The sequence below is a fragment of the Pantoea sp. Fr+CA_20 genome, assembly GCF_024520835.1.
Lineage (GTDB): Bacteria > Pseudomonadota > Gammaproteobacteria > Enterobacterales > Enterobacteriaceae > Pantoea > Pantoea allii.
Map to the genome: position 1 here is coordinate 1 of NZ_JALNPN010000001.1, position 115,343 is coordinate 115,343.

The window sequence follows — 115,343 nt, forward strand, 5'->3', positions numbered from 1 at the left end:
CAGTCGAAGATACCAGCTGGCTGCAACTGTTTATTAAAAACACAGCACTGTGCAAACACGAAAGTGGACGTATACGGTGTGACGCCTGCCCGGTGCCGGAAGGTTAATTGATGGGGTTAAGCGCAAGCTGAAGCTCTTGATCGAAGCCCCGGTAAACGGCGGCCGTAACTATAACGGTCCTAAGGTAGCGAAATTCCTTGTCGGGTAAGTTCCGACCTGCACGAATGGCGTAATGATGGCCAGGCTGTCTCCACCCGAGACTCAGTGAAATTGAAATCGCTGTGAAGATGCAGTGTACCCGCGGCAAGACGGAAAGACCCCGTGAACCTTTACTACAGCTTGACACTGAACACTGAGCCTTGATGTGTAGGATAGGTGGGAGGCTTTGAAGCGTGGACGCCAGTCTGCGTGGAGCCATCCTTGAAATACCACCCTTTAATGTTTGGTGTTCTAACGTAGGCCCGTAATCCGGGCTGCGGACAGTGTCTGGTGGGTAGTTTGACTGGGGCGGTCTCCTCCTAAAGAGTAACGGAGGAGCACGAAGGTTGGCTAATCCTGGTCGGACATCAGGAGGTTAGTGCAATGGCATAAGCCAGCTTGACTGCGAGAGTGACGGCTCGAGCAGGTGCGAAAGCAGGTCATAGTGATCCGGTGGTTCTGAATGGAAGGGCCATCGCTCAACGGATAAAAGGTACTCCGGGGATAACAGGCTGATACCGCCCAAGAGTTCATATCGACGGCGGTGTTTGGCACCTCGATGTCGGCTCATCACATCCTGGGGCTGAAGTAGGTCCCAAGGGTACGGCTGTTCGCCGTTTAAAGTGGTACGCGAGCTGGGTTTAGAACGTCGTGAGACAGTTCGGTCCCTATCTGCCGTGGGCGCTGGAGAATTGAGGGGGGTTGCTCCTAGTACGAGAGGACCGGAGTGAACGCACCGCTGGTGTCCGGGTTGTCACGCCAGTGGCACTGCCCGGTAGCTAAGTGCGGAAAAGATAAGTGCTGAAAGCATCTAAGCACGAAACTTGCCCCGAGATGAGTTCTCCCTGACCCTTTAAGGGTCCTGAAGGGACGTTGAAGACGACGACGTTGATAGGCCGGGTGTGTAAGCGCAGCGATGCGTTGAGCTTACCGGTACTAATGACCCGTGAGGCTTAACCTTACAACGCCAGAGGCGTTTTGGTTGAGAGACGACTTAAATTTTCAGCATTGTTTACCGGAAAAATTTGCGGAAACGACAGATTTTGCGGCATGAGAAGGCGCAGAGCGATGACGTCAGCGGGAGCATACTGAAGTATGTGACCGGTGCGGCAGAGCGAATGCAACGCGTTCATGGCGTAAAAGAGTCGTTTCGGGCACAAAGAATTTGCCTGGCGGCTGTAGCGCGGTGGTCCCACCTGACCCCATGCCGAACTCAGAAGTGAAACGCCGTAGCGCCGATGGTAGTGTGGGGTCTCCCCATGCGAGAGTAGGGAACTGCCAGGCATCAAACAAGTGAAGAAGCCCTGAACGAAAGTTCAGGGCTTTTTTACGTCCGTAACCTGCGGAAAACGGGGCGTCAGGACGGTTATGCTGCGCGGCCGGGACTGCGCGAGCGCCGTCCGCGTCATTCAAACCGCCGGCCGGGATAAAACGGCGCGTGAGAAAGCCGGAGGGCGTGCCGCACCTGGCGTCATATACCTGCGGCCCTGACCGAAGACGGCGAACCGCCTGATCATCCGGATACAACAAACGCCGCGAATGCCTGCCCGCACCCGCCAAATTCCCTCTGTGTTTTAGATCCAGCACAGCGCCGCCCTGCATTAACTCGCAACAGCAATAAAGGTCGTGAATGGTTGTCGACTAAACGGCAGGATGAGTAAAGGTCGCCAGCGCTATCCGGCTCAAGCCAGACAGGCTCCAGCTATATTTGCGTTTATTGGCAGATGGGGCTTTTGGAAAGACGCGCTTCAGAACCCTTTCCAATGTTGAAATCTGTGCGGCGGTATTACTGGCAGACTTAATGATAAAATACCTAAAAAAGGCCAACTGCTTTATAAAACGGATATCCGTTATATAAAAACAGCCGGCCCTTTTGCTTATTTAGCGCTGGCATTATTTGTATAATTCAGCCGTTACATGGGCGTAATTATTCGTGTCTGCACTGATAACTTTAAAATGGTCACCTTGTTGTTTAGCCTGTCGGGCGATTTTAGAAACCGCGCCATCCAGCGTTAATGAGGTGGCAGAGACAGTTTGTGCGAAACAACCAAAAGACATCAGTGAAAAGGTTACAGCAGCCGCAGCTGACGTTACTTTATTGATTTTCATAACATTACCCCTTGATTCCGGTTGATGAAGGAGTCTGTATGGCTCCGTTAAAATCAAGTTAGCAAAATGTATGCAGTCTAAAATTAACGCCGTGTGCTCTAATTAATATCAAGCTGATAGCATTATTGTCAGAGTGTAAAAGAGAATATCAGTGAGTTAAATGTGTAGGGATTTAATACTGAAATTATAGAATTACACAGATGAGGTGTAATTTCCGCCCGACTTTTTTAGTTAATAGGCGAATAATAAGTAATAGCCCTCCGACGCCAGGCAGATAAAGGCGTTGTCTAAAAACCTCAAAACTCTCCTGCCAGTTTTATGCAACTCACACAACGATTCTGTCTGGCCTTCAATCGTACCGGGTCAAACTGTTATCTGAATTGGGTACGAGAATGCCGTTCATCATGATCCTTCCAAGGTCATAAGTATGTCTCAATGTCCGCCGCCAGTATGATCCAGGCAAAAGGCTCAGCCTGGCCCGTAAAATCACTTAGGCTGAACAGGCTTGCTCCTCTCCTACTCTTGCCTCAATCCTCAATCCTCAATCCTCAATCCTCAATCCGCTAATTCCCGATGAGCTTAATGGCCGCAGGCGAGCCGTTCGCTACTTTTCCATTGCGACACGTGCCAGGCGTTGAGCATCAACAGGCTACCTTGCCGCAGATAAGCGCTATATAATCCATTGCATTACGCTTTGGAGACGCTTCATTGAAAACAATACTGACTCGCCTGGTCCTTGCTGGCCTGCTGACGTTGACCGCCTCAAACAGCTACGCCAGTCGTGTTGTGACCGATCAAATTGGCCGTACCGTCACGATTCCAGATCAGGTTAATCGCGTGGTCGTGCTTCAGCATCAAACGCTCAATCTCCTCGTGCAGTTAAATGCGACAGATAAAATCGTGGGAATTCTCGCTAACTGGAAACAGCAGCTCGGGGACGATTATGCAACCCTGGTGCCTGAACTGACGCATAAAGCGCTGCTAGGTGATTTGACCCACGTGGATTTGGAAAAACTGGTCGCGCTGCATCCACAGGTGGTATTTGTTACCAACTATGCGCCGAAAGAGATGATTGACCAAATCTCTGCGCTGGGCATTCCGGTGTTGGCAATATCGTTGCGTCACGATGATGCCGGGCAGCAGGGTGAGATTAACCCCAATATGCAAAACGAAGATCAGGCGTACGATCTGGGTATCAAAAGGCATTACGCTGATTGGTGAGGTGGTGAACAGGCAGCAACAGGCCAGAGCATTACTTTCAGCGGCATTTGCCGGTCGAAAGATAGTGACTGACCGTCTCAAAAACAGACCTGAACAGCAGCGTGTCCGCGCTTATATGGCCAATCCCGATCTCACTACCTATGGCGCAGGGAAATATACCGGCCTGATGATGGCTCATGCAGGTGCTCTCAACGTTGCAGCCTCGACCATTCAGGGCTTCAGGCAGGTCAGTATGGAACAGGTGGTAGTATGGAATCCGCAGGTGATTTTCGTTCAGCATCGTTATCCACAGGTGGTACAGGAGATTCAGCAAAATCCGCTTTGGCGAACCATTGATGCAGTGAAACATCATCAGGTATGGCTAATGCCTGAGTATGCCAAGGCATGGGGTTATCCGATGCCGGAAGCGATAGGTTTAGGCGAACTGTGGATGGCGAAGAAGCTCTATCCTGATAAATTTCGCGACATTGATATGCAGCAGCAGGCTGACCGCTGGTATCACCGTTTTTACCGGACCTCGTACCATGAAAACGTTACACGTTCTGGCAGCAGGTAGCCTGCGTGATGTGTGGAAGGCGCTAATCGCAACCTTTAACATCCAGTCCGGCTTAATGGCAGACACGCAGTATGGCCCTGCCGGTTTACTGCGCCAGCGTATTGAGCAGGGTGACGTGTGCGACCTGTTTGTTTCGGCCAACCTGCAGCATCCTGCCAGGTTGCTGTTGCAAGGCCTTGCACAAGATACCGGTCATTTTACAAATAATACGCTCTGCCTGACGGTGAAACGTGATTGTGTCCGAGCCGGGGACGACTGGCTGTCGCTGCTGCGGCGTAATGATTTACGGCTGGCGATCTCAACCCCACATTGTGATCCCTCCGGTGATTATGCCTGGCAGCTGTTCGACAATATTGAACAGCGCCATACCGGTTGCGGCGATTTTCTCAGGCGAAGAGCAATCGCGATGGTGGGGGGCCCGGACAGCTTGCCGGTTCCAGATGGCGAACTGGCGGCAAAGTGGTTAATCGATACAGGACGTGCTGACCTTTTTATTGGCTACGCCAGCTATGCGTCCCGCCTGAACCCTCATTCACAATGCCTTGTCCTGACTATCCCTCCCGATTACAACGTGCAGGCGAAGTATGGCTGGGCCACGCTGTCAGCTGCCGCCAGGCCGCTTGCCGCCTTCCTGCGCTCCGACGAGGCGCAACGTATTTTGCGGCAGCACGGTTTTCTGCCCCTCGGTTTTAAAATGCCTCTTTAATTTCTGTTCGCCTCAAACCCTGTGCTGAAGGGAAGGCCTCCCCGCGCCTTGAAACTTTTTCACCTGTCGATATGCAGGCTCGACATTTAGCGTTTAACTGGTTATCTTTGGCTGTCTGGATGTCTAAACGTATATATGGTTATGAGAGGTGATTAAGCCATGCCAATCAGGGTCCCCGATGAATTACCGGCAGTAAATTTTTTACGTAACGAAAACGTCTTCGTGATGACGTCGTCACGTGCCAGTGTTCAGGAGATCCGTCCGCTTAAAGTGCTGGTTCTTAATCTGATGCCGAAAAAAATTGAGACTGAAAATCAGTTTCTGCGGTTGCTCTCAAACTCTCCGTTACAGATTGATATTCAACTGCTGCGTATCGACAGCCGGGAATCGCGCAATACACCCAGCGATCATCTCAACAATTTCTACTGTAACTTTAACGATATCCAGCACGATAACTACGACGGCTTAATCGTTACAGGTGCGCCGCTCGGGCTGGTCGAATTTAACGATGTGGCGTACTGGCCGCAGATAAAACAGGTTCTGGAATGGGCTAAAAACCATGTCACCTCAACCCTGTTTGTCTGTTGGGCGGTGCAGGCGGCATTAAACATTTTATACGGCATTCCTAAACAAACCCGGCAGACTAAACTGGCAGGCGTCTTTGAACATCAGATACTGCATCCCCACTCGTTACTGACCCGGGGTTTTGATGATAATTTTCTGGCACCTCATTCCCGTTATGCCGATTTCCCTACCCAGTTAATCACGGATTACACTGACCTCGAATTATTTGCTGAATCGGAACAAACCGGTGCCTACCTTATGGCGAGCAAAGACAAAAGGCTGGCGTTTGTGACCGGGCACCCGGAGTACGATGCACTGACGCTGGCGGGAGAGTTTCAACGCGACTATGAAGCCGGGCTGAATCCTGAAGTACCCTATAACTATTTCCCACAGGATAATCCCCAGCTTACACCGCGCGCCACCTGGCGTAGCCATGGAAACCTGCTGTTTTCAAACTGGCTGAATTATTACGTCTACCAGATTACGCCGTTTGATCTGCGCCATATGAATCCCACGCTGGAATAATTCTTTTTTAGCTACAACTGAACCGTGTTAGCCGCTGGCAGCACGGTTTTTTTTCGTCTGTAAAACGTGAGTGAAAAGTATTACCTGTTAAAAAATAAAATAAATCATTTATTAATCATGATGATAAGTTGTTTGTTTATTAAAAATGGAAATAGTTTTTGATTTTAAAATTAAAATGAATATGCTCTGATCCTGTAGCTCAATAATTACCCTATATGCGGATCACCCGTTTTGATCCGCCAGAAAACAGGAGAGAGCAAACATGACAGACTCCGTTATCAACAGTGAATTACTGTTCAGCAAGCCCTTTAATGATGCTGAAAAACAGCTTCTTACCGCAGATGCCATCGTTTTCTTACAGGCGCTGGTGACGCGTTTTGCGCCACAGCGTGAGGCGCTGTTAACCGCACGTCAGGTAAGGCAGAAGCAGTATGATTCCGGCCAGCTACCGGGTTTCGATATGGAAACTGTTTCCATAAGAGAACGTGAATGGACCATTCGCGGCATCCCGATCGATTTACAGGATCGTCGAGTGGAGATCACCGGCCCGCCCGATCGCAAAATGGTGATTAACGCCCTGAATGCCAACGTAAACGTGTTTATGGCAGATTTTGAGGACTCTCTGGCACCCACCTGGGAAAAACTGATTGATGGGCAGCAAACCCTACGCGAAGCCGTTGCCGGCACGCTGCGTTATACCAGCGATAACGGCAAAATCTATCAGCTACGAGCCGATCCTGCGGTATTGATGTGTCGGGTTCGTGGCCTGCATCTGTCTGAAAAACATGTTAGCTGGCAGGGCAATGCGATTCCCGGCGGTCTGTTTGACTTCGCACTCTACTTTTTTCATAACGTCAAAGCCTTACTGGCAAAAGGCAGTGGCCCCTATTTTTACCTGCCAAAAACCGAGAGCTGGCAGGAGGTAGCATGGTGGCGGGACATTTTCAGCTTTGCCGAGGATCGTTTTGATCTGGCGCGCGGTACCATCAAAGCCACCGTGTTGATCGAAACGCTACCGGCTGTTTTCCAGATGGATGAGATCCTGTGGAATCTGCGGGATCATATCGTTGGACTGAACTGCGGCCGCTGGGATTATATTTTCAGCTATATCAAAACGCTGCGCGAACATGCGGATCGGGTTCTGCCCGATCGCCAGTCTGTAACCATGGCTCAGCCATTTCTGGATGCTTACTCACGATTACTGATCCGAACCTGTCATCGACGTGGCGCTTTCGCCATGGGCGGCATGTCAGCGCTCATTCCCAGCAAAGACAGCGCGCGAAATGAATGGGTACTGCAGCGCGTTACAGAAGATAAACAGCGTGAAGCCAACAACGGACATGACGGCACCTGGATTGCGCATCCCGGCCTGGCAGACACGGCGATGTCAGTGTTCAACCATGTACTGGGTGAACGCCCCAATCAGCTCAACATTCTGCGGCAGGATGACAGTCCGATAACGGCTGAACAGCTTCTGGCACCCTGTGAAGGCGATCGAACGGAAGCGGGCATGCGCGCCAATATTCGGGTGGCGTTGCAGTATCTGGAAGCCTGGATTAGCGGCAATGGTTGTGTCCCCATTGATGGCCTGATGGAAGATGCCGCAACCGCAGAAATTGCCCGTACCTCTATCTGGCAATGGATACGCCACCATAAATCCCTGCAGGATGGACAGCCGGTGACGGCAGAACTGTTTCAGCAGCTACTGAATGATGAGTTGCAAACGTTACAGATGCATCTGGGTGATAAGTCTTTCAGTTCAGGTCGTTATGAGGAAGCGGCGCGCTTGATGGCGCAGATCACAACCCAGGACGAACTGGTTTCTTTTCTTACTCTGCCAGGCTACCGCCTGCTTCCCTGACTCAAGGAGCCGTTGCCATGACACGTACTCAACACATCCAGCAACTCGAAAAATACTGGCAGGACACGCGCTGGCAGGGCATTACCCGCCCCTACAGCGCAGAAGAAGTCGTTAATCTACGCGGTTCGGTACTGCCAGCCTGCACTCTGGCAGAGCGCGGGGCGGTGAAACTCTGGTCGCTGCTCAACGGTGATGCCAGAAAAGGCTATATCAACAGCCTAGGGGCACTCACAGGCGGTCAGGCGTTGCAACAGGCAAAAGCCGGTATAGAAGCGATATACCTCTCTGGCTGGCAGGTCGCTGCTGATGCCAACGTGGCAGGGCAGATGTATCCCGATCAGTCGCTCTATCCGGTCAACTCTGTGCCTGAGGTGGTCACCCGCATTAACCAGACGTTCCAGCGCGCCGACCAGATTCAGTGGGCCAACGGTATCGAACCGGGAGACAGCCGCTTTGTCGACTATTTCCTGCCCATCGTGGCCGATGCAGAAGCCGGTTTTGGTGGCGTGCTGAATGCGTTTGAGTTGATGAAGTCGATGATCAGCGCAGGCGCGGCGGCCGTGCACTTTGAGGACCAACTGGCGGCCGTGAAGAAATGCGGTCATATGGGCGGAAAGGTGTTGGTGCCAACCCAGGAAGCCGTGCAGAAACTGGTGGCGGCGCGCCTGGCCGCCGATGTGATGGGCGTGCCCACTATTCTGCTGGCGCGCACCGATGCGGATGCCGCCGATCTGATTACCTCTGACTGTGATGAATACGATCGGCCGTTTATCCGCGGCGACCGCACGGCGGAAGGTTTTTTCCGTACCAACGCCGGTATTGAGCAGGCCATAAGCCGGGGGCTGGCTTATGCCCCTTATGCCGATGTCTTGTGGTGCGAAACCGCCACGCCAGATTTGGCAATGGCCCAGCGTTTTGCCGATGCCATCCACGCCCGCTATCCAGGCAAGCTACTGGCTTACAACTGTTCGCCCTCGTTTAACTGGAAAAAGAATCTCGATGATAAAACCATCGCAGCTTTTCAGCAGGCGCTCAGTGACATGGGTTATCGCTTCCAGTTCATTACGCTGGCCGGTATTCACAGCATGTGGTTCAACATGTTCGATCTTGCGCACGCTTATGCCCAGGGCGAAGGCATGCGTCACTATGTGGAAAAAGTACAGCAGCCGGAGTTTGCTGCCCGCGAACGGGGTTACAGCTTTTCCTCGCATCAGCAAGAGGTTGGTACCGGCTATTTCGATCGGGTGACCACTACGATTCAGGGCGGTAAGTCGTCGGTGACGGCCCTGACAGGCTCCACCGAGGAGCACCAGTTTTGAGTTGAGTCTGTGTCTTTCCCGCCCGGTATTAACGGGCGGGCTTTTTCAGGAGGGAATCATGCCGCCACGCGAATCACTGATTGCGCATACCATTCTGCAGGGGTTCGACGCGCAGTATGGCCGTTTTCTCGACATTACTGCGGGCGCACAACAGCGTTTTGAACAGGCCGAATGGCAAGCGGTACAGCAGGCGATGAAGGCGCGTATTCATCTTTATGATCATCACGTAGCTCTGGTCGCCGATCAGCTACGGGCACTGAACGGGGCGGCACACTGGGACGATGCATTTTGGCTGGCGATCAAAAGCCATTATGAAACCTTGTTACCCGACTATCCGCGCTATGAAATTGCCGAGAGCTTCTTTAATTCGGTTTACTGCCGGTTGCATGGACATCACGCGCTGCAGCCGGAACGTCTGTTCATTTTCAGCTCACAGCCGGCCTCGGCACCAACGCACTCTGCGCGCCCGCTGGCGCGAACCTATCTGCCACATCAGGGCTGGCAAGTGCTGCTCGATCAGGTACTGCGCGACGTGCCGTTAACGTTGCCATGGCAGGATCGGGAGCGCGATGAAGCGTGGATTTTACGGCATTTGCATGAGCAATTTTCCGCATCTCAGTTGGATAACGGCTGGCTGGACGTTTGCAGTGAACTGTTTTTCCGTAATAAAACGGCCTGGATTGTTGCCCGGCTGCATCTGCCAGACGGTATTTTCCCCTGTCTGTTGCCGATTCAACGAAGCGATAAGGGCGAGCTGTGGATTGATACTTGCCTGACGGACGTGAACGATGCCAGCATCGTGTTTGGCTTTGCCCGCGCCTATTTTATGGTTTACGCACCGCTACCTGCGGCGCTGGTGGCCTGGCTCAAGCCCATATTGCCAGGGAAAACGCTGGCAGAACGTTACATGGCCATCGGTTGCCAGAAGCATGGCAAGACGGAAAGCTACCGGGAATATCTGCAGGCGCTGGCGCAATCCGACGCCGCGTTTGAGATTGCACCGGGCATACGTGGCATGGTGATGCTGGTCTTCACATTACCGGGCTTTGACCGGGTATTTAAAGTCATCAAAGATCGGTTTGCCCCGCAAAAAGAGGTCACCGAAATGCAGGTGAGGGCCTGCTATCAACAGGTCAAAGAGCATGACCGTGTGGGACGCATGGCCGATACACAGGCTTTCGAACAGTTTGCGCTGCCGCTCGCGCGCATTGCGCCGGCGCTGCTGCTGGAGTTCCAACAGACGATTTCCGGGAAACTACGCATCGAAGGCGATCGCCTGATCATCAGTCATCTCTGGCTGGAGCGCCGTATGCAGCCGCTTAATCTCTATCTGGCGCAGGCCAGTGAAAGCCAGCGCCAGCATGCCATTGAAGAGTACGGCAATGCGATCAAGCAGCTGGCTGCCGCCAACATTTTCCCCGGCGATATGCTGTTTAAAAACTTTGGTATCACCCGACATGGGCGCGTCGTGTTTTATGATTATGATGAAATTCGGCCTATGCACGAACTCACTTTTCGCGATGTGCCACAGGCGCGTTATGAAGAAGATGAACTCTGTGCAGAACCCTGGTACAGCGTGGGGCCGGATGACGTTTTCCCTGAAACCTTCCGTTATGCATTATGCAGCGAGCCAGCGACAGGTGCGCTGCTACAAAAGCGGCATCCGGAAATTTTTGAGGCGGGCTGGTGGCGGGCGCAACAGCAGCGTATCGCCCAGGGACATATTGAGGATGTGATGGCCTGGCAACATGCTCAGCGTTTCAGCATCCGTTACGGCAGCGCGTTGCCGCCCGGTGCGCCTGCCGTGACAGGCGTTCAGGCGTCAGTATTTGCCAGCGGCCATGAGTCAAACAGGTAACCATCAAAGTCGAGGTCATCCACATTGGAAAACTCCAGCAGGCGCTGTTTAACATTTTCCAGATGTTGCCACATTGCCCGCTTGGCAGCGCGAGCATCTTTTTTGATGAGTGCAGCAAGAATTTGCCGGTGATCCACTAACCATGCTTTGCGATAAAGCGTATCACCAAGGTGGCTATGCAATTGAATCCACATGGGATTATTTTCACGCCACTGCCATGACTGACGAAACAGTTCGACCAGCATGCTGTTATGCGTCGCTTCGGCGATGGCAAGATGGAAATGCATGTCACCGCTCTCTGAGTTTTCCAGCGAGCAGGAGACCAGTTCGCGCTCTTCTAACAGCAGGGCCTGGCGCATCTTGATGATATCCTGGCGGGTGGCCTGAAGTGCAGCAAACTCGGCGATATTACTTTCCAGCAGCTGCCGTGCCTGGAGCTGCTCAAACGGGCCCGCATCATTGCAAAAGCCGGTGTTCACATTGTTCATGTGCAGCGGCGTTTGGGACTCAACGACGTAAATACCCGCACCGCGTCTGACTTCAATCAGCCCCTCTATTTCCAGCATAATTAAGGCTTCGCGCACCACGGTCCGGCTGACGTCAAGCCTCTCAGCCATTTCGCGCTCTGGCGGCAAACGCTGACCACAGCGGTAAGGGGTTTCCAGAACAAGCTGCCGAATTTTTGCAGCCACCTGCTGATAGGGCCTCTGTTGAGAGGCAGATTTCATGATGATGCTCCTGTCGGACACGCGCTACCGGCAAAAACTATACCACCTAAATCCTGCGGCAACAGGGTTCTACGCACGACAGGATAAACAGGTCAACCAGATGGGTAGGGGATTTATTCTTTGCGTAACAAGTATTTAAATAATCATTAAAAAGCGGCGCTAACAAGTGCCGCTTTTGAAACATCTTTGTGACGTGCAAGGGGAAACGGTCACTTAAGCATAAAGTCGTATTGTATGCCGGCTTTCACATCCCAGTAATAGAGTGTGTCACCCAGTGCGCTGCCAGGCCGTTTCTCTCTGGCGCGGTCAGCCGCCACATACATGTTGAGGCCTTTGAACGATCCCTCTGTGACGTTGTACATCACGCCGCCCATCAGCCCCAGCCCTTTGATCCTGGTATGGCGCTGCTTGTCTTCATAACCTCGGGTGATCACCGGCCCCAGCATCACACCGAGGTTCTGGTTAAAGAAATATTGCCCGCCAAGCTGAACCGACAGCATGTTTTCTTTATTGCGATCGATACTCAGTGAATCGGGATAACCGATGTCGGTATAAATAATGCGACCATCAATGTCATGCGTCAGTTTACCGATAGCGCCAAACAGGCGCGCATTGTCAAACGAGTAGGTTAAACGACCTGAAACCAGCGCGGTGTCATGATGGTAGCTGAGGGGTTTACTCATTCCCTCAACCTGACCGTAAAACCCCATCAACTCCCATTTCAGCGAGCGATTGTCATCAAAGGTGTGGGTTTTTACGAAAATGCTTTGGATCTGCGTTGAAACATCTGGCTGGTAAGAGGCACCAACCGAATAGCGTGAAGAGGCATCGTGCCAGGAACCGGCCAGATAAGTGCGCGCCCGACGGGGATAATAGTTGCCCGTTGCGGTGTCAATCACCCCTTCATCACGTACACCGGTAGCCGAATCAACATAGTAAAAGGCGCGCTTACGCCACATTGACCACAACGTCAGGTTTTCTGTTGCCTCAAAGCGGGCCAGCACACCTTCAGAAAGGGTCTGTATCGTGCGCGACGAATTATCGGCAATCAATGGGATGCGGTACGGCAAACTACCGTAACCATAGTCAGTCCCAAATCGGCCCAGGGTTAAGTAAAGATTATCAGCGGGTTTAAGTTTGAGTGCGCCGATAGCCACACCAAAACTGTCGTGCCCGTCCAGATAGTAGCGCGTGCTCCAGCTGTCTTTGGCGCCCAGCTTGTAAACATAGTACGCACCTGCGCTAACGCCGATAAAGTCAGCGTAGTAGCGGGTATTCACGTCAATAAGTCCGCCTTGCACCCAGGCGTAAATATCACGCCCCGTGCCAGCACTGGGCTTATCTGCCCGTCTAAAATCATTTTTTAAACGAATTCTTAAACTGTCTTCATTGTCATTAATGGCGGCGGCGTACGGCAGCGCGGGGCAAAGCAGCAACGCGATAGCCATGTAGCGAAAAAAGTGTGTTTTCATAAAGGAACCCATAGCGTATTTATTATTTTTTTCATGACATTCAGGCGAAAGCAGAGTGGGCTGCTATCCGGTTGGATAAGCCATGCGTAACGGGCAACCCACTGCAAAACAGGCCTGGCTGAATTAAGGACGCGCGTTATTCTCCTGCTGCCACACCTGCTCATAGTCATAGCCGGTCAGGGCCTTCACCACGACTTTAGTCTCGGGTGTACAGTCGGCTTTATTCCCGCCCGCCTTCAGACGATCAATTTCTTTCACCAGAACCCGATGTGTTTCGCGGGTGAGCTTAAATTTGAAGGTCATATATAAGCTGATGAGTAATAAACCGCCGGTGCCAAAGACCAGCAGGCCGGTAATCGCATTCAGAGCACTTTCAGGCTGGATTAGCTGGCCTTTAACGAAATTACTGTGTTCCAGTACGGTACCGACCGCCATAATGGCGATGGCGACGGTACTTTTACGCATCAGCGTCATGACACCGGCAAAAACACCTTCACGCCGCTGACGCGTGACCATTTCATCCACATCAGGAATAAAGCTGTAAATATTCCAGGGGATAAAATAAAGTCCCGCGCGACCAAAGCCCAACAGAACAAAGACCAGTGTGGTCAGCCACCATGAAGAAACCGCGCTATGGCCGATATACATTAAAATGAGATAGCCCAGTACAACAAAAACACACAGATAAGAAATGCGCATGGCAAGCGCGGGCCGGATATTCAGCTTGTCCAGCATAAACATAAAAAGCAGGGTTGCGGGAATGGAAACGGAGGTAGCAATCGAAAGGTAGGCGGAAGCGTTTGCCGCATCCAGGTTCAGACCATAAACCACGAAATAAACAAAAACCGCAATGAAAATATCCAGTGCCGTGAATGATGAAATATAGATAATCAGGTGCTGTCTGAATATTTTTATCTTGAACGTCGTGGCCAGCTCGATGAACATATTTTTCAGGTGGGCTAAAAGCCCCATACCCGGCCCAGAGTTGAGCCGCTCAAACGCTTCGGGATTCATATCTTTTGATTCCCAGGTACAGTACCAGGTGATCAGCACCACAATAAAAAACAGACCTGAAAACAGGATGCCGGTATAGGTAAAGGTCAGCGCTGAATCCTGGCCCAAATACTGGATCATAATGCCCGGTACTGAGGCGGTGAGAAACACACCCACCTGCGAAAACGTCAGACGGACTGCCGCCATCCGGGTTCGCTCACCAAAATCATTGGTCATCTCTGCCGCCAGGGTTTCCCAGGGCACCAGCACCATAGCCACCAGTAACTCGACGGCGAGATAGGTGCCAAGATAGTACCAGTAGCCCATGTCACTGACCCAGACCAGCGCATAGATAAACATCATCGGGGCGCTGATCAGCAGAAAGAAGCGGCGTCGGCCAAAACGTTTACCCAATCGGGTGCTGCCAAATTTATCGGTGATATAGCCCATTATTGGGCTGAGAATGGCGTCAATGATGCGGGCAATAGCAAAAATCGAGCTCGCCTCCAGCATGGAAAGTCCACAAAACGTCGTATAGAAAAACAGTAGCCATGTACCGATTAGCGCCATGGAACCGCCGCCAAAAATATCGGTAATGCCATAGCCTATTGCGGTGCCCGTCCCCACCTTCCTGCGTGGCGGTATTGTTGTTGTCATCATGGTTTTCCCTTGATTAACTCAGTGTGACAGTCATAAAACATCTTCCGGTGGTTATGCGTTCGTGAAGATGAAGAAATATTTTCTGTTTGGTTTTTAATTAGATAAATAGTTATGTTTAATCGGAGTTTTGTTTAAATGATGATCCTCCTTTGTTGTTTTTATTATTTTCTGATCTGGCTGTTTTAAATAAGTAAAGCAAGCTGTGTATTAATGTTTGGTTTATTTTGGTTGACCAGTATTAAGCGCGGTAGAGATAAGAAGTCAGTTTGTTTTTATTGTTTTTCAGTCTGTTTTTATAAAAGTGGTGCGAGGGAATAGTAATCACTCTGCTCTTTTAAAAAAAAGAGGTTGATCACAAATCCCCTGGATGTCCATCAGTTAGACTTAAATTCAATTTTTGGTTGACCAATTAAATAAGTGAGGTGTTTTTTGCGACAGGCGGATGTTATTTAGTGTGTTTATTATTTGGAGTGATTGTTAAGTAGGATGGTTAATAAAATATATATAAAGTGAATTTAATGCGTAATGCAAAGAATGCATAACGATAATGCCTTTCATTTTTCCAATTTATTCAAGGAATCGATAATGCTTTATTTTACATCAGGACTGGTTAAATCCTCTGCGAAGCTTGAAGCCGCAATAGATGCAGCTATTGATTATGCAATAGATATACAGCGTGTTGTTGGGTGCACGGTGATGGTGGCAAAAGCGGGTGAATTAATTTATCAGCGGGCGGCAGGGCTGGCTGACAGAGAGCAAAAGAAAAGCATGACGCCGGACGCCATTTTCCGCCTTGCCTCGCTGACTAAGCCCATAGTGAGCCTGACGGCAATGCGCCTGATTGAACAAGGCGACATGCGTCTTGATGACGATATTACCCGCTGGCTTCCCGATTTTCGTCCCTGTCTGGAAGACGGTCAGCCTGCGACTATCCTGGTGCGGCACCTTCTGAGCCACACCTCCGGTTTACGCTACCGCTATTCCGCTCCGGCGGATTCTCTTTACCACACGCTGAATGTGTCTGACGGGATCGATTACCAACCGGGATTGACCCTCGAGGAGAATCTGCAGCGCCTTGCAGGCACCCGGTTACAGTTCAGGCCCGGAACCGGCTGGCGTTATTCTCTGGGCATTGATGTCCTGGGCGAAATCATGGTGCGGGCGACGGGAAAAAGCTTACCGGAGCTGGTGAGTCATCACGTAACAACCCCACTCGGGATGAAAGATACGCTGTTTACCGTCAGGGACAGGGAGCGTTTAACCACGGTGTATACCGACGACAGTCCGGCGCCCACGGCGATGAGTGATAACCAGCGGATACCTTTCGGTGAAGGTGCCGCTATTTTCTGCCCTGATCGTATTCTTAAACCCGACGCCTGGCCCTGCGGTGGGGGTGGCATGGCAGGGACGGCACCAGACTTTATGCAATTGCTGGAGACCCTCCGGCGGCAGGGATCGCCACTCATCTCACAAGACAGTTTTGACTATATGACGCAGGAACAGGTGGCGGCGAAATATGCGACCCAGGGGCCAGGATGGGGATTTGGCGTGGGATGGGCATTGCTGGTGGACCCTGATGCGGCCAGATCGCCTCAGTCAGCAGGTACGCTCTCGTGGAGTGGTGCTTACGGCCACACCTGGTTCGTCGATCGCAAAAACGAATTGTGCGTGGTCGCCATGACAAACACGACACCGGAAGGGGTCAATGGTCAGTTCCCCATCATGCTGCGCGATGCCGTGTATAAAGGGTTACAGGCGCGGTGACGGGAAGGCGCTGACGGCTGGCGCCTCTTTTTGAGGCGCTGGCCAGCCCACAGGTTGGCTCGGGTACAGGCTGTTGCTGATAAAGACCGTGGTTTATAACGTATGAGGGCGGCTGCGCCAGTGCTATCGGGCGGTCAGCCGTGACTTAGCGACCACTGTAGGCCAGCGTCACCTGACGCGCTTCACGGATGACCAGCGCACCCAGTTCGGTAATGCGATCGTCAGTCATGCGGGCGATAGGGCCTGAAATCGAAAGTGCAGCGAAAGGTTCGCCATGTTCGTCATAAAGAGGGGCAGCCACACAACGCAAACCGAGGGCATGTTCTTCATCATCGAAAGAAAACCCCCGCGTGCGAATCTGGGCCAGGTTCGTTTTCAGGCTTTGTGGCGACATCAGTGTCTTTGGCGTGTAGTAATGTAAGCCTTTCTGATGCAGCAGCGCGGTGACCTGTTCGTCGCTGAGATGGGCCAGAAAAGCTTTACCGGCTCCTGATGCATGCATCGGCAGTTTACCGCCGATCGGCGCGGACATGCGCATCAGTTGCGTGCACTGCACCTGATCGATAATAACGGCCTGAAAATCGCTAAGATCCAGCACCGCCAGGTTGACTGTTTCACCGGAATGCTCCATCAGCGTGCGTAGCACCGGGTGGACCAACGCCAGCAGGTTCCGGCTCTGCAAAAAACTGCTGCCGATGACAAATGCCTGTGCGCCAATGGTCCAGTAGCCCAAATCGCCTTCCTGCCGCACGAAACCCTGCTGTTGCATCGTGGTCAGCAAGCGGTGGGTAGTGGAATTAGGCAGGCCCGCCTGCTGTGCCAGTTCGGTCAGGGCTACGCTGCCATGTGAATTGGCGATTAACGCCAACAGCGTTAATCCCCGGGTCAGTGACTGAACCTGACCGCCCACGGGCGCTGAAGGGGCAGGGGTGCCACGGGGTTTTTTACCGCGCTTTGCGGGGACAGGCGTTGCCATATTGTCTCTCCTTTTCACATAGTGGAAACCATTTTCGTTTTAATCTCATCAATTGCAAACGCTGACGCGCTGGTCAGACCTGATAGCGGCTTCTGCTGAAAATCTCAACTAAGGTTACTTTGAGCCATAACGACCTTATGCAAGAATGACTGGCTGGGATTTCACCAGCGGATTGACGTGGATGAGACAACAGTGAGCAATCTAACCGACGCGCTGCATCAGCAACTTGCCCAACGCATTATGCTATTAGACGGTGGCATGGGCACCATGATCCAGAGCTATAAACTGGACGAGCACGATTTTCGTGGCAGCCGTTTTGCTGACTGGCCCTGCGATCTCAAAGGCAATAACGATCTGCTGGTGTTAACGAAGCCAGAGGTGATCCGCGAGATCCATGAAGCGTATCTGGCCGCCGGTGCTGACATTCTGGAAACCAATACCTTTAACGCCACCCCCATTGCGATGGCGGACTACCAGATGGAAGCCCTGTCGGCGGAAATCAACTTCGCGGCCGCGAAGCTGGCACGCGCCAGTGCAGATGCGTGGACGGCGAAAACGCCAGATAAACCGCGCTACGTGGCAGGTGTACTCGGCCCAACTAACCGCACCTGTTCGATCTCACCTGATGTTAACGATCCTGCTTTCCGTAATGTCACCTTTAATCAGTTGGTGGACGCCTACCGTGAATCCACTCGGGCGCTGGTGGAAGGCGGTTGTCACATCATTATGATTGAAACGGTGTTCGATACGCTCAACGCCAAAGCGGCCATCTTTGCGGTCAAAACGGAAATGGAAGCCCTGGGCGTGGCGCTGCCGTTGATGATCTCCGGAACCATCACCGATGCTTCAGGCCGCACGCTTTCCGGACAAACTACCGAAGCCTTTTATAATGCGTTGCGCCACGCTGAGCCCTTATCCTTTGGCCTGAACTGCGCGCTGGGCCCGGATGAATTACGCCAGTATGTCGCCGAACTGTCGCGCATCGCGGAAGGCTATGTCACGGCTCATCCTAATGCCGGTTTGCCCAACGCCTTTGGTGAATACGATCTCGACGCAGACGTAATGGCACAGCAGATTGGCGAATGGGCCAACGCTGGCTTTCTGAATATTATTGGCGGCTGCTGCGGCACGACGCCACAGCACATCGCCGCGATGGCGGCGGCGGTAGAAGGCGTTGCGCCGCGTAAGCGTCCCACGTTGCCGGTTGCCTGCCGACTCTCGGGTCTTGAACCACTGAATATCAGCGCCGGGTCGCTGTTTGTGAACGTGGGCGAACGTACCAACGTTACCGGCTCCGCCAGGTTTAAACGCCTGATAAAAGAAGATAAATACAACGAGGCGCTGGAAGTCGCGTTACAGCAGGTTGAGAGCGGTGCCCAGATTATTGATATCAACATGGATGAAGGAATGCTGGACGCTGAAGCGGCGATGGTGCGTTTCCTCAATCTGATTGCCGGTGAACCCGATATTGCCCGCGTGCCCATTATGATCGACTCCTCAAAATGGGCGGTCATCGAAAAGGGGCTGCAGTGCATACAGGGAAAAGGCATCGTTAACTCTGTCTCAATGAAAGAGGGCGAAGCCGCATTTATCCATCATGCCCGGCTTGTCCGCCGCTACGGGGCTGCCATGGTGGTGATGGCATTTGATGAAGTGGGACAGGCCGATACCCGTGAGCGGAAGATTGAGATCTGCCGTCGCGCCTACCAGATCCTGACGCAACAGGTGGGTTTCCCGCCGGAAGATATCATTTTCGATCCCAATATTTTTGCCGTTGCGACCGGTATTGAAGAGCATAACAACTACGCGATGGATTTTATCGGTGCGTGCGAAGACATCAAGCGCGAGCTGCCTCATGCCATGATCTCGGGCGGTGTGTCTAACGTCTCGTTCTCTTTCCGGGGCAACGATCCGGTACGTGAGGCGATTCACGCGGTATTTCTCTACTACGCCATTCGTAACGGTATGGACATGGGGATCGTTAACGCCGGACAGCTAGCCATTTATGACGACCTGTCCGACGAACTGCGTGAGGCGGTTGAGGACGTGGTGCTTAACCGACGTGCCGACGGCACCGAACGGTTACTGGCGCTGGCGGAAAAATATCGCAGCAGTAAAAGTGACGGTGCGGATGAAAAACAGCAAGCCGAATGGCGCGGCTGGGACGTGGTGAAAAGGCTGGAATACTCGCTGGTAAAAGGCATCACGGAATTTATTGAGCTGGACACGGAAGAAGCCCGTCAACTGGCCGCACGTCCGATTGACGTGATTGAAGGGCCGCTGATGTCCGGTATGAATGTGGTCGGCGATCTGTTTGGTGAAGGCAAAATGTTCCTGCCGCAGGTCGTCAAATCTGCCCGCGTGATGAAGCAGGCCGTCGCCTGGCTGGAACCCTATATTCAGGCCAGTAAAGAAGCCGGGCGCAGCAACGGCAAGATTGTGCTGGCGACGGTAAAAGGTGACGTCCACGACATCGGCAAAAACATCGTTGGCGTGGTGTTACAGTGCAATAACTATGAAATTATCGATCTCGGCGTGATGGTGCCAGGCGAGAAAATCCTGAAAACCGCGCGTGAAGTGAATGCTGACATCATTGGTCTTTCGGGCTTAATTACGCCCTCGCTGGATGAAATGGTCAACATGGCGAAAGAGATGGAGCGTCAGGGCTTCACGCTGCCGTTGTTAATTGGTGGCGCAACCACCTCTAAAGCCCATACGGCCGTGAAAATCGAACAGAACTACAGTGGACCCACCGTGTATGTGCAAAACGCTTCGCGCACGGTCGGTGTTGTGTCATCCCTGCTCTCCGACACGCTCAGGGATGACTTTGTCGCCCGTACGCGAAAAGAATATGAAACCGTGCGAATTCAACATGCGCGTAAAAAACCCCGCACACCGCCGGTGTCACTCAGCGTGGCGCGCGATAATGCCACGAAAATTGACTGGGAGAGTTATACACCACCGGTGGCGAAGCACAGGGGCGTGAGGCGCGTGGAAGCCGACATTGATGTGCTGCGCAATTACATTGACTGGACGCCGTTCTTTATGACCTGGTCGCTGGCAGGTAAATACCCGCGCATCCTTGAAGATGAGGTAGTGGGCGATGAAGCGAAACGGCTGTTTGCCGATGCCAACGCCATGCTGGATAAGCTGAGTGCAGAAAAGGCGCTGACGCCACGCGGCGTGGTGGGCATATTCCCGGCTAACCGCGTGGGCGACGATATCCATATCTTCACCGATGAGCAGCGCGATACTGTACTGAATGTCAGCCATCATCTGCGGCAGCAAACGGAAAAAACAGATTTTGCCAATTACTGCCTGGCGGATTTCGTGGCACCGAAAACCAGCGGTAAAGCAGATTACCTGGGTGCCTTTGCGGTTACGGGTGGCCTGGAGGAGGATGTGCTGGCCGAGGCTTACGATAAGCAACACGACGACTATAACAAGATTATGGTCAAAGCCATTGCTGACCGCTTAGCCGAAGCCTTCGCAGAATATCTGCACGAACAGGTGCGTAAAACGATTTGGGGGTTTGCCCCCGACGAAAACCTGAGCAATGAGGCACTGATCCGCGAGAATTATCAGGGGATTCGTCCGGCTCCGGGTTATCCCGCCTGCCCGGAACATACCGAGAAAGCGGCTATTTGGGCGCTGCTGGATGTGGAAACCCATACCGGCATGAAACTCACGGAGTCTTTTGCCATGTGGCCAGGCGCTTCGGTGTCAGGCTGGTATTTCAGTCACCCTGACAGCCGCTACTTCGCCGTGGCGCAAATTCAGCGCGATCAGGTTGAAGACTATGCGGCACGCAAAGGCATGTCCGTCAGCGAAGTGGAACGCTGGCTGGCGCCCAACCTGGGTTACGACGCAGACTAAAAAAGCAAGGCAGCCAGAAGGCTGCCTTTTTGTTAGTTAAACCGGGCGTCACGGTCCGAGGTCATATCGTACAGCTGGTACTTACGTCCCAGCATCTGACCACCGTCACGGGTGAGCGGCACCCAGTTAATCTGCGCACGGCCACGGGTTGGCGTAACGGTAAACAGATCCATCGGAACAGAGATGTAGAAGCCTTTGGTAAAGTCGCCTTCACCATACTGCTGCGATGACACGTTGGTTTTAGTGGCATAAACGCCCACCATCACGCCACTGTCGAAGCGTTTGGACACATCAATGGTGACGCCTTTATCCTTCGCCAGATACTGCCCGACGCTGGCTTTGACCAGGACATCCTGCATAAACCAGGGACGCCAGTAGCCCGTGAGGTTACCGGTAGGTGCCTCGTAACGGGTGAATCTCATCATGTCATCCCAGTCACGCTGACGCACATAGTTGGCGTCCACCCCAACGGCCCAGTTGCTGTCAACCGGACGATAGAGCACTTCCCCACCTACGCCGCCATACATGGTTTCCAGATAGCCGCCATAAACCTGACCATAGAAGCCATTGCCCAGATAATCCATGTAGTTGGCTTGCAGATCGTTGACGTAAACATTGTTCTCAACGTAGTCGCGAATGTGCGTACGCACACGCGGCAGCGTTGAATCTGCAGGCGCGCCGTTGTAGTTAAACTTGTTGTAGTTATTCGCCACGTTAGCAAACAGGCTACCGCCGACCAGAAAATGATCGGTAAGCCAGTAATCGACATTGCCCATCACGCCGACCTGGTACAGATAGAAACTTTCCGGGCCGCCCACCGACTGGTTCAGTACCGGCGACAGGCTGTAACTCAGGCGCTCTTTACGAATAAACATGCCCTGCTCAGTAGGGTCCGGATCAACAGGATTTTTGCGGACCTGTTGTAACGGCTGCTCATGCCCTAACGGATAACCACCCAGTTCATTGCGCAGGCTGGCAACAGAGGTTTCCGTGGTGACCTGCGGCATATTGTAACGCGACTCCGTCACGTTAATGGTTTCAATACCGTCCGGCAGATTATTCATGATGATGCGATTTGCGCGATCCACGCCTTCGCGCGTATCGCGGTATTTGGTTTGCTCGCCCGAGACGTATAACGTGCTGCCTTTGGTCTGAATTTTTGGCCCTGCCAGGCCAGCGTTAGACTTCAGTTCAGACAGCTGGCTACCGGTGACCGTGGTCTCCAGCAGTTTAGGCTGCGGATTCGGCTGGTAAGCAGGCTTCGGACTGTCGATATGATCCTGATGCATATCGTTGAAATTAGTGCGGATGGTAAAGCCGAACATAAAGGTGTTGCCGCGTTCATAGCTGGCATTGATATCTGCCCAGTCCGTCAGGCGATAGATCGCGCCCACGTTGACCTTGCTGCGTTGCGGCAGGCGTCCGGCAAAATCATCCTTGTAATCGTTACCTTCGTATTCCACCTTCAGGCGCAGCGGCTGCCACGGCGTCTGGTATTCGATCCCGCCGAACACGGCGGAAGGGCCATGGAACATCTGCGAGCCGTTGATCGATCCCGCCTGACCGACGCCAGGACGCTGACAGTAGCTGTCGCTGTAGGAACAGAAGGGGTTTTTGACGGTGCCGCTGTTGCCCAGATAGCCCCAGCCCATCCCCAACGTAAAGTCAAAGGGGCCCCAGGCTTTGGTGGCGACCAGATATTCACTGTCAAACAAACCGGTACCGCCCAGATCGCGGGTACCAAATGACACCTCCGGCAGCCAGTAACCTTCCTGCCACAGTCGCAGCTTCAGGTCGAAGGCCTTATCTTTATAGCTTTGATTGCCGCTGAAGCTTTCCACCGCACTGTAACGCCGGGTCCGCACGTCGGTATAACGCACGGTGGTTTCCAGCCAGGGGAACAGCTGTAACGAAGCAGAATAGTAGCGGTACTGGTCATTATCACGGAAGTTCAGGCTGAATTCGCCCTCTTTCGCCATACGCGCGGTAGGCACCTGCATCAGGCCCACACCGCCAAAATCAGACTGCGAAGGCGTTACCGGGGCCGCATACATTTCCGCATGTGCCTGGCAGGCGCTTGCCACAGAAACAGCCAACAGGCTGAGAAGATAACGTTTTTTCATCAGTCTGGTATCCGGTGAGTCAGAACAGAAACGAGGCGGCTATTCAGGTCTTCATACGCGCCAGGCAGGCTCCATGACGAAAAGCCCGTCATAATGATGCTGCCGGGTTCGGGTTCGACGTGGCGGTGATTCCAGTAAGCGACGGGCGCTTCCTGCGTCGTACCATCCGGCGCAATCACAATCGCGATGTTGCGTTCTGCACCAGACAGGAGCGGGTGATCGCTCAGGTAATCCCGCACTGATTTACCCGGTTGCCAGCTCACAGCACCGGCCCCCGCGATGGGGCCAAACAGCAGGACGCTGGTGCTGGGCTGGGTCAGATAGAGATCGTAACGGCCTTCCAGGCGGCGGTTATCCATTGGGTGCAGGCGAATCCAGTCGGGGTCCAGTGACGTGAACTGCCGCCCGGTCACCTTGATGCTGCTTAACTGACGTATCACAGCATCAATGGCGGCGGCTTGTTCTCCGCTGCTGTCAGCACGCCAGGCGCGTAGCTGCGCCAGTGTCTGCTGATACTGTTGTTGTGCTATTGCCGTCGCGCCGTATTCGGCAATGACGGCGCGACGCCAGTCTGTTTGTGCCATCAGTGCGGGCTGAGTCACCAACTGGGCCAGGTTCTCTACCTGATTGACCTGGACGCTGTTCGTATCATGGGGCGCATGCACGGTGACCTGGCCTGCGGCCTGCGCACCCAGACTGGTGAGCAGGCTCACTCCTGCCAACAATAGTGTTATTTTTTTCATGATTTTGCCGGCTTCAGAATGGTGATATCAACAGGGAAAGTATCGGCAGCCAGCATCTGTCGGGATTGCACCACCTGACCACTGCTGTTGTCGATCCAGAACGTGTTTTGCCACTCGCGGTTAAGGCTGTCGATATGCAGCTGCTCATGCCAGACGCGACAGGCAATGCGGTTTCCCGCAATATTCAGCACCTCATCGTCGCCACGCTCAAAGGTTGAGCTCAGGGTACCGCTATGAACGTTGCCCTGAACGGTCCACTGAACAATCCGCGTCCAGCGCTGGCCATTGCTAATGTGCAGGCCTTTTGCCAGCGGGTCTTGCTGGAGATTGCTGACGCTTGTCAGGTTATCAGGCAAGCCCAGGGTTTTGATCAGTCTGCCGTGTGCGGTGACCAGCATGGACTGATCGCGCGTCACCCACTTTTGCTGACCGTTTTCGTTATAACCCAACACGACAAAAATGCGTGGACCGTCATTGATTCGGGCATACAGGCTGGCATAGGGCAGATTATCAATCTGCTGAGGCGTAACGGTGACGTCATCTGGCCCTTCAATGGCCATCATCACGGTTTGTTCGAGTCCTTTTTGCGTTTGTGTACAGGCCTGCAGCAGCAGGCAAACGAGCAGCAGAGGAAGTTGGCGCACAGTGTGTCCCTGATAAATGATGCCAAAGTAAAAATAACCACACGAAAGTGTGGTTATGTTTAAAGCTCCCGTACCCTTACTCTTTCAGGCCGCCGACGCAGTGGCGTCCTGATGGCGACTCATTAACTTGCGCAAATGAATCGTGATATGCGCGTTCGCAGCCTTGCTACAGCCCGAAGGAGCAGGGTACCCATCAACGTGTGGTGCCCGTTGTGGTTGTGGTTGTTGTACCAGTATTTGCCCCGTCACCACCGCCAGAAGCGGCAACACCGAGTCCTACTAACGCGCCAAGCACGCCGATACCCACAGCGGTAGTCGTACCTGCGGACATGGTGCCCGCTTGTGCGCCCGCTGCAGCACCTGCTTCTTCCGGCGCGGCAAACGCACTGGAAGAGACGGCTACGATGAGTAATGCCAGACCGGCAATCATGCGTTTTTTCATAACAACACCTACATTGAGTGAATGAAGGATTGCTATCCGACAATTCTGCACAACAGAATGAACCGTTGCCGCAAAGTCGAAGGACAGACCCATTACGGGCGCGTCCAGTATAGGGCAACAAAATACCAGAGTTCAGTAACGTAAAAACCTGTCGAAATGCAGGGCAAAAAACGGGCTAAATTAAGTAAATTTAGCGTTAACTTATTTTAAAGCCGTGAGTTTGTCTTAAAAGGCCGAATATTTGTCTGCGAACAGGGAGAAAGCAAAGCGGTTTCTACTTATTTAGTATTGTTTGGTACGGAATAAGAATAATCGGAATTTCCTTACGCGCGATTAAATTAAATAGCATTATAAAACAACGGGTAAGAATGTTCTGTGTGCTGATTTAGGTCCATTTTTAATAAGATTGTCATATTCAAACACCTGTCATCTTCAGATTTGCCTCAGCCTATTTTAAGAATTATCCAATCCGTTTGCGGGCTTTTCAGATTAAAAGCGGGTTGCACTCAGCGCCATGCAATGAAAAAGGCGACTAAATAGCCGCCTTTTTGTGCTTGTGGAAATTTAACGCCAGCTCTTGTAGCAATTAATTAAGGCATTAGTGGAGCTGTCATGACTGGTAATATTACTGTCATTTTCCAGCTCTGGCAGAATACGGTTCGCCAGCTGTTTACCCAGTTCAACGCCCCACTGGTCAAAGGTAAAGATATTCAGGATGGCACCCTGGGTGAAGATTTTATGCTCATACAGGGCAATCAGGGCACCCAGGCTAAATGGGGTGATTTCGCGTAACAAAATGGAGTTAGTCGGCCGGTTACCTTCAAAAACCTTAAACGGCACGATGTGCGCCACTGATTCCGCAGACTTGCCGGCATCGGTAAATTCTTTCTGCACCACGTCACGCGATTTACCAAAAGCCAGCGCTTCGGTCTGGGCAAAGAAGTTAGAGAGCAGTTTAGGGTGATGATCAGCAAGCGCATTGTGACTCACTGCCGGTGCGATAAAGTCGCACGGCACCAGTTTGGTTCCCTGATGAATCAACTGGTAGAACGCGTGCTGGCCGTTCGTGCCCGGTTCGCCCCAGATAATCGGGCCTGTCTGGTAGGTGACAGGCTGACCTGCACGGTCAACGTATTTACCGTTCGACTCCATATTTCCCTGCTGGAAATAGGCCGCAAAGCGATGCATATATTGGTCATACGGCAGAATGGCTTCTGTTTCGGCACCGAAGAAGTTGTTGTACCAGATCCCGATCAGCGCCAGCAGTACCGGAATATTCTGCTCTACGGGCGTCGTTGAGAAGTGCTTGTCCATGGCGTGGGCGCCACTCAGCAACTGCTCAAAATTATCGAAGCCAATGGAGAGGATAATCGACAGGCCGATTGCTGACCACAGTGAATAGCGACCGCCAACCCAGTCCCAGAATTCGAACATGTTGTCCGTATCAATACCAAATTCACCTACCGCTTTGGCGTTGGTGGAAAGCGCCGCGAAGTGCTTAGCAACGTGCTGTTGATCGCCGGCGGTTTTCAGGAACCAGTCACGTGCGCTGTGCGCGTTAGTCATGGTTTCCTGCGTGGTAAAGGTCTTAGAGGCGACCAGGAACAGCGTGGTTTCAGGGCTGAGATCTTTCAGCGTTTCCGCGATGTGCGTGCCGTCAACGTTGGACACAAAATGCATGTTCAGGTGGTTTTTATACGGACGCAGCGCTTCAGTGACCATAAACGGGCCGAGGTCGGAGCCACCGATACCGATGTTAACGACATCCGTGATGGGTTTTCCGGTATAGCCTTTCCAGTCACCGCCGATAATGCGTTCTGAAAAGCCTTTCATTTTTTCCAGCACGGCGTTGACTTCAGGCATCACATCTTTGCCATCAACAATAATCGGCGTATTACTGCGGTTGCGCAGCGCGACGTGCAACACGGCGCGATCCTCAGTGCGGTTAATCTTCTCACCGGAGAACATGGATTTAATCGCACCACTTAAATCGGTTTCTTTTGCCAGTGCCTGAAGCTTATCGAGGGTTTCCTGGGTAATGCGGTTTTTGGAAAAATCCACCAGCATCTGGTCGTCAAAGGTGGCTGAGAATTTAGCAAAACGATCGGCATCCTGGGCAAACAGGTCGGCAATTTTCGCCGTTTTCATCTGTTCATAGTGCTCTTGCAGCGCTTTCCAGGCTGCGGTTTGGGTCGGATTGATATTTTTCATGGCAACACTCTTGTTGATATTAAGAACCGTCATTCCATCGGGGTCGCATCGTACCCGGTTAGCATTTCAGTATGACCACAGTTGCAACTGAAAGGAAAATTTTGTCTGCGCCATAATGGCACGGTAATGAAAACCGTCTGTTTCACGGTGGATAATGCCGCTAAATTTCAGTCTGATCCCATGGGAGAAAGGCTGAAAAGTATGGCGCATTGGCGGCCCGCATACTTTGTGCCGCATCAGAAAGTGGTGGCCTTGCTGAAGCCATTAAGCACTGTAGTCGCTGCGATAAGGCGAAATTTGTTATCCGGTGCGCTCTGCATGAAAAATTGTCCCACGACGGTGATTGACAGCAGGGGTGGAAATCGATAAATCTATGCGCGCTACTTGCGCACCTGTGCGCAAGCCAGAAGAGGCGCGTCGCCCAGGCAGTGTGTTGGAGGAACCGTATCCGGAGATAACACATCAGGGGGAGCGACGCCGAGGTGGTCAACACACGGTGTGTTGCCTGTCGGCTACAGGGGCTGAATCCTCTGGGTTGTCACCAGAAACGTCCACAGTCGGACGTTTTGCAAGGTGGAGCGCTTCTGGGTGACTCGTCTATTCGATCTTGTCTGCCCGTTTCTGCTCTTTCCTTGTGCTTAGGCTGAATTACTGTTTCTCATCCGTCAACGGGTGAGGGCAACGTACCCTGACACGAGGTCATACAATGTCTCTGAATCTGAATGTAGCGAAATTTGGCGGTACCAGCGTTGCCGATTTCGATGCCATGAACCGTAGCGCCGATGTGGTATTGCAGGACAGCAATACCCGGCTGGTGGTGCTCTCTGCCTCTGCGGGCATCACGAATCTGCTGGTCTCCCTTGCAGAAGGTCAGGAGACATCGCAGCGTGCGGCTCAACTTGATGACATCCGCCGCATTCAATATGCCATCATCGATCGCCTGCAACATCCTGACGTTATTCGCGACGAAATCGACCGAATGATCGACAACATCGGCATGCTGTCAGACGCGGCCGCGCTGGCCACCTCTAACGCCTTAACCGACGAGCTGGTCAGCCATGGCGAACTGATGTCGACCTTACTGTTCGTCGAGATCCTGCGTGAACGCCAGGTGAATGCTGAATGGTTCGATGTTCGCAAAGTGATGCGCACGAATGACCGTTTTGGCCGTGCTGAGCCGGATGTGGCCGTTCTGGCGGAACAGGTCAGCGCGCAGTTGCAGCCGCGTATTGCGGCGTCATTGGTGGTGACTCAGGGCTTTATCGGCAGCGAAGAAAAAGGGCGCACCACTACGCTCGGTCGCGGCGGCAGTGATTACACGGCGGCCCTGCTGGGTGAAGCGTTAAAAGCGTCGCGCGTGGATATCTGGACTGACGTACCGGGCATCTATACCACTGACCCGCGCGTGGTGCCTGCGGCTAAACGTATTGATGAAATTACCTTTGAGGAAGCGGCAGAAATGGCCACCTTTGGGGCCAAAGTGCTGCATCCTGCAACCCTGCTGCCTGCCGTTCGTAGCGACATCCCGGTGTTTGTCGGCTCCAGCAAAGATCCGGCGGCGGGCGGCACGCGCGTCTGCAATGAGACAGCCAATCCCCCGCTGTTCCGTGCGCTGGCCCTGCGTCGCAAGCAAACCCTGGTGACGCTGCACAGCCTGAATATGTTACACACGCCAGGCTTCCTGTCTGAAGTGTTCAATATTCTGGTGCGTCACAACGTGTCAGTGGATCTCATCACCACGTCTGAAGTCAGCGTCGCGTTAACGCTGGATACCACCGGTTCAACCTCAACGGGCGACAATCTGCTGAGCCAGGCGCTGCTGACGGAACTGTCGTCACTGTGTCGCGTCGAGGTGGAAGAAAACCTGGCGCTGGTGGCGATTATCGGCAACGAGCTGTCAAAAGCCTGCGGGGTTGGGAAAGAGGTCTTCGGCGTGCTCGAACCTTTCAACCTGCGAATGATCTGTTACGGTGCCAGCAGCTATAACCTCTGCTTCCTGGTGCCGGGCAATGATGCTGAAAGCGTGGTGCGCACGTTGCATCACAATCTGTTTGAATAAGCGCATCGCCAGGATAAGTTTGAAGCCGGACATTGTCCGGCTTTTTAATGATCAGCTGCTGAACGGCAACGCGTTCTTTCACAGTAATCCCTCACTTGCTTATAAGGATGTCTGTTCATGCTCGCCACCTTAACTCGCTTGTTTCCTCTGTGGGCCGTCCTGTTATCTGCGGCTGCCTACTACTCACCCACGACCTTTCTTGGCATCGGTCCGTGGGTGGTGTATCTGCTGATGCTGATTATGTTTGGCATGGGCGTGACGCTGAATATTGACGATTTTAAACGCGTGCTGACGCGCCCGGCGCCGGTAATCGCCGGGACCTTTTTACACTATCTGGTGATGCCACTGGCGGCCTGGGCACTGGCTAAGCTGTTTCATATGCCGCCCGATCTCTCTGCAGGCATGATTCTGGTTGGCAGCGTTGCCAGCGGCACCGCCTCTAACGTGATGATTTATCTGGCTAAGGGCGATGTGGCGCTTTCCGTCACGATCTCTTCCGTGTCGGCGCTGGTAGGCGTGTTTGCCACGCCGTTACTGACGCGCCTTTATGTGGATACGCACATTCAGGTTGATGTCGCGGGGATGTTACTGAGCATCGTGAAGATCGTCGTGATCCCTATCGGGTTAGGCTTGATCATCCATCACACCATGAACAGCGTGGTACGCCGGATCGAGCCTTATCTTCCGGCCTTTTCCATGATCTGTATTCTGTTGATCATCAGCGCCGTGGTGGCGAGCAGTCAGAGCTTTATTGGATCAGTCGGGGCGATGGTGATTGCTGCGGTCATCTTGCACAATGCCATTGGTCTGCTGGGAGGTTACTGGGGCGGGAAACTGTTTGGCTTCGATGAGTCCACCTGCCGCACGCTGGCGCTGGAAGTCGGCATGCAAAACTCCGGACTGGCTGCAACGCTGGGCAAACTTTACTTTTCTCCACTGGCAGCGCTGCCGGGTGCCTTGTTCTCCGTCTGGCATAACCTGTCAGGTTCGCTGCTTGCGGGTTACTGGTCGGGCAAACCGGTCGAGAAAAAAAAGTAACGCTGTAGGGGCGAAACTGACCTCGCGGGGGCCAAACGGCCCCCGCATGTTAATCGTCGTCCCGCTCATCATCAGGCTGCTCCAGCACCGTGTAGGCTACCGCGCTAAACAGCGAGTTCAGCCGCTTCATATCACCCAGCAACCCCAGATGCAGCGAACTGGTTTCAATGCTCTGCACGTTCTGCTGATGCAGGCGGTTAACATGGGAGTGGGAATTGCGGCGTATTTTCAGGCGGAAACGGTGCTTGGCGCGGCGCAGCCGCTTCGCGCTGGTGACGTCGTGTGAGAGAAAAACCGACAGGCTTAGCCGCAGGCTATCAATCAGCTGTTCATGTAGTGCTTCCAGCTCTTTCAGTCCCTCGGGCGAAAAGGTGCGTCGCGCGGCAAGAGACTTGTCAGCCACATCGCCGCTCATGCGCTCGATGATATCGCCTGCCTGTTCCAGGTTCAGCGACATTTCAATGATTTCCCCCCAGCGGCGGGAATCCTGCTCGGATAAGTCCTCTTTGGGCATGCGCGCCAGATAAAGCTTGATGGCGGTATACAGCACATCCACGTCATCATCCAGCCGCCGTACCCTGCGTTCCGCCCGGGCTTCTCCACGCACCACTTGCAGAAACGTATCCAGCATCTGCTCCAGCACATCCCCCATGCGCAACACCTCACGCGCAGCATTGACCAGCGCCAGTGCTGGCGTATCCAGCGCGCTGCTGTCGAGATGCCGGGGCTTCAGCGTCGTCTCGCTTTCGGCATCGTCAGCGATCAGTCGGCAACACAGCCGCGCCATGGCGTCGGCAAACGGCACCATCACCACACAGCGAATCAGGTTGTAGAAGACATGAAAGAAGATCACCAGCTCTTCGTCATTTACCGGCAGCTTATCCAGCCACACTGCCAGCGGATCGACAAAGGGCAGAATAATCACGCAGCCAATCAACTTGAACAGCAGGCTGCCCATCGCCACGCGTTTACCGGCTGCGTTGGAACCACTGCCATTGATGACGGCCAGTAGACCGCTGCCAAGGTTGGCGCCAATCACCAGACACAGCGCCACCTTAAAGGCGATTACGCCGGTTGCGGTGAGCGTGGCTGTAATCAGCACCGCCGCCAGGCTTGAGTAGCTGATAATGGCAAAGACGGCCCCGAGCAGGGCGTCCAGCATCACGTCACCGGTTAAGCTGGAGAACAGTACCTGTACGCCGGATGCCTGAGTGATAGGTTTGGCAGCTTCGACAATCAGTTGCAGTGCCAGCAGGATGAGTCCCAGACCAATGCTGGTGCGGCCGAGCTGTCCGGCCCGGGTTTGCTTGCGGCTGATGAAAAAGACCACGCCGAAAAAGATAAATAGCGGTGAAAGCCAGGAGAGATCAAACGTCAGGATGCGCGCCATAATGGCCGTGCCGACATCCGCCCCCAATATCACCACCAGCGCAGGCGTCAGGCTCACCAGGTTTTGAGCAACGAACGACGTTACCAGCAGCGTGGTGGCATTGCTGCTTTGCACCAGCATGGTGACGCCAACGCCAGCAAGAAACGCCATGGGTTTCTTTTCCACGCTACGGCTGAGTACCCGGCGCAAATCGGCACCATACACGCGCATAATTCCGGAGCGGGTAATATGTGTGCCCCATACCAGAAGCGCAACGGCAGAGAGTAAGTTAAGCAGGGTTAACACGTATAGTCGCTCCTCAACCATCAGGCTTCAGGCGGTGCAGATTGCCAGCCTGATGGAAAGCGCAATCTGAGAACGTGGCTACCGGACGCTGCGCAATTTTTTTCAGTGTTTTAAGCAACCTGCGCAATGTCGGCATCTTTAAATGTAGACTACTCTACTGATCTGCATGGACAAATCCAACCCGGCGCACGTCGCTCACCTTCCTGATTGTGCACGCCTGAAACAGGACTGAACGAATATCCACGGCGGAAAGACTGGCTACAGACAAGACGAGGCCGCCCGTTTTGACAGCGCTGAAGGGGAAGACGGCCGCCGTCAGTCCAGGGTGAGGTGCCGCTGCGGCTCATGATGATCCCGCTCGGCGGGAATGTGGAAACCTGTACGTTCTCTGCCCGGTCTTCAGCGCGTTAACGTCAGGACGCTGAACCCGCCAGCAAGGCGCGATGGACCGACTTATCATGTGTGACGCCGAGCAGCGAACACAGGGTGCCGCAGAGTTCGGTTTGTTGCGGGGCCAGCCCGGCCTTTCGCGAGAAGCCTTCACCAAATACAAACAGGGGAACGGTCGTTTCTTCTGGCAACATGCCACCATGCGAACGGTCATCGTTCATGCCGTGGTCGGCGGTGACCATGACCTGATAGCCTTCTGCCAGCCAGCCTGGCATCCACTGTGACAGATAACCATCTGCCATGCGCGCCCTGTTGCGGTACGCGGCAGAAGAGAGGCCATGCTGATGGCCGGCATGATCGATATTCATCGGATGAATCAGCAGGAAGTCCGGGTTGTAACGTAACCGCAGGCTTTCGGCATCTTCAAACAGGTGGGAATCGGGATAGCCGTCGTCGGAGTAAAAGTGCCCAAACTGAACAGGTAGCGTCGGAGCGTCCGTGTGACGATCGCGGGCTGGTTCGAAGGGCGTGCGGTTATACAGTTCGCTTATCCAGTGGTAAGCGGCGGCGGCGGTGGTCAGCCCGGCGTCACGCGCATAGTGAAACACACTGCGTTCGTGGCTCATGCGGTTGACATCGTTATGAATAATCCCGCTTTCCACCGGTGCGACGCCGGTCAGAATGCACTCATACAGCGGACGTGACAACGAAGGCAGCGCACAATTCAGGCTGTAGTAATGGCCTTTGCCATGGGCACATTCTGCATGCAGGTAGCCCATAGCGTGTTGTGCCACGTGATGACTCAGGCCGTCCAGAATCACCAGAATCGTTTTCATGCTGTTCTCCTTACTGTGGCTTAGGTTGTGCGCGTCGGTACTCTTAACAGGGCACTATTGGGTTGTCTGATGCAGCGTTATTGTTTCGCTCATCGTAAAATATTCTGTTTTATCAATATCTTTTTTGATTGTAAGTACACACAAACTTTTCTGCGAAAACGGAGTGGGTTAAATGCCTTTTCCCGGCCGCATCGCGTCTTATGCGCTGGCGCTTCGCCTGATTAGCCGCCAGTCGATACAGGCAATACCGCTACATAAGGCAGTGAATGCGTAGAGCTGAGCGTTGTCGGGCTAAAACCGGGTCTGGATCATTCGGTCGCCAAAACCGAGTCAATGTAGCCCTCACATGTGAAAAAGGGATGACAGGCTTTACCAACAGGTGGAATCAACCAGGCAGTCATAAGGGGATAACCGGCGTCAGGCGTAGCAACAGCCGCAGTTGGCGCGCGATGTGCGTGAAAACATCCATCCTCACCCGCGCTGTTCTTGCTTTATGATTCTGATCTTTCAGGGGTTATGGCGTTCATTGATAAGCCTTGCTCATGTCACATTGGGAGGCGGAATGGCAGCGGGTGCGGTAAGCCTGACGGCTATATTGTGATTTAGGTCACACTCACGCATGATAGCGCCAATAAAACCCCATTTAATTTTTGAGGCGTGAGATGAGTGACAAAAACCCGGTAGCACAGAAGATTGCGCGCCTGATGCAGTGGGTACTGAACGCGGGACTACTGATCCTGGCGGTGATTTTGATGGTGTTTTTGGGCAAAGAGACAGTCCACTTAGCCAATGTCCTGTTTAGCACCGGTGAGCAGGCGTCGTCCTACTTGCTGATTGACGGCATTGTGATTTATTTTCTCTACTTCGAATTTATTGCACTCATCGTGAAGTACTTCCAGTCGGGCTACCATTTCCCTTTACGCTACTTTGTGTACATCGGGATTACCGCCATCATCAGGCTGATCATCGTCGACCATAAAAATCCCATTGATACGTTATGTTATTCCGCGGCTATCCTGGTGCTGGTTATCACCCTGTGGCTGGCAAACAGTAACCGGCTTAAACGCGAGTAACGAAGCCGTCAGCATTCAGGACGGTGTTCCTCGTATCGCTCTGCGCTAAACTACCTCTCTGAAAATTTTTGGGGGAAAGTGCCATGACGCAAGACCCGCTCCGTTTATTACGTTCACTCACCTGGCTGGCGCTGGACGATGCCGCATTTACGCAACCGCTTCGTGACTGGCTGATGGAGGAGGACTCCATGACGCGACGTTTCGAACAGCATTGCCAGAAGGTCAGGGTGGAACCTGTACGCGAAGGCTTTATCGATGCTGACGAATTAGGCGATGAAGGCGCGTTATTACCTGCAGACCAGCGTTTCTGGCTGCGTGAAGTGATTCTCTACGGAGATGAGCAGCCGTGGCTGGCGGGACGCACGCTGGTGCCTGAAAGTACCCTCAACGGCCCGGAAACCATGTTACAACAACTCGGTACGCGACCTCTGGGACGTTACCTGTTCTCCTCTTCAACGCTTACCCGCGACTTTATTGAGCCTGGCAGCGTTGAAACGCTCTGGGGACGCCGGTCCCGGCTGCGGCTGTCGGGTAAGCCGCTACTGTTAACGGAACTGTTTTTACCGGCATCGCCGGTCTATCGTGATCAAGGTTAAGGGTTTGACCTGTGCAAAACACACAAAAAATGACGAAATGGCAGGCTTACAGCCGCCTGATGCGAATCGATAAACCGATCGGCGCTTTACTGCTGTTATGGCCAACGCTGTGGGCACTCTGGCTGGCAAAGATGACCGTCCCACCGCTGCCGACACTGGCGGTGTTTGTCGCCGGTGTCTTTGTGATGCGCGCTGCGGGCTGTGTAATCAATGATTATGCCGACCGTAAGGTAGACGGGCACGTTGAGCGCACCAGGCACCGGCCGCTGGCAAGCGGTGCCGTGACGGCGAAAGAAGCCAAAATGCTGTTTGTGGTGTTGGGGCTGATTGCGTTTGCCCTGGTACTGAGCATGAACCTGATGACCATTATGCTCTCGGTCGTGGGCCTGGCGCTGGCCTGGGTCTATCCGTTTATGAAGCGATATACGCATCTGCCCCAGGTGGTGTTAGGCGCGGCATTTGGCTGGGCAATCCCCATGGCGTGGGCGGCAGTTAGTGAGTCCTTACCTCTGGTCTGTTGGCTGGTATTCCTGGCAAACATTTGCTGGACGGTCGCCTACGATACGCAATATGCCATGGTTGATCGCGAGGATGACCTGAAGATTGGCGTCAAATCTACGGCGATACTGTTTGGCCGTTACGACAAATTCATTATTGGTTTGCTGCAGCTGGCTACGCTGGTGTTGATGGCGCTGGTAGGGACGATGCTGGATCTGAACGGCGCGTTTTACTGGACGCTATTACTGGCTGGTGGGTTATTTGTTTATCAGCAAAAGCTGATTGCGCAGCGCGATCGTCAGGCCTGTTTCCGCGCCTTCCTGAATAACAACTATGTGGGACTGGTTCTGTTTCTGGGCGTGCTGATGAATACGCCGCCGTTCTTACAACTGCTGTAACAGCTGCGGCGAGCCACGCCTGCCAGCCTGCAGACGGAAGGATGCGTCAATGCAGGTTTGAGGATGATGTTAAAACGCGAATAAAAAAGCGACCTGCAAGGTCGCCTTTTTCGTCTTCACTGATCCGCTAGTCGTGCGCCACGGCGCTTTCGATGGTCATGCGTACATCGCTGGTGACCAGGTCAGCCAGGATGTGCCAGGTCGCCAGCGTCTGCGCCACGTCGGCATCACCGCTGTCGCTGATATAACCTTCATCACGCAGCGTGAGCACCAGTGAAGAGAATACCGCTTTATCAAAGAACTCCGGCGCATTGATCCCGTGCAACACGCTCAGGCGCTGCGCCAGGGTACGGCTCTCTTTTTCCAGCGTGCCCCGGTTAATGGTGGGCTTGGCGCTAAGAATCGAGAAGGTGATGGCGTAGCGCTGCAGCGTCTCACGCACACCGGCGGCCAGCAGTTGAAGCGTACGGTAACGCGCGGTGTTAAACGACAACAGACCTGCCTCAACGGTAATCAGCCCCTGACGCGTCAGTTCCTGACATAAGTTAGTCAGTAGCTGCGGCAGCTGATCATGGCTCCAGCGCAGGAACAGCTCGCTCTTCAGCATGGGATAGATCAGGCTGACCTGACGCAGCAGTTCGGCTTCGCTCAGGTTGCGATGCTGCTGCACAATCGCCGCAATCAGCGACGGCATGACCAGCATATGATGAATGTTATTACGGTAGTAGGTCATCAGTACCGCCTGCTCGCGCGGCAGAATAATGATGTCACCAATACTGTCTTTTTCACTCTCGAATTTGTTCATGCTGAGCGCATGATCCAGCAGGGCTTCGGCAGACATGTCGGGCAAGGTGGCATCCGGCGAGTAGGGCACGTTGCGCAGTAACTGGGTATAGCACTCCAGTTGCTCAACCAACTGCTCGCGGGTCAAAGAGCGCTGACGCGAAGCAAGCAGAGCGGTAACGCACAGGTTCATGGCATTCGCCGCGCCGGCTTCGTTAATACGCACCATGATGGTGGCCGCGATATCGTTCGCCGCCGGGGTCAACCAGCCGGGACGCTGTGCTTCAATGGGATCGATAGCATCGCGCCATTCAGGAACGTGCTTATTCAAATAATTTATCAGCGGTAGCGGCTCGCCAAAGTTCACGTAACCCTGACCGAGATTGCGCAGCTTACGTAAGCCGCGCACCATCTGCATGAAGCCTTCTTTCTCTTTCGTGGCACCGCGAAGCTCTTTCGCATAGGTGCCCACTTCCATGACATGTTCGTAACCGATGTATATAGGCACTAACGTGATAGGGCGCGTGCCGCCGCGTAGCATGGCCTGCAGCGTCATGGACAGCGTGCCGGTTTTCGGATCTAACAGCCGGCCGGTACGTGAACGGCCCCCTTCCACGAAGTACTCCACGGAATAGCCACGGGTAAAGAGTTCACCCAGGTATTCACGGAAGACAGTGGCATAGAGCTTGTTGCCTTTAAAGGTCCGGCGAATAAAGAAGGCACCCAGACGGCGGAAAATCGGCCCGGCAGGCCAGAAGTTCAGGTTAATACCGGCGGCGATGTGCGGCGGGACCAGCCCCTGGTGATACAGCACGTAAGACAGCAACAGGTAATCCATATGGCTGCGGTGGCAGGGCACATAAACAATTTCATGACCGTCCTGAGCCAGCTGACGAACGCGCTCACCGCCGTTGACGTTGATGCCCTGATAAAGTCGACTCCAGAGCCAACCCATCACGCGATCCGTGACGCGAATCGCTTCGTAGGAGAAGTTGGCGGCAATCTCCTCCATCATTTCAACGGCGTTTTGCTGGGCCTTTTCATGCGAAACCTTCTTGCTGCGGGCTTCGTCTTCTACCGCTTTTTCTATCGCTTTCGATTGCAGCAGGCGATTGAACAAATCCTGACGCGCAGGCAGGCGCGGACCGACCGCCGCCAGACGCTGACGGGCAAAGTGGATACGAGCGACCCGGGCCAGCTTTTGCGCAATTGATTTATCCGTACCGTGTTCAGTCGCCATCCGACGCAGGGAAACGGTTGGCGAGAAGCGCACAAAACTGTCGCGACCATGCCAGAGCACAGCAAAGAATTTTTGTACCCCATTTAACAAACGTAAATGAGGCGGATTATCTTCTCCCTGCACTTCCCGGCCGGGTGCGCGGCCGAACATGACGGAAACCGGTAACATCTGGATATCAAGCTCAGGGTTACTGCGGTGCAGATCGAGATACTCGTGGAAGATTTTTACCGACTCGACGCTGGGCACGAAATAGGGAAACACGCGTGGGCCATCGTGGATAAAGACATGACGCGGCAGCAAGGCCCCGTCAATCTCCAGCGGCGAAAGCGGATCGGGCAGCTCGTGCCTGATGCACTGCGCGCGCAAAGTCAGGAGATCGGCCTTTGAATCATAAGGCAGGACATACATAATAGGCCGGGTTGGGTCCAGCCCATGTTCGGATACGGGATCGGCCGGAATGGCCTTACTCTTTACCAGAAACGACAGGGGTAAATTCAGTAATTTATAAAAAAGTATACGCCAACCTGACATAGACAACATGAAGCCTCTTGTTAGCAAAGCGGCGCAAGCTTATCAGAAAGCGCAGCAAAAATCTGTGACAGCGACAATTGTGCGCTGCCCAATATTGACGTCAATCCTTTGAAAAGAGTTCCTTTATTATGACAAATAATGTCACCGGCCTTAACCGAATTGTGAAAGCTGCGGGCTATTCATGGCAAGGTCTTCGTGCTGCCTGGCAGCATGAAGCTGCTTTCCGTCAGGAAGCGGTTACCGCACTGGTAGCGATTATCCTGGCCTGCTGGCTGGATGTCGATAGCGTTTCGCGCATCCTGATGATTGGCTCTGTCGTACTGGTGATTATTGTTGAAGTCCTGAACAGTGCCATAGAAGCGGTGGTAGACCGCACCGGTCAGGAGCGGCATCCTCTTGCTGGACGTGCAAAAGACATGGGCTCCGCCGCCGTTTTCATCGCAATATTACTGGCCCTTTTTGTCTGGGGAACGCTGCTTTGGTCGCATTTGCGATAAGCGTTCCATCTCGCGTCAAATAACTGATTTTGGCCTGAGTTTTGGTTTCCATTTCACCAATACCTGTATATACTCACAGCGACTGTATAAACAACCAGGGGGCGGGATGAAAGCATTAACCAGCAGGCAGCAACAGGTCTACGACTTGATTCGCGACCACATTAATCAAACAGGCATGCCGCCAACGCGTGCAGAAATCGCCGCGCAGCTTGGTTTTCGTTCGCCAAATGCAGCCGAAGAACACCTGAAAGCACTGGCGCGTAAAGGCGTGATTGAAATCGTCTCTGGTGCGTCCCGCGGTATCCGTTTGTTAATGGAAGAAGAGCCATCAGACGGCCTGCCGTTGATTGGTCGCGTCGCCGCCGGTGAGCCATTACTGGCCCAGGAACACATTGAAACGCATTACAAAGTAGATCCTGACATGTTCAAGCCTGCAGCGGATTTCCTGTTGCGCGTGAGCGGAATGTCGATGAAAGATATCGGCATTATGGATGGTGATTTGCTGGCGGTTCACAAAACGCAGGAAGTGCGTAATGGTCAGGTTGTGGTTGCGCGTATTGATGATGAAGTCACGGTAAAACGCTGGAAGAAACAGGGTTCTGTGGTGCATCTCTTACCTGAAAATAACGATTTCGAGCCTATCATTGTTGACACACGTGCCCAGTCTCTCACCGTTGAAGGTCTGGCTGTCGGCATTGTCCGTAATGGTGAGTGGTTGTAAAACCCGTTAAGGTTATTGGCACGCGTCAATCTTAACGTTTTCCAGTCTGCCCTTACTTTGCCGCTGTGGGTTTATCTCTGGCCCCGGCGGTTTATCGCACGGATTCAAGAATGCGCTTTCTGACAGCTACCGATAAAAACCTGTGGCGGTTAGCGCTGCCCATGATCCTGTCAAATATCACGGTTCCTCTGCTCGGTCTGGTCGACACGGCCGTGATCGGCCATCTTGACAGCCCGGTTTATCTGGGTGGTGTGGCTGTCGGTACGACCATCACCAGCTTCATCTTCATGTTGCTGCTCTTTCTGCGTATGAGTACCACGGGCTTAACGGCTCAGGCATTGGGTGCGGGTGATAAGACCGCTCTGGCGCGAGCGCTGACTCAGCCACTGCTCATCGCGCTGGTCGCGGGCCTCTTATTTATCTTCCTTCGCTATCCCGTTACGACGTTAGCCACCCGCTTTATTGGTGGGGACCCCGCGGTATTGGAACAGGCAGCCCTGTTTATCCATATTCGCTGGCTCAGTGCGCCCGCAACGCTGGCTAATTTAGTCATCCTGGGCTGGCTGCTGGGCGTTCAGTATGCCAGGGCACCGGTCATCTTGTTGGTGGTAGGTAACGTCATTAATATCCTGTTGGATCTCTGGCTCGTGCTGGGTTTGCACTGGGGCGTGGCGGGTGCCGCTAGCGCCACTGCGCTGGCAGAATACGCAACGTTACTGGTCGGTGCGGTGATGGTGTGGCGCGTACTAACGCTGCGGGGTATCACCTTGGAGATGCTCACTCACAGCTGGCGCGGCGACATCCACCGCCTTCTTCGCCTTAATCGCGATATTTTACTGCGCACCTTGCTGTTGCAGCTCTGCTTTGCCTCTCTTACCGTGCTCGGCGCCCGCATTGGCCCTGACGTCGTCGCGGTCAATGCCATCCTGTTAATGTTCATTACGTTCACCGCCTACGCGCTGGATGGGTTTGCCTACGCCGTAGAAGCCTTTGCCGGTGAAGCGCACGGGGCAAAAAACGGCACCCGGCTGCAGCAGGTATGGCTATCTGCCTGTCGTCAGGCGCTGGTGGTGGCGCTGTTTTTCTCACTCGTCTATGCCCTGTTTGGCTATCAGATAGTGGCATTCCTCACCTCTATCCATGCGCTGCAACAGGCCGCTGACCGCTTTTTGATCTGGCAGATTGTCATGCCGCTAATCGGCGTCTGGTGCTATCTGTTGGATGGCATGTTTATTGGTGCGACAAAGGGAAGAGAAATGCGTAACAGCATGGCGGTGGCTGCCTTGGGCTATTTCCTGACGCTCGCAACGGTGCCCCTGCTCGGCAACCATGGTTTGTGGCTGGCGATAGCGGTCTTCCTTGCCCTGCGTGGCTTATCCTTGTGGCTGGTCTGGCGTAAGCACTGGCGCAATGGCACCTGGTTCACTGCCTGAACGCTGAACCGGAATTATGACGCAGGATACATATTATTTTCATTTTTTCCGGCAAACCTGAAATTACCTACTACAATTAACTTTGAATGGCGCTATTAAGTAGCGCTTTATATCGTGATTTTGTTTAACTGCAAAATAAAACGAAACCGAAGGATGACGTGGAGGTCTGCAATGAATAAAGACGAAGCGAGTGGTAACTGGAAACAGTTCAAAGGAAAGATGAAAGAGAAATGGGGCAAGCTGACCGACGATGATATGCAAGTCATTGAAGGTAAACGCGATCAGCTGGTCGGAAAAATTCAGGAACGTTACGGCTACGCGAAAGAAGAAGCGGAGAAAGAAGTAACGGCCTGGGAAGGTTCCAACAAAGATTACCGCTGGTAATCACGCTTTCAGGGACGCTCCTACCCGGGTCGGTACGCTCATGCCGGCCACCGCACAAGGATGTGCACATTAACCCTGTAACCCTGTAACCCTGTAACCCTGTAACCCTGTAACCCTGTAACCCTGTAACCCTGTAGCCTTGTAACCCCAACCCTGTTAACCCCGTTTACCGCGCTTTTTCCCTTCAGTCTGATGGTCGTGATCACAATGTTCATGATGTTCACAAGCCTCAACTTCAGCACAGTTCTCACATAAGCCATGGGCTTCAATCACGCTATGGCGTAGCACAAAGTGTGCCTCCTGAGCCAAAGACGCGATGATCTGCTCTGCGCCTTGAGCCTGCTTTTCTGTCACCCCAGCACAGCGATCGCAAACCAGCATAACCGACGTATGCGCAGGCGCTTCGAAGTGATGACACATGACATAGCTGTTATTCGATTCAACCCGATGAATAAAACCCTGTTCGAGCAAGAAATCCAGCGCACGATAAACGGTAGGCGGCTTAGCCTGCGGCTCGCTAACCCGCAACTGATCAAGCAGGTCATAAGCACTGATAGAGCCTGGCTGTCCGGCCATCAACCGTAGCACTTCTGCTCGCTGGGTCGTCAGGCGAACACCGCGCTGTAAACACAGCTTCTCAGCCTGGGTCATAATTTGCTCTGGCGTCATGGTTGACATGGCGTTTCTCCGCTAGACAGGTGATGTTATCTTATCACAATAATTGTTATGACGTTGAACCTTGCCGCCAGCCAGACAGCGCCCGCTTACACGCTTCTGTTTCTTCCCTTCCGTTCGCTTATCCTTTGCTGACAACTGGCTTCGTACCAGTCTGTTTCAGAATGTTTATAGATATTTTTTACTTTTACTTTACATCTCACTGAGTTAAGAACTAATGTTTAAATGTTCTTAATAAAGTGCTGGCCCAGACTGGATTTGCCTGAAGCATTTTCGGCGGGAACCTCACATATCGGATCGAAAAACAATCAATCCACGGAATTGCGCCACTATTTACTCTGAATTCACAGCAATAAAGCGTTAGCAATCCTCCACAATGGAGCTAACAAACTATTCAGTCGTTAATGTTTTAACGGCAATATTTCAGGTGATGATAAGCAAATGGCAAAAATAACCGTTCCACGTTCCGTTCTGGTTTTTCCTGCAGTATTCAATGCCCTGGTTTTTTCATCTTCCGCGCTGGCCGCCGGAACCTGGTATGATGCCCGCAACGACGCCATGGGCGGAACGGGCGTGGCGTCCTCAAACTACGGTTCGGCTGTGTTGGCTAACCCGGCGTTAATGACCAAAGCCAGGCCCGACGATAACGTCAGCATTATTATTCCCAGTGCCGGTGTGCAAATCACGGACAAAGACAAGATGGTCGATAAGATCGATACCATCACGGATACGGTAAATCGCTATCAGGATCTGTTCGGCAACGCCACAGGATTTGAGCTGTTACGCCGTATCCCGCAAATCCAGGCTGCCTCCGGCGACTTAGCGAATACGCTCAGGGATTTACGCGGTAATAAAGCCAATGCCACAGCGGGTGCGGCAATCGCCGTAACCATTCCCAATGAAACACTGCCTTTTGCCTTTATCACCAAGGCTTACGGTACGGCGCACGTTCGCGCGAATGTGAAAGAAGGTGACATCGTTATTCTGCAGGGCGTTGCTGATGGCACCTTTGCAGGTATTCCTGGCGGTGCCTTTGGCCTGGCGAACGTTCAAAACCTGCTGGGCTCCAGCGCGAATGGCCTGGCGGCGTTGAATACGGATTACGGTATTTCCGTTGCCCATGAGTTCACGATTGCCGGACAACCTGTCTCAATCGGTATTACGCCAAAACTGCAAAAAACCTGGCTGTATAATTACTCCGCCAGCGTCTATAACTACGACAAAAACGATTTGCGCGACGGTCGTTACCGCAGCACCGAAAGCGGTTTTAACATCGATGCCGGTGTGGCGACGGTCTTCGCCGAAAACTGGACGCTGGGCGTGACCGGACAAAACCTGGTTTCCCGCGATCTGCAAACGAAAGAAGTGAACGGCTATCGCGATACTTACGAAATCCGCCCATTAGTGACGGCGGGCTTAGCATGGGATAAAGGCCCCGTTACCCTGACCGGTGATGTTGATCTGACCGAAACCCACCGCTTTAAATCGCAGGAAAACAGCCAGTACGCTGGCGTAGGTGCGGAATACCGCGTGCTGGAGTGGTTGCAGTTACGTGCCGGTTACCGCGCGGACATGCGTTCTACTGATGAAAACGTGGCCACAGCCGGTTTCGGTGTGTCACCGTTCAACAACTCTGTGCATCTGGATCTGGCTGGCTCAGTGGGCCAAAACAATACCTGGGGTGCAATGGCACAGCTTGGATTTAATTTCTAATCCCTTGCCATTAACGGGCGGGCGATACCTTGTCGCCCGCCCTTATGCTATCCTTGCGCAGAATATCATCACTGTTAACTACCGGATCGACTGCGCTTCATGACCGATACTTTTTCATCCCAACGCTTTTCTGTTGCCCCCATGCTCGACTGGACCGATCGTCACTGTCGCTACTTCCATCGTCAGCTCACTGCGGACACGCTGCTGTATACCGAAATGGTAACGACGGGCGCAATCATTCACGGCAAAGGCGATTATCTGGCATACAGCGAACAGGAGCATCCGGTCGCGTTGCAACTGGGCGGAAGCGATCCCGCCGCCCTGGCACAGTGTGCGGCGCTGGCGGAACAGCGCGGCTACGATGAAGTGAACCTCAATGTGGGTTGCCCGTCAGATCGGGTACAGAATGGTCGCTTTGGTGCCTGCCTGATGGCGGAAGCAGGCCTGGTGGCAGACGGTATCAACGCGATGCGCGAAGTGGTGGATATCCCGGTAACGGTTAAAACCCGTATCGGCATTGACGATCAGGACAGCTATGCTTTCCTTACCGACTTTATCGGCACCGTGGCAGAGCGCGGTGGCTGTGACACCTTTATTATCCATGCCCGTAAAGCCTGGCTCTCTGGCCTCAGCCCGAAAGAGAACCGTGAGATCCCGCCGCTGGATTATCCGCGGGTTTACCAGTTAAAGCGCGATTTTCCGCAGTTGACAATTGCGATCAACGGTGGCGTGAAAACGCTGGAAGAGGCAAAAACGCACCTTCAGCATCTGGACGGCGTGATGATGGGCCGTGAAGCCTATCAAAACCCCGGTATCCTGGCGCAGGTGGATCGTGAGTTATTTGGCCGCGATCGTCCTGCGGTCGATCCGGTCGCGGTGGTGCGGGCTATGTATCCTTATATTGAAGCGGAACTCACCAAAGGGACTTACCTTGGCCATGTTACGCGCCATATGTTGGGCCTGTTCCAGGGGATTCCTGGCGCACGTCAGTGGCGACGTCACCTCAGTGAAAACGCCCACAAGCCCGGTGCCGATGTCCGTGTACTGGAGGCGGCGCTAGCCCTGGTCGCCGACAAAATTCCTCAGGAAGCATAATCCTGCAAAACCAGCCACCCGGCTGGTTTTTTTAACACCAACAGTTGGTTAATTTCATCAATTTTGGGTTTCGTTTTTTCTGCTATTTCTATTAAAATCAAAAAGTTAACCTTTGGCACGTTTCTTGTAATAGTCAGTGTATTGATAACGAGGAGCTCCAAAATGGATATTCTTTTTGTGTTGGGTTTTTTCCTGATGCTGTTACTGACCGGCGTGTCCCTGTTAGGCGTGATTGCTGCCCTGATCGTCGCCACGGTGGTAATGTTTGTAGGTGGCATGCTGGCACTGATTGTGAAGGTTTTGCCCTGGTTAATCCTGGCGGTGGCAGCGGTATGGCTTTATCGCCGCTTTTTTACAGACGAAGAGACGCGCCGACGCAACAGGCTTAAACGCCGCTTCAGTCGGCTGGAAAAAGACGGCTGGTACTAAATGTGTCCGGGATCACAGGGTGTGACATTGCCGGTAAGATAATGGCCGGTGGCCATACTTTTTACTTATGTTTTCTGTCAGGATAAGTCGCGTTGTTTCATAACATATTCATCGCTTCTGACCCTACATCAGTGCGAATGAAAAATAAAAAAAAGGGCTTCCTGCGGGAAGCCCTTTTTATTTCAGGGAATTAACAGGCTGGAGCCATGCGTGGCCCGGCTCTCCAGAGCCTGATGCGCTTTACTGGCCTCTTTAAGGGCAAATTTTTGCTGCTCAGGCACATCGACCTTAATCGCGCCACTGGCCAGCAATGAAAACAGCTCGGCACTGGCCGTTTCCAGTTCCTGACGATTGGTGATGTATCCGAACAGGGAAGGTCGGGTAACGAATAGCGATCCTTTCTTGTTCAAAATACTGAGATCGATATTGGTCACCGGCCCCGAAGCATTACCAAAACTCACCATCAGCCCCTGACGACGCAGACAGTCCAGCGAGGCTTCCCAGGTGGCTTTACCTACCGAGTCATAGACCACGCCAACCTTTTCGCCCCCGGTCAGTTCCATGACGCGCTGAGCAATATCGTCTTGCTGATAATTAATCGTGGCCCAGGCGCCAGCATTTTTTGCCAGCGTCGCTTTTTCGGGGGAGCCGACGGTACCAATCAGGTGCGCGCCCAGCGCTTTCGCCCACTGACAGGCAATCAGCCCGACACCACCGGCAGCCGCATGAAACAGGAAGATTTCATCTGGTTTCACCTTGTAGGTCTGACGTAGCAGATACTGAGTAGTCAGCCCTTTCAGGAAACTGGCGGCCGCCTGCTCAAAGCTAATGGCATCCGGTAACAGCATCAGGCGCTCTTCCGCCACATTATGCTGTTCACTGTAAGCACCCAGTGCCGCCTGGCAATACACAACGCGATCGCCGGGCTTAAACCGTGTCACAGCCGAGCCGACACGCGTCACCACGCCAGCCGCCTCGGTGCCCAGGCCTGACGGGAAATGACTGGCTGGATAAAGCCCGCTGCGAATGTAGGTATCAATATAGTTGATGCCAATCGCTCGATTTTCTACCTGGATTTCATGCTCAGTGGGATCGGCAAGCTCAAAATCGACCCAGCTTAAAACCTCGGGACCGCCGTGTGCGTTGAACTGAATACGCTTTGCCATTCTTACTCCTGTGATTGTTTCATCATGAGGGTGAGGCGCGCCCCTTAACTGAGGTATACTTGCGCGTCCCCACAGAAGATCGGTAATGCATTCACTATGGCAGGAAATAAACCCACCAACAAATCGAACGAAACGCAGGATCGCCAGTTGGAAGGCGTGAAAATGCCCCCGCATTCGCTGGAAGCGGAACAGTCGGTGCTGGGTGGGTTAATGCTGGATAACGAGCGCTGGGACAACGTGTCCGAACGCGTCGTGGCTAATGATTTTTTCAATCGCTCGCACCGTCTGATCTTTTCCGAGATGCAGCGCCTGCTGGAAAACAGTAAGCCGATAGACCTGATCACTCTGTCTGAATCGCTCGAAACGCGCGGCGAACTGGACATGGCAGGCGGCTTCGCTTACCTGGCAGAGCTGGCAAAAAATACGCCCAGCGCTGCGAACATCGGCGCCTATGCGGATATCGTACGCGAACGCGCGGTAGTACGTGAAATGATCGCCGTGGCAAATCAAATTGCCGATGCCGGTTACGATCCCCAGGGACGCAGCAGTGAAGATCTGCTGGATTTTGCCGAGTCGAACGTATTCAAGATTGCTGAGGCGCGGGCGAATAAAGATGATGGTCCAAAGAATATTGAGCAGATTCTTGAAGCCACCGTTTCACGCATCGAATCGCTGTATCAGACGCCGCATGATGGTGTTACCGGGGTGGATACCGGTTACCAGGACCTGAATAAGAAAACGGCGGGTCTGCAGCGATCAGACCTGATTATTGTGGCCGCCCGTCCGTCGATGGGTAAAACCACCTTTGCCATGAACCTGTGCGAAAACGCCGCCATGTTACAGGACAAACCGGTGCTGATTTTCAGCCTGGAGATGCCCAGCGAACAGATCATGATGCGTATGCTGGCCTCGTTGTCGCGGGTCGATCAGACGCGCATTCGTACCGGTCAGCTCGACGATGAAGACTGGGCGCGCATTTCGGGAACGATGGGGATCTTGCTGGAAAAGAAGAATATGTATATCGATGATTCTTCTGGCCTGACGCCGACCGAAGTGCGTTCTCGCGCGCGGCGTATCTACCGTGAAAACGGTGGACTGAGCATGATCATGATCGACTACCTGCAGTTGATGCGCGTACCTGCCTTGTCGGATAACCGTACCCTGGAAATCGCGGAGATTTCCCGTTCGTTAAAAGCGCTGGCAAAAGAGCTGAATGTGCCCGTGGTGGCCCTGTCCCAGTTGAACCGCTCTCTGGAACAACGTGCCGATAAACGCCCGGTGAACTCGGATCTGCGTGAATCCGGGTCGATCGAGCAGGATGCTGACTTGATCATGTTTATTTATCGCGATGAGGTTTATCACGAAAACAGCGATCTTAAAGGGATTGCCGAGATCATTCTGGGCAAGCAGCGTAACGGCCCCATCGGAACCGTGCGCCTCACCTTTAACGGTCAGTGGTCACGTTTCGATAACTACGCCGGACCGCAATACGACGACGAGTAATCCTGTTATGCGCCGACATGCACGATCTGTGCATGTCGCTTACCACCGTACGAAATAGTGTTGGACAATCCCGCAGATAATCGGGTTATCTGTAGCAAAGCGACACTCCTACGCGATGGAAACAGCATGACTCATGTAGACGATTACGATCTAAAAATCCTCACTCTGTTACAATCCAACGGCCGCCTTACCAATCAGGAACTCAGTGATTTAGTGGGTCTTTCTGCGTCGCAATGCTCACGTCGTCGTATCAATCTTGAACAGGCAAACCTGATTCTTGGCTATCACGCACGCCTGTCGCCGGACGCGGTAGGTCTTGGCATGGTCGGGTTGATCGAAGTGCGTCTTATCAACCACACCGCTGAGTATGTCGAGAGTTTTCATCAGATGGTGGCGCAGGAAGAGGCCATTGTTGATGCATATAAAACCACCGGGGATGCCGACTACCTGCTAAAAGTGGCGGTGGCCGATTTAGCCTCACTCAGTGCGTTAATCAGCCAGTTGTTAGCCGGGCACCAAAGCGTTTCCCATGTCAAAACGTCGGTTGTGCTGGGCAGGCTTAAAGAGAATGGTCTGATGATGAGTGCTGAGCCCGCTGTGCGCCAAAAAAGCGCATGATGTGCAAATGTGGTGCGATGAATCGTCAATCTATGCGTTTTTTGTGCGCCACATAAATCGACCATGCACGATTCGCCCTGTCAGGGCCGATGACACAGGCGGATGAAGACAACCGCGTTTTCCGCACACGCAGGCTGGCGTAGTTATTGCATCAGTGCGTCATTCCTTCGCACTGAGACAGTATTATGGATAACCTTGTACAACCCGTTGATATTCCCCATTCTCGCCTTGAAGACGCGCTGGCTATTCTGCTCGGCACCTTAATGGTCTCGTTTGGCGTGATCATGCTGAAGCAGGCGGGTGCCCTGACCGGCAGTACGGCAGGCATCGCATTTTTAATCAGCTACCTGTCGCCCGTCTCTTTTGGCAGTGCCTTCTTTCTGATTAACATCCCGTTTTACTGGCTGGCCGTAAAGCGCATGGGCTGGGAATTTACCCTGAAAACCTTCAGTGCCGTGGGCCTGGTATCACTTTTTACCCACCTGCACCCGTTATTTATGCATTTTTCCACGCTGAATCCTTTTTATGCGGCATTGTTCGGTAACGTCATCATGGGCATTGGGTTTATAGTGTTGTTTCGTCACAAAGCCAGCCTGGGTGGAATCAATATTCTGGCGCTCTGGTTACAGGACCGTTTCGGCATTCGCGCCGGTAAACTGCAAATGGCAGTGGATACCTGTGTGGTGCTGGCGTCGCTGTTTGTCGTCAGCCTGCCGATGTTGCTTGCGTCTGTCGCCGGCGCAGTGGTGCTTAATTTGATTATCGCAATGAACCATCGTCCCGGGCGTTACAGGGTTTAGTGGCCCTTTTTATTTCAAGACCAACCATGGAGATCTGCACCGTGTTCCAAAACGTTGATGCCTATGCTGGCGACCCTATTTTGTCGCTGATGGAAGCCTTTAAACAGGACCCGCGCGAGCATAAAGTGAACCTGAGTATTGGGCTTTATTACAATGAGCAAGGCATCATTCCTCAGCTACAGGCCGTTGCCGATGCTGAAGAACAGTTGCGTGCCGAGCCGCAGCAGGCTTCTCTCTATCTTCCGATGGAAGGGTTAAGCAGCTACCGCAACGCGATTGCGCCCTTGTTGTTTGGGGCCGGGCATCCGGTACTGAAAGCGGGCCATGTTGCATCCATCCAGACATTAGGCGGTTCGGGTGCGCTCAAAGTGGGTGCGGATTTCCTCAAGCGCTATTTTCCACAGTCAAACGTTTGGGTCAGCGATCCGACCTGGGAAAACCATGTCGCCATTTTTAGCGGCGCAGGTTTCGAGGTTAATACCTATCCCTGGTATGACCCGGAAAGCAACGGCGTGCGGTTTGACGCTTTCCTCAGCAAGCTGAAAACATTGCCCAGCCAGAGCATCGTGCTGCTGCATCCGTGCTGTCATAACCCGACCGGTGCTGACCTGACGAATGCGCAGTGGGACGAAACCGTCGCGGTGCTGAAAGCACAGGAACTGATTCCGTTTCTCGACATCGCCTATCAGGGCTTTGGTGCTGGTATGGAAGAAGATGCTTACGCGATGCGTGCGGTTGCCGCGGCGGGCTTGCCTGCGCTGGTCAGCAATTCATTCTCAAAAATTTTCTCGCTCTATGGCGAGCGCGTCGGTGGACTTTCCATCGTGTGCGACAGCGCTGAAGAGTCCAGCCGTGTTCTGGGCCAGTTAAAAGCGACCGTGCGTCGTAACTATTCCAGCCCGCCGAATTTCGGCGCGCAGGTGGTGGCACGCGTGTTAAACGATCCTGCCTTAAAGGCGAGCTGGCTGGCAGAAGTGGAAGCGATGCGCCTGCGTATTATCGACATGCGTCAGGCGCTGGTGCAGGTGATGAGTACGGCGTTGCCGGGTAAAAGCGTTGACTACCTGTTAAAGCAGCGCGGGATGTTCAGCTACACCGGCCTGAGCGCGCAGCAGGTGGATCGCCTGCGAGAAGAGTTTGGCGTTTATCTGGTTGGCAGCGGTCGTATGTGCGTGGCGGGCCTCAACAGTAAAAATGTCCATCAGGTAGCAGAAGCCTTTGCTGCGGTAATGTAATTCTCAGCCGTCGCAGGTTCTGGCCGCCAGCATTGTCTGGCGGCTTTTTTATTTTTACGGTTCGGGTTTACCTTTGCGCCACATTCTGCACACTTAAATGGTCTGACAGATTCAGGAAAAAAATGTATGTGGCATCAACAAACCTTGACCTTAAGCGCGAAATCACGCGGTTTTCATCTGGTCACTGACGAAATCGTGCAACAGCTGACAGGGTTACGTGATATCAGGATCGGACTGGTGCATTTGCTGTTGCAACACACTTCAGCCTCACTGACGCTGAATGAAAACTGCGATCCGACGGTACGACGTGATATGGAGCAGCACTTTATGCGTCATGTCCCGGAAGACGCACTTTATCAACATGATTATGAAGGCCGTGACGATATGCCCGCGCACATTAAGTCGTCCAGTCTCGGCGTATCGTTGACGCTGCCTGTGCAGCGTGGCCAGCTGGTATTGGGAACCTGGCAGGGTATTTGGTTGGGTGAGCATCGCATTCACGGTGGTGCCCGACGTATCGTTGCCACCCTACAAGGGGAATGATGATGAATAACTCAGAGTTACTGACCTATTGCATGAGCAAACCTGGCGCTGAACAAAGCGTTCACAGCGACTGGAAGGCTACACAGATTAAGAGCAACGGCGTGCTGTTTGCCATGGTTCATGAAGTGAAAGGTCGACCGGCGGTGTCGTTAAAATCCACGCCTGCGCTGGCAGAACTGATGCGGGATGAGCACAGCGATGTGTTCCCCAGTGAACACCTGAATAAATCCCACTGGAACACGCTGTTTCTGGATGGCACGCTAAAAGATTCGCAAATCTACTATCTGGTGGATGCCTCTTTTCAGCAGGCTGACGCCGGACGATAAGGTCCCTCCCCCGAGGCGGGAGAGGGCGAACGGCAGGGTTATGCCGCAGATTCGTTACGCAGCGTATTGATATCAATAACAAAGCGGTATTTTACATCGCTTTTCAGCATACGTTCGTAGGCGTCGTTAATCTGATCCATAGCAATCAGCTCGATATCTGAGGTAATGCCATGCTCGCCACAGAAATCCAGCATTTCCTGGGTTTCAGCGATGCCGCCGATCAGCGAACCGGCAACACTGCGACGTTTAAAGATCAGGTTAAACACCTGCGGTGCCGGGTGATCATGCTCAGGCGCGCCCACCAGGGTCATATTGCCGTCACGCTTCAGCAGGGTGATAAAGGGGTTAAGATCGTGCTGGGCTGCGACGGTGTTCAGGATGAAGTCAAAGCTGTTGGTATGCTGGGCCATCTGGTCGGCATCTTTAGAGATTACGACTTCGTCCGCACCCAGGCGTTTACCATCTTCGATTTTTGACGGTGAGGTGGTAAACAACACCACATGCGCGCCCATCGCATGTGCAATTTTCACGCCCATGTGACCCAGACCGCCCAGGCCGACGATGCCAACTTTTTTACCCGGACCGACGTTCCAGTGACGCAGCGGTGAATAGGTAGTGATACCGGCACACAGCAGCGGTGCAACGCCTGCCAGCTCAAGGTTTTCGGGAATACGCAGCACAAAGCTTTCATCCACTACCATCGAGGTCGAGTAACCGCCATAGGTAATGGCACCTGTTACGCGATCTTCACCGTTGTAGGTGCCGACAAAACCGTTTTCACAGTACTGCTCCAGCCCTTCCTGGCAGCTTGGACAGCTACGGCAGGAATCCACCATACAGCCGACGCCGACCAGATCGCCCACTTTGTATTTTTGCGTATCCGGGCCAACAGCGGTAACGCGACCGACAATTTCGTGCCCAGGTACCACAGGGAAAATTGTGTTTTTCCACTCATTGCGCGCCTGATGTAAGTCAGAGTGACAAACGCCACAGAACAGCACTTCAAGCTGTACGTCATGAGCACGAAGCTCACGCGGTTTGAAATCAAACGGTGCCAGTTTGGATTTTGCATCCTGAGCAGCATACGCATGGGTAATGTTCATGGAGTCTCCAGTTAAGGTGTGTCGTGATTTTTGAATCAACGCCGCAGCATAAAGCGCGCAGCAAGAAGGTGACGCCAGGGGCGTACCAAAGAGGAACGGATTAAGGATAGTCAGGGGATCGAAAAGCGTATATGCCTATACGTGTCTGAATCTTGCCTGATTCTGCATTTATCCGGTTAAACAGAGCAGTTCTGAAAAAAAAGCCCGCCAGAGGCGGGCATGACAATTTATTTTTTCAACAAGGGTTTGAGGAAACGCGCGGTATGGGATTTCTCGCACTCCGCCACCGTTTCCGGCGTACCCGACACCAGGATTTCACCGCCGCCGCTGCCGCCTTCTGGCCCCAGGTCGACAATCCAGTCCGCCGTTTTAATCACGTCCAGATTGTGCTCAATCACCACAATGGTGTTGCCTTGATCGCGCAGTTGATGCAGCACTTCCAGCAACTGCTGGATATCAGCAAAGTGTAACCCGGTGGTCGGCTCATCCAGAATATACAGGGTTTGACCGGTACCGCGTTTTGACAGCTCACGCGCCAGTTTCACACGCTGGGCTTCACCGCCGGAGAGTGTCGTTGCCGACTGCCCCAGGCGGATATAGGACAAACCCACGTCCATCAGCGTTTGCAGCTTACGCGCCAGCGCCGGTACGGCATCAAAGAACTCGCGTGCCTCTTCGATGGTCATTTCCAGCACTTCGTGAATGCTTTTGCCTTTGTATTTAATCTCCAGCGTTTCACGGTTATAGCGTTTGCCTTTGCACTGATCGCACGGCACATAGATGTCCGGCAAAAAGTGCATCTCAACTTTCAGTACGCCATCACCCTGACAGGCTTCACAGCGTCCGCCACGGACGTTAAAGCTGAACCGGCCAGGATTGTAACCGCGTGAACGGGACTCCGGGACGCCGGCAAACAGCTCACGTACCGGCGTAAAAATACCGGTATAGGTTGCCGGGTTTGAGCGCGGCGTCCGGCCAATAGGGCTCTGATCGATATCGATAACTTTATCGAAATGCTCCAGTCCGACTACCTCACGGTAGGGGGCCGGTTCGGCAATCGTCGCGCCATTCAGGGCGCGCTGTGCAATCGGGAACAGCGTATCGTTGATGAGCGTCGACTTCCCTGAACCGGAGACACCGGTGATGCAGGTAAACAGGCCAACAGGCAGCGTTAACGTCACATCCTTAAGGTTGTTGCCCCGTGCGCCGGTGATTTTCAGCACCTTAGACGGATCGCCTTTCACCCGCGCTTTTGGCAAGGCGATTTCGCGTTTTCCACTGAGGAACTGACCGGTCAGGGAGGCTTCTTCGGCCATGATCTGGTCGACGGTCCCTTCCGCGACAATCGATCCACCGTGTACCCCTGCGCCGGGACCGATATCAATCACGTGGTCGGCGGCACGAATCGCATCCTCATCATGCTCCACCACAATCACCGTGTTGCCCAGATCGCGCAGGTGAATCAGCGTACCAAGCAGGCGCTCGTTATCACGCTGATGCAGGCCGATGGAAGGCTCATCCAGCACATACATGACACCGACCAGGCCAGCACCGATCTGACTGGCCAGGCGAATACGTTGTGCTTCACCGCCCGAGAGGGTTTCAGCGGAGCGCGACATCGACAGGTAATTCAGGCCAACGTTGACCAGAAAGCTCAGGCGATCGCCAATCTCTTTCAGCACTTTCTCGGCGATTTTAGCCCGCTGACCACTCAGCTTCAGGTTTTCAAAAAACGACATGGCGTGCCCAATACTCATTTCTGAGATGGTGGGCAGCGTGGTATTTTCCACGTAGACGTGGCGTGCTTCACGCCGCAGACGCGTTCCTTCACAGCTGGTGCAGGCACGATTGCTGATGAACTTCGCCAGCTCTTCACGCACCGCCGATGACTCCGTCTCTTTATAACGGCGTTCCATATTGTTCAGCACGCCCTCGAACGGATGACGGCGCACCGAGGTATCACCACGGTCATTGATATATTTAAACTCAATGCTCTCTTTACCAGAACCATACAGGATGACGTTACGCACGTTGTCCGGCAGGCTGCTAAAGGGCGCTTCGATATCAAACTTGAGGTGCTCAGCCAGCGAGCGCAGCATCTGGAAGTAATAAAAATTGCGGCGATCCCAGCCGCGGATTGCGCCACCGGCCAGCGACAGCTCCACATTTTGCACCACGCGATCGGGATCGAAATACTGCTGCACGCCCAGACCATCACAGGTTGGGCAGGCACCGGCAGGGTTGTTGAACGAAAACAGGCGCGGCTCCAGCTCACTCATGCTGTATCCGCAGATCGGGCAGGCAAAGTTAGCGGAGAACAGCAGTTCTTCGGCGGCATCATCGTCCATATCGGCGACAATCGCCGTACCACCAGACAGTTCCAGCGTGGTTTCGAACGACTCGGCAAGGCGCGTCGCTAAGTCATCGCGCACTTTGAAGCGATCGATAACCACTTCAATGGTGTGTTTTTTCTGCAGTTCTAGCTTAGGTGGATCGGAAAGATCGCACACCTCGCCATCGATCCTGGCGCGGATATAGCCCTGCGTAGCCAGGTTCTCCAGCGTTTTGGTATGTTCACCTTTACGATCTTTCACCACCGGTGCCAGCAGCATCAGACGACGGCCTTCAGGCTGCTCAAGAACCTGGTCAACCATCTGGCTGACCGTTTGTGCCGCCAGCGGCACGTCGTGATCCGGGCAGCGAGGTTCACCCACGCGGGCAAACAGCAGGCGCAGGTAATCGTGGATCTCGGTGATCGTCCCCACCGTAGAACGCGGGTTATGCGAGGTGGACTTTTGCTCAATGGAGATAGCCGGCGACAAACCCTCGATATGATCGACGTCCGGTTTCTCCATCAATGAAAGAAACTGGCGCGCATAAGCAGAGAGCGACTCCACATAGCGGCGCTGACCTTCCGCATACAGCGTATCAAACGCCAGAGATGACTTACCGGACCCGGACAGGCCAGTAACCACAATGAGTTTGTCGCGAGGAATCGTCAGGTTGATGTTTTTCAAATTATGGGTGCGGGCACCACGAACTTCGATCTTATCCATTCACCTTTCCCGGATTAGCAGCACTCACCGCGCCATACGACACGGCCAGAATAAACGCATCATTATGGCACAAAAAATAGACTGAACAAATATCCAGTAGTTTTTTGCTTTTTTAAGGCGGATGATTAAAAATGGAACACCTCTCTAAACTGGGAAACCAGGCGCGGGACGTGTTAGAATTGATCGTTTAGAGTTTACGTAAAAATTCATCGGGAGACAGCAACATGGCCAGTCGTGGCGTTAACAAAGTGATTCTTGTCGGGAATCTGGGTCAGGATCCGGAAGTACGTTACATGCCAAATGGTGGCGCTGTCGCCAACATTACGCTGGCTACCTCGGAAAGCTGGCGTGATAAACAGACCGGTGAAAACAAAGAAATCACCGAATGGCACCGTGTCGTGCTGTTTGGCAAGCTGGCTGAAGTTGCCGGCGAATATCTGCGTAAAGGTTCTCAGGTCTATATTGAAGGCCAGTTGCGCACCCGTAAGTGGCAGGACCAGGGTGGCCAGGAACGTTACACCACGGAAGTGGTGGTGAACGTTGGCGGCACCATGCAAATGTTGGGTGGACGTCAGCAGGGCGGTAACGCGCCAGCAGCAGGCGGCGGTCAGGGCAGCAACAACGGTTGGGGCCAGCCTCAGCAGCCACAGCCGCAGCAGGCGAATAATAACCAGTTCAGTGGCGGCGCGCAGTCTCGTCCTCAGCAGCAGCCAGGCGCACCGGCCAGCAACAACAATGAACCACCAATGGATTTCGACGACGACATTCCGTTCTGATTAAGACATTGCGTCGTTGTTCCGTATTGCAAAAGCCCCTACAGGGGCTTTTTGTTTTTCTGCATGTGTTCTGGCGTGACGCGATTCCCTTCAGCTCAGGTCATGCAGGGCCTTATCCAGCGGCGGGGTCAAAGACAGGTCCTGAAATGCCACGCTCAGGCCAGCGCGTTCTGGTGTGCAGCACATGACACCGACGTTAACGCTGCCCGCCGGGAAAGGGCACAAACGCAGTAACGGCCAGCATTGACCATCGGTTGAATACTGCAGTCTCAGGCTGTCCCCTTTGCGCGTCAATCTGAGCCAGAATGCCCGCGCATCGCCGGGAAAGATGCCCGTGGCCCAGTCAGACTGGCCAAGCGTCAATACGCTGCCGATGGCGGGCGCACCATCATTATATTCAATGCCCGCTTTCAACCAGTGCTGCGCATCGTGCATCAGCATCAATCCTGCCTGATCGTACAGCGTGGTAAAATCCGCACAAATTTTGACCTGGAAAGTAAAATCCTCCTGCACTTCCGTGGCAAAGATATGCCCGGAAAAACGTTCAAACCCATACCAGGTCTTATGCCAGAAATCCGTTTTTTCATCGGTGACGACCTGCAACGTGCCGTCATGATACCGCCACTGTGCAGGTTCATTGATCCAGGAAAAGGATTCGAACACGGCGCCTCCAAAATGCGTCATAAGTCACAGCCTTACCGTTAAGAGTAGTCAGAGCATAAAGTATAGGCTCAGGTGCCTTTTGGTTGGTCGCCGCTACCGCCATTCAGCCAGCAGGGTTTCGGTATTGACGACGCGCGGCACGTTACCCGGCAGACCAAACCCTGCCCACACTTCATTATGCTGACCAATTAATTGCTCCGCGCTGACGTAAGTGCGGTCGGCGGTGGTGTGCGCGTCGGCTGCCACGGTGATGCGATAACCTAAACTCGCGCCCACTTTAATGGTGGTATCAACACAGTAGTCGGTGGCACAGCCACAAATCACGAAGTCGGTAACCGATAAAGTGGTCAGCAGCGACGCCAGGGGCGTTTGCCAGAAGCTGTCGCACGCGGTTTTGGTGATGTAATGCGCATTCTGGGGTTGTTCAATATCGGGTAACAGGGCAAACGCATGGCTGCCTTCCGTCATGTTTCCTTCGCGATGCTGAATAAAAAGGGTAATGTCAGCCTGTCTGATCAGCCGGTTGATCTGGGCGACTCGCCCTGCGCGATCGAAACGCGGCGATGCAAACACACCATTTTGCATATCAACTACCATTACTACACGCTGCATGATCGTTCCTTGTCAGGATGCCTGTTAAGCAGTGTTGCGTATTCAACCGGGGATGACAATCTTTGCCTGCCGTCGTGCTTTGCGGGCAATATAAAAGACGGTGTCGCATATAGAAGGAGAGGTGACGTGGAGGGCATTCCGGCGGTTTTCCCCTGTGAAAAAGATCGCGCGCAGTTTAAGCAATCGCCTGAGCTGCCCGGTGTGGAGCTTTATCAGGCACATATCTCTCGTTACGCATTTGAACCACATACGCATGAAGCGTTTGGCATAGGAACGATTGAGGCGGGCGCGCAACGTTTTCGCTATCGCGGTACGCAGTACACCGCACCGGCGCATTCGCTGGTGATGATGAATCCAGATGAGCTGCACACCGGCGAATCGGCCTGCGAAGAGGGCTGGCGTTATCAAATGATTTACATCCAGCCGCAGCTGATGGATGAACTCAGCGGTGACCGCGGCTGGTGGTTTAACGACGCGCTCAGGACGGATATCCGTCTGGCACAACCGCTATCGCAGGTTCTCTCGACGTTGTGGCACGCCGAAACGGCGCTGGCACGTTACAGTTTGTTATCAGAACTGCTGCTTCAATTGCGCCCGCTGGCGCGCATGTCCTCTCCCCGCAAAGCGGAAGCCAGGCATCGCTTCGACAAGGTGCGCGACTACCTGCGTGCGAATCTGGCTGAACCGGTCAGGCTGGAGACGCTGGCAGCCTTAGTCTCATTATCGCCCTGGCATTTTTTACGGGCTTTCCGCGATCGTTTCCACGTGACACCTCAGCAAATGTTAATGGCGTACCGACTGTATGAGGCCAAAGAGAGGCTGGCGCAGGGCGAAGCGATCGCCAGCGTGGCCGCTGCGGTGGGCTTGACCGACCAGGCGCATCTCACGCGCGCCTTTGCTAACCGTTATGGCATTACCCCAGGGCGTTATCAAAAACAGATAATCTCGCGATAGCCTGAGCGCAATTTGCTACAAGCCTTTCTTGCCTGATTTGGTCACACTGATGTTAAAACTCAGACAGGAAAAAACGATGTTGATGGGGATACTGTTTGCCCTTGCCGCGGGCATGATGTGGGGGCTGATTTTTGTCGGACCGATCCTGGTCCCGGATTACCCGGGCACCTTACAGTCGGCGGGACGTTATGTGGCCTTTGGGCTGATAGCCCTGCCGCTGGCCTGGCACGATCGTCATCGACTGCGTCAGCTTACGTCCGCTCACTGGCGGGAAGCCTTGAAGCTGTCGCTGATCGGCAACCTGTTTTATTACGCGTTTCTCGCCAATGCTATCCAGCGAACGGGCGCGCCGGTTTCCACCATGATTATTGGCACCTTACCCATCGTTATCGCCGTCACCGCTAACCTGTGTTACGGCCATCTTGAAGGACGGCTGTCCTGGCGGCGGCTGATCCCGGCATTGATGGTAACAGGAGCCGGCCTCGTCTGTGTCAATGCAGCAGAGTTGCAGTCGCAAGGCGCGTCGCTTGATGGCCGCCGTTATCTGACGGGGATTGGCCTGGCGGTGATGGCAGTCATCTGCTGGACCTGGTATCCGCTGCGTAATGCGCGCTGGTTACGAACCCATCCCCAACTTAAACCCGCCACATGGGCGACAGCCCAGGGATTAGTGACTCTGCCGCTGGCCCTGGTAATGTACGCGTTGGTGAGCGCGCAACTGGCGTGGCAACGGCCCGACTTTGCCCTGCCATTTGGCCCCCGACCGCAGGTGTTCGTCTCATTAATGTTGATCATCGGGCTGCTCTGCTCATGGGTGGGGACCTTATGCTGGAACGCGGCCAGCCAACGCCTACCCACGGTTTTAATGGGGCCGCTCATCGTGTTTGAAATTCTGTTTGGGCTGTTATGGACTTTTGTCTGGTATCAAAGCTGGCCACCGGCCTTAACTTCCGCTGGTATTACTTGTCTGATCCTGGGCGTGGTAGGGGCCATGCGGATTAAACCTCAACCCCGGGTGACCGCCCTCGATCCCTGATAATAATTACCGCTTGTGATTGATTATTACTAAGGGTGATATTCACGCTTTTTCAGATAATGCCTCACTCATGATTGGCGAAATAATGCCGAAATCGGCCACTGGCACGGCGGAAATCGGCTCTCAACAGTTAAATGCCACGCACTGTTCCCGGCAAAATGCGATCTCACCCGGCCATTTACCGCCGTGCAAAGCCTTATTTTGAGCAAAAAATAGGCAGTTCTGTCCAGGTTGCGACCACGATTAACCTTCAAATGGCATTTATCGGGGGGCGATGTGTATCCTGGAAGCGAATTTAACGCCCGAAAACCGGGCTGCCAGGCCGTTTGGTTAAGATAATTCCTTATAGAAAACCCCCTTTTACTCCAGCTATCCCTAATTAAATCGGGATTTCACCACGCTTCGCTTTTATTTAATGTTTAACAATGGGCATCAATAGCACCCCACAAGCGGTATTTGCTGAAGAAAGTGATTAGTAGCAATAAACTATTTTTCTGGGATTATTCTGGGCTTTTTTTACCTTTTTATGCTGTTGGAAATCATTCCGCGATCGGCAAAAAATTTCTCAGGGCCAGCCTGGGCTGAAAAAAACAGCATGTTGGCCTGGATATCATTACCAGCACTGAACATAAAAGCACAGGGGATATAGGTTCTTTTAGGGGTGCTAATGAAAAAAAAGAGAGACGCCAATCTCACCGAAATGAGATTGGGCGGATAAAAGTGGCGTAGATAGCGAGACTTTTGCTGTTGTGAATCAATTTTACCGCAAAAAAAGAAGCGTAACCGCCAATCCATTCATTAATTACGGACTGGGCGAAGCGCACCACCATAAATGTCCTGTTAAATGCTCTTCATCTCTTCTGGTAAGAACAAATCGCAGCGATGTGGCCATTAAAAGCCGTCATCTCACTATTAGCGGTTATCAGAACCGGCTGGGTAATGATAAACGCTACGGCTTATATCCAGTAAACGGCAGCTGCGCCGGGTTCCAACATCAAAAGTGTTCTGTAAGAAGTTGACCGCCTGACGTTTGTCATTCGTGGTGAAGAAGTTCTTCAGGACGCTTTGTAGCATTTCCTTATCCGAGTTGAGCGCATGCAGTTCGCGCGTCAGAGACTGAACTTGTTCTTCCAGTTCTTTGATTTTTCTGCCTTCTTCTGAAGATAACCCAGAGAACTTCTTCTTCCAGCTGTAGAAGGTTGCCTCAGAGATGCCAAGCTCCTCACAAATCTCTTTAACTTTAACGCCCGATTCAGAAGCTTTAATGGCATTTGTGATTTGATCTTCGCTATATCGTGACTTTCTCATAAATGCTCTTACCTTTCTTATCAATTAATGGATGAGAATTACTTTATTAACCTTTGGTACTGTATGATTTCATTGAGTGCCGTATTTAAATACGTACGTTAAATTGCGAGGGTTAAATTAAGATATTTAGAATAAATATCATCATGGGATAAATCTTATTTTATTCTGATCGGGATGCCGCGCCTTCCTGGTATGCGGTTTTTGATATAAATTCATCGCATCCCAAAGATAAAAAACGACTGTAAATTTGATATTCAACATTCCTTGACCTGTTTTATTATGGAAGGGTGGTTTTTGGAAACATTATTGATTTCACTTTGAAATCGTTTCCAATAGGCGGTATTCGGGCCAGGTATAATCAGAATTCTCCTGAATTCACTCGATAAAATAAGACCCGATTCTCATTTCCGAGCCGGACTGGCTTGATGTTTATAATTTCGCTTTGAAATTTAAGCGCTTATTACTTCGCCCCCAGGGATGGGGATGCCGAAGCGGTAGAGGTAGAGTAATACTAAGGAATAGTTGATGAAATTGAGCGTAATGGCTAATGCCGCCTGGATGATGTCTGAAAAGATTATCTCCGTTTTTGGCGTCATTTTCGTGACGTCTTATGTGGCCAAATCCTTTGGTCCGACCCTATTTGGTCAGATGGCGTTTTCAACGTCATTATTTGCCATGGTGCAAACCATAGCCATATTTGGCACTGAAACTATTTTGTTTAAACGTGTCAGTAAAAATGCGACAAAAGCTTTACGTTTAATGCGCATTGCACGCACGTTGCGTATGGGTTTATTACTTCTTACCTCGGTGCCGGTATTAATTTGGGTTTGGTACAACATGCAGGAAAATTTCCTGGCATTTGCGCTGGCCTCATTTGTGGCGTCTGTTTTTGTCACGCAGGACACCTTTAGCGTCTACAACAACGCGCGTTTAGCTTCAAAGCTCAACGCCGTTGCGAATGCGGCTGGCATGCTGATGAGCTTTGCCCTGAGCTTTATCATTGCCTGGTTACGCCTTAACCCACTGTGGCTAACGCTGTCAGTGGTCACGGTGACGTTAGTGCCCTACGCCATCAAACGCTACGCCTTTTACCAGGCGCATCAGGATCGGTTCCCGCCGCCGGCGACGCGCACGCTGTATTTGCGTTACCTGATGTATGCCGGATTGCCGCTGGCGATTTCCAGCATCTTTATTTCTATACAGGTAAAAGCCGCGCAGATGTTTTTGGCAGGCATCGCGTCTGCACAAGAACTGGGCTTGTTTGCCGCAGCCAATACCATCGCCGCTTCATGGATTTTTATCCCGGTCGCGCTGATTACCTCGTGCTTCAGTGAAATTTTTCGGGCGCGCGGTGATGAAGCGATCAGGCTGACGGCGCGGCTCAATGGCTACGTGATGGCCGTGTCCCTGCTGATGCTACTTATCGTTGCGTTGTTTGGCGAACAGATCATCACGGCGTTGTATGGCCCGGCGTTCAGGCAGTCGGGCCAGCTCATCACCCTGCTGTCGATAGCGACCAGCTTTTCGGCACTGGGAACCGTCGCGTATCGCTACATGGTGAAAGAAGGGGGCTTTGATTATTTACTGAAGAAAATCATTTGTCTGGTGATCATCAGCATGCCGCTTTCCTGGTGGCTAATTCAGGACTACGGCATTACGGGAGCCGCATGGAGCGTTTTTCTTTCAGAGCTCCTGTCCCTGACCGTCATGAATTATTTTTTTAAACACGGCGTTATTCAAAAAATCCAGGTTTCCTCACTCAACTACAAAACCTACAAATGAGGTCAAATATGCTCAAGTTAAAACAAGAGCTTAGAAGAAGTTTGCAGTACTTTATCAAGAAGATGCCCTGGACTTATCAGGATCGGATTTATTACTTCCGCAAGTTCAGAAGGCTTCCCAACCTGCATGAGCCAAAGGTCTTCAATGAAAAAGTGCTGTATCGCAAGTTCATCCATGGCGATTATCAGCTGTATGCACGCCTGTCCGACAAGTTTTCGGTGCGTGAATTTATTGCTGAGAAAATCGGTAGTGCGTACCTGATTCCCTTGCTGCACGACACCACCGATCCCACCACGCTCAACAACCTGACGCGCTGGAAGGGAACGGTGATTAAACCAAACCATGCTTCAAACATGGTAGAGATCGTGCTGGAGGAACCGAGTGCCCTTCGCAAGCAGCAAATCATTCATAACTGCTACACGTGGTTAAAAACGGATTTTGCCAGCGAAGCACGCGAGATCCACTATCGCTACATCAAGCCACGCATTTTGGTGGAGCAGTACATTGGTGATGGCAAACAGGCACCGGTTGATTACAAGTTTCACATGTTCAACAAGCGTGATGGCAACTTTGAATATGTGCTTCAGGTCATTTACAACCGCGGCCAGCCTCAGCTTTCGATGAACTTTTATGTGAACAACCTGAGCGAGGTGTTTCATAAGATTCGTGATACCGGGCTCGACGTCTCAACGGTTATGCCTTCGTTAGAGCAGGCACTGGCGTTAAGCAAAACGCTGGCCAGCGACTTCGACTATGTGCGCGTGGACTGGTATATCCATGACCAACACATTTACTTCGGCGAGCTTACGTTTACGCCAGGCGCAGGCATGGTGACGGGACTGGATAGCGGATTAGATCAGATGATGGGTGACATGTGGATTCAGGATCGTCGCGGAACGCAGAGACCGGACGTAGAAGTGCAGGATATTGCGATTCCTGTCATGTTGAAGAAAATTTGACGTTACACAGCAATATAAAAAACCCCGCGTTGCGGGGTTTTTTATTGGTCAATCAGGGCATTTGCCAGTTAGCTGGCGCATGACTCATTACGTCAATAAAGACGTCTTTAGAGACGCTGAAAAAATGGTGTACGTTTTCCATACTCAGCGTGATGCCCATCAAGCCCGTCACAAACCAGCACGACATTCCCACGCCAACGCTGCCACAGATAAATGCCATCACGTGATGGCTATCCTGGCGAAGTCGGGTTTTTAACGTGCTGGCAAAGAACATCATTACAGCGCTCAACAATTCCCAGCGCATAACAAGAAAACTGGTGGTTAAGGTAGCCATCAATTTTGACCTCAAAATCGGAGTTTACGCCTGACTGTCTGCGAGCATCACGTCGGCGGAAAAGTCTGTCAGGTCGGGCTCTTTCGTCGGCAACAAATGTCATAATGTGATGTGGATCACACTATAGCATTCGATTTTCCAATTTTGTACAAAATTTGTCTGGTTTTTCAGCAGAAGTGCGTAGTGGGTGCAGGGGAAGGAAACCTGAGAAAAGCGGTGTGCGCCTGGGCAGGCGCACGGTGATATTCAGCTAACCGGACAGCACTCGCCCATGGTGCGCTGGGTAAAGCTGGTCATATTGTCGCTGCAGTCAAAACTCATCAGGCGCGGACGCTGAATCGTCTGGCGGCGCATAGCGTGGCGATAAGCCGTGGGCGTTTGGGAAAACTGGCGGCGAAACACCCTGGAGAAGGTCTGCTGCGAGTCATAACCATATTGCATCGCAATATCGAATACCGGCCGCTGAGTTTGCCGCAGCGCTTCTGCGGCCAGAGTCAGACGGCGTTCACGAATATAACCACCCAACGTTTGTTTCGTCACGCTACGGAACATACGTTGCAGATGCCATTTCGAATAGCCTGATTTCGCGGCCACTTCATCAATTGACAGGCTCTTATCCAGGTTTTGGTCAATCCAGTGTGTCAGTGAATGAATGATCTCTTCTTGTATCATGGCCTCATCCTTCTGGTGAATTTCCCCGTGCGTTCATGCTGCCTTTGCGCGCGAGTCGCGATGAAAATCGCGCCCGTTTGCTGGCGAATGACGTCGTGAGGGAGCGTGTCGTTCTGATGGGAAAAGAGTATAATTCCTCAAGTTAACTTGAGGTAAAGTGCCAAATGAAAAAAGATCGCAATTACCCAAAACCGGTGCTGACGCCGGGTGAAGTGGCGCGCCGCAGCGGCGTTGCCGTCTCTGCGCTGCATTTTTATGAAAGCAAAGGGCTCATCTTTAGCACCCGCAATAACGGAAATCAGCGGCGCTACAGCCGTGATGTTCTGCGACGGGTCGCCATTATTAAAATTGCACAGCGCATTGGAATTCCGCTTGCCAGCGTCAGCGACAGCCTTGAAAACATGCCGGCGGATAAACGTATGTCGGCTCAGGACTGGGGCAATCTGACCCAGCACTGGCGCGACGAACTGGATAAGCGCATCGAAACGCTAACGCGCCTGCGTAACGATTTGGATGGTTGCATTGGCTGTGGATGTTTATCGATGCGTGACTGTCCGCTGCGCAATCCCGGCGATCGGCTGGGGCAGCAGGGTTCGGGCGCGGTACTGCTTGATCCTGAACAGGATGGTGCACTGCATAAGACAAGGTGACGTCTATACTTGCTGCATATTCACTGACAGGGAATCATGATGATCACCGTTCACCATCTTGAACAATCGCGCTCTCACCGGGTGCTGTGGATGCTGGAAGAGCTGGAAGTGCCTTACCAGGTCAAACGCTATCAGCGTGAACCCACGATGCTGGCGCCGGACGCGTTAAAAAAAGTGCATCCGTTAGGAAAGTCGCCGGTTATCACCGATGGCAATCGCGTGGTGGCCGAGTCCGGGGCGATCCTTGAGTATCTGGAAGAGAAGTACGACAGTGAAAGGCGGCTGCAGATCACCGACGAAGAGGCACGGCTGCAGGCGCGTTACTGGCTACATTACGCCGAAGGTTCACTGATGCCGCTGCTGGTCATGAAGCTGGTTTTTGGCCGCCTTGGCAGCGCGCCTGTACCGTGGTTGCTGCGTCCCATCGGTGCGGCGCTCGGCAAAGGCGTTCAGAAAGCCTGGCTGGATAAACAACTTACCTTGCATAAGCAGGTGATTGAAGATCACCTCTCGGTGCATCCGTGGTTTGCCGGTCAGCGTTTCAGCATTGCTGATGTGCAGATGAGCTTTCCGATTCTGGCGCTGAGCCAGCGCGCCGGACTGAAGGATGCCCCCGCCACACAAAAATGGTTAACGACCGTGCAACAGCGTGCGGCCTGGCAACGGGCCATTCAGCAAGGCGGTGAAATTCATCTTTCTGGCTGATCGCGCATTATCCTGTCCTATCGGATGACGCCGCCCGGCGTCATCTTCGTCTGCTTTCTCGATAATGTGGCGTAATCATCACCGCATCCTGACGCACAGAATGTTACACGATAGTATCAAGAGCATCCCCGATGTTATCGACCTGATCTTTATAGCCAGGAATCCTCACAGAGCGGTTGAAAAGCGGCGGGAAAACGCCGGATAATCGGCCCCCTTTAAACGGGGACGTACGACGCCCCGTTCTGTGCGGCTAAGTAAACGTTTGCCTTTTTGTCGGCAGCCTGTTGGCGATGACAGCTTTCAGGGAAGTCAGGGCGGTTACCGCGCGATCCAACAACAAAAATTTTTGAGGCTCAACTATGTCAATTGAATCACGCCCGGCCAGTGGAAAACTGGATGCCTGGTTCGCCATTTCGGCCCGAGGCAGTAGCGTGCGGCAGGAAATTGTCGCCGGGCTGACCACCTTTCTCGCCATGGTTTATTCGGTGATCGTGGTGCCTGGCATGCTCGGTAAAGCGGGGTTTTCACCCTCGGCGGTGTTTGTGGCTACCTGCCTGGTGGCGAGCGTTGGATCGATCATCATGGGGCTGTGGGCCAATTTACCCCTGGCCATTGGCTGTGCCATTTCACTGACGGCTTTTACGGCCTTTAGCCTCGTCCTGGGTCAACACATTAGCGTTCCGGTCGCGCTGGGGGCCGTGTTCCTGATGGGCCTGCTTTTTACCCTGATTTCCACCACCGGGATTCGCGCCTGGATCTTACGTAATCTGCCGATGGGCGTCGCCCATGGCACCGGCATTGGGATTGGCCTGTTTCTGCTGCTGATTGCGGCAGACAACGTTGGGCTGGTCGTCAGAAACCCGGCCTCAGGTTTACCCGTTGCGCTGGGCCATTTTACGTCGTTCCCCGTCATGATGTCTTTGCTGGGGCTGGCTGCGATTTTCGGCCTGGAAAAACGCCGTGTCCCGGGCGGCATTTTACTCACCGTTATTGCGATTTCTGCGCTGGGGCTGGCGTTCGATCCGTCCGTGCGCTGGCAGGGACTGTTTGCCTTGCCCAGCCTGCGTGATGCGCAGGGCGAGTCACTGTTATTCAGCCTCGACATCATGGGCGCTTTGCAGCCTGCGGTCTTGCCCAGCGTGCTGGCGTTAGTGATGACGGCGGTCTTTGATGCCACCGGTACGATCCGCGCGGTGGCGGGCCAGGCTAACCTGCTGGATAAAGACGGGCAAATCATTAACGGCGGCCGGGCGCTGACCACGGATTCCGTCAGTAGCCTGTTTGCCGGCCTTGTGGGTGCCTCACCGGCGGCCGTGTACATCGAGTCTGCCGCCGGGACGGCGGCAGGAGGCAAAACCGGCCTGACGGCCATTGTTGTTGGCCTCCTGTTTTTGCTCATTCTGTTTATGTCTCCGCTGGCTTATCTGGTGCCGGCGTACGCCACCGCGCCTGCGTTGATGTACGTCGGCCTGCTGATGCTGAGTAACGTGGCAAAGATCGACTTCGGTGACTTCGTTGATGCCATGTCCGGCCTGCTCACGGCGGTGATCATCGTGCTGACCTGTAACATCGTTACCGGCATCATGATCGGTTTCGCGACCCTGGTGGTGGGCCGTCTGTTTGCGGGTGAGTGGCGCAGGCTAAACGTGGGCACGGTGGTGATCGCCGTCGCGTTAGTCGCTTTTTATGCCGGAGGCTGGGCGATCTGACTGTTCAACCGGACGTGCTGCGGCATGTCCGGAATTATCCGCTTTTTGCTCGTTGAAGCACGCGTAGCTTTTCCCGCCCTCGCCAGTTTGTTTTACACTTTTAACCTAATGTTGATTCGAAGATAACTACCGCCTAAGGAAAGCATGGAAATCTTTTTTACTATTTTGATTATGACGCTGGTGGTCTCGCTCTCCGGGGTGGCTGCCCGTATTCTGCCTTTTCAGATTCCCCTGCCTCTGGTGCAGATCGCCGTCGGTGCGCTGCTGGCCTGGCCGACCTTCGGGCTGCACGTGGATTTCGACCCGGAACTCTTCCTCGTCTTATTCATTCCGCCACTGTTATTTGCTGACGGCTGGAAAACACCGGTCAGCGAGTTCCTGCATTACGGGCGGGAAATCCTTGGCCTGGCGCTGGTGCTGGTGCTGATTACCGTTGTCGGTATTGGCTATCTGATTTACTGGACGGTGCCCGGGATTCCCCTGATCCCCGCTTTCGCCCTGGCGGCTGTGCTATCACCTACCGATGCCGTGGCGCTGTCAGGCATTGTCGGCGAAGGCCGTATTCCGAAGAAAATTATGGGAATACTGCAAGGCGAAGCCTTGATGAACGATGCTTCTGGCCTGGTTTCACTGAAATTTGCGGTCGCAGTGGCGATGGGCACCATGGTGTTTAGTTGGGGCGGAGCCAGCGTCGAGTTCCTGAAAGTGGCCGTGGGCGGCCTGATCGCCGGTGTCGCGGTATGCTGGCTCTACGGTAAATCGCTGCGCGTCCTGAACCGCTGGAGCGGCGGGGACGATGCTGCCACTCAGATTGTCCTGCTGCTGCTGCTGCCTTTTGCCTCTTATCTGATTGCAGAACACCTGGGCGTTTCCGGGATTTTAGCCGCCGTCGCGGCCGGGATGACCATCACGCGCTCCGGTATTATCCGCCAGGCGCCGCTGACCATGCGACTGCGCGCCAACAGCGTCTGGCACATGCTGGAGTTTGTGTTTAACGGCATGGTGTTCCTGATGCTGGGCCTGCAGTTGCCCTCTATTCTGCAAAACTCGATTGACCAGGCAACAGCCGATCCCAATGTGGATATCTGGATGATTTTTGCGGACATCGTCCTTGTCTATGCGGCGTTAATGGTGGTGCGTTTCGGCTGGTTGTGGATCATGCAGCGTTTCAGCAAACGCTGGTTAAAAAAGAAACCGTTAGTGTTCTCCAGCTACTCGTTGCGTGAACTGCTGATTGCCTCTTTTGCGGGCGTACGCGGTGCCATTACCCTGGCGGGTGTGCTGTCGATTCCCCTGTTCCTGACCAACGGCCATCCTTTCCCGGCACGTTACGAGCTGGTGTTTATCGCAACCGGCGTGATTCTGTTCTCGCTGCTGGTTGGCGTCATCGTTCTGCCGATGCTGCTGCGCGGTGTAGAGACGATCGACAAAAGCGCCCATCGGCACGAACTGCAGCATGCAAGAGCGGTGATGGCCGGCGTCGCTATCGAGAGTCTGCATAAGATGGAGGCGCGGCTCGAAAAGGAAACCGAAGAAAACATCGACCCTGAGTTACTGAAAGAGGTCAGCCTGCGGGTGATCGGTAATCTGCGTCGTCGCGCGGAAGGGAAAAACGATCTTGAGCACGCGCTGTTTGCCGAAAATCTGGAACGTCGTTTTCGTCTGAACGCGTTACGTGCCGAACGTGCAGAGGTCTATCACCTGCGTGCGACTCAGCAGATATCAAACGAGACGATGCAAAAACTGTTGCACGATCTGGACCTGCTGGAAGCGCTGCTGATTGAGAAAGAAGAGTAATCTTCTTGTTATGCACTCCCGTTCGCCCGATAACCTGCGCTCTGCGATTATCGGGCGGCCTGGGGCGCTAGACGGAAAGACGCGGCGCATTATCAGGCCAGTGTTCCCGGCAACACGCTATCCAGGCCCGCGCGCTGCGTGACAGGTAGCTGCCTTCACGCCAGATCAGCCCCAGATGCCACTGCAGCTCGGACTCCAGCGGAAGCCACAATAACGACTGCTTATCTAACCGCTGGCAAATGGGCTCCGGCAGTATCGCCAGGCCCATCTCCGCCTGCACCATGGCCGCCAGAAAATCCCATTGCCCGCTACGTACTGCAATCTCAGGCGTGATCCCCTGACGCTGAAACGCTTTCATCAACTGGCGGTTCAGCGAAAACTCTTCATTAAAGATCAGCAAAGGATGGGAGGCCAAATCGCTCAGGCCAAGCTGCGTGCGCTGCAGCCAGGGTGCCTGACGTGGCAGTAACACACACAGCGGATGCTGCATAAGCGATAAGGTTTCGAGGGGCAACTCGGCATCAACGGGGAGGGCCGTCAGGGCAATATCCAGCGTGCCCGCCAGCACCGCTTCCTGAACCGTTAAGCCGCCAAACTCAGCAATACTGAGTTCCACACCCGGATAGCGACGGCGAAACGCCGAAACCGATCCGGCAATCTGCATGCCCACCATCGGGGGAATGCCCAACCGCAGCTTGCCGGTTTTCAGCTGATTGATATCGCCTATCTCGGCCTCAAGCTGATGAAACTCTTGCAGAATAGCCAGCCCGCGCTGATAGACCGCTTGCCCGCTATCCGTCAGGTGCAGACGTCGCCCATCACGAATGAGCAGTGCGCAGTCCAGCTCCTCTTCCAGCTGGCGCACCATTTTGCTGATCGTAGGCTGTGTCACGAACAGCTTCTGTGCAGCACGGGTAAAACTTTGCTGACGTACCACTTCGGTAAAGTAACGCAACGCGCGAACGTCCATAACTATTCCTTTCTGGCATGATTTGAATAATTTTAATTCATTTTTTTCACAGTACCTCGTGATTCTATACTGAGCGCATTAACTTGATGGGAGAAAAACGATGGCACTGGCATTGCGCCGCCTGAACGTCGGCAGGCTGCAACGGCTCAGCTTACCTTTACAGCTGGTGCTGTTTATCTCGGTCTTTATCGCCAGCGAGCAACTGGTGAACTGGCTGCACCTGCCACTGCCTGCCAACATTGTCGGTATGCTGCTGATGTTGATGCTGATTGCGTTACGCATTTTACCGCTGCGCTGGGTGAAAGCCGGTGCAAGCTGGTTGCTGGCAGAGATGCTGCTGTTTTTTATCCCGGCGGTGGTGGCGGTGGTGAATTACGCTGACCTGCTGCAGATGGAAGGCTGGCGGATTTTGGTGGTGATTGCGGTCAGTACGCTACTGGTGCTGGCGGCGACAGCCCTGGTGGTCGATCGCCTGTACCGTTTTGAAGTCACGCGCGCGGCGCGTAAGCAGGGCAATAATGCATAATCTGCTCATCAGTCTGTTATGTGCCGCCGTCACGCTGGTGATTTATTACCTGAATAAACGGCTGTATCGTCGCTGGACAACGCTGTTACTGATGCCGCTGGTCATGACGCCGCTCATTCTGGTGACGCTGCTGTTGCTGACCCATATCAGCTGGCAAAACTATATTGCGGAAAGCCACTGGCTGCTGTGGTTACTCGGCCCCGCGACGTTAGCCTTTGCGGTGCCGGTCTACGAAAATCTGGACGTGATTAAACGCCACTGGTTATCGCTGAGTGCGGGCGTGTTAACTGCCACAACGGTGTCGATATGCAGTTCCGTATGGCTGGCGCGCTTACTGAATTTACCGGAAACCATTCAGCGCAGTCTCGCCGTGCGATCCATTACCACACCTTTCGCGCTGGCGGCGGCAAAGCCGATGGGCGCGCAGCCCGATCTGGTGGCGCTGTTTGTGGTTGTGACAGGCGTATTTGGCATGGCGGTAGGGGATGTACTGTTCCTGCGCATCGCGATCAAACAGGGCGTGGCGAAAGGCGCTGGGCTGGGTGCCGCCTCGCACGGTGCCGGTACGGCACGCGCCTACCAGTTGGGGCCGCAGGAAGGCGTGGTTTCAAGCCTGGTGATGATGTTGTCTGGCGTCGTCACCGTCATACTGGCTCCGTTTATCGGGCACCTGATGTGGGCGCACTAAGGCAAGCCTGCGCCGGATACGGTTAACCCGGATTGCGACTGTTCTCCGCGTAATTCACAGCGACTTGTCCTTTTTGGCACAAAATGACATCTCTTTTTACGTAAAGCTTTCCAAATTTAGTTGTCACCTCATTTCAGACTGCTACCCTTGATGCGGAATTATTTGACCCTTCATGGAGTAGAATCATGTTTAAGCAACTTGTCACTGGAAGCGCTCTGAGCTTCATTATGCTGAGCGGCGCCGCGCAGGCCATCGAAGGCAGCGTTGATGTTGGCGAGCACAGCACCAACCTTAATCTCGGTTTGGGCACGACGTCGCCGGGCCTGTTCCTGAACGGCAACTGGTTGCGTAGCGATCATGACGGCAGCACCTATGGTGCGGGTCTGGGTTACAACGTTGATGTCGGCGATCTGCGACTGGCGCCAACCGCAAAGGCGATTTTTACCCATCCTGAAGACGGGAAAGACGGATTTGCGGTGGCGCTGGGCGGTAGCGCACAGTACAGCTTCAACAGCATGTGGGGTCTGTACGGTCAGTATTATTATGCGCCGGAAGGCCTTACCGATCATCTCGACAGCTACCAGGAAGCGAGCGGTGGTGTGAGCTTCACGCCGATCTCTCTGCTGAACCTGCGCGTGGGTTATCAGTATATTGAGCTGAATAACAAAGGCGGTCGTAAAGATAACGTACTCGTTGATGGTCCGTACGTAGGCGCGTCACTGCGCTTCTGATGTCGGCTCGAGAAAAAGGGCAGTGACCTTGCGGTCACTGCCCTTTTTTATGCTCAGTTAACGCGGTTAGTGCGCTTTGCCTTTCTCAATACCGGCACCGGTCTGGGAGCGAATAAACTGCGCCCGGAAGCGTGATCGCTCTTCTGCACCCTGTTGCGAATGGTCAGTAACAGAAAACAGCCAGGTGCCCAAAAAGGCGATAGTGATAGAGAACAGGGCCGGATACTCATAAGGATAAATGGGCGACGCATGTCCCAGCACCTGCACCCAGACGGTTGGGCCAAGAATCATCAGCACTACGGCGGTGATCAGCCCTAACCAGCCACCGACCATTGCGCCGCGCGTGGTCAGTTTTGACCAGTACATGGACAGCAGGATGATCGGGAAGTTACAGCTGGCCGCAATCGAGAATGCCAGCCCGACCATAAAGGCGATGTTCTGCTTTTCGAACAAAATGCCAAGGGCGATAGCCACAACCCCCAACACCAGCACCGTAATTTTTGAAACCCGCAGCTCGTCGCGCTCGCTGGCCTGTCCTTTACGGTAGACGCTGGCGTACAAATCATGAGAGACCGCCGAGGCACCCGCCAGCGTCAGACCGGCAACCACCGCCAGAATGGTGGCGAATGCCACTGCTGAAATAAAGCCCAGGAAGGTGCTGCCACCGACTGCATCCGCCAGGTGCACCGCCGCCATATTGGTACCGCCGATCAATGCGCCGGAGGCATCTTTGAAGGCCGGATTAGCCCCTACCAGCAGAATGGCACCGAAACCGATAATAAAGGTCAGGAAGTAGAAGTAACCCATAAAACCGGTGGCCCAAAACACGCTTTTACGCGCCTCTTTGGCGTCGGCAACGGTAAAGAAGCGCATCAGGATATGCGGCAATCCCGCAGTACCGAACATCAGTCCCAGCCCCAGCGACAGGGCGGAAATCGGATCTTTCACCAACCCGCCAGGCTGCATAATGGCTGCGCCTTTCGGATGTACCGCCATCGCCTCGGTAAACAAGGTATTGAAGCTAAACCCGGCGCTTTTCATGACCATAATGGCCATAAACGTGGCACCAAACAGCAGCAGAACGGCTTTGATGATCTGTACCCAGGTGGTCGCCAGCATGCCGCCAAACAGCACGTACATCACCATCAGAATGCCCACCAGGATAACGGCAACGTGATAATTCAGGCCAAACAGGAGCTGGATCAGCTTGCCTGCACCGACCATCTGCGCAATCAGGTACAGCGCGACGACGACCAGTGAGCCGCAAGCCGACAAGGTACGAATCGGTTTTTGCTTCAGGCGATAAGAGGCGACATCGGCAAAAGTATAGCGACCCAGATTACGCAAGCGCTCGGCAATCAGGAACAGAATCATCGGCCAGCCCACCAGGAAGCCCAGCGAATAGATTAAGCCGTCATAACCCGAGGTATACACCAGGGCCGAAATACCCAGAAAGGAGGCTGCGGACATGAAGTCACCTGCCATGGCCAGGCCATTCTGAAAGCCGGTGATGTTGCCGCCAGCGGTATAGTAATCGCTACGTGAGCGGGTTCGCTTCGACGCCCAGTACGTAATACTTAACGTGGCACCGACGAAAATCACAAACATGACGATCGCCTGATAATTGACGGGCTGTTTCTGCACCGCACCGGTGATGGCATCGGCAGCCAGAGCAGAAAAGGGCAGCAGCGCTGCCAGCATCCACAGCATAAGACGAATCATAGTTTCACCTCGCTGAGGATGGCTTTGGTCAGGCGATCAAACTCGCCATTTGCGCGCCAGACGTAAACGCCTGTGAGTAAAAAAGAGATGACGATCAACCCCACCCCGAGCGGGATGCCGCGCGTCACATTGGTACCGGCATACAGGGGCGTACCCAGCCAGCCAGGGGCAAAAGCAATAAGCAGAATAAAGCCGATATACAGCACCAGCATGATTATCGACAACAGCAGGGCAAAGGACTGGCGCTTGTGTACCAATTCCTGAAAGCGAGGATTACTTTCAATTTGTTGGTAGATCCTTTCCTGTTCGGGCAGGGCATCATTCATCACATTATCTCCAGAAGCATGCAGGCGTGGACCTCACGCAAGCGCGTGAATTAGTTATATTTTTGTGACTACAGAAACACACTACGTAGGGAAGTGGTGGCGGAAAGCCTGATGCTTTCCGCCGGATGATTACGGCATGGTGATGGACTGTTTCTCTTCAAGCAATTTCTCGACGACGCCAGGATCGGCAAGCGTCGAGGTATCGCCTAAATTACTGGTATCGCCTGCGGCAATTTTGCGCAGGATACGGCGCATAATTTTGCCGGAGCGGGTTTTTGGCAGAGAGTCGGTCCAGTGCAACACATCGGGTGTGGCAATCGGGCCAATTTCCTTGCGTACCCAGTTACGTACCTCGGTATAAAGCTCAGGTGACGGCTCCTCGCCGTGATTCAGGGTGATATAGGCGTAAATGGCCTGGCCCTTGATGCTGTGCGGGAACCCGACGACAGCCGCTTCGGCGATTTTAGGATGGGAAACCAGCGCTGACTCGATTTCGGCCGTGCCCAGGCGGTGGCCTGACACATTCAGCACATCGTCCACGCGGCCGGTAATCCAGTAATAACCGTCCTCATCCCGTCGCGCACCGTCGCCGCTGAAGTAGGCATTTTTGAAGGTAGAGAAGTAAGTTTGTTCGAAACGATCGTGGTCACCGAACAGCGTGCGGGCCTGACCGGGCCAGGAGTCTGTGATCACCAGGTTACCTTCGCAGGCACCTTCCTGAGGATGGCCTTCGTTATCCACCAGCGCGGGCTGTACGCCGAAGAAAGGCGTGGTCGCGGAACCGGCCTTGAGCAGGGTCGCGCCGGGCAGCGGGGCGATCATAAAGCCCCCGGTTTCGGTCTGCCACCAGGTATCGACTATCGGACATTTGCCGTTGCCAATCTTCTTGTGGTACCACTCCCAGGCTTCCGGGTTAATCGGCTCTCCCACCGATCCCATAATACGCAGGCTGCTACGATCCGTTCCTTCAATCGCTCTATCGCCTTCTGCCATCAGCGCGCGAATAGCCGTGGGGGCAGTATAGAGCAGGGTGACTTTATGCTTATCCACCACCTGCGCCATACGGGCCGGGGTTGGCCAGTTAGGCACGCCTTCAAACATCAGCGTTGTGGCCCCGCAGGCCAGTGGGCCATATAACAGGTAGCTGTGGCCGGTTACCCAGCCCACATCAGCCGTACACCAGTAAATGTCGTCCTGATGGTAGTCAAAAACAAATTTAAAGGTGGTGGCGGCGTAAACCAGATAGCCGCCGGTGGTGTGCAGCACGCCTTTTGGCTTGCCGGTTGAACCTGAGGTATACAGGATAAACAGCGGATCTTCTGCCTGCATCTCAGCCGCAGAGTGGTTAGTGCTGGCGTTCTGCATCAGCTCATGCCAGTGCTGGTCGCGCCCTTCCACCCAACCGACATCTTTGCCGGTACGTTGAAAGACCACGACGTTTTTCACGCTGTTTACATTGGGATTTTTTAACGCATCATCCACGTTTTTCTTCAGTGGGATGGTACGGCCAGCACGCACGCCTTCATCGGCCGTCACAATTAATGCGGCACTGGAGTCGATAACACGACCGGCCACGGCTTCGGGTGAAAAGCCGCCAAAGATCACCGAATGTACGGCCCCAATTCGTGCGCAGGCCAGCATAGCGACTGCCGCTTCCGGCACCATGGGCATATAAATCGCAACGACGTCGCCTTTTTTAACGCCGAGCAGTTCCAGTACGTTGGCAAAGCGACAGACATCAGCATGAAGCTGACGAAAGGTAAGGGTTTTGCTTTCGTTGGCATCATCGCCTTCCCAGATGATGGCAGGATGATCGCCTCGGGTAGCCAGATGACGATCCAGACAGTTCGCTGCCAGATTGAGCGTGCCGTCCTCGTACCAACGAATAGAAATATTGCCTGGCGCAAAAGAGGTGTTTTTAACTTTGCTGTAAGGCTTTATCCAGTCAAGGATTTTACCTTGCTCTCCCCAGAACGTTTCTGGGTCGGTAACGGATTGTTGGTACATCGCCTGATACTGTTCGGCAGTAATCAGCGCGTTTGCTGCAATATTTTCTGGAACAGGATAGTTATGATTTTGGCTCATGGCGAATCTCCTTGAAGATGTTAATCATATGTCAATCAATGGTTAAGTGAAGCCCGACAGCCGGTTTTGTTTCTTTTTTGCGCCATAGATCACGCGTTAACCTTGCTGACATAAAAACGTCGTAAACAGAGGAAATAAACGCTAACTCCCTGCGGAGAATGGGGATTTAAGTTGCAACATTTTGTGTATGCTGCTGTTTAAAAAATCAGCAAACGAACCGCACACACATTGAGCATAGTCTGAATAGCTATGCGAAAACTTATCGAAGTATTACTTTTCATAACAGCAAGTTAGGGATTAACGTCTGCGCCAGCATTTTATGCTGACCAGATGGTGAAGTTTTAATCGAAGCCACCAAGGGTTGCATTTACTGCAGTGAAAATGGTACTTATCCGCCCCTGATAATCAGGTATCAACTCAGACCGCGTCTGAAAATGGGTATGGAAATCATCGCATTTAAATGCGGGACGCCGTCTACAAACACCCTCTAATTTACCGGGCTTTTTGCTCACTTCCCTGTGTGTATTGTCTTCTGCACCTTCGCAGTAGAGAGAAACGGGTTTTGACTGAGGAAATTACGCGTTATGAAAGGTTTTAAAATCAGCCTTGCCTGGCAGATTCTGATCGCACTTGTACTTGGCATCATCGTCGGTGCCGTGTTGCATAATCAGCCAGAAGATCGTGAATGGTTAGTCAATAATATTCTCAGCCCGGCGGGCGATATCTTTATTCATCTGATAAAGATGATTGTCGTGCCCATCGTGATTTCATCCCTGATTGTCGGCATTGCAGGTGTCGGGGATGCGAAAAAGCTGGGCCGTATTGGTTTCAAAACGATTTTGTACTTTGAAGTGATTACCACCGTTGCCATTGTTGTCGGTATTACCCTGGCCAACGTGTTTCAGCCCGGCACCGGCATTGATATGTCTACGCTGGCAACGGTGGACATCTCTAAATATGAAGCCACGACCGCCCAGGTGCAGGAAGGCACCCACAGCCTGGTGGCAACCATCCTGTCGCTGATCCCGCAGAACATCTTTGCCTCGATGGCGAAAGGTGAAATGCTGCCGATTATCTTTTTCTCGGTACTGTTTGGCCTGGGCCTTTCCGCTCTGCCGTCAGAACAGCGTGATCCGCTGGTAAACCTGTTCCGTGGCGTGTCAGAAACCATGTTCAAGGTAACGCATATGATCATGCGCTACGCGCCAGTGGGCGTGTTTGCCTTGATTGCCGTCACCATTGCTAACTTTGGTTTCGCCTCACTCTGGCCGCTCGCTAAGCTGGTGCTGCTGGTGTATGTCGCGATCCTGTTCTTCGCCTTTGTGGTGCTGGGGGCGGTGGCGCGTTTCTGTAAGCTACGCATTACGACGCTGATGCGCATTTTAAAAGATGAGCTCATCCTGTCTTACTCGACCTCCAGTTCAGAAACCGTACTGCCGCGCATCATGGAGAAGATGGAAGCCTATGGCGCGCCCAAAGCGATAACCAGCTTTGTGGTCCCGACCGGTTATTCATTTAACCTCGATGGATCAACGCTGTACCAGAGTATCGCCGCTATTTTTATTGCCCAGCTGTACGGCATCGATCTGTCGCTGACGGACGAAATTATTCTGGTCCTGACGCTGATGGTGACCTCTAAAGGCATCGCGGGTGTGCCCGGCGTATCCTTTGTGGTGCTGTTAGCCACCCTGGGCAGCGTCGGTATCCCGCTGGAAGGGCTGGCGTTTATTGCGGGCGTGGACCGCATTATGGATATGGCCCGTACCGCGCTGAACGTGGTCGGGAACGCGCTGGCCGTGCTGGTGATTGCCCGTTGGGAAAACCAGTTCGATGTAGAACAGGCCAGGGCGTACGAATTACAATTACGGACGCAAACCGCCAGTTAATCGCGGTTTATCACACAAAGGCTCAACGGTGGTTGGGCCTTTTTTTTGCCCCTGTTTTCATTCCCGCTAACGACTGAAGAAAAAAACGTTTGCAAAGGATGAATTATTCATTCGTTGTGTTAAAAATATTCAGAATAAATTATTCCTGTGGAGGACGATCGTGAAAATCGATCTCAGTCAGATGATCACTGAAGGGCGTAATCCAGCCAGCCAGCATATTGATGAAATGAGCACCGAGGCGATGCTGCGGGTGATCAACGATGAAGATAAAAAAGTCGCCCTGGCCGTGGAGGCCATTGTGCCGGCGATTGCGCGCGCGGTGGATGTCATCTGCGCCGCATTCCGCGCGGGTGGCCGTCTGATTTACTGTGGTGCCGGGACCTCCGGGCGGCTGGGAATTCTTGATGCAAGTGAATGCCCACCAACATTCGGAACCCCGCGCGAGCAGGTTATTGGTCTGATTGCCGGGGGACATCAGGCCATTCTACAGGCGGTGGAAAACGCGGAAGACAATGTGGAACAAGGCGCTCAGGATCTGAAAGATATCCAGTTCAGCCGCGACGATGTGCTGGTTGGCATCGCCGCCAGCGGACGGACGCCCTACGTTTTAGGCGCACTGGACTATGCCCGGCAATGCGCTGCTCCCACGGTGGCGCTGACCTGCAATCCCCACAGCAAGATGGCGCAGGTCGCCGATATTGCGCTGACGCCAGTGGTGGGGCCAGAAGTGGTCACGGGTTCATCACGCATGAAGGCCGGGACTGCACAGAAGCTGGTGCTGAATATGCTCACCACAGGGGCGATGATTCGCAGCGGCAAGGTTTACGGCAATTTGATGGTCGATGTTGAGGCCACCAATCAGAAGCTGGTACAGCGTCAGGTGAACATTGTTATGCAGGCCACAGACTGCGATGAAGCCAGCGCCCGCTCGGCGCTGTCGGCCTGTGGCGGACACTGTAAAACCGCCATTCTGATGGTGCTGGCAGGATTAACTGCCGACGAGGCGATCGCGCTGCTTGCTCAGCACAAAGGCTTTATCCGCCAGGCTTTACAGGATGCGGGAGCACGCTGATGGCAAAAATGACCGATGCACTTCTGCACGCTATCGTGCAGGCGGTTGGCGGGGCGGAAAATATCGCCGTATGCGGCAACTGCATGACCCGTTTACGACTGACGCTGAAACACAACCAGGCCGATATTGCCCGGCTGAAAAGCCTGCCTGGTGTGCTGGGCGTCATCGACAGCGATAATCAGTTACAGATAGTGCTCGGTCCCGGTAAAGCGCAGACGGCGGCAGAACGAATGCTGACAATACTGGCGCAGGCGCCGGGCGAGTCACCGGTTTTGCAGCAGGTCGCCGCGCAACAAAAACAGCAAATAAAAGCCAGACAGACCAGCGCGCTGCAGCAGTTTCTGGCGCGCTTCGCCACCATTTTTACCCCGCTCATCCCTGGGTTTATCGCCGCAGGCTTGCTGCTGGGGTTTGCCACGCTGATTGAGCAAAGTCTTCACCTCAGCACGCCTGGCGATCATCCTGCCTGGTTAATTCAGGGCGTGGCCTATATGAAAGTGTTTGGCAAAGGGCTGTTCACCTTTCTCAGCATTCTGATTGGCTACAATGCGCAAAAAGCCTTTGGCGGCACGGGCGTAAACGGGGCCATCATCGCGTCACTGTTTATTCTGGGCTACGTGCCCGATGCAAAAGTCGGCTACTACAGCGGCATGGACAGCTTTTTTGGCGTGGCGATCGATCCGCGCGGCAATATTATCGGCGTCCTGCTGGCGGCCATGTTTGGCGGCTGGCTGGAAAGACAACTGCGCAAGGTCATCCCGGACAATCTGGATATGATTCTTACTTCGCTGTTGACCTTATTGATCACCGGCGCGCTGACATACTTGCTGATCATGCCGTTAGGCGGCGAGTTGTTTAAGGGCATGTCGTGGCTGTTTATCCATCTCAATAACAATCCGTTTGGTTGCGCACTGCTGGCCGGACTGTTTTTAATTGCCGTGATGTTTGGCATCCATCAGGGCTTTATTCCGGTCTATTTTGCCCTGATGGAAACCCAGGGCTTTAATTCACTGTTCCCGATTCTGGCCATGGCTGGTGCAGGTCAGGTCGGGGCCTCGCTGGCGCTCTGGTGCAAAGCAGAAAAAGGTGCACTGCTGCGTGCCCAGATCAAAGGTGCCATCGTACCGGGCTTACTCGGCGTCGGTGAACCGCTCATATATGGTGTGACGCTGCCGCGCCTTAAACCCTTTATCACGGCCTGCGGCGGGGGGGCCATCGGCGGATTTTTCATTGGCTCAGTGGCGTGGCTGGGATTGCCGGTGGGCATGAATACGGTATTTGGCCCCTCTGGGTTGGTCACGCTGCCGTTGATGACTTCCCATCAGGGTATTTTTGCCGGCATGGCGGTTTATCTGGGAGGATTGATCGTCGCCTGGATAAGCGGCTTTTTACTGACGTGGTGGTTCGGTATGCGCAATATCGATCTGAGCTGAATTCATAAGCAGTAAATGATGAAAACCGCATTAGCACGCCTGAAAGTGAATGGATTCGGCGTGCCATTTAGCGCAAAACCCCAGTAAACCTGCTGTGTGCTAACCAGTAGCGGTAAAGTAAGCTCAGCCGACGTGATGTATCCGATCCCCTAAAACAGAGAAAGCCGCGATAAAGCGGCTTTTTTAATGCAACAAATTTACGTGTAGCACTAAAGAGTCATTACGCAAGTGCCGAAAACATAAAAAAAGGTAATCTTTACCTTTTAACATTCACTCATTAATGCTTCTGGTGCAAGTCTGACTGGTACTAACAAGGACGCCTATGCGTAACAACCAACCTGTTTCTCAGCGTGAATATGTCTATGACGATCATGCAACGCTGATGTCTACCACCGACCTCAACAGTTATATCACCTATGCCAATGACGCTTTTATTGAGGCCAGTGGATTTTCATCTGATGAGGTAAAAGGGCAGCCGCACAATATGGTGCGCCACCCGGATATGCCGCCAGAGGCGTTTGCAGACATGTGGGCAACCTTAAAACAGGGCGAGCCCTGGACGGCGCTGGTGAAAAACAGACGTAAAAACGGTGACCATTACTGGGTGCGGGCGAATGCCATTCCGGTCGTGCGTGATGGCAACGTTCAGGGATATATGTCGGTGCGCACCAAGCCTTCAGCGCAGGAAGTGAAGCAGTGTGAAGCGCTTTATCGCGATTTCCGCGAAGGACGCGCGAAAGGCCGCCAGTTTCATAAAGGGCTGATTGTCCGCAGCGGCTGGCGTCGTCTGGGGTCGATATTGAAAACGCTGCCGCTGCGCTGGCGCATCCGTACCGCCTTACTGGCTGTATTGCCGCTGTCCGTGGCCGGTGTGTGGGCAATGGGCGTCTCGCTGCTGGCGCTGAGCGGATTTGCTGGTGGGATGGCCTGCCTGCTGTTGCTGGTCAGCCTGTGGCTCGAACAGCAGATTTCCCGTCCCATTGAACGCATGTGTAAGCAGGCGCTGCGGGTGGCAACCGGTGCCAGTCACCAGGTTGAGCAGATGGATCGCATCGATGAAGTGGGCATGACGCTCCGTGCCATTGGACAGCTGGGTTTGATGTTTCGCTGGTTAGTGGATGATGTCAGCGGCCAGGCCATTAATGTGCTGAGTGCCAGTGATGCCATTGCCCGCAGTAATAACGAACTGAGCCGGCGTACCGAACAGGCGGCAGCCAACGTGCAGCAAACGGCCGCGACCATGAACGAAATGACCGCCACGGTGAAAAGCAATACGCAGACCGCCCAGGAAGTGAATTCGCTCTCGGTTAACACCAGCGAAGCTGCCATTAAAGGCGGCGACGTAATGAAAGAAATGATGGGGATGATGGCGGAAATTGCTGACAGCTCACAGCGCATTGCCAGTATTACCAGCGTGATCGACAGCATTGCTTTTCAGACCAATATTCTGGCACTGAACGCCGCAGTCGAAGCTGCCAGAGCGGGCGAGCAGGGTAAAGGATTCGCCGTCGTCGCCGGTGAGGTGCGCAGCCTGGCGCAGCGCAGTGCAAAAGCCGCCAGCGAGATCAAAGCGCTGGTTGAAACCAGTGCCAGCCGGGTCAGTTCAGGCAATGAGCATGCGGGCGCAGCAGGCCATACCATGCAGGACATTGTGCAGCAGGTACAGAATGTCACTTCCCTGATTGCGCAAATCAGTGCCGCGACCGCCGAACAGTCCACCGCGCTGAGTGAAGTGAGCACGGCGGTGGAAGATCTGGATGATATCACCCATCAAAATGCGGCCCGTGTACAGGAAAGCGCGGAAGCCTCGGGTCGCATGACTCACCAGGCTAACCGGCTGGTGGAAGCGATAAGCGTGTTTCGCTAAGAAACGGCTGCCTGCGTGCTCACATACTCGGCACGCAGCGCACCCGGCGACCGTCCGATAATCCGTTTGAACGCGCGGCTAAAAGCGGCCAGCGAACCGTACCCCAAATCGAAGGCTACCGTTTCCAGCGCTTCGCCATGATTGACGATGCGCTTGACGGCCAGCCGCATACGTAATTCGGTCAGGTAGCGCAGCGGTGTCATACCGGTGGCATGAAGAAAGCGTTCGGCAAACACCGAGCGTGAACTTCCGGCTTCGCGCGCCAGACGTTCTACCGTCCAGTTCTCGCCTGGCGAACGGTGCATGGCCGCAATGGCCTGACTCAGGCGCGGATCGCGCATCGCCTGCACCAGTCCGCTACTTTGCCCGCAGCCATTCTCCACCCAGCCACGCACCACCAGCGCAGCGACCACATCCGCCAGACGCGAAAGGATGCCCGCATGGCCCGCATGTCGGGTGCGGGACTCACGTTCCATCGCTTCCAGCATCGGGCGAATCTCCGGATATTGCGACAGCAGCGTACTGACCAGCATGACGTCCGGCATGGTGTTGATTAAAGGCTGCATACCGCCCAGTTCAAACGCCATGCTGGCGCTGAATAACAAGACGCTGTGGTCATCTTCACAGGCATCCGCGGGCGCGGTAATGGCGCAGATGCTGTCGCAGATCGGCTTGCTTGCCAGGGAGTCAATACACTGACAGTCCGCTTCCTCACTGGAAAGCAGGCTGTGCGGTTTACCGTGTGGGATGAGCAGGGCATCGCCACTGTTGAGCGTGAAAAGTGCGCCGGACGCACCTCGCACCAACAGCGTACCTCGGCCCACAAAATGAAACTGGGCGCGTCCCGGCGAGGCGTTAAAGCGCAAGCCAAACGGGGCGCTGACGGCAATACGTTGGTAGTTAACGCCGTACAGGCGCATGCCCATTAGCAACTCACTGGTTAACTCATCGTAACGGCTCATGGCAGAATCCAGACGAATTATCAAAAATAACGGTGTAACCATCATAGATCGTCTTGCTCTTCCCCTCTATGCTCAGCACTACTTTTTTTATCCGGAGAAGCAACATGAGTCTGAACACCGACGTGGCTGATGAGGTTTCCTTATCCACGCGTCCTGCGTGGGGGGCCGTCTTTGCGATGGCGTTTGGCGTGTTTAGCCTGATCACCGCAGAGTTTTTACCGATCAGCCTGCTGACGCCGATAGCACACAGCCTTAATGTCTCAGAAGGGCTGGCAGGGCAAACCGTTACCGTCACGGCCCTGATTGCACTCTTTACCAGCCTGACCGTAGGCAGCGTGGCAGGACGTATCGATCGCCGGGTGATGATGCTGGCATTCTCACTACTCCTCATCGTCTCGGCATTGATGGTGGCCTTTGCCGCCAATCTGACCGTCATTTTGCTGGCGCGCGTCCTGCTTGGCGTGGCAATCGGCGGTTTTTGGACGCTGTCGACCGCCATTACCATGCGGCTGGTGCCCGCCGATCAGGTGCCGCGCGCCCTCTCCATCGTCTTTAGTGGTATTTCACTGGCGACCATCATAGCGACGCCGCTGGGCAGTTATCTGGGTGGGCTGGTCGGCTGGCGCGCTATCTTTCTGTTTACGGCGGGCCTGGGGGCGACTTCCCTGCTGTGGCAGTTTTTCACGCTTCCCGCCATGCCGGTGGAAGGCAACACGCGCAGCGGCGGCGTGCTGTCATTGCTACGGATTAATGTCATGCGCTGGGGAATGCTGGCGGTGATCATCATGTTTACCGCGCACTTTGCTTTTTTCACTTATCTGCGTCCGTTCCTGGAAAGCGTGGCACGCTTGAACCTTAGCCAGCTCTCTCTGGTGCTGCTGGCATTCGGCATCGCCAACTTTTTGGGCACCTATCTGGCTGGTTATCTGGTGACACGTAGTGTGTCACTGACGCTGAGCGGAATGGCCTTGCTGATGGGCATCACAGCCTCACTGTTGGTAGGGTTTGGTCATGTGGGTGGGCTGGTCGCCGTGGGCGTTGCGCTCTGGGGCCTGGCCTTTGGTTCGATGCCGACGGGCTGGTCGACATGGATTTCACGAGCGGTGCCTGACGATGCCGAATCCGGCGGCGGTTTACTGGTGGCGACCATACAGCTGGCCATCACGGTGGGCGCGGCTGCAGGAGGCTGGATGTTCGATTTTCGCGGCGCGGGCGGTGTGTTTCTTGCCAGCAGCGCGCTGATGCTGGTGGCGGCGCTCACGATATATACGCGCGTCAGGCATCACGGTTGAGTGGACCTATGGCAGCAATATATGCTGCCTTTCTATTTTATCCTGGTTTTTTAACCTTTTGTGTTTTAACCAAGCTAAACGTGCTCTTTACTTTCAGTTTTATTGAACAACTTAAGCAAAACCCTCTGCTTTTTTCTGATCAAGATTCGGCCTATTATGTTTTCACACAAGGCAGAACGCCTTAATTAAACTGAAAAAGACCGAGGAATTAATCATGAAAGCTATCAAAACTTTTGCTGCTGTTATCGCCCTTGCCGTACTTCCTGTTGCAGGCTTCGCGCAAACTGTGACCGCGACCGGTTCTACTCTGGACAGCACCGAAGCGAAAATTGCTGCGCAGGCGCAAGAAGCTGGTGCTTCCTATAAAATCACCGAAGCCAACACCAACAACGGCGTACATATGACGGCTGAACTGCTGAAATAATGCTGGAAGTTGTGTGCTGACAGGACGCCTTTGGGCGTCCTGGCGGCGTTTGTGGGTGCATATCCGTTTCCGTCTTATCCTTTCCCATCCTTGTTTCCCTGCCAGACGTTCACCTTTTTAAGCACGCAATAATCATTTCAGCCTGCATCAGGCGCTTGCCTGAATTTCAAACACACTAACGCGCTTGCTGCACCGGTAACGGCGTCATGCGGGAAACGTTTTGCTGCCAGTAGCAGCAAGGTGATAAACACGCTTACCCCGAACGGTCGTCAACGCGTGAAACGGTAAGGCTGCCGTAGCCCTGTCAGGCGCCAGGGGATGTGAGAGGACATCACCGATTTAGGTGAGGAGAGCGTGACTCAGGTCAGGGGGATAAAGGCGAAAACGTATCAGCATCACCCGGAAGGCCGCTAAGACGGCTCCCAGTCTGGCGATCGCTGTCAACGGAAAAGCACGGTTTGTCAGCGTCAAACCGCCGGAATGGCGCAAAGCGCTGCCAGCATGGCCTGGCAGCATCCTGTGCATGACGCTGAACGCATGATGATTCGCCTGCTGCGCTAATCCGCCGCAGGCGAAGATCTCAGGTTATGACACGTCTTCAGAGGCGTCACGCATCATCTCACCGTGCGGCACGTCATCCAGAATCTGCTCAAAGCTGCGCAGACGTTTATAGATAGACATCAGTTCAACCAATGTTGACCACGAGGTGATGAGGTACTGGAACGAGCTGCGCACCTGATCGAAAACGTTGCTGATTTGGTTTAGCAGACCCAGCGTTATGGTTCCGGCGGCGATTGAGGGAAACAACATAATCAGGCCAAAGACATTGTCTATCTGCAAATAGAACATCCTGGCAATATTGAAATACAGATAATGAAAGTAGAGTCGGAAGTAATTCAACCTGACATTGTCGAAAAGCACTTTTACCGTCGGCGGCGTGGCGCGATCGGCATGGTCTTCACCGTAAACCAGTTCTTTACGATAAGCGGCTTCTACCCGCTGATTACGAAACTCCAGGCCTGGTAACTTTAATCCGACTAATGCTAATAGTCCTGTTCCCAGTACAGACCAGACAACGGCGGCAATGACCAGTGCATAAGGTATGGAGCCAAGAATCGGTACGCTTTTTACATGATGCGACAACTGAACCAGTATGGGTAAAAAGGCGATGAGCGTCATGATAGCCTGAATAAAACTGACGCCCCAGCCCTCGAGAGTACCCGCAAAGCGCATGGTATCTTCCTGGACACGCTGGGCTGCGCCTTCAATATGACGTAAGCGCTGCCAGTGATGCATATAGTAATTGTTCATGGCAGTACGCCAGCGAAATACCCAGTGGCTGATGAAGAAGGCATTAATTACGCCAATTGCCACAGCCACCATAACAATGCCTGCTACACCCACAACTTCAGAATAGAGCTGGCTAATCGGTACTGCGCCTGGTTTTGTTAATGCCTTTTGGATCAGGTCGTAAAAGGGCTGATACCAGGCGTTAATTGCAACACCGACCTGCACCCCAAACCAGGTAACAAAAATAATCAGTGCCGAACCCCATACCGACCAGCGCTGCCAGGGATGGTTATCAACCAGCCGCCAGGCGACCGCGAAGATCGCGACCATCAGCCAGTAATAGGCATAAAACCACAATTCACCCGGTGCAATAAAACGCATCACCGTCGTGGGCAATGGCTGCTTCATTGCCGCCTGAAAAGCAGGCCAAAAATGCCCAGGTAACTCGCTGGCGAAGCCAAACCAGGCAAAAATGGCCAGCAAACTCCAAATGGCGGCCGTGCTGAAAAACAGCCCCGGTCGCGGGAAGAAAGACTTAAACATAGGTACTCCGCTGTTGTGTAATCGCTTTTATAACGTTTAAACGGCTATCTGTCTGTAGCCTGTTGTTTCTGAACATGACATCGACAAAATATATGTTAATGGAATTGTGCTTTTTTGTTTCCTTAAACTAAATGTTTATTGGTAATGGTGTTACACTTGCGCCAACTGTTACCGGTAACAGTTGGTTGTACCCGAAATCCGCAGATAAAAACCACTACAACGCACTCACTTCTCTTTTTCGTACCGCAGTTGATGCGGTGATGAGGCAATGTCATGTCAGACCAGAAAAAGGGTCATTCACGCAGGGATTTTTTGCTGAAGACCATCACCCTGGCGCCCGCAGTGGCGGTAGGCAGTAGCGCATTCGGTGCATTTTCTGCACCCGCTCAGGCGGCCGCACCCGCCGAAACTCCGTCTGCTCGCGATTATCAGCCCACCTGGTTTACCGCCGAAGAATTTGCCTTTATTAAGGCTGCGGTTGCGCGTCTGATTCCTGCCGATGAACGAGGCCCCGGCGCGCTGGAAGCTGGCGTGCCTGAGTTTATCGATCGCCAGATGAATACACCTTATGCCACCGGCGCGAACTGGTATATGCAGGGCCCGTTTAATCCCGACTTACCCAAAGAAATGGGTTATCAACTGCCGCTGGTGCCGCAACAGATTTACCGTCTTGGCCTGGCTGATGCGGACCAGTACAGCAAGCAGCAGCACGCTAAGGTGTTTGCCCAACTCGATGCCGGGCAGCAGGACGCGTTGTTACAAAACATGGAGAGCGGTAAAGCCAACTTCAGTCAGCTGCCCGCCAACGTGTTTTTTTCTTATTTACTTCAGAACACCCGCGAAGGTTTCTTTAGCGATCCCATCCACGGCGGTAATCAGGGCATGGTGGGCTGGAAGCTGATCAACTTCCCTGGCGCACGCGCCGACTTTATGGACTGGGTAGAGCGCGGTGAACGTTATCCGTTCCCGTCGGTGTCAATTCGTGGGGAGAGAAGCTGAGCATGGCGAATGCATTAAACAAAGTCGATGCCGTGATTGTGGGTTTTGGCTGGGCGGGCGCCATTATGGCTAAAGAGCTGACCGAGGCGGGCCTGAACGTGCTGGCGCTGGAGCGCGGCCCGCATCGTGACACCTATCCCGATGGTTCTTACCCACAGTCTATTGATGAACTGACCTACAACGTTCGCAAAAAGCTGTTCCAGGATCTGTCTAAAAGCACCGTTACGATTCGTCACGATGCCTCGCAGACCGCAGTACCTTATCGCCAGCTGGCGGCCTTTTTGCCCGGCACCGGAACCGGTGGCGCGGGACTGCACTGGTCAGGTGTCCATTTCCGGGTTGATCCTGTAGAGCTGAAGCTGCGTAGCCACTATGAGGCGCGCTACGGCAAAAACTTTATTCCTGAAGGCATGACGATTCAGGACTTTGGCGTCGACTACCAGGAGCTGGAGCCGTTTTTTGATAAAGCTGAAAAAGTGTTTGGCACCTCCGGTAGTGCCTGGAGTATTCAGGGCAAGGTCGTCGGCAAAGACAAAGGCGGTAACCCGTTTGCTCCCGACCGCTCTGACAACTTTCCGCTGCCCGCGCAAAAGCGCACCTGGTCGGCTCAGCTGTTTGCACAGGCCGCCGAGTCCGTAGGTTATCACCCTTACGATCTGCCGTCGGCGAACACCTCTGGCCCTTATACCAACACGTACGGCGCTCAGATGGGGCCATGCAATTTCTGTGGCTACTGCAGCGGTTACGCCTGTTATATGTATTCCAAGGCATCGCCCAATGTGAATATTTTGCCTGCACTGCGTCAGGAGCCAAAGTTTGAGCTGCGCAACAATTCTTACGTGCTGCGCGTCAACCTCACGGAAGATAAGCAGCGCGCGACCGGCGTTACCTATGTGGACGCGCAGGGGCGCGAGCAGGTGCAACCGGCGGATCTGGTCATCCTGTCTGCTTTCCAGTTCCATAACGTCCATTTGATGCTGTTGTCCGGCATCGGCAAACCTTACAACCCGATCACCAACGAAGGCACGGTAGGGCGCAACTTCGCCTATCAGAACCTCTCGACGCTGAAAGCGCTGTTCGATAAAAACACCACCACCAATCCCTTTATTGGGGCGGGCGGGGCCGGTGTCGCCGTGGACGATTTCAATGCCGATAATTTTGATCACGGTCCACACGGGTTTGTCGGCGGGTCGCCGTTCTGGGTGAATCAGGCGGGCACCAAACCGATATCGGGTCTGCCCACGCCAACCGGCACGCCAAACTGGGGCAGTCAGTGGAAAGCCGCCGTTGCTGATACCTACACGCACCATCTTTCGATGGATGCACATGGTGCGCACCAGTCTTACCGCGCGAATTATCTGGACCTGGACCCAAATTACAAAGATGTCTACGGCCAGCCGCTGCTTCGTATGACGTTCGACTGGCAGGACAACGACATCAAGATGGCGCAGTTTATGGTGGGGAAAATGCATAAGATCGCCGAAGCCATGAACCCCAAAATGATCATTGGCGGGGCCAAAAAACCCGGCACGCATTTCGACACCACCGTGTATCAGACCACGCACATCAGCGGCGGGGCGATTATGGGCGAGTCTCCTGAGACCAGCGCGGTCAACCGCTATCTGCAAAGCTGGGATGTGCCGAATGTCTTTGTGCCTGGCGCGTCGGCGTTTCCGCAGGGGCTGGGATATAACCCCACCGGTATGGTGGCGGCGTTGACCTACTGGTCAGCGAAAGCGATTCGCGAACAGTACCTGAAAAACCCAGGCCCACTGGTACAGGCATAAGGAAGATGGCGATGAAAAACGGCATTTTAGCCCTGATTCTGGGCGGTATTACCTTTGTTGCCCTGGCCGATGAGCCTGCTGGCGATCTGATAAAACGCGGCGAGTATCTGGCCCGCGCGGGTGACTGCGTTGCCTGCCACAGCAGTGACGGCGGCAAGCCCTTTGCGGGTGGATTGCCGATGGCGACGCCGATTGGCACTATTTACTCCACCAATATCACGCCGGATAAAGCGACCGGAATTGGTGACTACAGCTACGACGACTTTCAGAAAGCGGTGCGGCACGGCGTGGCAAAAAACGGCGATACGCTTTATCCCGCCATGCCTTATCCCTCTTATGCGGTGGTCAGCGATGAGGACATGAAGGCGCTGTATGCGTACTTCATGCACGGCGTCGCACCTGTCAGTCAGGCCAACAAAGAGAGTGATATCCCCTGGCCGTTGTCCATGCGCTGGCCGCTGGCAATCTGGCGCAGCCTGTTTGCACCGGACGTGAAGGCGTTCCAGCCAGCCGCGCAGGAGGACCCGACGCTGGCGCGTGGCCGTTATCTGGTGGAAGGACTGGGCCACTGCGGTGCCTGCCATACGCCGCGTAGCGTCACCATGCAGGAAAAAGCATTAAATAACACCGAGGGCACCGATTATCTGGCGGGCAGCAGTGCGCCGGTTGACGGCTGGACGGCGAGCAATCTGCGTGGGGATAACCGCGATGGCCTGGGCCGCTGGAGTGAAGAGGATTTACGCCAGTTCCTGCGCTATGGCCGTAACGATCACACCGCGGCATTTGGCGGCATGGTGGACGTTGTCGATCACAGCCTGCAGCACCTGACGGAGGAAGACATCACGGCGATTGCCCGTTATCTGAAGTCGCTGGGCGCGAAAGATCCGCATCAGGTCGCGTTTAGCGCGGATGACGCCACCGCCAAAGCCCTGTGGAAGGGCGATGACAGCCAGACGGGTGCCGCGACGTATGTGGACAGCTGTGCAGCCTGCCATAAAACCGATGGCAGCGGCTACAAACGGTTTTATCCTGCGCTGCGGGGCAATCCTGTGGTGATGGCGGACGATTCCACCTCGCTGATTCACATCGTGCTGGTCGGGGGGGAATTACGTGGCGTCAACGGCGCGCCTTCGACCATTACCATGCCGGCATTTGGCTGGCGTCTGAACGATCAGCAGGTCGCGGACGTGGTGAACTTTATTCGCCGCAGCTGGGGCAATAATGCCACGGATAACGTAACGGCGAAGCAGGTGGCCGAACTGCGTGAAGACGTCAAAGATCGTCAGGGTAATGCGGACATCAAGGTGTTAGAAGGGAAGTAAGCCGCAGTGTTTCAGCCTTCCCCGCAGGGGGAAGGCTGAATGTTCAGATGTTTTCCAGCCTGATACCGCGCGTCTTCGGACCAAAAAGGCCCACCGACAGCATAACCATCAGCATACTCAGGACGATAAACACGATAACCCCATGTGTTCCCGCATACTGCAAAATCACACCGATTAAAATACTGCTGAACGCGGTCGACAACCGGCTGAATGAGTAGCAGAAACCCACCGCCCGGGCGCGGATGTGCGTGGGGAAAATCTCAGTCTGATAGGCATGATAGCTGCAGGTCAGCCAGGCATTCGAGAAGGTGATCAGGAAACCGCAAATAATCAGCAATACCGGGTTGGTTTGCAGGGCAAACAGCGTCCCAAACACCACCGTCATCAGCGAAGAGAGAACGATTTGCCATTTGTTTTCAAGCTGGCTGGTAAAGCTGCCACAAATCAGCGATCCAATCGGATAGGCCAGCGTAATAAAAAACGCATACAGCAGGCTGTGGGTGATGGATGTCCCCTGGCCTGACAGCAGCGCCGGCAGCCAGTTACCAAAACCATAAAAACCAATCGCCTGAAAGAAGTTCATTACCACCAGCATGAGCGTGCGCTTACGATAGCGGGATGACCAAATCTCACGAAAACGACTCTTTTCCTGTCGGCTTGCCGCGCCCGTTAACGTCGTCAGCGGCAGGCCAGGGGCGATGCCGCAACGTTTTTCCATTTTCGACATCACCTGATGAGCGTCATCAAGGCGTCCCTGCTGCACCAGCCAGCGTGCCGATTCCGGCAGATTTTTGCGAACAAGCCAGATAACCAGTGAGCAGACCGCACCGGCAATCACCACCCAGCGCCAGCCTTCCAGCCCAAGAATGTTTTGCGGCATCAGCCACCATGACATTAACGCCACGGCGGGCACCGATAAAAACTGGATAAAAAACGAAAAGGCAAACGCCCGGTTACGCAAGTGAGTGGGCACCCATTCACTCAGATAGGTATCGATGGTCACCAGCTCCACGCCCAACCCAATCCCCACTAAAAAGCGGCACAGGATCACCATCTCAGCACTGTGCTGAAAAGCCATGATCAGTGAGAACACACCGTACCAGGCCAGGGCACAGATAAAGGTCAGCCGACGGCCAAAGCGATCGGCAAACGGCGTGAGCAGGCTGGCACCGACAAACAGCCCGAGAAAGGTAGCAGAGGCAAATGCCGCCTGATCGGTGATGCCTAGTATTCCGGCGCTGCCCGCATGGAAAATACCGGCTGCCAGCAAGCCCGTACTGATATAACCGGTTTCAAACAGATCGTAGAGTTCAAAGAAGCCTCCCAGCGCCAGGAGCGAGATAAAGCGCCATAAGCCGGCAGAGGAAGGTAGCGCATCAATGCGCTCAGCTAAGCTGGTGTTGGCGGTCGACGATGCCGGCGACGGTGCCATCCCTGTGATGAAGGCGGATGTCATGTAAGGTGAACCTCATATCAGGATGATTGCCATTCCCACTACAGGCCGTGATGTGTTTTGAAATAATTGCCCATTAGCGAGCCGTGAAGCAGCAGAATAATCAATTACCTGATTCTTGCCGACAGGAATAGTGATGAATTTTTAGCAACGCATATTGCAAGGTTGACTGGCACGGCTTTTCAGGCAGACGGCAAGACTGCAGATATCAACGGCGCACGAGCCGGTGAGGGCAAAAAGCGCAGTCAGCAGGTATCTTGACGGGCGCAGCGGTAAAGGCAGACGTCAGCCGGGTCATTCAGTGCCTTACCCCGCCCGGCAACACAGCTGTTTCCCGCCCTGGCATTATCACCAGAGCGGGAGCCCGTTTTACGCGCCCGACAGGCGGAAAGCAGAAAAGGCGTGGGTAAGATGCTGCGCCTGCTCTTCCAGCGAGGCGGCAGCGGCAGCCGATTCCTGGACCAGCGCGGCGTTTTGCTGAGTGACGCCATCCATCTCGGTTACCGCCTTTTCAATCTGGCTGATACCGTGATGCTGCTCATCGGACGCGGTGGATATGTGGTCCATCAGTTCGTTAACCCGGCTGACCGAGGCGATAATGGCATTCATCGCTTCGCCGGTGCGGCTGACCTGATCAGACCCGACGCGTATCGTTGCGACCGATTCGGCAATCAGGCCTTCAATTTCTTTGGCGGCCACGGCGCTGCGCTGCGCGAGATTGCGTACTTCCCCGGCGACCACCGCAAACCCTCGGCCTTGCTCACCGGCGCGCGCCGCTTCGACTGCCGCGTTCAGCGCCAGGATATTGGTCTGAAAGGCAATGCTGTTAATGACGCTGGTAATGTCCTCGATCTTTTTCGAGCTTTCGTTGATTTTTGCCATGGACACGATCACCTGCTGAGAAACGTTCTCGCCGGTTTCCGCATTCTGTACCGCTTCATTGGCCAGACGGCAGGCTTCAAACACGTTGTCCGTGTTCTGTTTAACCGTTGCCCCCAACTGCTCCATACTGGCCGCCGTTTCGGTAAGCGCTGCGGCCTGCTGTTCAGTACGGGACGCCAGATCGATATTTCCGCTGGCAATCTCTTGAGAAGCACAGGACACCGCGTGGGTAGAGTGACGTACCCGGATAATGATGTCCGTCAGGGACGTCCGCATCTGCTCCATTGAACCCATCAGTTGCTGAATCTCGCTCCGTGAGCCGACGTTGACCGGCACTGGATGGTCGAGCACGCCTGCCGCAATCTCGCTGCAGTGCGCTTTTGCGTTATTCAGCGGCGATAAGATATAGCGTCTGACAAAGATCAGTATCGCAACGATGATGGCAAGGAATAACAGGCCAAATACCATGAGCAGTGTGATCCCGGATGAAAAGTTGCTTTGGGCATCCGTGTTCAGTTTCTTCGCGTAAGCCTCATGCTGGGCCAGCACCTGGTCCAGGACAATTTCATACTGCCGGTCAAGGCGCACTACGTTGGCGATCTGGTTTTTAAAGCGCGTCTGATCGCGGGCTTCGGCGGCTTCAATTAAAGGCTGAATTCCCTGATTGCGGTAAGCCAAATAGGCCTGGCGATAGCGGTCGGCGTCGGCCTCTTCACCGGGAATACGCGGCGCACTCAGATAAGCCTGGAAGGCCGCATCGGCTTTCGCGGCCACGCTTTTCACGCTGTCCAGCGACGAGGTGGCCTGAGGGCCGTCACTCTCAATCTCCTTCATGTACTCCATCAGGCGTACGCGTAACGTGCGGCTGTGATTGATGGGATCGATAACCGATAGCACCACACGGATTTCTTTATTCACGGCATTCAATGATGCGTTACTGCGAGCCAGTAACCAGATGCTGACCGATATACTGATAAGGAAAAGAATCAACAGGAACGAGAGAACCAGGAGTGAAGATTTTTTTAACGACATTACACAGTCCCGAATAATGAATTAAGAACACAGTTATCGGCATTTGGGTGGTAAATATTTAGCAGGAAGGTACTGAAAGGAATAAAGAATAATGTGTATAAAACATGAGCAAAATAATGAACCAGCTGATTCAATATAATTAAGCGGCTGTCTGTCTTACCGCTTCGCTTATTTAGCGTATGACGTTACTGAATCTGAAAATTTCAGGGCCAGCCAGGCTGGTGCCTGAAGTAAGAAAAACGGTTTAAGCGGAACAGCTCTGGCGAAGCTCGTTATTCTGGCGAACGGTTTTTTCTTTAACAGGCTATAAATAAAGGCTTTGTCAGAAGTAATTAATGGTGATTATTGCGAATAAAACAATACCGAAAGATTATTCAAGACAAACTATTCTTTTTTTCTGGCCCGGTTCTGGTTGTAAAAATATCAGGGGGAAACGCTTTTATCTGCCAGGTAAATAATCCGAATGATGAAGATTTTCCCGGTTATCATCGTCATCCCCGACCTGTCGTCTACACTTCTTATCTCTGTATAAGAAAGACTTTACTCACCGGTATCGAGGTAATAATGCAAGTATGTCCCTATTTGTTTCTCTATGGTCGCTGTGAAGAAGCGATGGAATTCTATTTGCAGGCAACGGGTGGACAACTGCTGCAAAAAATGACCTTTGGCGATAATCCGGAGCAGGGCGAACAGGTCGGCGATCGGTCCGCACCGCCGCTGCCACCTGAAAAGATTATGCATGCCCATCTGCGCATTGGTCAGGGCGAGCTGATGATGAGTGACGGTAATCCGTACCAGCCACCGGCCTCAGAACACGCGGGCTATGCCGTGAGTCTGGCAACGGACGATGCAGAGCAGGGTAAAGCCTGGTTTGAGAAGCTGTCTGCGGGCGGGAAAGTCACCACGCCGTGGCAGGAAACCTTCTGGTCAAACGGCTTTGCTATGTTTATTGATAAATTCAATATTCCATGGCGCATCAACGTGGTGAAATCCGACGCGTAATGCACGGCATGAAGCCTGAAAAGACGAGAGGCCTTCTTCAGGAAGGCCTCAACGTTTTTTTAGGGTCGTGCCAGCAATCAGAAGTTATAGCCAGCAACCAGGTAGTAACCCCAGCCCGTAGACTTGATTTCAGACGCGCTGTCACCAAATCCTAACTCCTGACCGGCTCCCCACTGACCGCCGTTATGGAAATAACGTGCAACGGCTGAGAAGTGCCAGTGAGCGTAACCCAGTGACAAGATATGGCTGGAGGCGATTGCGTTGCTGGTGCGAATCGGGCCCGACTTATCGCGTAAGTCTGAACCCCAGTCGAAGTTGGTAAAGCCAACATAGCCAAGATTACCGCCCCACAGGGTCGTGATCGGCACAAAGTATTTCACTTTGAAGCGATAGCCATCCCAGCTGTTTTCATTCGCCGCACCGTAGTTTTCCCACTGGTATTTGGCATAGACGTTAAGTGACAGGCCGATATCGCTGTGCGTATCGATGTCTGTGCCCAAACCCATATACCAGGTATTTTGACGGTTAGCGCTGTTACGGCCCATATCGTAGATATAGTTGTTCGCAAAATACCACTCTTTAAACGGACCAAAGGCCAGGCTGGTGCCGGTCAGTTTATCAATCGAGAAACGTGGCTCAATTTCCATGAACAGCGGCGAACCGTGGTCGAAAATGCCGTTAGCATTGCTGTTGCCCGCGCCAAAGAAGTTTGGCAGATCAACGTAGCCGTAAAAATCAAACCAGTCTTTCTTTGCGAAAGCTTCGTATTCCAGATACACATCGTTATTGAACTGTGGTCCGAAACGGGTGTGGTAGCTGCCCACCACGTTGACGCTTTGATGCCACCAGTCGGAAACGTACTGGGGATCGTTTTCTGCAGCCTGCACTGCACCGTTTAAGGAGCCTGCCAGCAGGGCACCTGCCATTAACGTTTTAAATTTCATTATATTTTGACCACTGGTTTCTTATGCGCAAGACAATCGTTTGCGCGCTGTTTGGAAATCAATCCCAAAGGTTGGGCTGTGAAGTATCTGGGCCGCATTTTTTTAGTTAGCATAGCGTGCCTTTTACAATGAGATAGAAAATAGCTTTTGATCACATTTGTCAAAATGTGTTGCATAACAATTCATCAATATTGTGACTTGAATCACAATATTGATGGAGGCGAACGGAACCAGGCAACCGTTTACGTTGTCGGGTTCCGGTTCGAACGACGGGGATTAAGGAAAGGTGACGCGCACCTGAAAACCGCAGCGGTCACCTTGCGGAGTCAGGCAGTTGGACAGGGCAACGTGGATCTGATGTTTCTGCGCAACACTGCGCACAATCGACAAACCTAAACCGCTCCCCTGCGCTTTTACATCGGGCGAGCGGGCAAAACGGTCAAACGCGCGTTCGATAAAGGACTCAGGCATACCCGGGCCGTTATCAACGATATCCACCACGGTTTGCCCCGCCACCCGGTGCAGCAGGACATCCACCAGGCTGCCTTCGGGCGTGTGCAACATGGCGTTGCCGATCAGGTTGTCAAACAGGCTCCGCAGCTCTGAACGTCCGGCCTGCAAATGGTAGTGCGTGGTTCCGCTAAAGCCGATATCGATACCGCGCTTATCGGCCACCACCATGAGCTGCTCAATGCTCTCTTTCAGCACATCTTCCAGCGCGATATTTTCCACGCTGGCGACGACGGACTGATCTTCCCAGCGCGACATATTCAGCAACTGGGTGACCAGGTGACGAGTACGGGTGACGCCGGATTCCAGTTGCGCAAACTGGCGGCTGGCCTCGCCAGGCTGAATGTGCTGGCGCAGGTTTTCCAGCTGCAGCGTGACCGCCGTGACCGGCGTCCGCAGTTCGTGAGCAGCATCTTCCATAAACTGACGCTGTGAAGACCAGGCGGCACGTAGCTTATCCAGCAGAGAGTTATAGGCGGCGACCAGCGGCTGAATTTCGTCCGGGAGGCTTTCAGGGGAAACGCTGTGTGGGTGATGGGCGTCCTGCGCGGCAATTTCACGCGAGGCAACGCGCAAATCCCGGGTGATTTTGCGTACCACCAGCCAGATCACCAGCAACGACAGCGGCATCATTAAAATCAGCGGAATAATGGCTGACAGCGCCCGTCTCACCATCATTTCTTTCATGTAGCTGAGATTGAGCATCACCTGAATGGTTTTTATCTCGCTGCCCGGCTGGCCTGAGCGGGTGTAAATGCGCCATTCGCAGTCGTGGCAACCGCCAATCTGCACATCTTTATAGCCGTTTTCAGCCTGCAGCGGCGCATGCAGTTCAGGCCAGGAGCTGGAGCGTAACTGGCCTTTGGCGTCCCATAACTGAATCACGAAGGCGCTTTTAATCTTGTGTGCGGGCGCAATAAGCGGCATCAGCGGGGGGATTTCGCGGTTCACTGACCAGGCATCAGCCAGCTTGGCTAACTGCTCATCCTTGATGACGCCAACCATTTCACCGTAGCAGCTGAAAAAGTACCAGGCCACGCCGCCAATCATCAGCAAATGAATCACCAGTAACGTACTGAGTAATTTATTACGTAACGATCGCATAAAAATTTTCATATTGCCGGTACCCGCCAACCCAGTCCGCGTACATTGCGGATCACATCATTATCCAGCTTGCGCCGCATCCCGTGGATTAAGACATCCACTGCATTACTGCTGACTTCTTCACCCCAGCCATAAATACGGTTTTCCAACTGCTCGCGTGACAGGATGGCACCGGGCCGTTCCAGCAGCGCATAGAGCAGGGCATATTCACGCGCGGTTAACTGCTCACGTTGCCCTTTGTACAGCACTTCGCGTGTCAGCATATCCAGTTGAACATCACCGCTGCCCAGCAGCGAATCGGCAGAGCCATGATGGCGGCGGGTAATTGCCCGCATTCGGGCCATCACTTCCTGCAGATCAAAAGGCTTAAGCAGATAGTCATCCGCACCGTAATCCAGGCCCTGCACCCGCTGGGCGACCGTATCACGGGCGGTAAGAATTAAAACCGGCGTGGCATCGCCGCGCGCCCGCGCGCGCCGCAGCACCTGCAAACCGTCGTCGCGGGGTAAGCCGAGATCAAGCAGTACGCAGCTGTAGCCGCCTTCGCTCCAGGCATTTTGCGCGTAAACGCCATCGCGCACCCAGTCGACTGACCAGCCTGCCGCTTCCAGCGCCTGCTGCAGATTTGCGCCGATCATTTCATCATCTTCGACCAACAACACGCGCATGGATGACGTCCCCCGAAAAATGGCAACAGTGTAGCGCTGGATTATTAGCGCAGAATTATTGGCATGCCGAGTGCGGCAAAATGCCGTTACGCGCCCGGTCAGAGGGTGATAATGCACCCTGAAACGGACGATTTTACCGCTTTGCTAATTCTGCGCTAAGTTTTCGCTAATTAAGGGATAAATTTAGCGCGCTAAAGTGTGTTCCCTGCACATCTGCTTTAACCAGGAGAACACCATGAATCAGCGCGAGTTTATTCGTAGTTTGCTGGAATGGATAGAAAGCAATTTAGGACACGATCTGCATCTGGACGAAGTGGCGCGCCGGGCGGGCTATTCCCGTTGGCATCTGCAGCGTTTATTTCGCCAGCACACCGGCTTCTCACTGGCCGAGTATATTCGTCAGCGTCGTTTGACCGAGTCGGCCTTAACGCTGCTCAACAGTAACGAGGCGATTTTACAGGTGGCGATGAGCTATGGGTTTGATACCCAGCAGGCCTATACGCGGACGTTTAAAAACTATTTTATGGTGACGCCAGGCCAGCTGCGCCGCCAGCGCCGGGTGGAGCCCGATCGTTTATTGTTTCCCTATGCCATGGCAAGTTAGTCACTGTATGGACATTCCCATCCGCTAGCCTGTGGGAATGTCCATGCATCGCCAGGGCTGTCCCGCACGCCTTTTCCGCTACTGACGCTGTTAGCCTTCCCGCCGTTGCTTTATTCTTACTGCCAGATGCATGGCGTCATTGCTGTGCCATAACCCGCAGCCGCCGTTCTGGCCCGTAGGAAACCGATGAATAACAGCGATAATCTGATCGCCATGATGTTGTTTGCGCGCGTGGTCGAGCTTAAAAGCTTTACGGAAGCCGCGCGTGTACTCGGCGTATCGAAGTCCCATATCAGTCGGGAAATCGCCGGGCTGGAACAACGGTTGGGCATTCGGCTGCTGCAGCGTACCACCCGCAGAATGACGCTGACGGAGCTGGGCCAGGCTTACTATCCGTTTTGTGTACGTATGCTGGATGAACTGCATCAGGCCGAGGATTTTGTGCAACAGGCGCACCAAAATCCCGTCGGGAATGTGCGTTTACAGGCGCCCGTCACCTTTGGCTGCCAGTGTATTGTGCCGCTGCTTAATCGCTTTCTGCGCCGTCATCTGCACATCAATGTCGATCTCAGCCTGACGGATAATAACGACGAGACGATTGGCGACGGGGTGGATGTGGCGATTGTTATTCGCGCCCATGCGCCCCGTCAGGGCAACTTTCGGCTATTAAGCGATATCCACTGGGGGCTGTATGCCGCACCGGTTTATCTGGCTCAGCATCCTGCCATCTCGCATCCCCGCCTGTTACCTCGTCATGATTTATTGATGTTTCACGGCCCGGCGCATACTGCCGCGCTGCCGTTTCGTCGCGACAAGCTGCGCCTGGCGGTGGACGTGCGTAGCCGTTTTCGGGCCAATAACAGCATGGCGCTGCTGAATGCGGCGCTGGCGGGCAACGGGATTGCTTATCTGCCCTCCTACATGGTGCAGGAGGCGTTGACCCAGGGGCAGATTGTTCAGGTTCTGCCTGAGTGGCAGATGGATCGCTTACAAAGTTATCTGCTGATGCATCAGGACATCGCGCCTGCCTCGCCCGTTAGCCTGCTGTGCGACATCCTGATCGACCAACTGGGCGGACGCTGATTGTTGCAGTACAGCAACAAACTATGCCAGTCAGCAAATATCACGCGCCGACTGTTGTTGCCTCGTCACCATTGTTAGCCTGAGTCCTTGAACTCGATGGGGATATCGCATGGAAATGACGTCTGAGGCACCTGCCTTTCGCCACTGGAAACGTAACGTATGGGTTTGCGTCTTTGGCTCTTTTACGACCCTTGTCGCCATGACCTTACTGTTACCTTTTTTACCTTTGTATGTGCAACAACTGGGGGTACAGGAACCGGCGGCCATGGCGCGCTGGTCCGGCGTTGCTTATGGTGCCACTTTTCTCAGCGCGGCTTTGACCGCCCCGCTGTGGGGCAGGTTGGGCGATCGCTATGGGCGCAAGCTGATGCTGATCCGGGCGAGCCTGGGAATGGCAGTTGCGATGGCACTGATTGGCATGGTAACCACCGTATGGCAGCTGGTGGCGTTACGTTTACTGGCGGGATTACTCGGCGGCTACTCATCCGGTTCCACCATCCTGATTGCCGCGCAAACGCCTAAATCTCATACCGGATGGGCGTTGGGCATGCTGGCTTCCGGCATGATGGCCGGTAACGTGATCGGCCCGTTGCTGGGGGGCGTACTGCCGCCGCTGATCGGTATTCGGGCCACGTTCTGGCTTACCGGCGCGGTCATTTTCGTGGCTTTTCTCGCCACCACGTTTTTACTCAAAGAACCGGCACCGACGCGCAAAGTAGACAGCGTCCGTTCCCAACCGGTCGCAGCCCTTGCCCCCTTTAACCGGACGGTGGTCAGGCTGATGTGGCTCACCGCCATGCTGCTGGTGTTTGCCAACATGTCGATCGAGCCGGTGATTACCTTGTATATCGGTCAGTTTTTACATCAGGATCATGCCATCACGCTGATGTCGGGCCTGGTGATGGCCGCGGCGGCACTGGGCAGCATTATTTCGGCACCTTATACCGGTAAGCTGGCTGACCGCATTGGGCACTGGCGGGTATTACGCGCGGGTCTGCTTGGCTGCGCGCTGTTACTGATCCCTCAGGCTTTTATTACCGATGCCTGGCAACTCCTGCCGCTGCGCTTCCTGATGGGGATCGCGTTAGGCGGTCTGATGCCCTGCATTACCGCTATTATCCGCCACCATGTTCCCGCCACCCAGGTGGGGCGCATGCTCGGCTATTCGACATCGGCGCAGTATATCGGGCAGGTGAGTGGTCCGCTGTTTGGTGGGATCATCGGCGGGGCATGGGGAATGCGGCCCGTGTTTCTGGCGACCTGTGTGGTGATGGGGTTATGCGCCTGGCTGAACCAGCGACAGGCAAAAGGAAAAGGGGCAGGTGGATAGCAGGCATAAAAAAAGGCGGACCGGAGTCCGCCTCTGTACAAGGGTTAGTTACTTCTGCTCGGGCAGCGCATAGGCAATCACGTAATCGCCCAGCTTGGTACCAAATGAACCATGACCACCGGCAGCAATCACCACGTATTGCTTGCCGTTGACTTCATACGTCATCGGTGTTGCCTGACCACCGGCTGGCAGGCGCGCCTGCCACAGAAGCTCACCGGTATCAGTGCTGTAGGCACGCAGGTAGTTATCCGCGGTTGCGCCAATAAAGAACACTTTACCCGCTGTGGCGACCGGACCGCCCAGCATTGGCATGCCCATTTTAAATGGCAGCGGCAGCGGCGAGCTGTCACGAACGGTACCAATACGTTGCTTCCAGACCACTTCGTTCGTTTTCAGGTCAACCGCCGAAACATAACCCCAGGCAGGCTGTTTACACGGCAGACCGAACGGTGACAGGAACGGATTCAGTTCAACGCCATAGGGCACGCCGTACTGCGGCTGGATACCGGTTTCAGTACCTGAACCGCCAGAAGCACCCTCTTGTGGCTCTTCTGGATTACCCGGACCGCGTGGAATCAGCTTCGACACGAACGGCAGCGCCATTGGGTTTGCAATCGCAATCTGACGATGTGGATCAACCGAAATGCCGCCCCACTCAAACATGCCCAGGTTGCCTGGGAAAACCAGGGTGCCCTGTTCAGACGGTGGGGTGAACGGACCTTCATAGCGCAGACGCTTAAAGATCACGCGGCACACCAGCTGGTCATACATTGTCGCGCCCCACATGTCCTTGTCCGTCAGGTTTTGCTTCGGACGGAAGGTCAGTTCAGAGTAAGGCTGAGTCGCGGCTACATGGTCGCCTTTAGCAGCACCCTGGGGTACAGGGGTTTCCGGGGCGGGCACCACGGTTTTACCCGTACGGCGATCCAGAACAAAAATGTTCCCTGTTTTGGCGGGAGCATAGATAACCGGAACCGTTTTACCGTCTTTATCGGTAATGTCGGCCAGCGTCGGCTGCGAGGGCAGATCCATATCCCACAGGTCGTGGTGGACGGTCTGATACGACCAGACCAGCTTACCGGTGGTCGCGTTCAGCGCCAGCACGCTGCTGGCATAACGTTCCTGCTCTGGGGTGCGGTTGCCGCCCCAGATATCGGGCGTAGTCACACCCATTGGCAGGTAAACAATATCCAGCTTCGGATCGTAGACCGCAGGTGCCCATGAGTTAGGTGAGTTCATGGTGAACGTATGCTCATCCGCCGGAATCGCATTAGGATCTTTCGCGCCCGGATCGAACACCCACAGCAGCTTACCGGTGTTCACATCAAAGCCACGGATAGCGCCTGAGGGTTCACGGGTCGAGTAGTTGTCGGTGACGGCACCGGCCATCACAATGGTGGTGTCGGTGATAACCGGCGGCGAGGTTGGCTCATACTGGCCTGGCGTAGTGACCGGCTGCTGATGCTGAAGATCCAGCTCACCGTTATTGCCAAAGGCCGGGCAGCGTTCACCGGTGTCCGCGTCCAGCGCAAACAGACGACCATCATTGACAGGCAAATAGATGCGACGCGAGCACAGCGCTGGCTGAGTATTGGACGCATCCTTCGCTGCCGGGAACTCGTGATAGGACACGCCACGACAGGTTACATGCTGGAAGGTGGGATTGGTTTTCAGGCCGGGATCAAACTTCCATTTTTGCTTACCGGTTGCCGCATCCAGCGCGAACAAAATCTGGTGCGGTGAGCAAAGATAAAGCGTGTCGCGAATCTTGATTGGCGTCACTTCATCGGTGATTTCACCCGGATCGCTAGGTTTTTTCAGATCGCCGGTCTGGAACTGCCAGGCCACCTGCAATTCTTTCACATTGTCATGATTGATCTGCTTGAGCGGCGAGTAGCGCGTACCTTGCTGATCGCGCGCATAAGCCGGCCAGTCAGCATCGGCAATGTTGCTCAACGGCTGGGCCTGAGGGGCATTATCGGCCGTCGCAGGCACTGCACCATTCACCACTTGCGGGTCATTAAAGACGGCATAGGTTAGCACGGCTGCACTGGCAATCAGGGCGATGCCCATGGCACCCAGTGCACCTTTACCCGGGCTATATAAGCTCCGATAGACAAAGGGCAAGACTAACCAGACACCAAAGATCACCAGGACATCGGTACGCGGTGCCAGCGCCCAGAAATCGGTACCGACTTCCCACACGCTCCACGCCAGCGTTGCCAGCAGTAAAAGTGCATACACCAGCAGGGCAGCACTGTTACGTCGCCAGAGCAGAAAAGCGGTAAGCAGCATGGCTGCACCGCCAATGATGTAGTACCAGGAACCACCGATCGTGGCTAACCAGATACCACCAATTAACATGAACGCACCCGTTAGCACGGCGAACAGCACCGTTAAAAAACGGACCACGCTAAAGGATGAGGAGTTTTTCCCCATAATGTTGACCTCATTTCGTTGCCATAAAACACAAGAAAACAATCAGATAGATTGTTATCAGTCATAAAGTACAAAAGATGAAAGGTATGCTTATTTCGCTCTTCCGTGACGCTTGATGATCCATATCTGTTAAATGTTATAGCAAAACTGGTATGAGTTTTGATTTTTTTGGCTTAAAGCTCTTAACAAGAGACCTCAGGCAACACTTTAGACGGAGTTAATGGTTCTTGCCGATATGATTCAATAGTACCAGGGGATAAGAAAGGTTAAAGCGTAAAGGGAATGAGATCGCCTGATGCGCGTTGTAATTGCCAGCCACAAATGTTTAATGCCGCGAGTTGTTCTGCTGTTAACGTCGGTTCATATCCCCGCACGATTATCCTGGCCCCGTTTCCACGTAGTGATTCAATAAAAAAAGGAAAGGTGAATTTCCGATAGTTGTCATTAAAGAATGTATGACTTAAGACAATTGCAGAAAAAGGAAAGGATTCCACCAAATGACAGTCTGCGCCAGGTGGTGCAAAATCAAAAAGCCAGAAACGATAAGCGTTAGTTAATTCCAGTAATTTTTCCTGATGAGTCTTCAGGTTGCGATAATTAATACCGATACGCACCCGCGCATCCTGCAAATGTAAATAACGCTCGGGGTGATAAATCCATTCTTCTAACTGTGAATCACAAAGGGGAATAATGATTAATGCCGCTTCAGTCGCAAGGTGGTTGTGTAATGAAATAATGTTGTCATCGTTAAGTATCCATTGCGCAGGCTGCGGGTAGTCAGAATTAGGAAGATGGTAGCAAATACCGGCCACCTGACTCGTGACGTGGTGAATAGGCTCAGTAATATAGGGGTTATATAAGCTATTTTTCATTATCTCATCGAAACTATTTAACGTTTGCTGTGATTTATATTTTTTGCATAACCAGAGGAAAGTCCGGCGATTAATATACGCGATTCTCCTGCCAATACACGTTTTTTATATATTAATCAGCGCTTTTTTCTCACCCGTTATTTAAATTTATATGTACTCTAATGATAACGTCGAATGGTCTTTTCTAACGTGATTACCCGATGGAACTGTTAATTAATCACACAGGATGTTTCTGCTAAAAACCTGTAATAAACGCGACAAGATGACCAGCAGAAACGGCCATTTTTCTGCTTCATTTACCGTTTCGTTTACGGCTTTATCTTATCCTGAGTAAACTTATCAGCAGAGCTGACGGTTTTTTTAATACGCACCCACGCCGTCATCATCATGAAAAGAAGCCGGTGTAGCGCACCTGATGCAGGGGGAACGGCGGTCATCAAGGCGGAAGGCGGGGTAAAAAGAAGGAATAAAAAAACCGGCCTGAGGCCGGTTTAAGTAAGGTGCCAGTCAGTCGAGCTATGAATAACCTGATGGTCTCGGGGGAGTGAGATATCAGGAGGGAACTAGTGCGTTCCCGTTTTTCCCAGGTTGGCGTCAAAACGTTTCCAGCTTTCGGTCAGATCAACGACGCTGCGGGTTTTACGCGCTTCATCAATCTTTATGGCCGTCAGGCCGGCTTCCAGTGCGTCAACGACGGAGACTTTTAACGGCGTTCCCTGCTTGATGTGCTTAACGATCTCTTCCGCCATCAAGGCATCGGCACCGTAATGGCCGTCGTAGGCATTGCCGCTGTAAGCGGTTTCCACCTCTTTTTCACCGGTGCGTGCGTTGTGCACGCGAAAATAGTTACGTACAAAATCACCTTCCGCCATGCCGTCAGTGCCTATCACGCAGAACCGGCGGAATTCGTCCGGTACATTAAGGTTGGCGTGAAAAGAGAGCGTTGCGCCACTGGCATATTCAATCAGGGCGGTCTGGTAATCGACAATATCTGCATCGCTGCTGAATACCGCGTCGGTACTCGACCAGCCGCTGGGCTTAGTGTGGTAAATCTCAGACTGCTCGGTTATTGCCCCTTGCGGTGCATGCTGAGGCGTGAACGACTTACGTCCGCCAAAGCTGGCCACCCGAACGGGGCGCTCCTGCATTAATCCCTGGTAGAGATCGATGTCGTGACAGCATTTTTCCAGAATATAAGGACCGGCATATTTTTCGAGTCTGCGCCAGTCGCGCTGGAAGAACGCGCCATGATAAGGCTTGATATGTTCTGTCGCTTCAATCGAGGTGATTTCACCCAGGCGACGATCGTCACGTGCAGCCAGCAGGTCGTGATAGAGCGGTGAGTAACGCAGCACCAGTCCAACCAGAATACGGTCTTCGCCATATTGCTGAACCAGTTTTGCCATCGCCATCGTTTGTTCTTCGTTAATCACGACAGGCTTTTCAGTAAACACAGTATAGCCTGCTGCCAGCGCCTGTGTGACATGCTCAAGATGCATAAAGTTAGGCGAGCCAACCAGCAGCAAATCAAAGCCACCGTGTTGCAGCAGCGCCTCAACGGAATCGAATGCGTTGCCGGGATCGATACCGAAACTGTGCAGATTCGGCAAACCGGCCGGTGCTGGATCGTAATACCCTACCAGCGAAAATTCGGTATCAGCTTTGTGAAACTCTTTAACAACGTGAGAAAGACGAAAGCCGAGACCAATAATGCCTACTTTCATGGTAAACCCCTGATCCTGAATTCTGACAACGGTGAGTACGCCGCTGACGGGACGTAATGATTGAAAGACTGGCTACCAACTTATTACGACGGAAAAACTAATGTCAATAACGGGTTGTGTGATTTGCGTACGTCTTTTTGTTTATTCCATTGATTTTAAATAATAAATAGTTATTGTTTTTTCCCTATATTTATTTGTTATTGCGATTTAAGTTTTTTTCACCTATCGTTCGCAGATTACAGAATCGAGATGAGTTACGGCGGGAGGAAGCGCGTGCAATCACACTATCTCCTTGGCATTGATGGCGGCGGCACGCAGTGTCGCGCCCGCTTGACCGACAGTCATGGCAACGTGCTGGCGCAGGCCGTTGGCGGCCCCGCCAACGTCTGGTCACAGTTTGATGCTGCTCTGAATTGCGTTGAACAGCTCATTGCCGCAGTGCTGTCTCAGGCGGGGCTGGCGTCACAGGCGCTGACGCAGACCTCGCTGGTGGCAGGGTTAGCGGGGGCGAATGTGGCCTCGGTTAAGGCGCGCCTGACGCAATGGCAGCCCGCCTGCGCGGCATGTCAGGTGGTCAGCGATGTCGAGATCGCCTGTGCCGGTGCGCATGCGGCGGCCCCCGGCGCGGTCTTTATTATCGGCACCGGTAGCCAGGGCGCTGCGTGGGACGGCGAGCACTTCACGCTGCTGGGTGGCTGGGGATTCGCCCTGTCCGATCAAGGCTCAGGGGCAGAACTGGGGCGACGGGCGCTACGGCTGGCATTGCTGGCTCATGAAGCGATTATCGACAGCACGGACTTCACCCATAGCCTGATGGCGCAGTTTAACCATAGCCCGGAAACCATGTTGTTGTGGACGCGAGATGCCATGCCTGCCGACTGGGCGCGCGTGGTGCCTGAGATTTTTGCCGCCGCGCAGGCGGACGATCGGCATGCTATTGATTTACTGCGTCAAACTGCGAACGATATTGGCTTAATGGTGAGTCGTCTCTCCGCGATTAGCCAGGGCCAGGTGGCCCTCATGGGTGGCCTGGCGGCACCGATTCAGCCCTGGCTGACAAGGGATATTCAGGCCCGGCTGGTCGCCGCGCAATACGATGCCCTGGACGGGGCATTAATGATGGCACGGTCAAATCTGAGGACTTTATGATCGCTCCAAACGTCACCGCGCGCATTCTGAGACTGATTGTGGAACATGCGCCTGTTAGCCAGTCCGACCTGAAGGTCCGAAGCGGGCTGAGCATGTCGACCGTTTCTCAGGCGACTAATCGCCTGCTGGCGCAGGGAATCGTGCAGGAACTGGGATTGCGCCGGGTGTCGATGGGGCGGCCTAAAACCCTGCTGGGGCTCAATCCTGACCGCGCCAGCGTCATTGGTATTCAGCTTAACGCCGAACGTAACCTGATTGTGATGACAGACCTCAGCGGCAATTTGCTGGGTGAACAGCAGATGCCTTCGGGCGCGATCACGCCACGTCAGCTGGGCGATGCGCTGGCCAAATTTTTACGCGGCGTTGAAGAGAAGCACGTGGGGGCGATCGGCCTGGCCTTATCCGGTTTAGTCGATGCCGAAAACGGCTACTGTATTCGTTCCAAGGTGCTGGACTGGGAGAATGTCCCTATCGCGCAGATGCTGGAAACGCGCTTTTCCCTGCCGGTGTTTATCGAAAATGATGCCAACGCCATGGCGATGGCGACGCTGGTGTTTGGCCAGTTGGGCAACGCACAGTCGGCGGTCATCGCCACCTACGGTAAAGGCATCGGCGCAGGCATTATTCTTAACCGTCGGCTCTATCGCGGGCGGCACGGCAAAGCCGGTGAGATCGGTAACGGTCTGGTCGGTGATGGGTCGCTGCGGCTGCTTGAAGATGTGGCATCGTCCCAGGCTATCTTGCAGCGTGTCTCCCAGGATGATGCGGACGGCCCGTTAACCTTGCGGGCGCTGGATCAGCGGCCAACAGCCGAGGTGCTGACCGCCCTCGAGGAGGCCGGACGTGAACTGGGTATTTCGCTGGCCAACCTGTCGGTGGCCTACGATCCCGATGTGGTGTATCTGGCGATGGAGCCGCATATGGCTTCGCGTATTCTGCTGGACCACATCACCCAGAGTTTTCAGGCTTACCGCCTGAAGCTCACTCCCCATATGACACCGCTACAGTTTCTGACGGAATCAAACCGCATGTGGGCGCTGGGCGCGGCAGGCTTTGCCGTCAATATGCTGCTCGATCTGCTGGCGGCTCAGGCAGACGAAGAACCCGTGACCTGAAGGCGCCGAAGCGCCATCCGGTTTAACGCAGACGCTGCCCCTGCTCATCAAACAGCAGGCAGTGGTCTGCCGACAGTCCCAGCCTGACCTCCACGCCTAAATCCCGCCGTTGTGCCTCGCGCGCCTCGACAACCAACATCTGCTCAATGCCCACATCCAGATAAAGATAATTGGTATGCCCCAGCATTTCGGCAAAGGACAGCGTGCCGCTAAACTGCAGCGCTGGCGGCGTACTGGCGGCGGGTTGCATGTGCTCCGGGCGAATGCCCAGGGTTACGCGCTGGCCTTCACGGCAGGGCGCAGCAATCTTCAGCACCAGTTGTGACATCTTCAGGTCCGGCACACGTAGCTGGACTTCTCCCTGACCGGTGGCGGTGACCTCGGCATGGAGGAAATTCATCTTCGGCGAGCCAATAAAACCGGCCACAAACAGGTTGTCCGGATCGCTGTAGAGGTCTAACGGCGCGCCAACCTGTTCGATTCGCCCTTTACGCAGGACCACGATCCGATCGGCAAGCGTCATCGCCTCTGACTGGTCATGGGTAACATAAATCATGGTGTTGCCCAGCGAGGCGTGCAGACGGGCAATCTCGATGCGCATTTGCAGACGAAGCTCGGCATCCAGGTTGGAGAGCGGCTCATCAAACAAAAAGATGCGCGGATGGCGGATAATGGCCCGACCAATCGCCACGCGCTGGCGTTGACCACCGGAAAGCGCACGCGGCAGGCGATCCAACAGTTCGGTCAGATGTAACCGCGCCGCGGTGTGTTCGATGGCCTGAGCAATCTCTGCTTTAGACTTTTTCATGACCTCAAGCGGGTAAGCCAGATTGCCACGCACCGTCATGTTGGGATAAAGCGCATAAGACTGAAAGACCATGGCGATGCCGCGTTCGGTCGCGGGCTGCTGGGTCATGTCTTTGTCTTCTATCAACAATTTTCCGTCAGTGATTTCTTCCAGCCCGGCGATCATCCGCAGCAGGGTCGATTTACCGCAGCCGGATGGCCCCACGAACACCACAAATTCGCCGCTGTTTATCGTCAGATCGACGCCGTGAATCACATCGATATGGTCATAGGACTTCTTAACATTCTGCAAGCGCAGGCTGGTCATAAACTCCCTCACTCAAAGTAACTGGCCCATATAAATGGCGTTGCTGCGCAGGATGTGGCTGAATCCCATGCGTTGATAAAAAGCGCAAACCTGTTCATTTTGCAGGCTGACACCAAGATGGACGCCTTTTACGCCAGCTTGCCGCAGCGCAGCCAGTTCATGCGCGATCATCTTGCGGCCCCAGCCGCCCTGTTGTACCGGCGGCAGCAGATTGATATGCAAATGGGCGGGCCACTGCGCCACTAACTGCGCATCGGCACGATCGGGTTGACGAATGCTGTCGAGGATTTTGCTGTCATATGGGGCGCTGGCTGTGCGACCGCGGTATTTATCCTGAAGCTGAGGCCACCAGTGGTGCTCAAGCTGCGCTTCAAAGGCGCGGGTATCTGGCGCGGCGACGACATAGCCCATCACCTCACCCTCTACCTCCAGCACAAAAGCAAAATCCGGCGTAAAACGGGCATAGGGCACCGCAAAACGCTGCCCGGGATACTCGGGATCGGAATAGTGGTTACGGGCATCCTTACCGGCATTGGCGGTTTCCAGACAGATGCGGTAAAGCGCTGGATAGTCCGACTCGGTGGCCGGACGAATGACACCTTGATTCGCCATCGTCATCTCTCACAGGTCAGTAGTTGAACAACCTCACGGTAATGAAAGCTGACTTAGTTTTCAAGATGGAATAATTACCCTGTTATCCCAAACCGGCATCGGCGTTGGCATTAATGGCTGACCAGACCAGTCTCTGTGGGCTTCTGTGGCGGGCAGCAGCCTGTCTGTGAGGAATTGGCAGGGTAAATAAAAAGTTAAAAATGTGAGCGTCATAGGATTTTCATATTTTTTATCAGCAAGTTATTACGCCACTTTAGGCGTGGTTTATCCTGCTGCCTGGAGGCGAACGAGCACGGATAATGCGCTAAATCCACCTTGATTAGCCCGCGCTTATGCTAACTGCAGGCCCGCCATTGTGTTTTTTTGCGCAGGCTCACAACCTGGTAATTCACTCCGTGGGATGTTTGACTTTATTTTTTTATTAAAGTAACTATGAGTGAGAAGGTGATTTATGCGGCTACAGTCTGCAGGATTGCAGACCCTGTGAAGAAAGGATGTCCATCCTGTATTGGAGAAAGTGAGCATGATGTCTGATTCCTCAGTTCGTTCGTTCCGTTTTCGCACCTCGGTTCGTAGCCTGTTGGCGGCGGGCTTGCTGATGGGCAGCGTTGCTCATGCCGACAGCACCGTCACTCTTAATGAGTGGGATATCTACAGTTATCCTCAGCAAACGGCGGCCGTTGACGAAGGCATTAAAGCCTTTTCCCAGCAAAACCCCGGTATCGTCATCAACCGGTCCGTGCACTCCTTTGAAGACACGCGCATTCCGTTGAAGCTGGCCCTGACCGCCGGTGAAGGTCCGCAGATTGCCCAGGTGAATCAGGGCGGCGGCGATATGGGTTCGCTGGTCAAAGACAAACTGCTGTTGCCGCTGGACAGCTATGCAGCCGAATATGGCTGGACCCAAAAATTCCCGGACTCGATTCTCAAACGCAACCGCTGGTCTGACAGTGGCCAGTTTGGTAGTGGCAAGCTATACGGTGTGGCCAGCCTTGGTGAGATGGTCGGCCTGTACTACAACAAGGCGCTGCTGGATAAAGCTGGTATTGCAGTACCGAAAACCCTGAGCGAACTGGACGCTGCGATGGCAAAACTCAAACAGCAAGGCACTGCGCCGATGATGCTGGGTTTGTTAGACGGCAATATGGGACAGCAGCTGCTCAGTACACTGTGGGAAGCACAAATTGAAAGCAGTGACCGCAAAAAACTGGATGATTTGATTTACGACGTAGGCGGCACTTTCAAAGATGAAAAACTGACGAAAGCCGCCACGATGATGAAAAGCTGGGCTGACAAAGGTTATCTGTTCCCGGGCTATCAGGGCATTGGCCATGATGATGCCGCGACGCTGTTCCAGAACGGACAGTCTGCGTTCCTGGTCAGTGGAACCTGGTATCTGGGTCAGTTTAAAGACAACAAAGATATCCATTTTGCCGCGATGCCAGCCGGTGACGGCGTTAAACAGCCGTTAATGGTCGGCGGTACCGATTTGGCCTTCTCGATGACCAGCATGGCGAAAAGCAAAGCGCAGCAGGATGCCGCCGCCAAATTTATCAACTATATGGTGTCAGACAGCATGGCAAACCGGTGGCTGAACGTCGGTTTCCTGCCAGCCAGCACCAATAAAAACGCAAAAATTCCGGCGGATAACCCACTGTTGGGCGAAGCCTGGCAGGTGTGGCTGGCGCTCAATGCCTATGATGGCCTGGGCCACTACGTCGACTGGGCAACCCCAACCATGAACGCCGAACTGAATCAAAACGTTCAGCTGTTACTGGCGGGCCGACAGACGGCAGAGCAGATGGTTATTAACTTCGATAACAACTACCAGCGTTATATGAAAACCCTGAAACACTAAGCCGATCGCCCGGCAGCAAACCTGCCGGGCCTGAATGTCGATCTGACTACGACGAGTACGGTTATGTTGAATCAAAGCAGTTGGCGTAATTTTCTCTATCTTCTTCCCGCAGTGCTGGTTTATGGGCTGTTTCTGCTGTTGCCGCTGCTGGCTTCACTGGGGATCAGCTTTACCGAGTGGGATGGAACCTCCCTGCCGGTTTTCGCGGGCGTCAGTAACTACCTGCGCATGTTCAGCGATCCGGTCTTCTGGATTGCCCTTGGTAATAACGCCATCCTGATGCTGTTTTATACGCTGCTGCCCATCAGCGTGGGGCTGCTGCTGTGCAGCTTTCTGTATGACACCCGTAACAATACCGAACGCAGCGTACTGCGCATCCTGTTCTTCCTGCCCTATATCATGCCGATGGCGGTTCTGGGCGTGGTCTGGCGCTGGCTGTATAACCCGGCCTTTGGCCCCATCGATCAGTTCCTGCGTGCCGTTGGATTGCCGCAGCTGGCGATGTCCTGGCTCGGTGATTTTACCTGGGCACTGCCGGCCGTCGGCATGGTCGCCACCTGGTACTTTTTTGGTTTCTGTCTGGTGCTGTTTATGGCGGGCCTGCAACGCATGGACCCGTCCCTGCTTGAAGCGGCCGATCTGGATGGTTCCTCGCGTCGTCAGAAGTTTATGCGCATTACGCTGCCGGGACTGCGCCCTGAGTTGCGCATCGCGCTGTTGCTGACGGTGATCGCCAGTCTGAAGGCCTTCGATCTGGTGTATGTCATGACGCAGGGCGGGCCCGGCACATCCACCATGGTGACCAACATCTTTATGTACAAGCAGGGTTTTGATCTGCACTACTTCGGCTATGCCTCATCGGTTGCCGTGTTCAGTATGGTGATTGTGTTAGGGATTAACTACCTGATTCACCTGGCATTGAAGGAACGTTACTGATGAAAAGCACCCCGATCCTTTCCCGTGCGCTGATCTGGATAGTGGCGCTGATGACCATCATGCCGTTTCTGATGGCGTTTATGACCTCGTTTAAAACCCAGATGGAGCTGTTTCAGGGCGTCTTTCATTTGCCCGCCTCACTGAATGTGAAAAACTACATTACCGCCTGGCAGCAGGGGCACTTTAACGTTTACTTCATGAACTCGGTGCTGGTGGTGTTTCCGGTGGTGCTGTGCAGTATTTTGCTGGGCATTCTGGCCGGATTTGGCTTTGCCCTACTGAAGATTCCCGGCAAAAAAGTGGTGGCGGGCATGCTGGCGCTGGGCATGGTGCTGCCGAGTGAAGCCTTTATTATTCCGCTCTATCACGAACTGCACTGGATGGGGCTGACCAATACCTATCTGGCCCTGATTCTGCCGCAAATCGCGCTGTCGCTGCCGTTTACCACGTTGATGATTGCCAGCGCTTTTCAGCAGGTCCCCAAAGAGCTGGTGGAAGCCGCGGTGATGGATGGCGCACCGCGTGTCAAAATCCTCTGGGGTATTTTAGTCCCGGCGATTTGGCCTACGATCTCGACGCTGGCGCTGCTGCTGTTTATCTGGACGTGGAACGAATTCCTGATTCCGCTGATTCTGGTTAACAAAGATGAGCTGAGAACCCTGCCCATTGGCATGATGTTTTTTCAGAACAAAAACACCATTGATATTCCGGTACTGATGGCAGGCGCGATGATCGTCATTATGCCGCTTATCGTGGTCTTCCTGTTTTTCCAGCGTAAGTTTATCAGCGGCGTAACGGAAGGTGCGGTGAAGTAAACCCACCCGGTAATTCCTCTTTAACTAAGGCTGGATGATGCATCTTTCCCTTGCCGACTTTCACCCCGTAGCGGACGGTGAAACCCCGGATACGCGTGTTCTGCAACGGGCGATTGATCAGATTGCTGCGGCTGGCGGTGGGCGACTTACGCTGCCGCCTGGCCGTTATCGCAGCGGCAGTCTGCACCTTCCTTCTGATTTCGACCTGCACCTTGAAGCCGGTGCGGTCCTGATTGCCAGCCGTCATCTTGC

Annotated in this window: 94 protein-coding genes, 2 rRNA genes, 1 pseudogene and 1 riboswitch (1 of these 98 running past the window's edge); of the genes and pseudogenes, 59 read left to right on the forward strand and 38 right to left on the reverse strand. The window is 53.7% G+C overall.

What is annotated here, in order from left to right; genetic code table 11:
* Together NR177_RS00005 and rrf are read left to right on the forward strand one after the other, a co-directional pair.
* Positions 1–1,159: ribosomal RNA gene (locus NR177_RS00005) — 23S ribosomal RNA — on the forward strand; the annotation flags it as partial.
* Positions 1,160–1,366: 207 nt separating this feature from the next.
* Positions 1,367–1,482, forward strand: a 5S ribosomal RNA gene (gene rrf, locus NR177_RS00010).
* Positions 1,483–2,091: 609 nt separating this feature from the next.
* Here rrf and NR177_RS00015 read toward each other — a convergent pair.
* Positions 2,092–2,307 carry a DUF1471 domain-containing protein gene (locus NR177_RS00015; RefSeq protein WP_256852023.1) on the reverse strand — a complete coding sequence of 72 codons (216 nt, stop codon included), beginning with the start codon at positions 2,305–2,307 and terminating at the stop codon, positions 2,092–2,094.
* 708 nt (positions 2,308–3,015) lie between these two features.
* On the opposite strand from NR177_RS00015, the pseudogene NR177_RS00020 reads away from it, so the two are divergent.
* The 6 genes and pseudogenes from NR177_RS00020 to aceK all read left to right on the forward strand — a co-directional run bounded on the left by NR177_RS00020 (position 3,016) and on the right by aceK (position 10,917).
* Positions 3,016–4,084, forward strand: a pseudogene (locus tag NR177_RS00020) (ABC transporter substrate-binding protein).
* Positions 4,053–4,790: a substrate-binding domain-containing protein gene (locus tag NR177_RS00025; RefSeq protein WP_256852024.1), complete on the forward strand. Its 738-nt coding sequence runs from the start codon at positions 4,053–4,055 to the stop codon at positions 4,788–4,790. Before NR177_RS00020 ends, NR177_RS00025 begins: the two are co-directional and overlap by 32 nt.
* Before the next feature lie 159 nt (positions 4,791–4,949).
* Positions 4,950–5,879 (forward strand): homoserine O-succinyltransferase, encoded by a 930-nt coding sequence (metA, locus tag NR177_RS00030; protein ID WP_063877959.1) that lies wholly within the window; start codon positions 4,950–4,952, stop codon positions 5,877–5,879.
* A 262-nt stretch (positions 5,880–6,141) separates the two neighbouring features.
* Positions 6,142–7,740: a malate synthase A gene (aceB, locus tag NR177_RS00035; protein WP_256852025.1), complete on the forward strand. Its 1,599-nt coding sequence runs from the start codon at positions 6,142–6,144 to the stop codon at positions 7,738–7,740.
* 17 nt (positions 7,741–7,757) lie between these two features.
* Entirely contained in the window at positions 7,758–9,059 is a 1,302-nt protein-coding gene (gene aceA, locus NR177_RS00040) for an isocitrate lyase (protein WP_063877961.1), read from the forward strand.
* Between the two features lie 58 nt (positions 9,060–9,117).
* Positions 9,118–10,917 (forward strand): bifunctional isocitrate dehydrogenase kinase/phosphatase, encoded by a 1,800-nt coding sequence (aceK, locus tag NR177_RS00045; RefSeq protein ID WP_096010479.1) that lies wholly within the window; start codon positions 9,118–9,120, stop codon positions 10,915–10,917.
* Here aceK and uxuR read toward each other — a convergent pair.
* The 3 genes from uxuR to NR177_RS00060 form a co-directional block, all read right to left on the reverse strand.
* Complete coding sequence (uxuR, locus tag NR177_RS00050; protein ID WP_063877963.1) at positions 10,875–11,645, reverse strand: Uxu operon transcriptional regulator; 771 nt, start codon at positions 11,643–11,645, stop codon at positions 10,875–10,877. The genes aceK and uxuR overlap by 43 nt on opposite strands.
* A 209-nt stretch (positions 11,646–11,854) precedes the next feature.
* The gene (uidC, locus tag NR177_RS00055; RefSeq protein WP_256852026.1) at positions 11,855–13,117 is read right to left on the reverse strand and encodes a glucuronide uptake porin UidC; all 1,263 of its coding nucleotides are present in this window, start codon (positions 13,115–13,117) and stop codon (positions 11,855–11,857) included.
* Between the two features lie 123 nt (positions 13,118–13,240).
* Entirely contained in the window at positions 13,241–14,770 is a 1,530-nt protein-coding gene (locus tag NR177_RS00060; RefSeq protein ID WP_145394200.1) for an MFS transporter, read from the reverse strand.
* A gap of 585 nt (positions 14,771–15,355) precedes the next feature.
* On the opposite strand from NR177_RS00060, the gene NR177_RS00065 reads away from it, so the two are divergent.
* Positions 15,356–16,534, forward strand: coding sequence for a serine hydrolase (locus NR177_RS00065; RefSeq protein ID WP_256852027.1), 1,179 nt, complete (start codon positions 15,356–15,358; stop codon positions 16,532–16,534).
* Positions 16,535–16,679: 145 nt separating this feature from the next.
* Here NR177_RS00065 and iclR read toward each other — a convergent pair whose 3' ends face one another.
* The gene (iclR, locus tag NR177_RS00070; protein ID WP_063877967.1) at positions 16,680–17,510 is read right to left on the reverse strand and encodes a glyoxylate bypass operon transcriptional repressor IclR; all 831 of its coding nucleotides are present in this window, start codon (positions 17,508–17,510) and stop codon (positions 16,680–16,682) included.
* Positions 17,511–17,702: 192 nt separating this feature from the next.
* Here iclR and metH point away from each other — a divergent pair, with 192 nt between their 5' ends.
* Positions 17,703–21,386, forward strand: coding sequence for a methionine synthase (metH, locus tag NR177_RS00075; protein WP_256852028.1), 3,684 nt, complete (start codon positions 17,703–17,705; stop codon positions 21,384–21,386).
* Positions 21,387–21,418: 32 nt separating this feature from the next.
* On the opposite strand, the gene NR177_RS00080 is transcribed toward metH, so the two are convergent.
* From NR177_RS00080 to pgi, 5 genes are all read right to left on the reverse strand, one after another.
* Positions 21,419–23,509, reverse strand: coding sequence for a YjbH domain-containing protein (locus NR177_RS00080; protein ID WP_063877969.1), 2,091 nt, complete (start codon positions 23,507–23,509; stop codon positions 21,419–21,421).
* Positions 23,509–24,252 (reverse strand): capsule biosynthesis GfcC family protein, encoded by a 744-nt coding sequence (locus NR177_RS00085; RefSeq protein ID WP_063877970.1) that lies wholly within the window; start codon positions 24,250–24,252, stop codon positions 23,509–23,511. The genes NR177_RS00080 and NR177_RS00085 overlap by 1 nt, the downstream gene beginning before the upstream one ends.
* Complete coding sequence (locus tag NR177_RS00090) at positions 24,249–24,896, reverse strand: YjbF family lipoprotein (protein WP_063877971.1); 648 nt, start codon at positions 24,894–24,896, stop codon at positions 24,249–24,251. Before NR177_RS00090 ends, NR177_RS00085 begins: the two co-directional genes overlap by 4 nt.
* Positions 24,897–25,089: 193 nt before the next feature.
* Positions 25,090–25,338 carry an exopolysaccharide production protein YjbE gene (yjbE, locus tag NR177_RS00095; RefSeq protein ID WP_063881076.1) on the reverse strand — a complete coding sequence of 83 codons (249 nt, stop codon included), beginning with the start codon at positions 25,336–25,338 and terminating at the stop codon, positions 25,090–25,092.
* Between the two features lie 564 nt (positions 25,339–25,902).
* A complete protein-coding gene (gene pgi, locus NR177_RS00100; protein WP_256852029.1) occupies positions 25,903–27,549 on the reverse strand; it encodes a glucose-6-phosphate isomerase in 1,647 nt (548 codons plus the stop codon).
* A gap of 399 nt (positions 27,550–27,948) precedes the next feature.
* Positions 27,949–28,141: riboswitch (Lysine riboswitch) on the forward strand.
* A 114-nt stretch (positions 28,142–28,255) separates the two neighbouring features.
* Between pgi and lysC the strand changes: the two genes are divergently transcribed.
* Positions 28,256–29,608, forward strand: coding sequence for a lysine-sensitive aspartokinase 3 (lysC, locus tag NR177_RS00105; protein ID WP_063877974.1), 1,353 nt, complete (start codon positions 28,256–28,258; stop codon positions 29,606–29,608).
* 117 nt (positions 29,609–29,725) lie between these two features.
* Positions 29,726–30,646, forward strand: a complete 921-nt coding sequence (panS, locus tag NR177_RS00110) for a ketopantoate/pantoate/pantothenate transporter PanS (protein WP_256852030.1) — start codon at positions 29,726–29,728, stop codon at positions 30,644–30,646.
* A gap of 49 nt (positions 30,647–30,695) precedes the next feature.
* Here panS and NR177_RS00115 read toward each other — a convergent pair whose 3' ends face one another.
* Together NR177_RS00115 and NR177_RS00120 are read right to left on the reverse strand one after the other, a co-directional pair.
* Complete coding sequence (locus tag NR177_RS00115; protein ID WP_063877976.1) at positions 30,696–32,321, reverse strand: Na/Pi cotransporter family protein; 1,626 nt, start codon at positions 32,319–32,321, stop codon at positions 30,696–30,698.
* A gap of 413 nt (positions 32,322–32,734) precedes the next feature.
* Positions 32,735–33,547 carry an alkaline phosphatase family protein gene (locus tag NR177_RS00120; protein ID WP_256852031.1) on the reverse strand — a complete coding sequence of 271 codons (813 nt, stop codon included), beginning with the start codon at positions 33,545–33,547 and terminating at the stop codon, positions 32,735–32,737.
* A gap of 662 nt (positions 33,548–34,209) precedes the next feature.
* On the opposite strand from NR177_RS00120, the gene psiE reads away from it, so the two are divergent.
* The 3 genes from psiE to ubiA all read left to right on the forward strand — a co-directional run bounded on the left by psiE (position 34,210) and on the right by ubiA (position 36,112).
* Positions 34,210–34,620 carry a phosphate-starvation-inducible protein PsiE gene (gene psiE / locus NR177_RS00125; RefSeq protein ID WP_063877978.1) on the forward strand — a complete coding sequence of 137 codons (411 nt, stop codon included), beginning with the start codon at positions 34,210–34,212 and terminating at the stop codon, positions 34,618–34,620.
* 83 nt (positions 34,621–34,703) lie between these two features.
* A complete protein-coding gene (gene ubiC, locus NR177_RS00130) occupies positions 34,704–35,216 on the forward strand; it encodes a chorismate lyase (RefSeq protein WP_063877979.1) in 513 nt (170 codons plus the stop codon).
* 11 nt (positions 35,217–35,227) lie between these two features.
* Complete coding sequence (ubiA, locus tag NR177_RS00135; protein WP_256852032.1) at positions 35,228–36,112, forward strand: 4-hydroxybenzoate octaprenyltransferase; 885 nt, start codon at positions 35,228–35,230, stop codon at positions 36,110–36,112.
* Between the two features lie 127 nt (positions 36,113–36,239).
* Here the strand turns inward: ubiA and plsB are convergent, their stop codons facing one another.
* Positions 36,240–38,666, reverse strand: coding sequence for a glycerol-3-phosphate 1-O-acyltransferase PlsB (plsB, locus tag NR177_RS00140; protein ID WP_063877981.1), 2,427 nt, complete (start codon positions 38,664–38,666; stop codon positions 36,240–36,242).
* A 128-nt stretch (positions 38,667–38,794) separates the two neighbouring features.
* Between plsB and NR177_RS00145 the strand changes: the two genes are divergently transcribed.
* The 4 genes from NR177_RS00145 (at position 38,795) to NR177_RS00160 (ending at position 41,701) form a co-directional block, all read left to right on the forward strand.
* Positions 38,795–39,163 (forward strand): diacylglycerol kinase, encoded by a 369-nt coding sequence (locus NR177_RS00145; protein ID WP_063877982.1) that lies wholly within the window; start codon positions 38,795–38,797, stop codon positions 39,161–39,163.
* 106 nt (positions 39,164–39,269) lie between these two features.
* Positions 39,270–39,884, forward strand: a complete 615-nt coding sequence (gene lexA / locus NR177_RS00150) for a transcriptional repressor LexA (protein WP_063877983.1) — start codon at positions 39,270–39,272, stop codon at positions 39,882–39,884.
* 110 nt (positions 39,885–39,994) lie between these two features.
* On the forward strand, positions 39,995–41,317 hold the full coding sequence (gene dinF / locus NR177_RS00155; RefSeq protein WP_063877984.1) for an MATE family efflux transporter DinF: 1,323 nt from the start codon (positions 39,995–39,997) through the stop codon (positions 41,315–41,317).
* A 171-nt stretch (positions 41,318–41,488) separates the two neighbouring features.
* Complete coding sequence (locus NR177_RS00160) at positions 41,489–41,701, forward strand: CsbD family protein (protein ID WP_014606944.1); 213 nt, start codon at positions 41,489–41,491, stop codon at positions 41,699–41,701.
* Positions 41,702–41,857: 156 nt separating this feature from the next.
* On the opposite strand, the gene zur is transcribed toward NR177_RS00160, so the two are convergent.
* Positions 41,858–42,379 carry a zinc uptake transcriptional repressor Zur gene (gene zur / locus NR177_RS00165; protein WP_063877985.1) on the reverse strand — a complete coding sequence of 174 codons (522 nt, stop codon included), beginning with the start codon at positions 42,377–42,379 and terminating at the stop codon, positions 41,858–41,860.
* 438 nt (positions 42,380–42,817) lie between these two features.
* On the opposite strand from zur, the gene traF reads away from it, so the two are divergent.
* The 3 genes from traF (at position 42,818) to pspG (ending at position 45,613) form a co-directional block, all read left to right on the forward strand.
* Complete coding sequence (gene traF, locus NR177_RS00170) at positions 42,818–44,089, forward strand: conjugal transfer protein TraF (RefSeq protein ID WP_241567336.1); 1,272 nt, start codon at positions 42,818–42,820, stop codon at positions 44,087–44,089.
* A gap of 99 nt (positions 44,090–44,188) precedes the next feature.
* Positions 44,189–45,184, forward strand: coding sequence for a tRNA dihydrouridine(20/20a) synthase DusA (dusA, locus tag NR177_RS00175; RefSeq protein ID WP_256852033.1), 996 nt, complete (start codon positions 44,189–44,191; stop codon positions 45,182–45,184).
* A 162-nt stretch (positions 45,185–45,346) separates the two neighbouring features.
* Positions 45,347–45,613: an envelope stress response protein PspG gene (gene pspG / locus NR177_RS00180; protein WP_063877988.1), complete on the forward strand. Its 267-nt coding sequence runs from the start codon at positions 45,347–45,349 to the stop codon at positions 45,611–45,613.
* Between the two features lie 182 nt (positions 45,614–45,795).
* Here the strand turns inward: pspG and NR177_RS00185 are convergent, their stop codons facing one another.
* Entirely contained in the window at positions 45,796–46,779 is a 984-nt protein-coding gene (locus NR177_RS00185; protein ID WP_063877989.1) for a quinone oxidoreductase, read from the reverse strand.
* A 96-nt stretch (positions 46,780–46,875) separates the two neighbouring features.
* Here NR177_RS00185 and dnaB point away from each other — a divergent pair, with 96 nt between their 5' ends.
* The 6 genes from dnaB (at position 46,876) to NR177_RS00215 (ending at position 51,804) form a co-directional block, all read left to right on the forward strand.
* Complete coding sequence (gene dnaB / locus NR177_RS00190; protein WP_063877990.1) at positions 46,876–48,282, forward strand: replicative DNA helicase; 1,407 nt, start codon at positions 46,876–46,878, stop codon at positions 48,280–48,282.
* Positions 48,283–48,408: 126 nt separating this feature from the next.
* Complete coding sequence (locus tag NR177_RS00195) at positions 48,409–48,900, forward strand: Lrp/AsnC family transcriptional regulator (protein WP_063877991.1); 492 nt, start codon at positions 48,409–48,411, stop codon at positions 48,898–48,900.
* Positions 48,901–49,085: 185 nt separating this feature from the next.
* Complete coding sequence (locus NR177_RS00200) at positions 49,086–49,700, forward strand: YitT family protein (RefSeq protein WP_063877992.1); 615 nt, start codon at positions 49,086–49,088, stop codon at positions 49,698–49,700.
* Positions 49,701–49,741: 41 nt separating this feature from the next.
* On the forward strand, positions 49,742–50,935 hold the full coding sequence (locus NR177_RS00205) for an amino acid aminotransferase (RefSeq protein WP_172897565.1): 1,194 nt from the start codon (positions 49,742–49,744) through the stop codon (positions 50,933–50,935).
* Positions 50,936–51,061: 126 nt separating this feature from the next.
* Positions 51,062–51,478, forward strand: a complete 417-nt coding sequence (locus tag NR177_RS00210; protein ID WP_096010468.1) for a secondary thiamine-phosphate synthase enzyme YjbQ — start codon at positions 51,062–51,064, stop codon at positions 51,476–51,478.
* Positions 51,479–51,480: 2 nt separating this feature from the next.
* A complete protein-coding gene (locus NR177_RS00215; protein WP_063877995.1) occupies positions 51,481–51,804 on the forward strand; it encodes an MmcQ/YjbR family DNA-binding protein in 324 nt (107 codons plus the stop codon).
* A 38-nt stretch (positions 51,805–51,842) separates the two neighbouring features.
* Here the strand turns inward: NR177_RS00215 and NR177_RS00220 are convergent, their stop codons facing one another.
* Both NR177_RS00220 and uvrA read right to left on the reverse strand, forming a co-directional pair.
* A complete protein-coding gene (locus NR177_RS00220) occupies positions 51,843–52,907 on the reverse strand; it encodes an NAD(P)-dependent alcohol dehydrogenase (RefSeq protein WP_063877996.1) in 1,065 nt (354 codons plus the stop codon).
* 227 nt (positions 52,908–53,134) lie between these two features.
* Complete coding sequence (uvrA, locus tag NR177_RS00225) at positions 53,135–55,963, reverse strand: excinuclease ABC subunit UvrA (RefSeq protein WP_063877997.1); 2,829 nt, start codon at positions 55,961–55,963, stop codon at positions 53,135–53,137.
* Between the two features lie 224 nt (positions 55,964–56,187).
* Between uvrA and ssb1 the strand changes: the two genes are divergently transcribed.
* A complete protein-coding gene (gene ssb1, locus NR177_RS00230) occupies positions 56,188–56,739 on the forward strand; it encodes a single-stranded DNA-binding protein SSB1 (protein WP_063877998.1) in 552 nt (183 codons plus the stop codon).
* A gap of 90 nt (positions 56,740–56,829) precedes the next feature.
* Here ssb1 and NR177_RS00235 read toward each other — a convergent pair whose 3' ends face one another.
* Both NR177_RS00235 and NR177_RS00240 read right to left on the reverse strand, forming a co-directional pair.
* Positions 56,830–57,423 (reverse strand): DUF1349 domain-containing protein, encoded by a 594-nt coding sequence (locus tag NR177_RS00235; RefSeq protein WP_306277938.1) that lies wholly within the window; start codon positions 57,421–57,423, stop codon positions 56,830–56,832.
* Positions 57,424–57,495: 72 nt separating this feature from the next.
* Complete coding sequence (locus tag NR177_RS00240) at positions 57,496–58,014, reverse strand: isochorismatase family protein (protein WP_063878000.1); 519 nt, start codon at positions 58,012–58,014, stop codon at positions 57,496–57,498.
* Between the two features lie 126 nt (positions 58,015–58,140).
* On the opposite strand from NR177_RS00240, the gene NR177_RS00245 reads away from it, so the two are divergent.
* Positions 58,141–58,968 carry an AraC family transcriptional regulator gene (locus tag NR177_RS00245; RefSeq protein WP_096010466.1) on the forward strand — a complete coding sequence of 276 codons (828 nt, stop codon included), beginning with the start codon at positions 58,141–58,143 and terminating at the stop codon, positions 58,966–58,968.
* Positions 58,969–59,044: 76 nt separating this feature from the next.
* Positions 59,045–60,004: a DMT family transporter gene (locus NR177_RS00250; RefSeq protein ID WP_241567340.1), complete on the forward strand. Its 960-nt coding sequence runs from the start codon at positions 59,045–59,047 to the stop codon at positions 60,002–60,004.
* A 912-nt stretch (positions 60,005–60,916) separates the two neighbouring features.
* On the opposite strand, the gene NR177_RS00255 is transcribed toward NR177_RS00250, so the two are convergent.
* On the reverse strand, positions 60,917–61,312 hold the full coding sequence (locus tag NR177_RS00255) for a transposase (RefSeq protein WP_256852034.1): 396 nt from the start codon (positions 61,310–61,312) through the stop codon (positions 60,917–60,919).
* A 525-nt stretch (positions 61,313–61,837) separates the two neighbouring features.
* Here NR177_RS00255 and NR177_RS00260 point away from each other — a divergent pair.
* Entirely contained in the window at positions 61,838–63,094 is a 1,257-nt protein-coding gene (locus NR177_RS00260) for an oligosaccharide flippase family protein (protein WP_256852035.1), read from the forward strand.
* Positions 63,095–63,102: 8 nt separating this feature from the next.
* Positions 63,103–64,053, forward strand: coding sequence for an ATP-grasp fold amidoligase family protein (locus NR177_RS00265; RefSeq protein WP_096010463.1), 951 nt, complete (start codon positions 63,103–63,105; stop codon positions 64,051–64,053).
* A gap of 52 nt (positions 64,054–64,105) precedes the next feature.
* Here the strand turns inward: NR177_RS00265 and NR177_RS00270 are convergent, their stop codons facing one another.
* Together NR177_RS00270 and soxS are read right to left on the reverse strand one after the other, a co-directional pair.
* The gene (locus NR177_RS00270; protein ID WP_063878006.1) at positions 64,106–64,387 is read right to left on the reverse strand and encodes a YjcB family protein; all 282 of its coding nucleotides are present in this window, start codon (positions 64,385–64,387) and stop codon (positions 64,106–64,108) included.
* Positions 64,388–64,633: 246 nt separating this feature from the next.
* The gene (gene soxS, locus NR177_RS00275) at positions 64,634–65,059 is read right to left on the reverse strand and encodes a superoxide response transcriptional regulator SoxS (RefSeq protein ID WP_063878007.1); all 426 of its coding nucleotides are present in this window, start codon (positions 65,057–65,059) and stop codon (positions 64,634–64,636) included.
* A 164-nt stretch (positions 65,060–65,223) separates the two neighbouring features.
* Here soxS and soxR point away from each other — a divergent pair, with 164 nt between their 5' ends.
* From soxR to NR177_RS00295, 4 genes are all read left to right on the forward strand, one after another.
* The gene (gene soxR / locus NR177_RS00280) at positions 65,224–65,709 is read left to right on the forward strand and encodes a redox-sensitive transcriptional activator SoxR (RefSeq protein WP_063878008.1); all 486 of its coding nucleotides are present in this window, start codon (positions 65,224–65,226) and stop codon (positions 65,707–65,709) included.
* 39 nt (positions 65,710–65,748) lie between these two features.
* Positions 65,749–66,414: a glutathione S-transferase family protein gene (locus NR177_RS00285; protein ID WP_063878009.1), complete on the forward strand. Its 666-nt coding sequence runs from the start codon at positions 65,749–65,751 to the stop codon at positions 66,412–66,414.
* 359 nt (positions 66,415–66,773) lie between these two features.
* Positions 66,774–68,123 carry an NCS2 family permease gene (locus NR177_RS00290; protein WP_063878010.1) on the forward strand — a complete coding sequence of 450 codons (1,350 nt, stop codon included), beginning with the start codon at positions 66,774–66,776 and terminating at the stop codon, positions 68,121–68,123.
* Positions 68,124–68,267: 144 nt separating this feature from the next.
* Positions 68,268–69,920 (forward strand): Na+/H+ antiporter, encoded by a 1,653-nt coding sequence (locus NR177_RS00295; RefSeq protein ID WP_063878011.1) that lies wholly within the window; start codon positions 68,268–68,270, stop codon positions 69,918–69,920.
* A 67-nt stretch (positions 69,921–69,987) separates the two neighbouring features.
* Here the strand turns inward: NR177_RS00295 and NR177_RS00300 are convergent, their stop codons facing one another.
* The gene (locus NR177_RS00300; protein ID WP_096010461.1) at positions 69,988–70,890 is read right to left on the reverse strand and encodes a LysR family transcriptional regulator; all 903 of its coding nucleotides are present in this window, start codon (positions 70,888–70,890) and stop codon (positions 69,988–69,990) included.
* Between the two features lie 100 nt (positions 70,891–70,990).
* Between NR177_RS00300 and NR177_RS00305 the strand changes: the two genes are divergently transcribed.
* From NR177_RS00305 to NR177_RS00315, 3 genes are all read left to right on the forward strand, one after another.
* Positions 70,991–71,416, forward strand: coding sequence for a CidA/LrgA family protein (locus NR177_RS00305; RefSeq protein WP_063878013.1), 426 nt, complete (start codon positions 70,991–70,993; stop codon positions 71,414–71,416).
* Positions 71,409–72,104 carry an LrgB family protein gene (locus tag NR177_RS00310; RefSeq protein WP_063878014.1) on the forward strand — a complete coding sequence of 232 codons (696 nt, stop codon included), beginning with the start codon at positions 71,409–71,411 and terminating at the stop codon, positions 72,102–72,104. The genes NR177_RS00305 and NR177_RS00310 overlap by 8 nt, the downstream gene beginning before the upstream one ends.
* 185 nt (positions 72,105–72,289) lie before the next feature.
* Positions 72,290–72,835: a YfaZ family outer membrane protein gene (locus tag NR177_RS00315; RefSeq protein WP_063878015.1), complete on the forward strand. Its 546-nt coding sequence runs from the start codon at positions 72,290–72,292 to the stop codon at positions 72,833–72,835.
* A 66-nt stretch (positions 72,836–72,901) separates the two neighbouring features.
* Here NR177_RS00315 and actP read toward each other — a convergent pair whose 3' ends face one another.
* The 3 genes from actP to acs all read right to left on the reverse strand — a co-directional run bounded on the left by actP (position 72,902) and on the right by acs (position 76,968).
* Entirely contained in the window at positions 72,902–74,557 is a 1,656-nt protein-coding gene (gene actP, locus NR177_RS00320) for a cation/acetate symporter ActP (protein ID WP_109716766.1), read from the reverse strand.
* Positions 74,554–74,883, reverse strand: a complete 330-nt coding sequence (locus NR177_RS00325; RefSeq protein ID WP_063878016.1) for a DUF485 domain-containing protein — start codon at positions 74,881–74,883, stop codon at positions 74,554–74,556. The genes actP and NR177_RS00325 overlap by 4 nt, the downstream gene beginning before the upstream one ends.
* A gap of 129 nt (positions 74,884–75,012) precedes the next feature.
* Complete coding sequence (gene acs / locus NR177_RS00330; protein ID WP_096010459.1) at positions 75,013–76,968, reverse strand: acetate--CoA ligase; 1,956 nt, start codon at positions 76,966–76,968, stop codon at positions 75,013–75,015.
* Between the two features lie 584 nt (positions 76,969–77,552).
* On the opposite strand from acs, the gene gltP reads away from it, so the two are divergent.
* From gltP to NR177_RS00350, 4 genes are all read left to right on the forward strand, one after another.
* Positions 77,553–78,854: a glutamate/aspartate:proton symporter GltP gene (gene gltP / locus NR177_RS00335; RefSeq protein WP_063878018.1), complete on the forward strand. Its 1,302-nt coding sequence runs from the start codon at positions 77,553–77,555 to the stop codon at positions 78,852–78,854.
* 160 nt (positions 78,855–79,014) lie between these two features.
* Positions 79,015–79,926 (forward strand): N-acetylmuramic acid 6-phosphate etherase, encoded by a 912-nt coding sequence (gene murQ, locus NR177_RS00340; RefSeq protein WP_109716764.1) that lies wholly within the window; start codon positions 79,015–79,017, stop codon positions 79,924–79,926.
* Positions 79,926–81,359: a PTS N-acetylmuramic acid transporter subunit IIBC gene (gene murP, locus NR177_RS00345; RefSeq protein WP_256852036.1), complete on the forward strand. Its 1,434-nt coding sequence runs from the start codon at positions 79,926–79,928 to the stop codon at positions 81,357–81,359. Before murQ ends, murP begins: the two co-directional genes overlap by 1 nt.
* Before the next feature lie 322 nt (positions 81,360–81,681).
* A complete protein-coding gene (locus NR177_RS00350; RefSeq protein ID WP_063878020.1) occupies positions 81,682–83,226 on the forward strand; it encodes a PAS domain-containing methyl-accepting chemotaxis protein in 1,545 nt (514 codons plus the stop codon).
* On the opposite strand, the gene NR177_RS00355 is transcribed toward NR177_RS00350, so the two are convergent.
* Positions 83,223–84,188: an AraC family transcriptional regulator gene (locus NR177_RS00355; RefSeq protein ID WP_063878021.1), complete on the reverse strand. Its 966-nt coding sequence runs from the start codon at positions 84,186–84,188 to the stop codon at positions 83,223–83,225. The genes NR177_RS00350 and NR177_RS00355 overlap by 4 nt on opposite strands.
* Before the next feature lie 104 nt (positions 84,189–84,292).
* Between NR177_RS00355 and NR177_RS00360 the strand changes: the two genes are divergently transcribed.
* The gene (locus NR177_RS00360; protein ID WP_063878022.1) at positions 84,293–85,480 is read left to right on the forward strand and encodes an MFS transporter; all 1,188 of its coding nucleotides are present in this window, start codon (positions 84,293–84,295) and stop codon (positions 85,478–85,480) included.
* 214 nt (positions 85,481–85,694) lie between these two features.
* Positions 85,695–85,904 carry a DUF1471 domain-containing protein gene (locus NR177_RS00365; protein ID WP_096011394.1) on the forward strand — a complete coding sequence of 70 codons (210 nt, stop codon included), beginning with the start codon at positions 85,695–85,697 and terminating at the stop codon, positions 85,902–85,904.
* A 585-nt stretch (positions 85,905–86,489) separates the two neighbouring features.
* On the opposite strand, the gene sbmA is transcribed toward NR177_RS00365, so the two are convergent.
* The gene (gene sbmA / locus NR177_RS00370) at positions 86,490–87,737 is read right to left on the reverse strand and encodes a peptide antibiotic transporter SbmA (RefSeq protein ID WP_241567348.1); all 1,248 of its coding nucleotides are present in this window, start codon (positions 87,735–87,737) and stop codon (positions 86,490–86,492) included.
* Between the two features lie 273 nt (positions 87,738–88,010).
* On the opposite strand from sbmA, the gene NR177_RS00375 reads away from it, so the two are divergent.
* Genes NR177_RS00375 through NR177_RS00385 form a run of 3 tightly spaced genes read left to right on the forward strand, consistent with a single transcriptional unit; the run spans position 88,011 to position 91,845 of the window.
* A complete protein-coding gene (locus NR177_RS00375; RefSeq protein ID WP_096011396.1) occupies positions 88,011–88,736 on the forward strand; it encodes a gluconate 2-dehydrogenase subunit 3 family protein in 726 nt (241 codons plus the stop codon).
* 2 nt (positions 88,737–88,738) lie between these two features.
* Positions 88,739–90,523, forward strand: coding sequence for a GMC family oxidoreductase (locus tag NR177_RS00380; protein ID WP_096011397.1), 1,785 nt, complete (start codon positions 88,739–88,741; stop codon positions 90,521–90,523).
* A gap of 11 nt (positions 90,524–90,534) precedes the next feature.
* Positions 90,535–91,845, forward strand: coding sequence for a cytochrome c (locus NR177_RS00385; RefSeq protein WP_256852037.1), 1,311 nt, complete (start codon positions 90,535–90,537; stop codon positions 91,843–91,845).
* Positions 91,846–91,888: 43 nt separating this feature from the next.
* Here the strand turns inward: NR177_RS00385 and NR177_RS00390 are convergent, their stop codons facing one another.
* Together NR177_RS00390 and NR177_RS00395 are read right to left on the reverse strand one after the other, a co-directional pair.
* Positions 91,889–93,301 (reverse strand): MFS transporter, encoded by a 1,413-nt coding sequence (locus NR177_RS00390; protein ID WP_181377113.1) that lies wholly within the window; start codon positions 93,299–93,301, stop codon positions 91,889–91,891.
* 366 nt (positions 93,302–93,667) lie between these two features.
* Positions 93,668–95,212, reverse strand: coding sequence for a methyl-accepting chemotaxis protein (locus tag NR177_RS00395; protein WP_256852038.1), 1,545 nt, complete (start codon positions 95,210–95,212; stop codon positions 93,668–93,670).
* Positions 95,213–95,776: 564 nt separating this feature from the next.
* Between NR177_RS00395 and yjdN the strand changes: the two genes are divergently transcribed.
* Complete coding sequence (gene yjdN / locus NR177_RS00400; protein ID WP_063878030.1) at positions 95,777–96,214, forward strand: VOC family metalloprotein YjdN; 438 nt, start codon at positions 95,777–95,779, stop codon at positions 96,212–96,214.
* A 77-nt stretch (positions 96,215–96,291) separates the two neighbouring features.
* On the opposite strand, the gene NR177_RS00405 is transcribed toward yjdN, so the two are convergent.
* From NR177_RS00405 to NR177_RS00415, 3 genes are all read right to left on the reverse strand, one after another.
* Positions 96,292–97,158, reverse strand: coding sequence for a nucleoside-specific channel-forming protein Tsx (locus tag NR177_RS00405; RefSeq protein WP_063878031.1), 867 nt, complete (start codon positions 97,156–97,158; stop codon positions 96,292–96,294).
* Between the two features lie 276 nt (positions 97,159–97,434).
* Positions 97,435–98,784: a HAMP domain-containing sensor histidine kinase gene (locus NR177_RS00410; RefSeq protein ID WP_109716756.1), complete on the reverse strand. Its 1,350-nt coding sequence runs from the start codon at positions 98,782–98,784 to the stop codon at positions 97,435–97,437.
* Positions 98,781–99,440 (reverse strand): response regulator, encoded by a 660-nt coding sequence (locus NR177_RS00415; protein WP_063878033.1) that lies wholly within the window; start codon positions 99,438–99,440, stop codon positions 98,781–98,783. Before NR177_RS00415 ends, NR177_RS00410 begins: the two co-directional genes overlap by 4 nt.
* A gap of 235 nt (positions 99,441–99,675) precedes the next feature.
* On the opposite strand from NR177_RS00415, the gene NR177_RS00420 reads away from it, so the two are divergent.
* The 3 genes from NR177_RS00420 (at position 99,676) to NR177_RS00430 (ending at position 102,457) form a co-directional block, all read left to right on the forward strand.
* A complete protein-coding gene (locus NR177_RS00420) occupies positions 99,676–100,044 on the forward strand; it encodes a helix-turn-helix domain-containing protein (RefSeq protein ID WP_014606915.1) in 369 nt (122 codons plus the stop codon).
* 186 nt (positions 100,045–100,230) lie between these two features.
* Positions 100,231–101,127 carry a LysR family transcriptional regulator gene (locus NR177_RS00425; protein ID WP_063878034.1) on the forward strand — a complete coding sequence of 299 codons (897 nt, stop codon included), beginning with the start codon at positions 100,231–100,233 and terminating at the stop codon, positions 101,125–101,127.
* A gap of 109 nt (positions 101,128–101,236) precedes the next feature.
* On the forward strand, positions 101,237–102,457 hold the full coding sequence (locus NR177_RS00430; RefSeq protein WP_256852039.1) for an MFS transporter: 1,221 nt from the start codon (positions 101,237–101,239) through the stop codon (positions 102,455–102,457).
* Positions 102,458–102,505: 48 nt separating this feature from the next.
* Here the strand turns inward: NR177_RS00430 and NR177_RS00435 are convergent, their stop codons facing one another.
* From NR177_RS00435 to NR177_RS00445, 3 genes are all read right to left on the reverse strand, one after another.
* A complete protein-coding gene (locus tag NR177_RS00435; RefSeq protein WP_256852040.1) occupies positions 102,506–104,896 on the reverse strand; it encodes a glucose/quinate/shikimate family membrane-bound PQQ-dependent dehydrogenase in 2,391 nt (796 codons plus the stop codon).
* A gap of 266 nt (positions 104,897–105,162) precedes the next feature.
* Positions 105,163–105,768: a hypothetical protein gene (locus tag NR177_RS00440; protein WP_256852041.1), complete on the reverse strand. Its 606-nt coding sequence runs from the start codon at positions 105,766–105,768 to the stop codon at positions 105,163–105,165.
* A 563-nt stretch (positions 105,769–106,331) separates the two neighbouring features.
* Positions 106,332–107,492 carry a Gfo/Idh/MocA family protein gene (locus NR177_RS00445; protein ID WP_063878038.1) on the reverse strand — a complete coding sequence of 387 codons (1,161 nt, stop codon included), beginning with the start codon at positions 107,490–107,492 and terminating at the stop codon, positions 106,332–106,334.
* 273 nt (positions 107,493–107,765) lie between these two features.
* Between NR177_RS00445 and NR177_RS00450 the strand changes: the two genes are divergently transcribed.
* Together NR177_RS00450 and NR177_RS00455 are read left to right on the forward strand one after the other, a co-directional pair.
* Positions 107,766–108,641 carry a BadF/BadG/BcrA/BcrD ATPase family protein gene (locus tag NR177_RS00450; protein WP_256852042.1) on the forward strand — a complete coding sequence of 292 codons (876 nt, stop codon included), beginning with the start codon at positions 107,766–107,768 and terminating at the stop codon, positions 108,639–108,641.
* Positions 108,638–109,756, forward strand: coding sequence for an ROK family transcriptional regulator (locus NR177_RS00455; protein ID WP_096011404.1), 1,119 nt, complete (start codon positions 108,638–108,640; stop codon positions 109,754–109,756). The genes NR177_RS00450 and NR177_RS00455 overlap by 4 nt, the downstream gene beginning before the upstream one ends.
* 22 nt (positions 109,757–109,778) lie before the next feature.
* Here the strand turns inward: NR177_RS00455 and NR177_RS00460 are convergent, their stop codons facing one another.
* Both NR177_RS00460 and NR177_RS00465 read right to left on the reverse strand, forming a co-directional pair.
* A complete protein-coding gene (locus NR177_RS00460) occupies positions 109,779–110,870 on the reverse strand; it encodes an ABC transporter ATP-binding protein (RefSeq protein WP_063878041.1) in 1,092 nt (363 codons plus the stop codon).
* A 12-nt stretch (positions 110,871–110,882) separates the two neighbouring features.
* Complete coding sequence (locus NR177_RS00465; RefSeq protein ID WP_256852043.1) at positions 110,883–111,482, reverse strand: GNAT family N-acetyltransferase; 600 nt, start codon at positions 111,480–111,482, stop codon at positions 110,883–110,885.
* A gap of 526 nt (positions 111,483–112,008) precedes the next feature.
* Here NR177_RS00465 and NR177_RS00470 point away from each other — a divergent pair.
* The 4 genes from NR177_RS00470 to NR177_RS00485 form a co-directional block, all read left to right on the forward strand.
* The gene (locus NR177_RS00470; RefSeq protein ID WP_096011534.1) at positions 112,009–113,340 is read left to right on the forward strand and encodes an extracellular solute-binding protein; all 1,332 of its coding nucleotides are present in this window, start codon (positions 112,009–112,011) and stop codon (positions 113,338–113,340) included.
* A 63-nt stretch (positions 113,341–113,403) separates the two neighbouring features.
* On the forward strand, positions 113,404–114,276 hold the full coding sequence (locus NR177_RS00475) for a carbohydrate ABC transporter permease (protein ID WP_109716749.1): 873 nt from the start codon (positions 113,404–113,406) through the stop codon (positions 114,274–114,276).
* Positions 114,276–115,091: a carbohydrate ABC transporter permease gene (locus tag NR177_RS00480; protein ID WP_063878044.1), complete on the forward strand. Its 816-nt coding sequence runs from the start codon at positions 114,276–114,278 to the stop codon at positions 115,089–115,091. The genes NR177_RS00475 and NR177_RS00480 overlap by 1 nt, the downstream gene beginning before the upstream one ends.
* Positions 115,092–115,128: 37 nt before the next feature.
* Positions 115,129–115,343: the 5' end (the start) of a glycoside hydrolase family 28 protein gene (locus NR177_RS00485; RefSeq protein ID WP_096011406.1), read on the forward strand. 1,117 nt of this gene lie beyond the right edge of the window; 215 of the gene's 1,332 nt are visible here — the first part of the coding sequence; the start codon lies at positions 115,129–115,131; the stop codon falls past the right edge of the window.

Excerpts from the sequence above, each read along its gene's own strand:
- NR177_RS00015 (WP_256852023.1), bottom strand. The coding sequence starts at position 2,307 with ATGAAAATCAATAAAGTAACGTCAGCTGCGGCTGCTGTAACCTTTTCA.
- NR177_RS00025 (WP_256852024.1), top strand. The coding sequence starts at position 4,053 with ATGAAAACGTTACACGTTCTGGCAGCAGGTAGCCTGCGTGATGTGTGG.
- metA (WP_063877959.1), top strand. The coding sequence starts at position 4,950 with ATGCCAATCAGGGTCCCCGATGAATTACCGGCAGTAAATTTTTTACGT.
- aceB (WP_256852025.1), top strand. The coding sequence starts at position 6,142 with ATGACAGACTCCGTTATCAACAGTGAATTACTGTTCAGCAAGCCCTTT.
- aceA (WP_063877961.1), top strand. The coding sequence starts at position 7,758 with ATGACACGTACTCAACACATCCAGCAACTCGAAAAATACTGGCAGGAC.
- aceK (WP_096010479.1), top strand. The coding sequence starts at position 9,118 with ATGCCGCCACGCGAATCACTGATTGCGCATACCATTCTGCAGGGGTTC.
- uxuR (WP_063877963.1), bottom strand. The coding sequence starts at position 11,645 with ATGAAATCTGCCTCTCAACAGAGGCCCTATCAGCAGGTGGCTGCAAAA.
- uidC (WP_256852026.1), bottom strand. The coding sequence starts at position 13,117 with ATGAAAACACACTTTTTTCGCTACATGGCTATCGCGTTGCTGCTTTGC.
- NR177_RS00060 (WP_145394200.1), bottom strand. The coding sequence starts at position 14,770 with ATGATGACAACAACAATACCGCCACGCAGGAAGGTGGGGACGGGCACC.
- NR177_RS00065 (WP_256852027.1), top strand. The coding sequence starts at position 15,356 with ATGCTTTATTTTACATCAGGACTGGTTAAATCCTCTGCGAAGCTTGAA.
- iclR (WP_063877967.1), bottom strand. The coding sequence starts at position 17,510 with ATGGCAACGCCTGTCCCCGCAAAGCGCGGTAAAAAACCCCGTGGCACC.
- NR177_RS00080 (WP_063877969.1), bottom strand. The coding sequence starts at position 23,509 with ATGAAAAAACGTTATCTTCTCAGCCTGTTGGCTGTTTCTGTGGCAAGC.
- NR177_RS00085 (WP_063877970.1), bottom strand. The coding sequence starts at position 24,252 with ATGAAAAAAATAACACTATTGTTGGCAGGAGTGAGCCTGCTCACCAGT.
- yjbE (WP_063881076.1), bottom strand. The coding sequence starts at position 25,338 with ATGAAAAAACGCATGATTGCCGGTCTGGCATTACTCATCGTAGCCGTC.
- pgi (WP_256852029.1), bottom strand. The coding sequence starts at position 27,549 with ATGAAAAATATCAATCCGACCCAAACCGCAGCCTGGAAAGCGCTGCAA.
- lysC (WP_063877974.1), top strand. The coding sequence starts at position 28,256 with ATGTCTCTGAATCTGAATGTAGCGAAATTTGGCGGTACCAGCGTTGCC.
- panS (WP_256852030.1), top strand. The coding sequence starts at position 29,726 with ATGCTCGCCACCTTAACTCGCTTGTTTCCTCTGTGGGCCGTCCTGTTA.
- NR177_RS00120 (WP_256852031.1), bottom strand. The coding sequence starts at position 33,547 with ATGAAAACGATTCTGGTGATTCTGGACGGCCTGAGTCATCACGTGGCA.
- psiE (WP_063877978.1), top strand. The coding sequence starts at position 34,210 with ATGAGTGACAAAAACCCGGTAGCACAGAAGATTGCGCGCCTGATGCAG.
- ubiC (WP_063877979.1), top strand. The coding sequence starts at position 34,704 with ATGACGCAAGACCCGCTCCGTTTATTACGTTCACTCACCTGGCTGGCG.
- plsB (WP_063877981.1), bottom strand. The coding sequence starts at position 38,666 with ATGTCAGGTTGGCGTATACTTTTTTATAAATTACTGAATTTACCCCTG.
- NR177_RS00145 (WP_063877982.1), top strand. The coding sequence starts at position 38,795 with ATGACAAATAATGTCACCGGCCTTAACCGAATTGTGAAAGCTGCGGGC.
- lexA (WP_063877983.1), top strand. The coding sequence starts at position 39,270 with ATGAAAGCATTAACCAGCAGGCAGCAACAGGTCTACGACTTGATTCGC.
- dinF (WP_063877984.1), top strand. The coding sequence starts at position 39,995 with ATGCGCTTTCTGACAGCTACCGATAAAAACCTGTGGCGGTTAGCGCTG.
- NR177_RS00160 (WP_014606944.1), top strand. The coding sequence starts at position 41,489 with ATGAATAAAGACGAAGCGAGTGGTAACTGGAAACAGTTCAAAGGAAAG.
- zur (WP_063877985.1), bottom strand. The coding sequence starts at position 42,379 with ATGTCAACCATGACGCCAGAGCAAATTATGACCCAGGCTGAGAAGCTG.
- traF (WP_241567336.1), top strand. The coding sequence starts at position 42,818 with ATGGCAAAAATAACCGTTCCACGTTCCGTTCTGGTTTTTCCTGCAGTA.
- dusA (WP_256852033.1), top strand. The coding sequence starts at position 44,189 with ATGACCGATACTTTTTCATCCCAACGCTTTTCTGTTGCCCCCATGCTC.
- pspG (WP_063877988.1), top strand. The coding sequence starts at position 45,347 with ATGGATATTCTTTTTGTGTTGGGTTTTTTCCTGATGCTGTTACTGACC.
- NR177_RS00185 (WP_063877989.1), bottom strand. The coding sequence starts at position 46,779 with ATGGCAAAGCGTATTCAGTTCAACGCACACGGCGGTCCCGAGGTTTTA.
- dnaB (WP_063877990.1), top strand. The coding sequence starts at position 46,876 with ATGGCAGGAAATAAACCCACCAACAAATCGAACGAAACGCAGGATCGC.
- NR177_RS00195 (WP_063877991.1), top strand. The coding sequence starts at position 48,409 with ATGACTCATGTAGACGATTACGATCTAAAAATCCTCACTCTGTTACAA.
- NR177_RS00200 (WP_063877992.1), top strand. The coding sequence starts at position 49,086 with ATGGATAACCTTGTACAACCCGTTGATATTCCCCATTCTCGCCTTGAA.
- NR177_RS00210 (WP_096010468.1), top strand. The coding sequence starts at position 51,062 with ATGTGGCATCAACAAACCTTGACCTTAAGCGCGAAATCACGCGGTTTT.
- NR177_RS00215 (WP_063877995.1), top strand. The coding sequence starts at position 51,481 with ATGAATAACTCAGAGTTACTGACCTATTGCATGAGCAAACCTGGCGCT.
- NR177_RS00220 (WP_063877996.1), bottom strand. The coding sequence starts at position 52,907 with ATGAACATTACCCATGCGTATGCTGCTCAGGATGCAAAATCCAAACTG.
- uvrA (WP_063877997.1), bottom strand. The coding sequence starts at position 55,963 with ATGGATAAGATCGAAGTTCGTGGTGCCCGCACCCATAATTTGAAAAAC.
- ssb1 (WP_063877998.1), top strand. The coding sequence starts at position 56,188 with ATGGCCAGTCGTGGCGTTAACAAAGTGATTCTTGTCGGGAATCTGGGT.
- NR177_RS00235 (WP_306277938.1), bottom strand. The coding sequence starts at position 57,423 with ATGACGCATTTTGGAGGCGCCGTGTTCGAATCCTTTTCCTGGATCAAT.
- NR177_RS00240 (WP_063878000.1), bottom strand. The coding sequence starts at position 58,014 with ATGCAGCGTGTAGTAATGGTAGTTGATATGCAAAATGGTGTGTTTGCA.
- NR177_RS00250 (WP_241567340.1), top strand. The coding sequence starts at position 59,045 with ATGTTGATGGGGATACTGTTTGCCCTTGCCGCGGGCATGATGTGGGGG.
- NR177_RS00255 (WP_256852034.1), bottom strand. The coding sequence starts at position 61,312 with ATGAGAAAGTCACGATATAGCGAAGATCAAATCACAAATGCCATTAAA.
- NR177_RS00260 (WP_256852035.1), top strand. The coding sequence starts at position 61,838 with ATGAAATTGAGCGTAATGGCTAATGCCGCCTGGATGATGTCTGAAAAG.
- NR177_RS00265 (WP_096010463.1), top strand. The coding sequence starts at position 63,103 with ATGCTCAAGTTAAAACAAGAGCTTAGAAGAAGTTTGCAGTACTTTATC.
- NR177_RS00270 (WP_063878006.1), bottom strand. The coding sequence starts at position 64,387 with ATGGCTACCTTAACCACCAGTTTTCTTGTTATGCGCTGGGAATTGTTG.
- soxS (WP_063878007.1), bottom strand. The coding sequence starts at position 65,059 with ATGATACAAGAAGAGATCATTCATTCACTGACACACTGGATTGACCAA.
- soxR (WP_063878008.1), top strand. The coding sequence starts at position 65,224 with ATGAAAAAAGATCGCAATTACCCAAAACCGGTGCTGACGCCGGGTGAA.
- NR177_RS00285 (WP_063878009.1), top strand. The coding sequence starts at position 65,749 with ATGATCACCGTTCACCATCTTGAACAATCGCGCTCTCACCGGGTGCTG.
- NR177_RS00290 (WP_063878010.1), top strand. The coding sequence starts at position 66,774 with ATGTCAATTGAATCACGCCCGGCCAGTGGAAAACTGGATGCCTGGTTC.
- NR177_RS00295 (WP_063878011.1), top strand. The coding sequence starts at position 68,268 with ATGGAAATCTTTTTTACTATTTTGATTATGACGCTGGTGGTCTCGCTC.
- NR177_RS00300 (WP_096010461.1), bottom strand. The coding sequence starts at position 70,890 with ATGGACGTTCGCGCGTTGCGTTACTTTACCGAAGTGGTACGTCAGCAA.
- NR177_RS00305 (WP_063878013.1), top strand. The coding sequence starts at position 70,991 with ATGGCACTGGCATTGCGCCGCCTGAACGTCGGCAGGCTGCAACGGCTC.
- NR177_RS00310 (WP_063878014.1), top strand. The coding sequence starts at position 71,409 with ATGCATAATCTGCTCATCAGTCTGTTATGTGCCGCCGTCACGCTGGTG.
- NR177_RS00315 (WP_063878015.1), top strand. The coding sequence starts at position 72,290 with ATGTTTAAGCAACTTGTCACTGGAAGCGCTCTGAGCTTCATTATGCTG.
- actP (WP_109716766.1), bottom strand. The coding sequence starts at position 74,557 with ATGATTCGTCTTATGCTGTGGATGCTGGCAGCGCTGCTGCCCTTTTCT.
- NR177_RS00325 (WP_063878016.1), bottom strand. The coding sequence starts at position 74,883 with ATGAATGATGCCCTGCCCGAACAGGAAAGGATCTACCAACAAATTGAA.
- acs (WP_096010459.1), bottom strand. The coding sequence starts at position 76,968 with ATGAGCCAAAATCATAACTATCCTGTTCCAGAAAATATTGCAGCAAAC.
- gltP (WP_063878018.1), top strand. The coding sequence starts at position 77,553 with ATGAAAGGTTTTAAAATCAGCCTTGCCTGGCAGATTCTGATCGCACTT.
- murP (WP_256852036.1), top strand. The coding sequence starts at position 79,926 with ATGGCAAAAATGACCGATGCACTTCTGCACGCTATCGTGCAGGCGGTT.
- NR177_RS00350 (WP_063878020.1), top strand. The coding sequence starts at position 81,682 with ATGCGTAACAACCAACCTGTTTCTCAGCGTGAATATGTCTATGACGAT.
- NR177_RS00355 (WP_063878021.1), bottom strand. The coding sequence starts at position 84,188 with ATGAGCCGTTACGATGAGTTAACCAGTGAGTTGCTAATGGGCATGCGC.
- NR177_RS00360 (WP_063878022.1), top strand. The coding sequence starts at position 84,293 with ATGAGTCTGAACACCGACGTGGCTGATGAGGTTTCCTTATCCACGCGT.
- NR177_RS00365 (WP_096011394.1), top strand. The coding sequence starts at position 85,695 with ATGAAAGCTATCAAAACTTTTGCTGCTGTTATCGCCCTTGCCGTACTT.
- sbmA (WP_241567348.1), bottom strand. The coding sequence starts at position 87,737 with ATGTTTAAGTCTTTCTTCCCGCGACCGGGGCTGTTTTTCAGCACGGCC.
- NR177_RS00375 (WP_096011396.1), top strand. The coding sequence starts at position 88,011 with ATGTCAGACCAGAAAAAGGGTCATTCACGCAGGGATTTTTTGCTGAAG.
- NR177_RS00380 (WP_096011397.1), top strand. The coding sequence starts at position 88,739 with ATGGCGAATGCATTAAACAAAGTCGATGCCGTGATTGTGGGTTTTGGC.
- NR177_RS00385 (WP_256852037.1), top strand. The coding sequence starts at position 90,535 with ATGAAAAACGGCATTTTAGCCCTGATTCTGGGCGGTATTACCTTTGTT.
- NR177_RS00390 (WP_181377113.1), bottom strand. The coding sequence starts at position 93,301 with ATGACATCCGCCTTCATCACAGGGATGGCACCGTCGCCGGCATCGTCG.
- NR177_RS00395 (WP_256852038.1), bottom strand. The coding sequence starts at position 95,212 with ATGTCGTTAAAAAAATCTTCACTCCTGGTTCTCTCGTTCCTGTTGATT.
- yjdN (WP_063878030.1), top strand. The coding sequence starts at position 95,777 with ATGCAAGTATGTCCCTATTTGTTTCTCTATGGTCGCTGTGAAGAAGCG.
- NR177_RS00405 (WP_063878031.1), bottom strand. The coding sequence starts at position 97,158 with ATGAAATTTAAAACGTTAATGGCAGGTGCCCTGCTGGCAGGCTCCTTA.
- NR177_RS00410 (WP_109716756.1), bottom strand. The coding sequence starts at position 98,784 with ATGAAAATTTTTATGCGATCGTTACGTAATAAATTACTCAGTACGTTA.
- NR177_RS00415 (WP_063878033.1), bottom strand. The coding sequence starts at position 99,440 with ATGCGCGTGTTGTTGGTCGAAGATGATGAAATGATCGGCGCAAATCTG.
- NR177_RS00420 (WP_014606915.1), top strand. The coding sequence starts at position 99,676 with ATGAATCAGCGCGAGTTTATTCGTAGTTTGCTGGAATGGATAGAAAGC.
- NR177_RS00425 (WP_063878034.1), top strand. The coding sequence starts at position 100,231 with ATGAATAACAGCGATAATCTGATCGCCATGATGTTGTTTGCGCGCGTG.
- NR177_RS00430 (WP_256852039.1), top strand. The coding sequence starts at position 101,237 with ATGGAAATGACGTCTGAGGCACCTGCCTTTCGCCACTGGAAACGTAAC.
- NR177_RS00435 (WP_256852040.1), bottom strand. The coding sequence starts at position 104,896 with ATGGGGAAAAACTCCTCATCCTTTAGCGTGGTCCGTTTTTTAACGGTG.
- NR177_RS00440 (WP_256852041.1), bottom strand. The coding sequence starts at position 105,768 with ATGAAAAATAGCTTATATAACCCCTATATTACTGAGCCTATTCACCAC.
- NR177_RS00445 (WP_063878038.1), bottom strand. The coding sequence starts at position 107,492 with ATGAAAGTAGGCATTATTGGTCTCGGCTTTCGTCTTTCTCACGTTGTT.
- NR177_RS00455 (WP_096011404.1), top strand. The coding sequence starts at position 108,638 with ATGATCGCTCCAAACGTCACCGCGCGCATTCTGAGACTGATTGTGGAA.
- NR177_RS00460 (WP_063878041.1), bottom strand. The coding sequence starts at position 110,870 with ATGACCAGCCTGCGCTTGCAGAATGTTAAGAAGTCCTATGACCATATC.
- NR177_RS00465 (WP_256852043.1), bottom strand. The coding sequence starts at position 111,482 with ATGGCGAATCAAGGTGTCATTCGTCCGGCCACCGAGTCGGACTATCCA.
- NR177_RS00470 (WP_096011534.1), top strand. The coding sequence starts at position 112,009 with ATGTCTGATTCCTCAGTTCGTTCGTTCCGTTTTCGCACCTCGGTTCGT.
- NR177_RS00475 (WP_109716749.1), top strand. The coding sequence starts at position 113,404 with ATGTTGAATCAAAGCAGTTGGCGTAATTTTCTCTATCTTCTTCCCGCA.
- NR177_RS00480 (WP_063878044.1), top strand. The coding sequence starts at position 114,276 with ATGAAAAGCACCCCGATCCTTTCCCGTGCGCTGATCTGGATAGTGGCG.